The 111,711-nt window shown below is 67.4% G+C and carries 120 protein-coding genes and 1 tRNA gene (2 of these 121 cut by a window edge); 53 read left to right on the top strand and 68 right to left on the bottom strand.

Annotated elements, in window-relative coordinates:
- On the bottom strand, positions 1-1,394 hold the 5' portion of the coding sequence (locus VYI76_RS08840; protein ID WP_326524388.1) for an autotransporter assembly complex protein TamA. Its footprint begins 715 nt before the window's first position; 1,394 of the gene's 2,109 nt are visible here — the first part of the coding sequence; it begins with the start codon at positions 1,392-1,394; its stop codon lies beyond the left edge, outside the window.
- 178 nt (positions 1,395-1,572) lie between these two features.
- Entirely contained in the window at positions 1,573-2,034 is a 462-nt protein-coding gene (locus tag VYI76_RS08845) for a MarR family winged helix-turn-helix transcriptional regulator (RefSeq protein ID WP_326524389.1), read from the bottom strand.
- A gap of 96 nt (positions 2,035-2,130) precedes the next feature.
- Here VYI76_RS08845 and hppD point away from each other — a divergent pair, with 96 nt between their 5' ends.
- Genes hppD through hmgA form a run of 3 tightly spaced genes read left to right on the top strand, consistent with a single transcriptional unit; the run spans position 2,131 to position 4,759 of the window.
- Positions 2,131-3,213, top strand: coding sequence for a 4-hydroxyphenylpyruvate dioxygenase (gene hppD, locus VYI76_RS08850; RefSeq protein ID WP_326524390.1), 1,083 nt, complete (start codon positions 2,131-2,133; stop codon positions 3,211-3,213).
- Positions 3,214-3,224: 11 nt separating this feature from the next.
- Positions 3,225-3,467, top strand: coding sequence for a hypothetical protein (locus tag VYI76_RS08855; protein WP_326524391.1), 243 nt, complete (start codon positions 3,225-3,227; stop codon positions 3,465-3,467).
- A gap of 8 nt (positions 3,468-3,475) precedes the next feature.
- Entirely contained in the window at positions 3,476-4,759 is a 1,284-nt protein-coding gene (gene hmgA / locus VYI76_RS08860; RefSeq protein ID WP_326524392.1) for a homogentisate 1,2-dioxygenase, read from the top strand.
- Positions 4,760-4,770: 11 nt separating this feature from the next.
- Here the strand turns inward: hmgA and VYI76_RS08865 are convergent, their stop codons facing one another.
- The 10 genes from VYI76_RS08865 to VYI76_RS08910 all read right to left on the bottom strand — a co-directional run bounded on the left by VYI76_RS08865 (position 4,771) and on the right by VYI76_RS08910 (position 14,051).
- The gene (locus tag VYI76_RS08865; RefSeq protein ID WP_326524393.1) at positions 4,771-6,189 is read right to left on the bottom strand and encodes a coniferyl aldehyde dehydrogenase; all 1,419 of its coding nucleotides are present in this window, start codon (positions 6,187-6,189) and stop codon (positions 4,771-4,773) included.
- An 87-nt stretch (positions 6,190-6,276) separates the two neighbouring features.
- Positions 6,277-7,011 carry a prepilin peptidase gene (locus VYI76_RS08870; RefSeq protein ID WP_326524394.1) on the bottom strand — a complete coding sequence of 245 codons (735 nt, stop codon included), beginning with the start codon at positions 7,009-7,011 and terminating at the stop codon, positions 6,277-6,279.
- A complete protein-coding gene (locus tag VYI76_RS08875; protein ID WP_326524395.1) occupies positions 7,004-7,261 on the bottom strand; it encodes a hypothetical protein in 258 nt (85 codons plus the stop codon). Before VYI76_RS08875 ends, VYI76_RS08870 begins: the two co-directional genes overlap by 8 nt.
- 27 nt (positions 7,262-7,288) lie before the next feature.
- Positions 7,289-7,693, bottom strand: coding sequence for a type II toxin-antitoxin system VapC family toxin (locus VYI76_RS08880; RefSeq protein ID WP_326524396.1), 405 nt, complete (start codon positions 7,691-7,693; stop codon positions 7,289-7,291).
- Positions 7,690-7,935: a FitA-like ribbon-helix-helix domain-containing protein gene (locus VYI76_RS08885; protein ID WP_326524397.1), complete on the bottom strand. Its 246-nt coding sequence runs from the start codon at positions 7,933-7,935 to the stop codon at positions 7,690-7,692. The genes VYI76_RS08880 and VYI76_RS08885 overlap by 4 nt, the downstream gene beginning before the upstream one ends.
- A gap of 41 nt (positions 7,936-7,976) precedes the next feature.
- Positions 7,977-9,005, bottom strand: coding sequence for an aspartate-semialdehyde dehydrogenase (locus VYI76_RS08890; protein ID WP_326524398.1), 1,029 nt, complete (start codon positions 9,003-9,005; stop codon positions 7,977-7,979).
- Between the two features lie 63 nt (positions 9,006-9,068).
- Positions 9,069-11,279, bottom strand: coding sequence for a S9 family peptidase (locus VYI76_RS08895; RefSeq protein WP_443018919.1), 2,211 nt, complete (start codon positions 11,277-11,279; stop codon positions 9,069-9,071).
- A gap of 87 nt (positions 11,280-11,366) precedes the next feature.
- On the bottom strand, positions 11,367-12,200 hold the full coding sequence (locus tag VYI76_RS08900; protein WP_326524399.1) for a class I SAM-dependent methyltransferase: 834 nt from the start codon (positions 12,198-12,200) through the stop codon (positions 11,367-11,369).
- A gap of 411 nt (positions 12,201-12,611) precedes the next feature.
- Positions 12,612-13,682 carry a recombinase RecA gene (gene recA, locus VYI76_RS08905; RefSeq protein ID WP_326524400.1) on the bottom strand — a complete coding sequence of 357 codons (1,071 nt, stop codon included), beginning with the start codon at positions 13,680-13,682 and terminating at the stop codon, positions 12,612-12,614.
- A 108-nt stretch (positions 13,683-13,790) separates the two neighbouring features.
- Positions 13,791-14,051: a DUF1467 family protein gene (locus VYI76_RS08910; protein ID WP_326524401.1), complete on the bottom strand. Its 261-nt coding sequence runs from the start codon at positions 14,049-14,051 to the stop codon at positions 13,791-13,793.
- 131 nt (positions 14,052-14,182) lie between these two features.
- Here VYI76_RS08910 and VYI76_RS08915 point away from each other — a divergent pair, with 131 nt between their 5' ends.
- Complete coding sequence (locus VYI76_RS08915; RefSeq protein WP_326524402.1) at positions 14,183-14,749, top strand: hypothetical protein; 567 nt, start codon at positions 14,183-14,185, stop codon at positions 14,747-14,749.
- A 13-nt stretch (positions 14,750-14,762) separates the two neighbouring features.
- On the opposite strand, the gene VYI76_RS08920 is transcribed toward VYI76_RS08915, so the two are convergent.
- The 19 genes from VYI76_RS08920 to VYI76_RS09010 all read right to left on the bottom strand — a co-directional run bounded on the left by VYI76_RS08920 (position 14,763) and on the right by VYI76_RS09010 (position 33,845).
- Positions 14,763-16,409, bottom strand: coding sequence for a ribonuclease J (locus VYI76_RS08920; protein WP_326524403.1), 1,647 nt, complete (start codon positions 16,407-16,409; stop codon positions 14,763-14,765).
- A 79-nt stretch (positions 16,410-16,488) separates the two neighbouring features.
- On the bottom strand, positions 16,489-17,283 hold the full coding sequence (locus VYI76_RS08925; RefSeq protein WP_326524404.1) for a type III pantothenate kinase: 795 nt from the start codon (positions 17,281-17,283) through the stop codon (positions 16,489-16,491).
- Positions 17,284-17,292: 9 nt separating this feature from the next.
- Entirely contained in the window at positions 17,293-17,997 is a 705-nt protein-coding gene (locus tag VYI76_RS08930; RefSeq protein WP_326525076.1) for a biotin--[acetyl-CoA-carboxylase] ligase, read from the bottom strand.
- A complete protein-coding gene (gene nuoN / locus VYI76_RS08935) occupies positions 17,997-19,439 on the bottom strand; it encodes an NADH-quinone oxidoreductase subunit NuoN (RefSeq protein ID WP_326524405.1) in 1,443 nt (480 codons plus the stop codon). The genes VYI76_RS08930 and nuoN overlap by 1 nt, the downstream gene beginning before the upstream one ends.
- Complete coding sequence (locus tag VYI76_RS08940; RefSeq protein ID WP_326524406.1) at positions 19,439-20,986, bottom strand: NADH-quinone oxidoreductase subunit M; 1,548 nt, start codon at positions 20,984-20,986, stop codon at positions 19,439-19,441. The genes nuoN and VYI76_RS08940 overlap by 1 nt, the downstream gene beginning before the upstream one ends.
- Before the next feature lie 133 nt (positions 20,987-21,119).
- Positions 21,120-23,201 carry an NADH-quinone oxidoreductase subunit L gene (gene nuoL / locus VYI76_RS08945; protein WP_326524407.1) on the bottom strand — a complete coding sequence of 694 codons (2,082 nt, stop codon included), beginning with the start codon at positions 23,199-23,201 and terminating at the stop codon, positions 21,120-21,122.
- Between the two features lie 124 nt (positions 23,202-23,325).
- Entirely contained in the window at positions 23,326-23,631 is a 306-nt protein-coding gene (gene nuoK, locus VYI76_RS08950; RefSeq protein ID WP_326524408.1) for an NADH-quinone oxidoreductase subunit NuoK, read from the bottom strand.
- 112 nt (positions 23,632-23,743) lie between these two features.
- Complete coding sequence (locus VYI76_RS08955) at positions 23,744-24,358, bottom strand: NADH-quinone oxidoreductase subunit J (RefSeq protein WP_326524409.1); 615 nt, start codon at positions 24,356-24,358, stop codon at positions 23,744-23,746.
- A 132-nt stretch (positions 24,359-24,490) separates the two neighbouring features.
- On the bottom strand, positions 24,491-24,976 hold the full coding sequence (nuoI, locus tag VYI76_RS08960; RefSeq protein WP_326524410.1) for an NADH-quinone oxidoreductase subunit NuoI: 486 nt from the start codon (positions 24,974-24,976) through the stop codon (positions 24,491-24,493).
- Positions 24,973-26,025 (bottom strand): NADH-quinone oxidoreductase subunit NuoH, encoded by a 1,053-nt coding sequence (gene nuoH / locus VYI76_RS08965; RefSeq protein ID WP_326524411.1) that lies wholly within the window; start codon positions 26,023-26,025, stop codon positions 24,973-24,975. The genes nuoI and nuoH overlap by 4 nt, the downstream gene beginning before the upstream one ends.
- 103 nt (positions 26,026-26,128) lie before the next feature.
- A complete protein-coding gene (gene nuoG, locus VYI76_RS08970; protein WP_326524412.1) occupies positions 26,129-28,135 on the bottom strand; it encodes an NADH-quinone oxidoreductase subunit NuoG in 2,007 nt (668 codons plus the stop codon).
- Complete coding sequence (nuoF, locus tag VYI76_RS08975; protein ID WP_326524413.1) at positions 28,135-29,442, bottom strand: NADH-quinone oxidoreductase subunit NuoF; 1,308 nt, start codon at positions 29,440-29,442, stop codon at positions 28,135-28,137. The genes nuoG and nuoF overlap by 1 nt, the downstream gene beginning before the upstream one ends.
- Before the next feature lie 82 nt (positions 29,443-29,524).
- Positions 29,525-29,674, bottom strand: coding sequence for a hypothetical protein (locus VYI76_RS08980; protein WP_326524414.1), 150 nt, complete (start codon positions 29,672-29,674; stop codon positions 29,525-29,527).
- Positions 29,671-30,345 carry a complex I 24 kDa subunit family protein gene (locus VYI76_RS08985; RefSeq protein WP_326524415.1) on the bottom strand — a complete coding sequence of 225 codons (675 nt, stop codon included), beginning with the start codon at positions 30,343-30,345 and terminating at the stop codon, positions 29,671-29,673. The genes VYI76_RS08980 and VYI76_RS08985 overlap by 4 nt, the downstream gene beginning before the upstream one ends.
- Positions 30,345-30,650 carry a nuclear transport factor 2 family protein gene (locus VYI76_RS08990; protein WP_326524416.1) on the bottom strand — a complete coding sequence of 102 codons (306 nt, stop codon included), beginning with the start codon at positions 30,648-30,650 and terminating at the stop codon, positions 30,345-30,347. Before VYI76_RS08990 ends, VYI76_RS08985 begins: the two co-directional genes overlap by 1 nt.
- A 29-nt stretch (positions 30,651-30,679) precedes the next feature.
- Entirely contained in the window at positions 30,680-31,915 is a 1,236-nt protein-coding gene (locus tag VYI76_RS08995; protein WP_326524417.1) for an NADH-quinone oxidoreductase subunit D, read from the bottom strand.
- A gap of 102 nt (positions 31,916-32,017) precedes the next feature.
- Positions 32,018-32,929: an NADH-quinone oxidoreductase subunit C gene (locus VYI76_RS09000; RefSeq protein WP_326524418.1), complete on the bottom strand. Its 912-nt coding sequence runs from the start codon at positions 32,927-32,929 to the stop codon at positions 32,018-32,020.
- Positions 32,929-33,480, bottom strand: a complete 552-nt coding sequence (locus VYI76_RS09005; protein ID WP_326524419.1) for a NuoB/complex I 20 kDa subunit family protein — start codon at positions 33,478-33,480, stop codon at positions 32,929-32,931. The genes VYI76_RS09000 and VYI76_RS09005 overlap by 1 nt, the downstream gene beginning before the upstream one ends.
- The gene (locus tag VYI76_RS09010; RefSeq protein WP_326524420.1) at positions 33,471-33,845 is read right to left on the bottom strand and encodes an NADH-quinone oxidoreductase subunit A; all 375 of its coding nucleotides are present in this window, start codon (positions 33,843-33,845) and stop codon (positions 33,471-33,473) included. Before VYI76_RS09010 ends, VYI76_RS09005 begins: the two co-directional genes overlap by 10 nt.
- A gap of 151 nt (positions 33,846-33,996) precedes the next feature.
- Between VYI76_RS09010 and VYI76_RS09015 the strand changes: the two genes are divergently transcribed.
- On the top strand, positions 33,997-34,524 hold the full coding sequence (locus VYI76_RS09015; RefSeq protein WP_326524421.1) for a YbjN domain-containing protein: 528 nt from the start codon (positions 33,997-33,999) through the stop codon (positions 34,522-34,524).
- A gap of 39 nt (positions 34,525-34,563) precedes the next feature.
- Here VYI76_RS09015 and VYI76_RS09020 read toward each other — a convergent pair whose 3' ends face one another.
- The 5 genes from VYI76_RS09020 to thiE form a co-directional block, all read right to left on the bottom strand.
- A complete protein-coding gene (locus VYI76_RS09020) occupies positions 34,564-35,364 on the bottom strand; it encodes an inositol monophosphatase family protein (RefSeq protein WP_326524422.1) in 801 nt (266 codons plus the stop codon).
- A gap of 221 nt (positions 35,365-35,585) precedes the next feature.
- Complete coding sequence (gene efp / locus VYI76_RS09025) at positions 35,586-36,149, bottom strand: elongation factor P (protein ID WP_326524423.1); 564 nt, start codon at positions 36,147-36,149, stop codon at positions 35,586-35,588.
- 57 nt (positions 36,150-36,206) lie between these two features.
- Positions 36,207-36,800 (bottom strand): M23 family metallopeptidase, encoded by a 594-nt coding sequence (locus tag VYI76_RS09030; protein ID WP_326524424.1) that lies wholly within the window; start codon positions 36,798-36,800, stop codon positions 36,207-36,209.
- Positions 36,797-37,789: a L,D-transpeptidase family protein gene (locus tag VYI76_RS09035; protein WP_326524425.1), complete on the bottom strand. Its 993-nt coding sequence runs from the start codon at positions 37,787-37,789 to the stop codon at positions 36,797-36,799. The genes VYI76_RS09030 and VYI76_RS09035 overlap by 4 nt, the downstream gene beginning before the upstream one ends.
- Before the next feature lie 78 nt (positions 37,790-37,867).
- Positions 37,868-38,560, bottom strand: coding sequence for a thiamine phosphate synthase (gene thiE / locus VYI76_RS09040; RefSeq protein ID WP_326524426.1), 693 nt, complete (start codon positions 38,558-38,560; stop codon positions 37,868-37,870).
- A gap of 62 nt (positions 38,561-38,622) precedes the next feature.
- On the opposite strand from thiE, the gene VYI76_RS09045 reads away from it, so the two are divergent.
- Positions 38,623-39,423 carry a hypothetical protein gene (locus VYI76_RS09045; RefSeq protein ID WP_326524427.1) on the top strand — a complete coding sequence of 267 codons (801 nt, stop codon included), beginning with the start codon at positions 38,623-38,625 and terminating at the stop codon, positions 39,421-39,423.
- Between the two features lie 224 nt (positions 39,424-39,647).
- Here the strand turns inward: VYI76_RS09045 and VYI76_RS09050 are convergent, their stop codons facing one another.
- Both VYI76_RS09050 and VYI76_RS09055 read right to left on the bottom strand, forming a co-directional pair.
- Positions 39,648-40,418: a hypothetical protein gene (locus VYI76_RS09050; RefSeq protein WP_326524428.1), complete on the bottom strand. Its 771-nt coding sequence runs from the start codon at positions 40,416-40,418 to the stop codon at positions 39,648-39,650.
- Positions 40,419-40,532: 114 nt separating this feature from the next.
- Entirely contained in the window at positions 40,533-41,438 is a 906-nt protein-coding gene (locus VYI76_RS09055; protein WP_326524429.1) for a fructose bisphosphate aldolase, read from the bottom strand.
- A 180-nt stretch (positions 41,439-41,618) separates the two neighbouring features.
- Between VYI76_RS09055 and VYI76_RS09060 the strand changes: the two genes are divergently transcribed.
- Positions 41,619-42,128, top strand: coding sequence for a TlpA family protein disulfide reductase (locus VYI76_RS09060; protein WP_326524430.1), 510 nt, complete (start codon positions 41,619-41,621; stop codon positions 42,126-42,128).
- 3 nt (positions 42,129-42,131) lie between these two features.
- Here the strand turns inward: VYI76_RS09060 and VYI76_RS09065 are convergent, their stop codons facing one another.
- The 4 genes from VYI76_RS09065 to tkt are packed head-to-tail and all read right to left on the bottom strand — an operon-like array spanning position 42,132 to position 46,775.
- The gene (locus VYI76_RS09065) at positions 42,132-43,325 is read right to left on the bottom strand and encodes a phosphoglycerate kinase (RefSeq protein WP_326524431.1); all 1,194 of its coding nucleotides are present in this window, start codon (positions 43,323-43,325) and stop codon (positions 42,132-42,134) included.
- Positions 43,322-43,777, bottom strand: a complete 456-nt coding sequence (locus VYI76_RS09070) for an MOSC domain-containing protein (RefSeq protein WP_326524432.1) — start codon at positions 43,775-43,777, stop codon at positions 43,322-43,324. The genes VYI76_RS09065 and VYI76_RS09070 overlap by 4 nt, the downstream gene beginning before the upstream one ends.
- A gap of 2 nt (positions 43,778-43,779) precedes the next feature.
- Positions 43,780-44,787, bottom strand: a complete 1,008-nt coding sequence (gap, locus tag VYI76_RS09075) for a type I glyceraldehyde-3-phosphate dehydrogenase (protein WP_326524433.1) — start codon at positions 44,785-44,787, stop codon at positions 43,780-43,782.
- Positions 44,784-46,775 carry a transketolase gene (gene tkt / locus VYI76_RS09080; RefSeq protein WP_326524434.1) on the bottom strand — a complete coding sequence of 664 codons (1,992 nt, stop codon included), beginning with the start codon at positions 46,773-46,775 and terminating at the stop codon, positions 44,784-44,786. The genes gap and tkt overlap by 4 nt, the downstream gene beginning before the upstream one ends.
- Before the next feature lie 127 nt (positions 46,776-46,902).
- On the opposite strand from tkt, the gene VYI76_RS09085 reads away from it, so the two are divergent.
- From VYI76_RS09085 to VYI76_RS09105, 5 genes are all read left to right on the top strand, one after another.
- Entirely contained in the window at positions 46,903-47,088 is a 186-nt protein-coding gene (locus VYI76_RS09085) for a hypothetical protein (protein ID WP_326524435.1), read from the top strand.
- Positions 47,088-47,393, top strand: coding sequence for a cell division protein ZapA (locus VYI76_RS09090; protein WP_326524436.1), 306 nt, complete (start codon positions 47,088-47,090; stop codon positions 47,391-47,393). The genes VYI76_RS09085 and VYI76_RS09090 overlap by 1 nt, the downstream gene beginning before the upstream one ends.
- A 200-nt stretch (positions 47,394-47,593) precedes the next feature.
- The gene (locus VYI76_RS09095; RefSeq protein ID WP_326524437.1) at positions 47,594-48,136 is read left to right on the top strand and encodes a 5-formyltetrahydrofolate cyclo-ligase; all 543 of its coding nucleotides are present in this window, start codon (positions 47,594-47,596) and stop codon (positions 48,134-48,136) included.
- Positions 48,133-48,345, top strand: a complete 213-nt coding sequence (locus tag VYI76_RS09100) for a DUF2842 domain-containing protein (RefSeq protein WP_326524438.1) — start codon at positions 48,133-48,135, stop codon at positions 48,343-48,345. The genes VYI76_RS09095 and VYI76_RS09100 overlap by 4 nt, the downstream gene beginning before the upstream one ends.
- Complete coding sequence (locus tag VYI76_RS09105) at positions 48,330-48,761, top strand: DoxX family protein (RefSeq protein ID WP_326524439.1); 432 nt, start codon at positions 48,330-48,332, stop codon at positions 48,759-48,761. Before VYI76_RS09100 ends, VYI76_RS09105 begins: the two co-directional genes overlap by 16 nt.
- A gap of 7 nt (positions 48,762-48,768) precedes the next feature.
- Here the strand turns inward: VYI76_RS09105 and VYI76_RS09110 are convergent.
- Together VYI76_RS09110 and VYI76_RS09115 are read right to left on the bottom strand one after the other, a co-directional pair.
- A tRNA-Asp gene (locus VYI76_RS09110) sits at positions 48,769-48,845 on the bottom strand.
- A gap of 21 nt (positions 48,846-48,866) precedes the next feature.
- The gene (locus VYI76_RS09115) at positions 48,867-50,123 is read right to left on the bottom strand and encodes an AI-2E family transporter (protein WP_443018920.1); all 1,257 of its coding nucleotides are present in this window, start codon (positions 50,121-50,123) and stop codon (positions 48,867-48,869) included.
- A 34-nt stretch (positions 50,124-50,157) separates the two neighbouring features.
- Here VYI76_RS09115 and VYI76_RS09120 point away from each other — a divergent pair, with 34 nt between their 5' ends.
- From VYI76_RS09120 to VYI76_RS09140, 5 genes are all read left to right on the top strand, one after another.
- Entirely contained in the window at positions 50,158-51,636 is a 1,479-nt protein-coding gene (locus VYI76_RS09120; RefSeq protein ID WP_326525077.1) for an FGGY family carbohydrate kinase, read from the top strand.
- A gap of 113 nt (positions 51,637-51,749) precedes the next feature.
- Entirely contained in the window at positions 51,750-52,280 is a 531-nt protein-coding gene (locus VYI76_RS09125; protein ID WP_326524441.1) for a glycine zipper 2TM domain-containing protein, read from the top strand.
- A 138-nt stretch (positions 52,281-52,418) separates the two neighbouring features.
- Positions 52,419-55,169 (top strand): DNA gyrase subunit A, encoded by a 2,751-nt coding sequence (gyrA, locus tag VYI76_RS09130; protein WP_326524442.1) that lies wholly within the window; start codon positions 52,419-52,421, stop codon positions 55,167-55,169.
- Complete coding sequence (locus VYI76_RS09135; RefSeq protein WP_326524443.1) at positions 55,166-55,516, top strand: DUF952 domain-containing protein; 351 nt, start codon at positions 55,166-55,168, stop codon at positions 55,514-55,516. The genes gyrA and VYI76_RS09135 overlap by 4 nt, the downstream gene beginning before the upstream one ends.
- 101 nt (positions 55,517-55,617) lie before the next feature.
- Positions 55,618-56,289 carry a spermidine synthase gene (locus tag VYI76_RS09140; protein WP_326524444.1) on the top strand — a complete coding sequence of 224 codons (672 nt, stop codon included), beginning with the start codon at positions 55,618-55,620 and terminating at the stop codon, positions 56,287-56,289.
- Positions 56,290-56,292: 3 nt separating this feature from the next.
- Here VYI76_RS09140 and VYI76_RS09145 read toward each other — a convergent pair whose 3' ends face one another.
- The gene (locus tag VYI76_RS09145; RefSeq protein ID WP_326524445.1) at positions 56,293-56,943 is read right to left on the bottom strand and encodes a lysoplasmalogenase family protein; all 651 of its coding nucleotides are present in this window, start codon (positions 56,941-56,943) and stop codon (positions 56,293-56,295) included.
- A gap of 47 nt (positions 56,944-56,990) precedes the next feature.
- Between VYI76_RS09145 and VYI76_RS09150 the strand changes: the two genes are divergently transcribed.
- From VYI76_RS09150 to trmFO, 4 genes are all read left to right on the top strand, one after another.
- Complete coding sequence (locus VYI76_RS09150; protein ID WP_326524446.1) at positions 56,991-57,548, top strand: GbsR/MarR family transcriptional regulator; 558 nt, start codon at positions 56,991-56,993, stop codon at positions 57,546-57,548.
- A gap of 30 nt (positions 57,549-57,578) precedes the next feature.
- Positions 57,579-58,403, top strand: a complete 825-nt coding sequence (locus tag VYI76_RS09155) for a fatty acid desaturase family protein (RefSeq protein WP_326524447.1) — start codon at positions 57,579-57,581, stop codon at positions 58,401-58,403.
- Positions 58,404-58,596: 193 nt separating this feature from the next.
- Positions 58,597-59,052, top strand: a complete 456-nt coding sequence (locus VYI76_RS09160) for a hypothetical protein (RefSeq protein WP_326524448.1) — start codon at positions 58,597-58,599, stop codon at positions 59,050-59,052.
- Between the two features lie 32 nt (positions 59,053-59,084).
- Positions 59,085-60,452, top strand: a complete 1,368-nt coding sequence (gene trmFO, locus VYI76_RS09165) for a methylenetetrahydrofolate--tRNA-(uracil(54)-C(5))-methyltransferase (FADH(2)-oxidizing) TrmFO (protein ID WP_326524449.1) — start codon at positions 59,085-59,087, stop codon at positions 60,450-60,452.
- Here the strand turns inward: trmFO and VYI76_RS09170 are convergent.
- Both VYI76_RS09170 and VYI76_RS09175 read right to left on the bottom strand, forming a co-directional pair.
- Complete coding sequence (locus VYI76_RS09170) at positions 60,388-60,858, bottom strand: EF-hand domain-containing protein (RefSeq protein WP_326524450.1); 471 nt, start codon at positions 60,856-60,858, stop codon at positions 60,388-60,390. The two genes, trmFO and VYI76_RS09170, sit on opposite strands and share 65 nt — an antisense overlap.
- A 37-nt stretch (positions 60,859-60,895) precedes the next feature.
- Positions 60,896-61,546: a hypothetical protein gene (locus VYI76_RS09175; RefSeq protein ID WP_326524451.1), complete on the bottom strand. Its 651-nt coding sequence runs from the start codon at positions 61,544-61,546 to the stop codon at positions 60,896-60,898.
- 121 nt (positions 61,547-61,667) lie between these two features.
- Here VYI76_RS09175 and VYI76_RS09180 point away from each other — a divergent pair, with 121 nt between their 5' ends.
- From VYI76_RS09180 to VYI76_RS09190, 3 genes are read left to right on the top strand one after another with little or no spacing between them, the layout of a single operon-like run.
- Positions 61,668-63,668: a pilus assembly protein TadG-related protein gene (locus VYI76_RS09180; RefSeq protein WP_326524452.1), complete on the top strand. Its 2,001-nt coding sequence runs from the start codon at positions 61,668-61,670 to the stop codon at positions 63,666-63,668.
- Positions 63,665-64,285, top strand: coding sequence for a TadE/TadG family type IV pilus assembly protein (locus tag VYI76_RS09185; protein ID WP_326524453.1), 621 nt, complete (start codon positions 63,665-63,667; stop codon positions 64,283-64,285). The genes VYI76_RS09180 and VYI76_RS09185 overlap by 4 nt, the downstream gene beginning before the upstream one ends.
- Entirely contained in the window at positions 64,282-64,965 is a 684-nt protein-coding gene (locus VYI76_RS09190) for a TadE/TadG family type IV pilus assembly protein (protein ID WP_326524454.1), read from the top strand. Before VYI76_RS09185 ends, VYI76_RS09190 begins: the two co-directional genes overlap by 4 nt.
- A 9-nt stretch (positions 64,966-64,974) precedes the next feature.
- Here VYI76_RS09190 and VYI76_RS09195 read toward each other — a convergent pair whose 3' ends face one another.
- From VYI76_RS09195 to eno, 4 genes are all read right to left on the bottom strand, one after another.
- Entirely contained in the window at positions 64,975-66,393 is a 1,419-nt protein-coding gene (locus VYI76_RS09195) for a pyruvate dehydrogenase complex E1 component subunit beta (RefSeq protein WP_326524455.1), read from the bottom strand.
- A gap of 1 nt (position 66,394) precedes the next feature.
- Entirely contained in the window at positions 66,395-67,444 is a 1,050-nt protein-coding gene (gene pdhA, locus VYI76_RS09200; protein ID WP_326524456.1) for a pyruvate dehydrogenase (acetyl-transferring) E1 component subunit alpha, read from the bottom strand.
- A gap of 106 nt (positions 67,445-67,550) precedes the next feature.
- On the bottom strand, positions 67,551-67,877 hold the full coding sequence (locus tag VYI76_RS09205; protein ID WP_326524457.1) for an FtsB family cell division protein: 327 nt from the start codon (positions 67,875-67,877) through the stop codon (positions 67,551-67,553).
- Between the two features lie 64 nt (positions 67,878-67,941).
- Entirely contained in the window at positions 67,942-69,222 is a 1,281-nt protein-coding gene (gene eno, locus VYI76_RS09210) for a phosphopyruvate hydratase (protein WP_326524458.1), read from the bottom strand.
- Positions 69,223-69,357: 135 nt separating this feature from the next.
- Here eno and VYI76_RS09215 point away from each other — a divergent pair, with 135 nt between their 5' ends.
- The 5 genes from VYI76_RS09215 to VYI76_RS09235 all read left to right on the top strand — a co-directional run bounded on the left by VYI76_RS09215 (position 69,358) and on the right by VYI76_RS09235 (position 71,218).
- Positions 69,358-69,855, top strand: a complete 498-nt coding sequence (locus VYI76_RS09215; protein ID WP_326524459.1) for a hypothetical protein — start codon at positions 69,358-69,360, stop codon at positions 69,853-69,855.
- Positions 69,836-70,219, top strand: a complete 384-nt coding sequence (locus VYI76_RS09220; RefSeq protein WP_326524460.1) for a phage holin family protein — start codon at positions 69,836-69,838, stop codon at positions 70,217-70,219. The genes VYI76_RS09215 and VYI76_RS09220 overlap by 20 nt, the downstream gene beginning before the upstream one ends.
- Positions 70,216-70,515 carry a hypothetical protein gene (locus VYI76_RS09225; RefSeq protein WP_326524461.1) on the top strand — a complete coding sequence of 100 codons (300 nt, stop codon included), beginning with the start codon at positions 70,216-70,218 and terminating at the stop codon, positions 70,513-70,515. Before VYI76_RS09220 ends, VYI76_RS09225 begins: the two co-directional genes overlap by 4 nt.
- A 27-nt stretch (positions 70,516-70,542) precedes the next feature.
- Positions 70,543-70,935, top strand: a complete 393-nt coding sequence (locus VYI76_RS09230; RefSeq protein WP_326524462.1) for a hypothetical protein — start codon at positions 70,543-70,545, stop codon at positions 70,933-70,935.
- A gap of 64 nt (positions 70,936-70,999) precedes the next feature.
- Positions 71,000-71,218 carry a DUF4170 domain-containing protein gene (locus tag VYI76_RS09235; RefSeq protein ID WP_326524463.1) on the top strand — a complete coding sequence of 73 codons (219 nt, stop codon included), beginning with the start codon at positions 71,000-71,002 and terminating at the stop codon, positions 71,216-71,218.
- A gap of 107 nt (positions 71,219-71,325) precedes the next feature.
- Here VYI76_RS09235 and aspS read toward each other — a convergent pair whose 3' ends face one another.
- A complete protein-coding gene (gene aspS, locus VYI76_RS09240; protein ID WP_326524464.1) occupies positions 71,326-73,143 on the bottom strand; it encodes an aspartate--tRNA ligase in 1,818 nt (605 codons plus the stop codon).
- A gap of 176 nt (positions 73,144-73,319) precedes the next feature.
- Between aspS and rnd the strand changes: the two genes are divergently transcribed.
- Positions 73,320-74,498 carry a ribonuclease D gene (gene rnd, locus VYI76_RS09245; protein ID WP_326524465.1) on the top strand — a complete coding sequence of 393 codons (1,179 nt, stop codon included), beginning with the start codon at positions 73,320-73,322 and terminating at the stop codon, positions 74,496-74,498.
- The gene (locus VYI76_RS09250; protein WP_326524466.1) at positions 74,495-74,779 is read left to right on the top strand and encodes an I78 family peptidase inhibitor; all 285 of its coding nucleotides are present in this window, start codon (positions 74,495-74,497) and stop codon (positions 74,777-74,779) included. The genes rnd and VYI76_RS09250 overlap by 4 nt, the downstream gene beginning before the upstream one ends.
- Before the next feature lie 4 nt (positions 74,780-74,783).
- On the opposite strand, the gene VYI76_RS09255 is transcribed toward VYI76_RS09250, so the two are convergent.
- The 4 genes from VYI76_RS09255 to VYI76_RS09270 are packed head-to-tail and all read right to left on the bottom strand — an operon-like array spanning position 74,784 to position 80,261.
- A complete protein-coding gene (locus VYI76_RS09255) occupies positions 74,784-76,241 on the bottom strand; it encodes a Ppx/GppA family phosphatase (RefSeq protein ID WP_326524467.1) in 1,458 nt (485 codons plus the stop codon).
- Positions 76,238-78,379, bottom strand: a complete 2,142-nt coding sequence (locus tag VYI76_RS09260; RefSeq protein WP_326524468.1) for an RNA degradosome polyphosphate kinase — start codon at positions 78,377-78,379, stop codon at positions 76,238-76,240. The genes VYI76_RS09255 and VYI76_RS09260 overlap by 4 nt, the downstream gene beginning before the upstream one ends.
- Positions 78,376-79,014, bottom strand: coding sequence for a chromosomal replication initiator DnaA (locus tag VYI76_RS09265; RefSeq protein ID WP_326524469.1), 639 nt, complete (start codon positions 79,012-79,014; stop codon positions 78,376-78,378). Before VYI76_RS09265 ends, VYI76_RS09260 begins: the two co-directional genes overlap by 4 nt.
- Positions 79,014-80,261, bottom strand: coding sequence for a heavy-metal-associated domain-containing protein (locus VYI76_RS09270; protein ID WP_326524470.1), 1,248 nt, complete (start codon positions 80,259-80,261; stop codon positions 79,014-79,016). Before VYI76_RS09270 ends, VYI76_RS09265 begins: the two co-directional genes overlap by 1 nt.
- 192 nt (positions 80,262-80,453) lie before the next feature.
- On the opposite strand from VYI76_RS09270, the gene purM reads away from it, so the two are divergent.
- From purM to VYI76_RS09290, 4 genes are all read left to right on the top strand, one after another.
- Complete coding sequence (gene purM / locus VYI76_RS09275) at positions 80,454-81,542, top strand: phosphoribosylformylglycinamidine cyclo-ligase (RefSeq protein WP_326524471.1); 1,089 nt, start codon at positions 80,454-80,456, stop codon at positions 81,540-81,542.
- A gap of 75 nt (positions 81,543-81,617) precedes the next feature.
- Positions 81,618-82,166 (top strand): phosphoribosylglycinamide formyltransferase, encoded by a 549-nt coding sequence (gene purN, locus VYI76_RS09280; RefSeq protein WP_326524472.1) that lies wholly within the window; start codon positions 81,618-81,620, stop codon positions 82,164-82,166.
- The gene (locus tag VYI76_RS09285) at positions 82,163-82,540 is read left to right on the top strand and encodes an MmcQ/YjbR family DNA-binding protein (protein WP_326524473.1); all 378 of its coding nucleotides are present in this window, start codon (positions 82,163-82,165) and stop codon (positions 82,538-82,540) included. Before purN ends, VYI76_RS09285 begins: the two co-directional genes overlap by 4 nt.
- Complete coding sequence (locus VYI76_RS09290) at positions 82,537-83,145, top strand: hypothetical protein (protein WP_326524474.1); 609 nt, start codon at positions 82,537-82,539, stop codon at positions 83,143-83,145. The genes VYI76_RS09285 and VYI76_RS09290 overlap by 4 nt, the downstream gene beginning before the upstream one ends.
- On the opposite strand, the gene ndk is transcribed toward VYI76_RS09290, so the two are convergent.
- Genes ndk through VYI76_RS09310 form a run of 4 tightly spaced genes read right to left on the bottom strand, consistent with a single transcriptional unit; the run spans position 83,142 to position 85,860 of the window.
- Positions 83,142-83,564 carry a nucleoside-diphosphate kinase gene (gene ndk / locus VYI76_RS09295; RefSeq protein WP_326525078.1) on the bottom strand — a complete coding sequence of 141 codons (423 nt, stop codon included), beginning with the start codon at positions 83,562-83,564 and terminating at the stop codon, positions 83,142-83,144. The two genes, VYI76_RS09290 and ndk, sit on opposite strands and share 4 nt — an antisense overlap.
- Positions 83,565-83,620: 56 nt before the next feature.
- Complete coding sequence (locus VYI76_RS09300; RefSeq protein WP_326524475.1) at positions 83,621-84,061, bottom strand: DNA polymerase III subunit chi; 441 nt, start codon at positions 84,059-84,061, stop codon at positions 83,621-83,623.
- 3 nt (positions 84,062-84,064) lie between these two features.
- Positions 84,065-84,388: a DMT family transporter gene (locus VYI76_RS09305; RefSeq protein ID WP_326524476.1), complete on the bottom strand. Its 324-nt coding sequence runs from the start codon at positions 84,386-84,388 to the stop codon at positions 84,065-84,067.
- On the bottom strand, positions 84,385-85,860 hold the full coding sequence (locus VYI76_RS09310; RefSeq protein ID WP_326524477.1) for a leucyl aminopeptidase: 1,476 nt from the start codon (positions 85,858-85,860) through the stop codon (positions 84,385-84,387). The genes VYI76_RS09305 and VYI76_RS09310 overlap by 4 nt, the downstream gene beginning before the upstream one ends.
- A gap of 142 nt (positions 85,861-86,002) precedes the next feature.
- Here VYI76_RS09310 and VYI76_RS09315 point away from each other — a divergent pair, with 142 nt between their 5' ends.
- The 4 genes from VYI76_RS09315 to rsmA all read left to right on the top strand — a co-directional run bounded on the left by VYI76_RS09315 (position 86,003) and on the right by rsmA (position 91,564).
- Positions 86,003-88,255: an LPS-assembly protein LptD gene (locus VYI76_RS09315; RefSeq protein WP_326524478.1), complete on the top strand. Its 2,253-nt coding sequence runs from the start codon at positions 86,003-86,005 to the stop codon at positions 88,253-88,255.
- Between the two features lie 87 nt (positions 88,256-88,342).
- Complete coding sequence (locus VYI76_RS09320) at positions 88,343-89,722, top strand: peptidylprolyl isomerase (RefSeq protein WP_326525079.1); 1,380 nt, start codon at positions 88,343-88,345, stop codon at positions 89,720-89,722.
- A gap of 7 nt (positions 89,723-89,729) precedes the next feature.
- The gene (pdxA, locus tag VYI76_RS09325) at positions 89,730-90,737 is read left to right on the top strand and encodes a 4-hydroxythreonine-4-phosphate dehydrogenase PdxA (protein ID WP_326524479.1); all 1,008 of its coding nucleotides are present in this window, start codon (positions 89,730-89,732) and stop codon (positions 90,735-90,737) included.
- Between the two features lie 14 nt (positions 90,738-90,751).
- Positions 90,752-91,564 (top strand): 16S rRNA (adenine(1518)-N(6)/adenine(1519)-N(6))-dimethyltransferase RsmA, encoded by an 813-nt coding sequence (gene rsmA, locus VYI76_RS09330; protein ID WP_326525080.1) that lies wholly within the window; start codon positions 90,752-90,754, stop codon positions 91,562-91,564.
- A 9-nt stretch (positions 91,565-91,573) separates the two neighbouring features.
- Here rsmA and VYI76_RS09335 read toward each other — a convergent pair whose 3' ends face one another.
- On the bottom strand, positions 91,574-91,825 hold the full coding sequence (locus VYI76_RS09335; RefSeq protein WP_326524480.1) for a DUF7218 family protein: 252 nt from the start codon (positions 91,823-91,825) through the stop codon (positions 91,574-91,576).
- Between the two features lie 124 nt (positions 91,826-91,949).
- Between VYI76_RS09335 and purF the strand changes: the two genes are divergently transcribed.
- Together purF and VYI76_RS09345 are read left to right on the top strand one after the other, a co-directional pair.
- Positions 91,950-93,410, top strand: coding sequence for an amidophosphoribosyltransferase (gene purF, locus VYI76_RS09340; RefSeq protein ID WP_326524481.1), 1,461 nt, complete (start codon positions 91,950-91,952; stop codon positions 93,408-93,410).
- Between the two features lie 110 nt (positions 93,411-93,520).
- Complete coding sequence (locus VYI76_RS09345; RefSeq protein ID WP_326524482.1) at positions 93,521-94,231, top strand: SDR family NAD(P)-dependent oxidoreductase; 711 nt, start codon at positions 93,521-93,523, stop codon at positions 94,229-94,231.
- A gap of 40 nt (positions 94,232-94,271) precedes the next feature.
- On the opposite strand, the gene VYI76_RS09350 is transcribed toward VYI76_RS09345, so the two are convergent.
- Genes VYI76_RS09350 through VYI76_RS09380 form a run of 7 tightly spaced genes read right to left on the bottom strand, consistent with a single transcriptional unit; the run spans position 94,272 to position 101,509 of the window.
- Positions 94,272-95,444, bottom strand: coding sequence for a serine hydrolase domain-containing protein (locus VYI76_RS09350; protein ID WP_326524483.1), 1,173 nt, complete (start codon positions 95,442-95,444; stop codon positions 94,272-94,274).
- The gene (locus VYI76_RS09355) at positions 95,441-96,685 is read right to left on the bottom strand and encodes a cyclopropane-fatty-acyl-phospholipid synthase family protein (RefSeq protein ID WP_326524484.1); all 1,245 of its coding nucleotides are present in this window, start codon (positions 96,683-96,685) and stop codon (positions 95,441-95,443) included. Before VYI76_RS09355 ends, VYI76_RS09350 begins: the two co-directional genes overlap by 4 nt.
- Positions 96,686-96,731: 46 nt before the next feature.
- On the bottom strand, positions 96,732-98,084 hold the full coding sequence (locus tag VYI76_RS09360) for a cryptochrome/photolyase family protein (RefSeq protein WP_326524485.1): 1,353 nt from the start codon (positions 98,082-98,084) through the stop codon (positions 96,732-96,734).
- Positions 98,085-98,098: 14 nt separating this feature from the next.
- The gene (locus VYI76_RS09365; RefSeq protein WP_326524486.1) at positions 98,099-99,124 is read right to left on the bottom strand and encodes a 2-oxoacid:ferredoxin oxidoreductase subunit beta; all 1,026 of its coding nucleotides are present in this window, start codon (positions 99,122-99,124) and stop codon (positions 98,099-98,101) included.
- 2 nt (positions 99,125-99,126) lie between these two features.
- Positions 99,127-99,357: a hypothetical protein gene (locus VYI76_RS09370; RefSeq protein WP_326524487.1), complete on the bottom strand. Its 231-nt coding sequence runs from the start codon at positions 99,355-99,357 to the stop codon at positions 99,127-99,129.
- A complete protein-coding gene (locus tag VYI76_RS09375; protein ID WP_326524488.1) occupies positions 99,354-101,306 on the bottom strand; it encodes a 2-oxoacid:acceptor oxidoreductase subunit alpha in 1,953 nt (650 codons plus the stop codon). Before VYI76_RS09375 ends, VYI76_RS09370 begins: the two co-directional genes overlap by 4 nt.
- Positions 101,306-101,509 (bottom strand): hypothetical protein, encoded by a 204-nt coding sequence (locus VYI76_RS09380; RefSeq protein WP_326524489.1) that lies wholly within the window; start codon positions 101,507-101,509, stop codon positions 101,306-101,308. The genes VYI76_RS09375 and VYI76_RS09380 overlap by 1 nt, the downstream gene beginning before the upstream one ends.
- A gap of 47 nt (positions 101,510-101,556) precedes the next feature.
- Here VYI76_RS09380 and VYI76_RS09385 point away from each other — a divergent pair, with 47 nt between their 5' ends.
- The 12 genes from VYI76_RS09385 to VYI76_RS09440 form a co-directional block, all read left to right on the top strand.
- Positions 101,557-102,534 carry an alpha/beta hydrolase gene (locus VYI76_RS09385; RefSeq protein WP_326524490.1) on the top strand — a complete coding sequence of 326 codons (978 nt, stop codon included), beginning with the start codon at positions 101,557-101,559 and terminating at the stop codon, positions 102,532-102,534.
- Entirely contained in the window at positions 102,531-103,022 is a 492-nt protein-coding gene (locus VYI76_RS09390; RefSeq protein WP_326524491.1) for an RNA pyrophosphohydrolase, read from the top strand. Before VYI76_RS09385 ends, VYI76_RS09390 begins: the two co-directional genes overlap by 4 nt.
- A gap of 34 nt (positions 103,023-103,056) precedes the next feature.
- Positions 103,057-103,968, top strand: coding sequence for a DUF481 domain-containing protein (locus tag VYI76_RS09395; protein WP_326525081.1), 912 nt, complete (start codon positions 103,057-103,059; stop codon positions 103,966-103,968).
- Positions 103,969-103,986: 18 nt separating this feature from the next.
- Positions 103,987-105,192 (top strand): hydrolase, encoded by a 1,206-nt coding sequence (locus tag VYI76_RS09400; RefSeq protein ID WP_326524492.1) that lies wholly within the window; start codon positions 103,987-103,989, stop codon positions 105,190-105,192.
- Entirely contained in the window at positions 105,189-106,187 is a 999-nt protein-coding gene (locus VYI76_RS09405; protein ID WP_326524493.1) for an arginine N-succinyltransferase, read from the top strand. The genes VYI76_RS09400 and VYI76_RS09405 overlap by 4 nt, the downstream gene beginning before the upstream one ends.
- Positions 106,187-107,437, top strand: coding sequence for an N-succinylarginine dihydrolase (locus VYI76_RS09410; RefSeq protein ID WP_326524494.1), 1,251 nt, complete (start codon positions 106,187-106,189; stop codon positions 107,435-107,437). The genes VYI76_RS09405 and VYI76_RS09410 overlap by 1 nt, the downstream gene beginning before the upstream one ends.
- 67 nt (positions 107,438-107,504) lie before the next feature.
- On the top strand, positions 107,505-107,726 hold the full coding sequence (locus VYI76_RS09415) for a hypothetical protein (RefSeq protein WP_326524495.1): 222 nt from the start codon (positions 107,505-107,507) through the stop codon (positions 107,724-107,726).
- Between the two features lie 39 nt (positions 107,727-107,765).
- Positions 107,766-108,041, top strand: coding sequence for a DUF6356 family protein (locus VYI76_RS09420; protein ID WP_326524496.1), 276 nt, complete (start codon positions 107,766-107,768; stop codon positions 108,039-108,041).
- A gap of 16 nt (positions 108,042-108,057) precedes the next feature.
- Positions 108,058-109,395 (top strand): FAD/NAD(P)-binding protein, encoded by a 1,338-nt coding sequence (locus VYI76_RS09425; protein ID WP_326524497.1) that lies wholly within the window; start codon positions 108,058-108,060, stop codon positions 109,393-109,395.
- Positions 109,396-109,434: 39 nt separating this feature from the next.
- A complete protein-coding gene (locus VYI76_RS09430) occupies positions 109,435-109,986 on the top strand; it encodes a DUF1285 domain-containing protein (protein WP_326524498.1) in 552 nt (183 codons plus the stop codon).
- Complete coding sequence (locus VYI76_RS09435) at positions 109,983-110,579, top strand: CoA pyrophosphatase (protein WP_326524499.1); 597 nt, start codon at positions 109,983-109,985, stop codon at positions 110,577-110,579. The genes VYI76_RS09430 and VYI76_RS09435 overlap by 4 nt, the downstream gene beginning before the upstream one ends.
- Positions 110,573-111,711 carry the 5' portion of a CCA tRNA nucleotidyltransferase gene (locus tag VYI76_RS09440; protein WP_326524500.1) on the top strand. Its footprint extends 43 nt past the window's final position, so the window shows 1,139 of its 1,182 coding nt (coding positions 1-1,139); its start codon is at positions 110,573-110,575; the stop codon falls past the right edge of the window. The genes VYI76_RS09435 and VYI76_RS09440 overlap by 7 nt, the downstream gene beginning before the upstream one ends.

Below are 111,711 nucleotides of genomic sequence, written 5' to 3' on the forward strand. Positions count from 1 at the left end.
TAGAAATAGGTCCAGCGCTTTTGCCAGATCGGCGTCGAATCATAGCTGATCCGGCCTGAAAGCGTGCCGGTGAACGCTTCGTACGCTTCGTAATTCTGCCGGTTGGCGGAGGCGATCGCGGTGACGGTGCGGTCGCGCCGCCCGGCGTTCGATCGGCGGAAGGTGACGCCAAGCCCCTGCTGCTGCGTACCCGCGATGCCCGACACGATCAGCGCGCCTTCGGGCGGAAACAGGTTGCGGTGCGTCCAGCTGCCTTCGATCGTGAACCCTTGCCCCGTGCCGTAGCCGAGCTGGCCCGCGAGCGTACGATGCGGCCCCTTGTTCTGGGTGACGAGCAGATCGACCTGCTCGGTGCCATCGGGGCCGGGCCGCCCGGTCCGCTGCGGCTCGACGCCGGCGGATGAGAACAGGCTTGTCGCGACCAGCGCCTGGCGCAGATCGTCGACCATGCGCGCGTCGTACAACTCGCCTTCCTTGTATCGACGCAGACGCTCGATATGGAGCGGCTCGAACACCGGATCGCCCTGGGTCACGATGCGGCCGAAGCTGCCGCGCGGACCGATCGTTACCGGCAGCGTGTAGTCCCCCACATGCGTCACCTCGTCGAGCAGGATGTCGCGTTGGCCGACCTCGGCGAAGGGATAGCCCTGCTGCGGCAGTCTCAGCGCGACATTGGCCTCCGCGCCCTGAACGCGCTCGGCATCGATCGGCTGACCCAGCGCGAGCGCCAGTTCGCGCTCGATCAGTCCAATCGGGACGGTGGGATCAGCCTTCACGATGATCGCGCCCAGATTGTAGATCGCCCCGGGTATCGCGGTCAGCGTGACGCGAACGCCGCCCTGATCGGGCAGTTGCTCAATCGCCGACGATGCGGTGGCGTCGTAATAGCCGATTGCGTGCATCAGCCGGACCGCCAGCGCCTCATCCTCCTTGGCGCGGGCGGCGATCACTGCGGCATTGGGCGCGTCGCGATCGTCCTTCAGCGCCGACAGAGCGTTGAACCGCCCTTCAAGCCCGATCGCGCCGAGGCCCTCGACCAGCGTTTGATATCGGATTTCGGCGGCCGGCGCGTCGTCAACGCCAGCGATCTGCACCGGTGCCGCGTCAAAGCCGGCAAGCGGCGGCAGCGGCTGGGCGAGTTCGCTGTCCTGCGCCGCCGGGTCTGCCTGTGGAAGCGTCCGGGCGGGTTCGGCGGACGTGGTCGCTGCTGGTGGCGGAGTCTGGAAATCCTCGATCGATTCGAGCGGCGCATCGGGATCGTCGCTCAGTCGCGGAACCTGTTTTTCGAATTCCGCATCAGGGACGATCAGAGTCTCCGACGCATCCGGCTCGGCCACCGGTTGGGGCGTCGGCAGGCGCGACGGCGCGCCCTGCCCCGGCTTGGGCTGACTCATCTGCGCGGCCGCTGACAGCGGAACCAGGGCCGCGCCTGCCAGCAATGTAATTGTGGTCGCCCAGCCCCTCGTCACCCCGTAAATCACTCCACCCCGGCGCCCGGACGCGCATACCCATTGAAGCACCGTAACGACCGATTTCGAGATTGGGTCCGGCAGGCGGTAAATTTCTTTGAGATCAACGGGATGGTTCGTCAGCCGCGAGATGATCGACCGCCACCTCGATCCGCGCCAGCATCGAGCGGAGCGCGGCAAGTTCGCCGGCGTCAAGCTGATCGAAGATGCGCGCCTCCATTTCCAGCGCCTTGGGCGCGACATCCGCATAGAGCGCGCGCCCCGCATCGCTCAGCGCCAGCAGGTGCGATCGCTGATCGCCCGGATTGGGCGCACGAACCACCAGCCCGCGATCGGCGAGTGCGATGGCGGCGCGGCTGACCGTCACCTTGTCCATGCGCGTCTGTCGCCCGAGCGCCTGCTGGGTCATCCCCTCGCTCTCGGCGAGCACCGCGACGAGCCGCCATTCCGGGATACGCAGGCCGAACAGCGCACGGTAGCTGCCAGCGACGGCGTCCGACACACGGTTGGACGCGATCGACAGCCGATACGGCAGGAAATCGTCGAGCTTGAGCGGCTTTGGCACGGCGCGACTGTGCGACACCCGGACGCGGCGGGCAAGGCTTTGACGGAAGCCGCGGGACGATGTAGTAACAGATGAAACCATTTCCGCGAGGGTGACATGACCGACACGACCGCCAAGCCTGAAAATCCGATGGGTCTCGATGGATTCGAGTTCGTCGAATTCACCTCGCCCGATCCCGAAGCGCTGGCGGGCCTGTTCGAAAAGCTCGGCTTCACCCACGTCGCCACGCACAAGACCAAGAATGTGCGCCGTTATGCGCAGGGCGACATCAACTTCCTGCTGAACATGGACAATGCCGGCCAGGTCGCGGGCTTCCGCAACGCCCATGGTCCCAGTGCCAATGCGATGGCGTTCCGCGTGGCGGACGGCGCAGCCGCGGTGAAGCTGGCGGTCGATCGCGGCGCGGAGCCTGTGAAGGGCCAGCACGGCCCCGGCGAACTCGACATTCCGGCGATCGAGGGGATCGGCGGCGCCAACCTCTATCTGGTCGATACCTGGGGCGATGCGACGATCTACGACACCGATTTCGTTCCGACCGGCAACGGCCTCGACGACAATAGCGTCGGCCTCCACACGCTCGACCACCTGACCCACAATCTGAAGCGTGGCCGGATGGATTACTGGGCGGATTATTACGAACGCATCTTCAACTTCCGCCAGATCCGCTATTTCGACATCGAGGGCCAGGCGACCGGCCTGTTCTCCAAGGCGATGACCGCGCCCGACGACAAGATCCGCATCCCGCTGAACGAAAGCCAGGACGAGCATTCGCAGATCGAGGAGTTCATCAAGGACTATAAGGGCGAGGGCATCCAGCATCTGGCGCTGGCGACCGACGATATCTTCGCGACCGTCGACAGGCTGCGTGCCAACGGCGTCAAATTCCAGACGACGCCGCAGACCTATTTCGACCTGATCGACAAGCGCCTGCCAGGCCACGGCCACGACGTGGCGGAGATGCGCAAGCGCGACATCCTGATCGACGGCGCGCCGGAGACGGGCGGCGGCCTGCTGCTCCAGATCTTCACCGAGAACATGGTCGGCCCAATCTTCTTCGAGATCATCCAGCGCAAGGGCAACGACGGCTTCGGCGAAGGGAATTTCAAGGCGCTGTTCGAGAGCATCGAACTCGACCAGATTCGTCGCGGCGTCGTGCCTGGAGCAGTTGAGCCAGCATAGGGAGGAGCAGTGTGGCAAAGTTCGAGCCGTTGGCAGAATATTGCCGAGCGCAGACGCTGCGAGAGTTCGATCTGTCATTTCATAAAATCGAAGCTCTGATCGGAGAAAAGCTCCCTCCCAGCGCCAACCGCCCGCAATATTGGGCCAACGTAGTCGATGGGATAGGGCCTGTCCGATCCGCCATGCGTCACACGCCTTACGAGACGTTTCTGGTCGACGGCTCGAAGCGTGTGCAGTTTCGACGAAAGTTTTAGGTGGTTTGATGACCGACTACATGACCGGCTTCGGCAATCATTTCGCCACGGAAGCCGTACCCGGCGCCCTCCCCGTCGGTCGCAACTCGCCGCAGAGGCCGGCGTTCGGCCTCTATGGCGAGCAGCTTTCCGGCACCGCCTTCACCGCGCCGCGGCACGAGAACCGGCGGTCGTGGCTGTACCGGCTGCGCCCGTCGGCCGCGCATCCCGCCTTCACCCCCTATGAAGGCGCACCGCTATTCACCCGCAGCGCATCAGACGCTCCGCTCGCTCCCAACCGGCTGCGCTGGCGCCCCCTCGACGAAGCGGCCGACGCCGACTGGCTCGACAGCCTGACGACGATGCTGGTCGCCGGAGCCGGCGCGGAGGCACAGACTGGCGTGGCGATGCATCTCTACCACGCTGGTCGGGACATGGTGGACCGCGCCTTCGTCTCCGCCGACAGCGAGTTGCTGATTCTGCCGGAGAAAGGTGCGCTGCGCCTGCTGACCGAGATGGGCCGCATCGACGTCGCGCCGGGGCAGATCGCGCTGATCCCGCGCGGCGTACGGTTCCGCGTGGAGCTGCCGGAGGGAGCCGCCCGCGGTTATGTCGCGGAAAACCACGGCGCGGCGTTCCGTCTGCCCGATCTTGGGCCGATCGGCGCCAACGGCCTCGCCAACCCGCGCGATTTCGAGACTCCGGTGGCCTGGTTCGAGGATGTCGAGGGCGATCATCAGCTCGTCCAGAAGTTCCTCGGGCGGCTTTGGACGACCGACCTCGGTCGCTCGCCGCTCGACGTCGTCGCGTGGCATGGCAACTACGCGCCGTGCCGCTATGATCTCGCGCGGTTCAACACGATCGGGACGGTGAGCTTCGACCACCCCGACCCTTCCATCTTTACCGTGCTGACCTCGCCCAGCGACGTGCCGGGCACCGCCAACGTCGATTTCGTCATCTTCCCGCCGCGCTGGATGGTCGCAGAGGATACGTTCCGCCCGCCATGGTTCCACCGCAATACGATGAGCGAGTGCATGGGGCTGATCCACGGCGAATATGACGCCAAGGCCGACGGCTTCCGTCCCGGCGCGCTGTCGCTGCACAACCAGATGAGCGGGCATGGCCCCGATGTCGCGAGCTGGAAGGGCGCGAGCGAGGCGGAGCTGAAACCGCACAAGATCGACGGCACCATGGCCTTCATGATCGAGAGCCGCTGGGTCTTCCGCTGCACCGATCATGCGCTTGCGACCAGCGCGCTCGACGAGGATTACGACCAGGTATGGTCGGGCTTTCCCAAGGCGCGGCTGCCCTAAGGGTCCTGACCCTAGCGCTTCATCTGCTGAGCGATCGTTCGTTTCAGCGCCTTGCCGTAGGGCGGCTTGAGGCCAGCCAGCTTCGCGACGTCGAGCGGCGACTGTTTGAACACCGCCTTGCCGTGGCTGAAGGTACGGAAGCCCTCGACGCCGTGGTACGCCCCCATTCCCGAAGGGCCGATACCGCCAAAGGGCAAGTCCTCCATCGAGACGTGGAAGACGACATCGTCGAGCGTGACCCCGCCCGATATCGTGCGATCGAGTACCCGCTGCCGCTCGCCCGCATCGCCGCCGAAATAATAGAGGCCGAGCGGGCGGTCGCGCCGGTTCACCTCGGCGATCGCGTCGTCGATCGCGCCATAGCGGCGGATGGGCAGGACGGGTCCGAAGATTTCCTCCTGCATCACAATCATCTCGTCGGTGGCGTCGCGGATGATGTGGAGCGGCATCTTGCGGCTGTTCGACGCGGCGAAATCCTCGCTGGCCGGATTTACCACATCGATCGTCGCGCCCTTCGCCCGCGCGTCGTCGATCCACGCCGCCAGACGCTGATGATGCCGGTCGTTGATGATCGCCGTATAGTCCGGGTTGGCGAGCAGCGTCGGGTACATCGCCGATGCCGCCGCCTTCAACCCGTCGACCACCGCCTGCTCACGATCGGCGGGGACCAGCAGGTAATCGGGCGCGAGGCAGATCTGGCCGGCGTTGAGCATCTTGCCGAGCGCGATCCGCTCGCTGGCGCGGCCCACGTCGGCGCTGCGCCCGACGATCACTGGTGACTTGCCACCTAGCTCCAGCGTGACCGGCGTGAGATTGTCTGCGGCGGCGTGAAGAATGTGGCGCCCGATGCCGGTCGCCCCGGTGAAGATCAGGTGATCGAACGGCAGCGCGGCGAACGCCTGTCCCACCTCGGCGCCGCCCGATACGAACGCCAGTTCCTCCGCGGCGAAATAGCGCGGGCAGAGATCCTCGAACAGCGCGGCGGTGGCGGGCGTGAACTCGCTGGTCTTCACCATCGCGCGGTTGCCCGCCGCAAGTACGCCCGCGAGCGGCGACATCACCAGATTGACCGGGAAATTCCACGGCGCGATCACCCCGACCACCCCCTTGGGCTGCCAGTCGATCCACGCCCGCGCGCCGAGCAGGCCGAGCGGGAACTGCACCGGCCGCCGCTCGCGCCGCATCCAACGATCGAGATGCTTGAGCGCATGAGACAGCGGACCGACCGAGGCGGCGATATCCGTCACCATCGACTGGTCGCGGCTGCGGTGGCCGAAATCGTCGCTGAGCGCGTCGCAAAAGGCGTCGGCATTGTCGCGGACCAGCGCGATCGCACGTTTCAGCCGGTCACGGCGCGTGGCGGTCGATACCGGCAGTTCGGCCATGAAGGCGGTGCGCTGGGCCGTAAGGGTCGTCGAAAGATCGGTCACGCCACGCCCCTCGAAGTTGACGAAATGTCGGGCAACCGGGTTGTATTCATGCCCTGTCGCGCCCCATCGTCCAAACAGGGCAAGCGTCTACGGCATTGTCCAATTTTGCAAGAGCCACACCGCGAAGGCGGCGGGCGCGAGGACGGTGCCAAACGGGAAGCGCGCGGTACGGCGCATGCGCAGCAGGACGGCGACCGCCAGGCCGGCAAGGCTGGCGATCAGCAGCACCTCCGGCAGCGCGCGCCAGCCGAGCCACAGCCCGATCGCGCCAAACAGCCTGGGATCACCGCCGCCCAGCCCCTCACGCCCGCGCAGCAGACGGTAGCCGGCAGCCACCACCCACAAGGCCGCGAAGCCGGCGAGTCCACCCCACGCCCGCTCGACCAGCGTCGGCGACAGGCCGACCCCGCCCGCGGCAAGCCCGCCGACCGCGATCGTCATCGTCAGCGGGTCGGGCAGGCGAAAAGTACGGAAATCGATCGTGCCCGCCGCGAGGAGCAGCCAGCCGAAAATGGCGCCGGCGGCCCCGGCAAGGTCCGGCAAAACGACGCCTGCCGCGATCCCGATCCCCGCGCCAAGCAATTCGACAGCCGGATGGATCGCCGCGACGCGTCCGTCGCAGGTCCGGCACCGCCCCCGCAACACGACCCAGCTGACGATCGGAACGAGTTCGAGGCCATGCAAAACACGGCCGCAGCCATCGCAGTGCGATCGCCCGGCGAATGCGGAGTGCGGCCAGCGCAAGGTAACGGTTGCGATGAAGCTGCCGAACACCGCCCCGAGCACGCCGAGCGCGAGCGGCCAGAGCGCCGCGTCAGACATGCTTCTTGCGGATCAAGTAGCGATAGACGCCGAAGATATTGATCGCGAACAGCACCGCATTGGTCGTCGTCAGCGCCCAGTCCACCGCCAGCACCGCTCCCGCCACCCAGGCGACCGATCCGATCGTGAAGATGACGAAACCCCAGCCCGTCCACCGCCGCCCGATATCGAGCGCGACGATCAGCGCGGCGACGGTCGTCGCGGCAGTGGCGAACCATTTGAGGGTGATGACGAGAAAGGAGTCTTCCACCGCCGGATCAGCGCCATCAGGACCAGTTCAGGCGCCGAGCAGCGTGACACGGTCGCGCAGAACGTGCCGGGCGAGCTTAGTCACGAAGCGGCGATCCGCCGTCACCAGCGTTCGATCCACCCCTTCCGCTACCGCGAGATACACGCAGTCATACACCGGGTGGGCAATGGTCATCGCGATGTCGAGCGCGCGCGACATGAACGGCGTTTCGTCGATCGTCTGCAGTATTACAGCCAGCCGCAGCGGCAGGCCGGCAAGTTCGCCGTCTTCGTCCAGTTCGCCCAGACGCCGCTTCTTCCAGATCGCGTTCGCCACTTCGGCGTGGATCAGCGTCGGGGCAATCAAGTCCGTCTGGTCGAGGAGCTGCAACGCCGAATCCGTGTCATCCTCGACCACCAGCCACTTCAGCGCCACCGACGCATCGACGATCACCGGTCACGGTCTTCGCGTATCAGATCGACGACGGGCGTTTGGCGCACACCGGGGACTTTTGCCCGTTCGGTGACCGCCTGCATCTGGCGCACGAGTTCGAGCTTCTCCTCGGCGGTAAGCTGGACCGTGCGAGCGACGGCTTCACGAGCCAGAGCCTCAGCCGAGGTCTTGCGCGCGCGTGCGGCAACCTTCAGTCGCGCCAGCGTCACCTCGTCCAGGTTGCGGATCAGCATCTGGCCCATACGTCTACGATAGCATCATGCTATCATCACCGCAACGCGCCTCAACCCGCCTTCTTGAGGTGCCGGCGCCCGAGCAGTTCGGCGATCTGCACGGCGTTGAGCGCCGCCCCCTTGCGTAGGTTGTCACTGACGCACCACAGGGCCAGGCCGTTCTCGACGGTCGAGTCCTCGCGGACGCGGCTGACGAAGGTGGCATAGTCGCCGACGCACTCGACCGGCGTCACGTATCCGCCGTCCTCGCGCTTGTCGACCAGCATCACGCCGGGCGCCTCGCGCAGGATCTTCTGCGCGTCGGCGGCGGACAGTTCGCGCTCCATCTCGACCGTGATCGCTTCCGAATGGCCGACGAAGACCGGCACGCGCACGCAGGTGGCGACCACCTTCACCTTCGGACCCAGGATCTTCTTGGTCTCGACCACCATCTTCCATTCTTCCTTGGTCGATCCGTCGTCCAGGAAGCTGTCGATGTGGGGGATCACGTTGAAGGCGATCTGCTTGGTGAACTTCTTCGGCTCCGCGCTGTCACCGACGAAGATGTTGCGGCTCTGCTCGAACAGTTCGTCCATGCCCGCCTTGCCCGCGCCGGACACCGACTGGTAGGTCGCGACGACGACGCGAGTGATGGTCGCGGCGTCGTGGATCGGCTTGAGCGCGACGACCATCTGCGCGGTCGAGCAATTGGGGTTGGCGATGATGTTGCGCGCCTTGTAGCCGTCGATCGCCTCCGGGTTCACTTCCGGCACGATCAGCGGCACGTCCGGGTCCATCCGGTAGAGCGACGAATTGTCGATCACCGTGCAGCCGGCCGCGGCGAAGCGGGGGGCGTGGACCTTCGTCGCGTCGCTGCCGATCGCGAAGATCGCCATGTCCCAGCCGGCCGGATCGAAATGCTCGATGTTCTGGATCTTCAGCTTGCGGCCGGTATCGCCGAAATCGACCTCGTCACCCTGGCTGCGCGCGGAGGCGAGCACGGCGATCTCGTCAGCCGGAAACTCGCGCTCGGCCAGGATCGCGAGAACCTCGCGCCCGACATTGCCCGTCGCCCCTGCGACTACGATCCGATAGCCCATCACTGCCTCCGCTGCTTGCGGGCGCGGCGTTACGCCGACTTGCCGCAGTGCACAAGCCAAGCGCTACTTGGGGGCGGCCCCGACATGCCTATCGAGGAAATCCAGGATCGTCGTCCAGACGTGGATGTCGCGGATCGCATGGGTCTTGCCCGGATAGAGCATCATCTCGAACGGGGTGTTGGTCGCCTGCAGCTTCGCCGCCATCGCCGTCGTGTTGTCGAGCACGACGTTATCGTCGGCCATGCCGTGGATGATGAGCAGCGGATCCTTGATCTTCGCCGCGTCGTCGATCGTGTTGGCCGCGGCATAGGCCTTCGCGTCGCGCCCCCTGGGGTCCGTGCCCATGTAGCGTTCGGTGTAATGGGTGTCGTAAAGCTCCCACTTCGTCACCGGCGCGCCCGCGATGCCCGCCGCATAGACGCCGGGATTGGCCTGGAGCATCTTCAGCGTCATGTAGCCGCCGTAGGACCAGCCATAGGTCGCGATCCGCTTCGGATCGACGTAATCGAGGCCCTTCAGATAGTCGGCGCCGGCCAGCTGGTCGCGCACCTCGATCCCGCCCATCGCGCGGTAGATGGTGTCCTCGAACGCCTTGCCGCGATTGGCCGATCCGCGATTGTCGAGGATGAAGACGATATAGCCGCGATCGACCAGATATTGGTGGAGCGGCGCGCCCCAGTTTCGGCTGACGCTCTGGTTGTGCGGGCCGCCGTAATGTTCGAAGAACACGGGGTATTTCTTGCCCGCCTCCAGCTTCGGCGTGAGCATTTCCCAGTGCAGCGTGGCGCCGTCCTTGGTCGTCAGCTGGCCGAAGCGCGGGGTGGCGTGGCTGTCGAGGTAGCGGTGATAGGGGTGGCCGGCCGCGATCGCATTCTCGTTGATCCACGCGGTGCGCTTGCCGCTCGCGTCGGCGAGATAGGTCTGCGGCGGCTGGCCGGGGTTGGAGCGGGTGACGATGAAGCGCTTTGCCCCGTCGTCGGCGGTGGCGTTGTTCCACCAGCCGGCCTCGGTGAGGCGGGTCACCGCCAGGCTCTTCAGGTCGAGCGCATAGACGTGACGCTCGAGCACGCCGTCCTTGTTGCCATTGAAGAAGACCTTGCCGGCCGCCTGATCGACCCCGTTCACCCCGGCGACTTCCCAGTCACCCCTGGTCAGCTGCGTCATCTTGCCGCCGGCGAAGCGATAGAGGTGGCCGTGGCCGTCGCGTTCGGACCACCACAGGATGCTGCCGTCCTTCATCGGGGTGAAGACGTTGGACAGGTTGATCCAGCTCTTCGGGCCCGCCTTTTCGGTGAACAGCACTTTGGACGCGCCGGTGGCGGGATCGATCGCCAGCACGTCCAGCACCGTCTGCGCGCGATTCTGGCGCTGGACGTACAGGGTCTTGCCGTCGGGCGCCCAGCGCACGCGGGCGAGATAGATGTCGCGATCCGTGCCCAGATCGACCTTCACGCTGCCCGACCCGTCAGGGCTCATGACGAACAGGTCGATCAGCACGTTGGGCGTGCCGGCGGCGGGATAGCGTTGTTCGAACACGCGCGTCCCTTCCGCACCGATCGCGGCGCGGGTGACGATGCCCACCGGTGCCTCGTCGAAGCGTTGCACGGCAATGCGGCTCTCGTCGGGTGACCACCAGTATCCGGTGGTGCGGTCCATTTCCTCCTGCGCGACGAATTCGGCCTCGCCCCAATAGACGGTGCCTGCGCCGTCCGGGGTGATCGAGCGTGCCGCGCCGCCATTCAGGTCGGCGACGTGGAGGTTCTGGTTGCGCACGAAGCTGAGATAGCGGCCGCGCGTGCTGACCATCGGGTTAAGCTCGCCCTCGGGCGTGTCGGTCAGCCGCGTCACCTTGCCGTCGAGCGTGGCGAGGTAGAGATCGCCGTCCAGCGGCACGAGGATGGACTTGCCGTCCGACGACCATTGATAGGCGACGATGCCCCGCTGGCTGCCGATGCGGGCGCGCTCGCGCTGCATCTTCTCCGCCTCCGACAGTTCGGCGCCGGTGCCGACCTTCTTGCTGTCGACCAGCATGCGCCACTGGCCGGTGGCGGTGTCCATGGCCCAGAGATCGAACCGGTCCTTTTCCTCGGCGCGCGGGCGCAGCGAGGTGAGCAGGCGGCCGTCGGGCGACAGGCGTAGCGCGCGCGGCTGTTCACCGGCCAGATCGGGGCTGGCGAAGATGCGACCGAGCGTCAGGTCTTCGGCGTGGGCGGGAGCGGTCATCGAGAGAAGCGCGACGGAAGCGGCGAGCGCCGCGAGGGAGGTGCGAAGCATCGCGAGGGTGTATCGACGACGGCGATCCGCGCCAAGCCCGATAGCGGGAACTGCATCGGCCGGGCCATCAACGGTTTGCGCAAGGCGTCAGGCCCTCGCCGACCAGATCCACGCAGAAGCCGCAAAATCGACGGCGCCGCCGCCATGGTGGTGTTCGATGACCTCGCGCAGGCGAGCGACAGCGGCCGGGTGCGCGTCGGCCGGCATGGCGCGCAGCGCGGCGGCTACGGGGCCGATGCGCTGGAAGAACGACAGGGCGTCGCCGACCGGATCGTCGCCGGCGCCGGCCCGATAGGCGAAATCGACGCGGACAGGCGTGGCGTCGCGCCAGCCTGCCTCGGCCAGGATCACGGCGACGCGGGCCGGATCGGCGAAAGCGAACGGCCCCGGTCCGGGTGGCGGCGGACCGGCGCCGGTCACCTCGGCTAGCGCGGCGGCGAAGGCGTTGGCGGACCAGTCGGCGAAGCAGGAGAAGACAAGGGCCGCATCGGGCGCCGCCGCGGCGTGAAGCGCGGCAAAGGCGGCTACGGGATCGGGAAAGAACATCACGCCGTGGCGCGAGTACAACAGATCGAACGGACCGTGGGTAGCAGCGTGCGCCGCGACGTCGCCGGTCAGGAACGTCAGGCCGGCCGAGCGGCTCGCCGCGATTTCGGCGGATCGCTCGCGCGCCACCGCGATCAGGCCGTCCGACAGGTCGATACCGACGATCTCGGCATCGGAGCGCTCGGCGGCGAGGGCAAGGCTGGTACCCCCCGCCCCACAACCGATATCGAGCGCGCGAAACCCGCCAGCCGGCGCGGCGGCGAGGATCGCGGCGTCGAGACGCGGCGCGAGGTGGATGAAACTGCGATCGGTACGGCGCCATTCCGCCGCCCAGGCATCACCAACGGTGCCGATCCAGTCGTTCGCTTGCGTCATCTCGTAGTCCCGTAAGTTGAGAAAGTTGAGGGTTGTGGCGGGGTATCGAACAGGCGGCAGGAAATGGGGATCATCCTCTTACCGTTCTTGCCGAGTCCATCGAGCCGCGATCTTCGGTTCGCAGCTCCAGACCATGACGGCAAGGAAGGACACCCCTTCGACAGGCTCAGAACGACCGGAACGGATCTGGCGCGACGTCCAGCACATGCTGCCGGTAGTGCTCGACCGGTTCGCGAGGCAGGATGCAGGCGATGAGCGGAGAACACCGCCAGCGCGCCGCGTTCCGCGCCCAGCCCATGCGATCCGGACAGCCTCGAACGCGCGAAAAGGCCCGTCGGGGACGACGGGCCTTTCCGGGAGCGTGCGACGGGGGCCTTGCGCAGGGCATGCCGCCGCGAAGGGGGTAGACGGTCAGAGATCGTCCTCGGCATCGGGGCCGGTCATCATTTCCTCGGCGACCTTCTCCGTCCGCTGGCGGATCGCCTTTTCCAGGCGCTCCATCAGTTCGGGGTTCTCCTTGAGGAAGGTCTTGGCGTTCTCGCGCCCCTGGCCGATGCGGATGCTGTCATAGCTGAACCAGGCGCCGGCCTTCTCGACCAGCCCGGCCTTGACCCCGAGATCGAGGATCTCGCCGATCTTCGAGATGCCTTCGCCGTACATGATGTCGAATTCGACCTGCTTGAACGGCGGCGCGACCTTGTTCTTCACCACCTTGACGCGGGTGGTGTTGCCGATGATGTCCTCGCGGTCCTTGATCTGGCCGGTGCGGCGGATGTCGAGGCGGACCGAGGCGTAGAATTTCAGCGCATTGCCGCCGGTCGTCGTCTCCGGATTGCCGTACATCACGCCGATCTTCATGCGCAGCTGGTTGATGAAGATCACCATGCAGCGCGAACGGCTGATCGAGCCGGTCAGCTTGCGCAGCGACTGCGACATGAGGCGGGCCTGAAGGCCGACGTGGCTGTCGCCCATCTCGCCCTCGATCTCCGCACGGGGCACCAGCGCGGCGACCGAATCGACCACCAGCACGTCGATCGCATTCGAGCGGACGAGGGTGTCGACGATCTCCAGCGCCTGTTCGCCGGTATCGGGCTGCGACACGATCAGCTCGTCGATGTTGACGCCCAGCTTTCTGGCGTAGACCGGGTCGAGCGCGTGTTCGGCATCGACGAAGGCGACGGTCCCGCCGCCCTTCTGCGCCTCGGCCAGCACGTGCAGCGCCAGCGTGGTCTTGCCCGACGATTCCGGCCCATAGACCTCGATCACGCGACCGCGCGGCAGCCCGCCGACGCCGAGCGCGATGTCGAGCCCCAGCGACCCGGTCGAGATCGTCTCGACCTGCATCGCTTCCTTCTGGCCCAGCTTCATCGCCGAACCCTTGCCGAACGCGCGGTCGATCTGCGCGAGCGCGGCGTCCAGCGCCTTCTGACGATCGGAATTCATTGCCATGTTGCTGTCGATGACCTTCAGATTGGCTGCCATGTTCGTCGAGCTCCGTCGCTAGGGCATCACCACGCCCGGTTCAACGCTTGATAGAGCCCATGTACTCGATCCGTTCCATGAGAACAAGGGCGGAACAGAAGAAATTTCCTATCGCGTCCAGTCGAGCATCTCGGGCGTGATCCAGCCCTGGACATAGTTGGCGTAGTAAAGCCCGAACAGGATCGTCGCGACGATGGTGACACGTAGCGCGGTACGACCGAGGCTGAACTCATGCGGTGCGCTTTCGGCCTGGCCGGCGACGCGATCGCCGCCCGCCTCGTCGGTGGTGCGCACGCCGAACGGCAGCACCAGGAACACCGAAAACGCCCAGAACAGGACGTAGATCGCAAGCGCCGAAGTGAATTCCATGGGCCCGGCTTAGCGGCGGCGCCCCGATGGCGAAAGGGTAGGCTTTTCAGGACATGCTCACGACCGGCTCATGCCGCTCACCCACGTCACGGCTATGCCCGTCGTCGCAATCAGGCAGGAGCATGAACGAAATGAACGAGATGACGAGCGGCGGCGCGGTGCCACGCAACATATGGCGGGTGGTCGGGTGGTCGCTTGCGGCGGGAATGCTCGCCCTGCCCTTCGTCGCGATGCAGTTCACCGCGGAAGTGAACTGGACGCTGTCCGACTTCGTGGTGATGGGCACGATGCTGGCGACGGTCGGCGGGGCGATCGAGTTCCTGGTGCGGCGATCGGCCAGCGGCGCCTATCGCGCGGGCGCCGTGCTGGCGGCGCTGGCAGGGTTCACATTGATCTGGGTGAACCTGGCGGTCGGCATGATCGGCAGCGAGAATAATCCGGCCAACTGGATGTACGCCGGCGTGCTGGCGATCGCGATCGGCGGGGCGATCGTCGCGCATTTCCGCGCGCGCGGCATGGCGATCGCGATGATCGGCGCAGGCCTGGGCCAGGCTATGGCGGGCGGCATAGCGCTGGCGTTCACGCTGGGCACGGACGGGTTCGGCTGGCCGCGCGACGTGATCGGCACGACCGGAATCTGGACCGCGCTGTGGCTGGTCGCGGCCGCGCTGTTCGCCCGCGCGGCGCGCCACGGATGAAGCGGAAGTTCGATCAGGCCTCGATCAGCAGGACGTCGACGATCGGTTTCTTGCCCGTCCAGCGGGTCGCGACACGGCGGACGGCGAGGCGGATTGCCTCGCGCAGCTTGTCGCGGTCCTTGCCCGCGCGGTTGCCCTGCACGGCTTCCTCGGCGGCGTCGATCGCCTCGTCGATGAAGGGTTCGCGGTCCTCCTCGACGGGAATGCCCTGAAGCCGGACCTGCGGCTCGCCGAGCAGGCCGCCCGCCTTGCCGAGCGCGACCGCGACGCTGATCTGGCCGTACATCGCGATCTTGCGGCGCTCGTTCATCGTGCTGCCGTCGGCGGGCAGGATGACGTCGCCGTCCACCGCGAGGCGGCCGACCTGGGCCTCGCCGATCTTCTGCGGCGTACCGGGGGCGAGGCGAATGATGTCGCCGTCCTTCTGGATCACCGCGCCGGGTACGCCCTGTTCGATCGCGAAGCGGGCGTGTTCGGCCAGGTGGCGCATCTCGCCATGGACCGGCATCACCAGTTCGGGGCGGATCCACTTGTACATCTGCGCAAGCTCGGGGCGGCCGGGATGGCCGGAGACGTGGACGAAGGCCTGGCGATCGGTGACGATATCCACCCCCATCGCCGCCAGCCGGTTCTGAATGTCGCCGATCGCACGTTCGTTGCCGGGAATCTGCTTGGACGAGAAGACGACCATATCGCCGCGATCGAGCTTGATCGGGTGCGTCCCTTCCGACACGCGGGCGAGCGCGGCGCGCGGTTCGCCCTGGCCCCCGGTGGCGACGATCAGCACCTGGTTGCGCGGCAGGCGCATCGCCGTCTCCCAGTCGATGACGGGGGGCAGGTCCTTCAGATAGCCGGTCGCCTTCGCGACGCGGGTGATGCGGTCGAGCGAGCGGCCGGCGAGGCACAGCTGGCGGCCGGTATCCTTCGCCACCTCGCCCAGTGTGGCGAGCCGCGCGGCGTTGGAGGCGAAGGTGGTGACGAGCACGCGGCCCTTCGCGGCGGCGATCACCTCGTCCAGCCCCTCGCGCACCTGGGTCTCGCTGCCTGACGCTTCGGGATTGAAGACATTGGTCGAATCGCAGACCAGAGCGAAGATGCCCTTGTCGCCGACCGCAGTCAGTTCTTCCGCGGTGGAGGCGGAACGGTGGAGTGGCGATTCGTCGATCTTCCAGTCGCCGGTGTGCAGGATGCGGCCATATTTCGTCTCGATCAGGATGGCGTTGCCTTCGGGAATCGAGTGGGCGAGCGGGACGTAGCTGATGCCGAACGGCCCGAGCTTGAAGCTTTGGTCCTCCTTCACGACGCGCAGTTTGACCTGCTTCGTGATCCCTTCCTCGTCGAACTTCTCGCGGATCAGGCCGGCGGTGAAGGGCGAGGCGTAGACGGGCACGCCGAGATCGGCGGCGAGATAGGGCAGTGCGCCGATATGATCCTCATGCCCGTGGGTGATGACGATGCCGACCAGGTCGTCGAGGCGATCCTCGATGAAACTGATGTCGGGCAACAGTACGTCGATGCCGGGATAACCAGGATCGGCGAAGGTAACACCGCAATCGACCATCAGCCATTTGCCGTCGCACCCGTAGAGGTTGACGTTCATGCCGATCTCGCCCGAGCCGCCAAGCGCGACGAAGAGCAATTCGTTGGTGGGTTTGGTCATTATGTTCCTAAAAGGTCGTGCTCCGGCGAAGGCCGGGGCGTTGGCCGCGAGCGTCGCGGCGGATTTCCAGGGCTCCGGCCTACGCCGGAGCACGTTCACCCTGAATATGGGCACGCTCCCACTCCATCGCCAGCCCGACAAGGGTGAGATCATGCTCGATCCTGTCGAACGCACCGGTGTGGCGCTCGAACAATGTGGCGAGGCCGCCGGTGGCGATCACCGTCACCGGGCGCCCGACTTCGGCCTTCATCCGCGCGATCAGCCCCTCGATCATCGCGACATAGCCCCAGAAGATGCCGATGTGCATCTGGTCGATCGTGTTGCGGCCGATGACGGACAGGTTTTGGCTCGGCGCCTCGATCGCGATGCGCGGCAGCTTGGCCGCGGCCGTCACCAGCGCGTCGAGCGACAGGTTGATGCCGGGCGCGATGATGCCGCCCTTGTAGGCGCCGGTATAGTCGATCAGGTCGAAGGTGGTGGCGGTGCCGAAATCGACGACGATCAGGTCGCCGCCGTGCGCGGCATGCGCTGCGATGACGTTGAGCGCGCGATCCGCGCCGAGGTTCTGCGGTTCCTCGACATCGAGCCGGAAGGGCCAGCCGCCCTCCCCCGCGATCATCGGCTCGCCGCCGAAATATTTGGTCGCGAGCATCCGCAGATTGTGCAGCGCGCGGGGGACGACCGTGCCGATCACGACGCCCGTCACGCTGGCGCGGTCGATCCCCTCGAGCGCGAGCAACTGGCTGAGCCAGACGACATATTCATCGGCCGTGCGGCGGGCATCGGTGGCGATCCGCCAACGCGCACGCACCTCCCGCCCGTCCATCAGGGCGAAGACGATGTTGGTGTTTCCGGCATCGATCGCGAGCAGCATCTTGCCCTCCTAAAGCAGGAACACGTCGGCGGCGTGAATGACACGCCGCGCGCCGTCCGCCAAGCGCAGCCGCAGCGCGCCGTCGGCATCGAGGCCGTCGAACAAACCCTCGACGGCCTCGCCATCGGAGAGGCGCGCGACGAGCGCGGCGCCGCGCGGATGGGCGCGCTCCTGCCAGCGGGCGCGGACCGGGGCTATACCCTCGGCCCGCCAGCGCGAGGCCCAGCGGGCGAAAACCTCCGCCAGCGTCTCGACCAGGATCGCCGGATCGACCGCGCCGTTCAAATGGGTGGTGGCACGATCGGGCAGGTCGGGGGCGTGGGCACAGTTGACGCCGAAGCCGACCACCACCGCATCGCCCGAGCGTTCGAGCAGGATGCCGGCCAGCTTGGCGCCGTCCAGCAGCAGGTCGTTGGGCCATTTGATCGTCACCGCGCGCCCATTCCCGCCGGGGCACAGGAGGGAGACCGCCTCCTCCAGCGCCACGGCGGCGACCAGCGCGAGCGTCGGCGCGGGCGGATCGCCGGGGCGGAGGCGAACGAGCGTGCTGGCGTAGAGATTGCCGGTGCGCGAAACCCAGGCCCGCCCCTGGCGCCCTCGCCCGGCGGTCTGTGCCTCGGCGCGGAGCCACAGCCCCTCCCCAACCCCGGCATCGGCCAGGGCGAGGACGTCGGCGTTGGTCGATCCCGTCGCGGTGACGGTGCGCAGGTCGATCAGAACAGCGCGCCCGCCGCCGCCGCGGTCATCGGCGCCATCGGCTTGATGAGCAGATAGCCGAGCGGCGAGACGAACAGCGCCGCCAGCGCGATCAGCGCATATTCGACTGCGCTGCCATGCCCCTTCACCAGTTCATGAGCCGGCGCATCGAAGTACATCGTCTTGATGACCTTGAGGTAATAGAAGGCGCCGACCACCGACCCGACCGCCCCCGCGACGGCAAAGGCGAACAGGCCCGCATCGGTCGCCGCCCAGAACACCGCGAGCTTCGGCCAGAAGCCGAGCAAGGGCGGGATGCCGGCGAGCGAGAACATGAACATCGCCAGCGCCGCCGCGAGGCCCGGCCGCGTCCGCGACAGGCCCGACAGGCTGGAGATCGTCTCGACCGGCTGGCCGTCGGCCCCGCGCATCTGGAGCACGACGAGGAAGCTGCCCAGCGTCATGACGATATAGACCGTCATGTAGCTGAGCACCGCCGCCGTCCCATCCGGCGTCGCGGCGGCAAGGCCGATCAGCGCGAAGCCGATGTTGTTGATCGACGAATAGGCCAGCAGCCGCTTGATGCTGGTCTGGCCGATCGCGGCGATCGCGCCGAACCAGATCGAGGCAAGGCTGGCGAAGATCACGATCTGGCGCCAGTCGAAAGACGCCGGGCCCATCGCCTCCAGCGCGACGCGCAGGCCCATCGCGACGGCGGCGACCTTCGGCGCGGAGGCGAAGAAGGTGGTCACCGGCGTCGGCGCGCCTTCGTACACGTCGGGCGTCCACATGTGGAACGGCACGGCGGCGATCTTGAAGGCCAGGCCGGCGAAGACGAACACCAGCCCGATCAGCAGCCCGGTGGACCGCTCGCCGGCGTACGCCGCGGCGATCACGTCGAAACTGGTCGAACCCGAGAAACCGTAGACCAGCGAGATGCCGTAAAGCAGGATGCCCGAGGCGAGCGCGCCGAGGACGAAATACTTCAGCCCCGCCTCCGCCGAGCGCGTGTCGCGGCGCATGAAGCTGGCGAGGACATAGGCGGCCAGGCTCTGAAGCTCGAGGCCGACGTAGAGCGACAGCATGTCGCCGGCCGACACCATCACGCCCATGCCGACCGCGCTGAGCAGCATCAGGACGGGATATTCGGGGCGCAGATCCTCGCCCGAGGTGCGCTGGAAGAAGTTGGGCGCGATCAGGATGCACACGGCGGTGGCGGCATAGATCAGCAGCTTGGCGAAGGCGGCGAAGGCGTCGGCGCGGTACAGGCCGTCGAACGCGTTGGCGCCGCTCGACGACGGACCGAACAGCGCGATCGTCGCGCCGGCGAGCACCGCGACCGACACCCAGCTGACCGCGCGGGTCGAGGCCTGGCCGCCCCAGGCGGCGACGATCATCAGCACGAGCGCGCCGATGGTCAGCACGATCTCGGGCAGGATCAGGATCAGGTCGTTGCCCATCAGTGCGCCTCCCCATGAACGGCAGGCGCGGCGTGGACAGGCGCGGCGGCGGGCTTGCCGGCCGTGGGCCGCGAATCACCGACGGGCTTGGCGCGATCGATACGTTCGAGCAGCAGTTGAACGTCGGCGCGCATCGGCTTCATGAAGCTTTCCGGATAGACGCCCATCCACAGCACGACGGCGGCGATCGGGGCGAGCAGCGCCATCTCGCGCTTCGACAGGTCAGGCATCGCCTTCACATCCTCGTGCACCAGGTCGCCGAAGGCGACGCGGCGGTAGAGATAGAGCATGTAGGCGGCACCGAGGATGATGCCGGTCGTGCAGACCAGGGTGATCCAGGTCGAGACCTGATAGACACCGGCGAGGCTCAGGAACTCGCCGACGAAGCCCGACGTGCCCGGCAGGCCGATCGAGGCCATGGTGAACAGCAGGAACAGCACGGCATATTTCGGCATGTTGATGCTGAGCCCGCCGTACCGGTCGATCTCTCGGGTGTGCAGCCGGTCGTAGATCACGCCGACGCACAGGAACAGCGCGGCGGAGACGAGGCCGTGCGAGAGCATGACGATCATCGCGCCCTCGATCCCCTGGCGGTTGAACGCGAACAGGCCGATCGTGACGATCGCCATGTGCGCGACCGACGAATAGGCGATCAGTTTCTTCATGTCCGACTGGACGAGCGCGATCAGCGACGTGACCACCACCGCGATCGCCGACAGGCCGAAGATCAGCCACACGAAGGCGGCGGATGCTTCGGGGAACATCGGCAGGCTGAAGCGCAGGAAGCCGTAGCCGCCGAGCTTCAGCAGCACGCCCGCCAGGATGACCGAGCCCGCCGTCGGCGCCTGGACGTGCGCGTCGGGCAGCCAGGTGTGGACCGGCCACATCGGCATCTTCACCGCGAACGATGCGAAGAACGCCAGCCACAGCCAATATTGCGCGCCGACCGGGAAGTCGTGCTGCATCAGCGCCGGGATGTAGGTCGTGCCTGCACTCGTCGCCATCCACAGCATCGCGATCAGCATCACGATCGAGCCGAGCAGCGTGTAGAGGAAGAATTTATACGACGCGTAGATGCGGTTCGCGCCGCCCCAGATGCCGATGATGAGGTACATCGGGATCAGGCCGGCTTCGAAGAAGATGTAGAACAGCAGCAGATCCTGCGCCGCGAAGGTGCCGATCATCAGCACTTCGGTGATGAGGAACGCGGCCATGTACTCCTGCACGCGATCCTTGATCGCCTCCCACGAGGCGCCGATGCAGATCGGCATCAGGAACACGCTGAGCATGATGAGCAGGAGGGCAAAGCCGTCGATGCCCAGCGCCCAGGCGAAGCGCGGGAACAGCTCGACATATTCGGTGAACTGCCACTGCGGCGCGCTGCCCGCGACGTCGAAGTTGGCCCACAGGATAGCGCCGAGCGCGAGGTTCACGAGTGTCGCGCCGAGCGCGAGCCAGCGGGACGCGCTCGCACTGACGAACAGACACAGGATCGCCGCGACCAGCGGCACTGCGAGCATCAGCGAGAGAATGGGGAAGCCATCCATTAGAGCGTACCCCCCGCCCCGTTCGCCCTGAGCTTGTCGAAGGGCTGCACTTCTTGGTGCCTCACGCCTGCTGATCCGGAAAAGAAGGACAGGGCTTCGACAAGCTCAGTCCGAACGGTTGGGTTGGAAGCGCTCATCGCGTCACCGCCCAGGTGACGACGGCGGTCAGGCCGAGCAGCATGACGAACGCATAGGTATAGACATATCCGGTCTGGAGACGGCCCGCGACGGCGCTGCCGAACTTGACGAGCGCGGCCGATCCGTTGGGACCGAAGCGGTCGATCGTGCCCTCGTCGCCCTTCTTCCAGAACAGCCGGCCGAGCGCGAAGGCGGGGCGGACGAACAGGAAGTTGTACAGCTCGTCGAAGTACCATTTGTTGAGCAGGAAGGCATAGAGAACGCGGAACATCTCCGCGAACTTCGCCGGGAAATCGGGGTGACGGATGTACGTCATCCAGGCGGTCACGAAGCCGGTAAGCATGACGACCAGCGCCGAGTATTTCACCCAGGTCGGCACCTCGTGCATTGCGTGAGCGAGATGCTCGTCGAATGCCAGCGCGCCGTGCCAGAACGCCTCTCCGGCGCCGGGCTGGATGAACCACTGGTTGAACACGAACCCGGCCAGCACCGCGCCGACCGACAGCAGGATCAGCGGCAGGCGCATCGCCCACGGGCTTTCGTGCGGGTGATAGCCAGCGGAGCCGTCGTGCAGCTCATGCGCCGCCGTCTCATGCCCGTGCGGATCGTGGCCCGCGTCCTCATGGCTCGGCGCATCATGGTGATGCGCGTCGTGGACGGCGTGCTGGATATGCTCGCTGTTGGCCCAGCGCGGCTTGCCCCAGAAGGTCAGGAACATCAGGCGCCACGAATAGAAGCTGGTCAACAGCGCCGCGAACAGCCCCGTCCAGAACGCCAACTGACTGAGATTGCCGACGGCATAGGCCGCCTCGAGGATCGCATCCTTCGAGTGGAACCCAGCGAAGCCACCGAACGGGTACAAGCCGACGCCGGTGATCGCCAGCGTGCCCATCAGCATCGCCCAGAAGGTGACCGGGATGTGCTTACGCAAGCCCCCGTAATAACGCATGTCCTGTTCGTGGTGCATCGCATGGATCACCGATCCCGCGCCCAGGAACAGCAGCGCCTTGAAGAAGGCGTGGGTGAACAGGTGGAACATCGCCGCGCCGTATGCACCGACGCCGGCCGCGAAGAACATGTAGCCGAGCTGGCTACAGGTCGAATAGGCGATCACGCGCTTGATGTCGTTCTGCACCGTGCCGACGGTCGCGGCGAACAGGCAGGTCGCCGCGCCGATGAAGGTGACGAAGCCCAATGCGGTGGGCGAGGCTTCGAACATCGGCGACAGGCGGCACACCATGAACACGCCCGCCGTCACCATCGTCGCGGCGTGGATCAGCGCGGAAACCGGCGTCGGCCCCTCCATCGCGTCGGGCAGCCAGGTGTGGAGACCAAGCTGTGCCGACTTGCCCATCGCGCCGACGAACAGCAGCAGGCACAGCACCGTCATCGTATCGAGACGGTAGCCGAGGAAGCCGATCGTGCTGCCGGCCATGTTCGGCGCGGCCGCGAGGATTTCGGGGATCGAGACGGTGTCGAACACCAGGTACGTGCCGAAGATGCCGAGCATGAAGCCCAGATCGCCGACGCGGTTCACGACGAATGCCTTGATCGCGGCCGCGTTGGCGGATGGCTTCCGGAACCAGAAGCCGATCAGCAGATAGGACGCGAGGCCGACGCCTTCCCAGCCGAAGAACATCTGGACCAGGTTGTCCGCCGTTACCAGCATCAGCATCGCGAAGGTGAACAGCGACAGATAGGCAAAGAACCGCGGCTGATCCGGGTCCTCGGCCATATACCCCCAGCTGTAGAGGTGGACGAGCGCCGACACGCTGGTGATGACGACGAGCATCACCGCCGTCAGGCTGTCGACGCGCAGCGCCCAGTCGAACACCATGTCGCCCGACGTGACCCAGTTGAACACTGGAACGACCCACTCGGTCGGCGCGCTTCCGGCGGGCGAAGAGACGCCGCCGAGAATAAAATAGAGGAAGAGCGGCCACGAAAGTCCGGCCGCGATGAAGAGGCTAGCCGTCGTTATAATCTTGGGAAACGCCGTGCCGAACGCGCGGTTGGACAGGCCGGCGACGATTGCCGCCAGCAGCGGCAGGAAAACGATGACGAGGATGCTGTTCACAGCCTGTCCCCCGTCATTCCCGCGAAGGCGGGAATAAATTCTCGCACCGATGTGGCTCCTTCGCGAAACCAGCCAGAATGGATCCCCGCCTTCGCGGGGATGACGACGGAGAGGGGCATGGCGATCACCCCTTCATCCGGTTGACGTCGTCGACCGCGATGGTCGCGCGGCCGCGGAAATAGATGACGAGGATGGCGAGGCCGATCGCGGCCTCTCCGGCAGCGACGGTCAGCACGAACATCGCGAACACCTGGCCGACCAGATCGCCGAGGTACGACGAGAAAGCGACGAGGTTGATGTTGACCGCCAGCAGGATCAGTTCGATCGCCATCAGGATCAGGATCAGGTTCTTGCGGTTGGCGACGAGGCCGAACACGCCCAGCCCGAACAGGATCGCGGCGACCACCAGATAATGGGTGAGACCGATCACAGCTCCACCTCCGCAGAACCGTCACCCCAGCGAACGCTGGGGTCTCGCGAGATCATGGCCTGCGCTCGCGGCTGGAGATCCCAGCTTTCGCTGGGATGACGATATCCTATCGTCACAGTTCCACCCCCTGCCCCACGGGCACATCCTTCACGTTGCGCACCGCATCCTTCGAGCGGCGGTTTATCTGGCGCCAGATCGACTGTTTGTGCACGCCGCCGCGCTCGCGGTGGGTCAGCACGATCGCGCCGATCATCGCGACGAGCAGGACGAGACCGGCCAGTTCGAACACGAACAGGTAGCGCGAATAGAGCAGGCGACCGATCGCCTCGATATTGGGCACCGCCGGATCGACCGGTGCGGCCTTGGCGGCGAGTTCGATCCCGCCGGCGGACCACGCGCCTGCGCCGATCACGATCTCCGCGGCCAGCGCCAGCGCGAGCACGATGCCGATCGGCATGTAGCGGACGAAACCGGCGCGCAGCTCCGCGAAATCGATGTCGAGCATCATCACGACGAACAGGAACAGCACCGCGACCGCGCCGACATAGACGATGACGAGCAGCATCGCGATGAACTCGGCGCCACACAGGATCATCAGGCCGGCGGCATTGAAGAACGACAGGATCAGCCACAGCACGCTGTGTACGGGGTTGCGCGACGTGATCGTCATCGCACCCGCGAGCAGCAGCACGCCTGCGAACAGATAGAAGGCGATGGCCTGGATCACGAAAACTGCTGGCCCCCCTGGCCCCGTTCGGGCTGAGCTTGTCGAAGCCCTGCCCTTTCTTGCGCGAAGAAGAAGGACAGCCCTTCGACAAGCTCAGGGCGAACGGCTGTGATTGCGAGATTCACAGCGCGCTTACCGGTAGGGCGCGTCGGCGGCAAGATTTGCCGCGATCGCGCGTTCCCAGCGGTCGCCGTTGGCGAGCAGCTTGGCCTTGTCGTAGATCAGCTCCTCGCGCGTTTCGGTCGCGAATTCGAAGTTCGGACCCTCGACGATCGCATCGACCGGGCAGGCTTCCGCGCACAAGCCGCAGTAGATGCACTTGGTCATGTCGATGTCGTAGCGCGTGGTGCGGCGGCTGCCGTCGTCGCGCGGCTCGGCCTCGATCGTGATGGCGAGCGCGGGGCACACCGCCTCGCACAGCTTGCACGCGATGCAGCGTTCCTCGCCGTTCGGGTAACGGCGCAGAGCGTGCTCGCCGCGGAAGCGGGGCGAGATCGGGTTCTTCTCGAACGGATAGTTGATCGTCGCCTTGGGCTTCCAGAAATATTTGAACGTGAGGGCGTGCGCCTTCACGAACTCCCACAACGTGAACGAGCGGACGACTTGGGCAAGGCTCACCAGGGCGCTCCCACACGTTGGAACATCAGATACCCCGAGACGAGGAGGACGAAGATCAAGCTCATCGGCAGGAAAACCTTCCAGCCAAGCCGCATCAGCTGGTCATAGCGATAGCGCGGGACGGTCGCCTTCACCCAGCTGAAGATGAAGAAGAACACCAGGATCTTGAGGAACAACCAGAGGATGCCCGGCACGTAATAGAGCGGCGCCCAGTCAATGGGCGGCAGCCAGCCGCCCCAGAACAGCACCGCGTTGAGCGTGCACATCAGGATGACGTTGGCATATTCGCCTAGCCAGAAGAGCGCGAAGCTCATCGACGAATATTCGGTCTGGTAGCCGGCGACGAGTTCCGACTCCGCCTCGGTCAGGTCGAACGGCGCGCGGGCGGTTTCGGCCAGCGCCGAGATCAGGAACACCACCGCCATCGGGAACAGCAACGGATTGAAGCCGAAGCCGTTGAGCAGGCCGAACACATGGCCCTGCTGCGCCGTCACGATGGTCGACAGGTTGAAGCTGCCCGCCCACAGCACGACGGAGATCAGGATGAAGCCGATCGCGACTTCGTAGCTGACCATCTGTGCCGCCGCACGCAGCGCCGAGAAGAACGGATATTTCGAGTTCGACGCCCAGCCCGCGATGATCACGCCGTAGACGCCCAGCGACGAGGCGGCGAGGATGTACAGCAGTCCGACGTTGATGTCGGCGACGACCGCGCCGGGGCTGAACGGGATCACCGCCCACGTGATGAGCGCCACCGTGAAGGTGATGATCGGCGCGAGCAGGAACAGGCCCCGGTTCGCCGACGACGGGATGATCGTTTCCTGCAGGAACACCTTCAACCCGTCGGCGAAGGATTGCAGCAGGCCGAGCGGGCCGACGACGTTGGGCCCCCGGCGCAGCGCCATCGCCGCCCAGATCTTGCGATCGGCGTAGATGATCATCGCCACCGCAAGCATCAGCGGCAGCGCGATGACGAGGATGCCGACCAGCGTCGCGACGGTCCACGCCGCTTCGTAGGTCAGGCCCCAGGACTGGAAGAAGGCGGTCATGCGGCAAAATCCGTCGCCCCAGCGAACGCTGGGGCATCAAGATGGCCGGCCGTGCGCTTGCGGCACGAGATCCCGGCTTTCGCTGGGATGACGATCTGGACGCTCATTCCGCCGCCTCCGCGAATTCCTCGCCGTGGAGGATTTCCGCCGAACAGCGCTGCATCGTCGGCGATGCGCGGCAGATGCTGTTGGTCAGGTAGAAATCGCGGATCGGATAGGCGACCTCGCCCGATGCCTTGGCATCAAGCTTGGGCAGCGACCATTCGAACGACGCGAGGCCTTCCTCGGCCAGCGCCGGCACCGCAGCGAACATCGCCGTGCGCAGTTCGTCGAAGCTGTCGAACGGCAACGGCGAACCCAGCCGCTCGCTCAGCGCGCGCAGGATCGCCCAGTCCTCGCGGGCGTCGCCCGGAGGAAAGACGGCGCGGTCGCCGCGCTGAACCCGGCCCTCGATATTGACATAGGTGCCGGGCTTTTCGGCATAGGTCGCGCCCGGCAGGATCACGTCGGCATGATGCGCGCCGTTATCGCCGTGGTGGCCCACGAAAACCTTGAACGCACCGTCGAACGCGGCGTGGTTCACCTCGTCCGCGCCCATGAAGAACACCAGCTTGGGTTTTGCATCGACCAGTTCGGCAACGCCGCCGGGGCGGGTGAAGCCGAGCATCAGGCTGCCCATTCGCGCGGCGGAGAAGTGCAGCGCGTTATAGCCGTTCCAGCCGTCACGGACGAGGTTGAGCGACTTGACGAGGCCGAGCGTCGACCCTTGCGCGGTGTTGAGCGGGGCGCCGCCGACGATGACCATCGGGAATTTGGCGTCCTTGAACGCATCGGCCACCGCCTTGGGCAGCTTACCGAGCAGCGACAGATCGTTGCCGAGCCACTCGACCTTGTACGTCAGGTCGGTTTCCGGCCCGATCGCGAAGACCTTCGCACCCTTCTTCACCGCCTTGCGAATGCGCGTGTTGACCAGCGGCGCTTCCCAGCGGACGTTGCTGCCGACCAGCAGGATCACGTCGGCCTGTTCGACCCCGGCGATCGTGGTGTTGAAATTGACCGCAGCCATGCTCGACGTGTCGTAGCTGGCGCCGGTCTGGCGGCCTTCGTGCAGGTCCGATCCGAGCGACGCCAGCAGCGCCTTGGTGGCGAAGATCGTCTCGCAATCGAGCATGTCGCCATGGACCGCCGCGACGCTACTGCCCGCGCCCTTCGCGGCGGCGGCGATCGCGTCGAACGCCTCGTCCCAGCTGGCCGCGACCAGCTTGCCGTCACGCCGGACATAAGGCTTGTCGAGGCGACGACGGACGAGGCCATCGACATGGTGGCGCGTCTTGTCGTGCGCCCATTCCTCGTTGACGTCCTCGTTGATGCGGGGCAGCGCGCGCAGCACCTGCCGGCCCCGGCTGTCGAGGCGGATATTGGTGCCGACCGCGTCCATCACGTCGATTGCCAGCGTCTTGCGCAGCTCCCACGGCCGCGCCTCGAACGCATAGGGCTTGGACGTCAACGCGCCAACCGGGCACAGATCGACGACGTTGCCCGACAGCTCGGATTTCACCGCCCCTTCGAGGTAGGAGGTGATCTGCATGTTCTCGCCGCGACAGATCGCGCCGATATCCTCCACGCCCGCGACTTCCTCGGCGAAACGGATGCAGCGCGTGCACTGGATGCAGCGCGTCATAACCGTCTTGACGATCGGCCCCATGTACTTCTCGGTCACCGCGCGCTTGTTTTCGGTATAGCGCGAATGGCCGCGACCATAGGCGACCGACTGGTCCTGCAGGTCGCACTCACCGCCCTGATCGCAGATCGGGCAATCGAGCGGGTGGTTGATGAGCAGGAATTCCATCACGCCTTCGCGCGCGGCCTTCACCATCGCGCTGTCGGTGCGGATTTCCTGATTGTCGGCGGCCGGCAGCGCGCAACTCGCCTGCGGCTTGGGCGGGCCGGGCTTCACCTCGACCAGGCACATCCGGCAGTTGCCGGCGATGCTGAGCCGCTCATGATAGCAGAAGCGCGGGATTTCCTTGCCGGCCGCCTCGCACGCCTGGAGCACGGTGGCTCCGGCGGGAACTTCGACCTCGATCCCGTCTACGGTGAGTTTAGGCATTATTCAGCCGCCTCCTGCATCGGGGCCAACTCGCTGCCCCCCTGACGCTCCACGATGCGGCGTTCGATCTCCGGGCGGAAATGGCGGATCAGGCCCTGAATCGGCCATGCCGCCGCGTCGCCTAGCGCGCAGATGGTGTGGCCTTCGACCTGCTTGGTCACCTGATACAGCGTGTCGATTTCGGAAATGTCGGCATCGCCGGTGCGCAGCCGCTCCATCACGCGCCACATCCAGCCGGTGCCTTCACGGCACGGCGTGCACTGGCCGCAGCTTTCGTGCTTGTAGAAATAGGACAGGCGGCTGATCGCGCGGACGATGTCGGTGGACTTGTCCATGACGATGACGGCGGCGGTGCCGAGGCCCGAGCCGAGTTCCTTCAGCCCGTCGAAATCCATCGGGCAGTCCATGATCTGCGCCGCCGGCACCAGCGGCACCGACGATCCGCCGGGGATGACGGCGAGCAGATTTTCCCACCCGCCCCGGATGCCGCCGCAATGCTTCTCGATCAGTTCGCGGAACGGGATGCTCATCGATTCCTCGACGACGCAGGGGCGATCGACGTGGCCCGAAATCTGGAAGAGCTTGGTGCCCTTGTTGTTCTCGCGTCCGAAGCTGGCGAACCATTCGGGGCCGCGGCGCAGGATGGTCGGCGCGACGGCGATCGATTCGACGTTGTTGACCGTCGTCGGGCAGCCGTAGAGGCCCGCGCCGGCCGGGAACGGCGGCTTGAGGCGCGGCTGGCCCTTCTTGCCCTCCAGCGATTCGATCATCGCGGTTTCTTCGCCGCAGATATAGGCGCCGGCGCCGCGATGGACGAACACGTCGAAGTCGTAGCCAGACTTGCACGCGTTTTTGCCCAGGAAGCCGCGATCATAGGCTTCGGCCACGGCGGCGAACAACGTCTCCGCCTCGCGGATATATTCGCCGCGGATGTAGATATAGGCGGCGCGCGCGCGCATCGCGAAGCCGGCGACCAGCGCACCTTCGATCAGCAGGTGCGGATCGTGGCGGATGATCTCGCGGTCCTTGCACGAACCGGGTTCGGATTCGTCGGCGTTGATGACCAGGAAGCTCGGGCGATCCGCGCGCGGCTCCTTGGGCATGAAGCTCCACTTCATGCCGGTCGGGAAGCCCGCCCCGCCGCGCCCGCGCAGGCCGGACGCCTTGATCTTGTCGATGATCGCGTCCTGCCCGAGTTCGAGGAGCGCCTTGGTATTGTCCCACGCGCCGCGCGCGATGGCGGCATCGATGCTCCACGGCTGGTAGCCGTAGAGGTTGGTGAAGATGCGGTCCTTATCGGCGAGCATTATTTCTGCCCCCTCGTGCCGGCGAAGATCGCGACACCCGCACCGACGAACACGGCGATCAACGCCAGCACCATTGCAACGGTCATCGTCCCTGCCCCACGATCTTTTCCGCAAGGAAATAGGCACCCACCGCCAGCGCGATGCCGATCACGGCGCCAAGCACATAGCCGACGACCTTCACCGCCAGCACGATGGCTACCAGCGCGACGATGAGGGCGACGATGCCGCTCATGCCGTCCACTCCGGGCGGTAATCGTGGTTCTCGGTCACCATCGCGGCGAGGTTGGTCGGCTCGCCGAGTGGCTCGACGGTGTGGCGGCCGGGTTCCTGCGTGCCGGGCTTCGGCACCTCGCCGTTCGCCAGCGCGCGGAGGATCGCGGTGGTGCGATCGTAATCCAGATCCTCGTAATTATCGTCGTTGATCTGCACCATCGGCGCCGACGAACAATTGCCCATGCACTCGACCTCGGTCAGCGTGAACAGGCCGTCGGGCGTGGTCTTGCCCTTGATGAGGCCGTGGTTCCGGCACGCCGCCATCACGTCGTCGGAGCCGCGCAGCATGCACGGCGTCGTGCCGCACACCTGGACATGGTATTTGCCGACGGGGGCGAGGTTGAACATCGTGTAGAAGGTCGCGACCTCGTACACGCGCATATAGGCGACGCCGATCTCGCGCGCGACGAACTCGATCACCGGGATGGGGAGCCAGCCTTGCGTATCGGTTTCCGCGCCGACCTGGCGCTGGGCGAGGTCGAGCAGCGGGATCGACGCCGACTGCGCGCGGCCCGGCGGATAGCGGCCGACGATCTCGTTGCGCTTGGTCTGGTTCGCGTCGGTCCAGGCGAAACCGCCCCAGCGGGCACGGGTCTCGGCCTCGTCTGGGATAAGGGGTGCGTCGGCCATCAGCGAATGAACTCCACGCGCGATACCTTGTCGCCTTCGAACGAATAGATGGACATGACCTCGAACGGCTCGCTGGCGGCGGAACGCCCCACCTTCTCATGCAGGACGACCGTGTCGCCCAGCGCGTAAGTGGCAAGGATGTCCGCGTGATTCTCCGGAAACTCCGCGAACATGGCCTTCAGACCCGAGCGCACGCCCTCCCTGCCCTCGCGCAGCACGGCGCCGCGATAGCCCGCCTCGCAGGCATCATCGGTCATCAGCGCGACATAGCCGTCGACGTCCTGCGCATTGTAGCGCGCGATCATCGCGTGTGCGGTATCGATACGGGAATGGCTCACCGGTCACACTCCCCGAACACGATGTCGAGCGCGCCCAGGATCGCCGTCGTGTCCGCCAGCATGTGGCCGCGCGACATGAAGTCCATCGCCTGGAGGTGGCTGAACGCGGTCGGGCGGATTTTGCAGCGGTACGGCTTGTTGCTGCCGTCGCTGACCAGATAGACGCCGAACTCGCCCTTGGGGCTCTCGGTGGCGACGTACACTTCGCCGGCGGGGACGTGGAAGCCCTCGGTATAGAGCTTAAAGTGGTGGATCAGCGCTTCCATCGAGCGCTTCATCTCGCCGCGTTTGGGAGGACCCACTTTCCGATCCAGCGTCATGATCGGGCCTTCGGGCATCTCGGCCAGGCATTGTTTCATAATCCGCGCCGACTGGCGGACCTCCTCGACGCGCACCATGAAGCGGTCGTAGCAGTCGCCGCGCGTGCCGACCGGCACGTCGAATTCCATGCGGTCGTACACGTCGTAGGGCTGCGACTTGCGCAGATCCCACGCGATGCCGGCGCCGCGGATCATCGGGCCGGAGAAGCCCCATTTCACCGCGTCGTCGCGACTGACCAGCGCGATGTCGACGTTGCGCTGCTTGAAGATGCGGTTTTCCGCAACCAGGCTGATCGCATCCTCGAACAGTTGCGGCAGACGGGTGTCGAGCCAGTCGCCGATATCAGTCAGCAGCTTCAGCGGCGCATCCTGGTGCACCCCGCCGACGCGGAAGTAATTGCTGTGCATCCGCGCGCCCGAGACACGCTCGAAGAAATTGAGGCAATCCTCGCGGATCTCGAACATCCACAGGTTCGGCGTCATCGCGCCGACGTCCATCACATGCGCGCCCAGGTTGAGCATGTGGTTGCAGATGCGGGTCAGTTCCGCGAAGAACACGCGCAGATACTGCGCGCGCAGCGGCACCTCCAGGTCGAGCAGCTTCTCGACCGCGAGGACGTAGCTGTGTTCCATCGCCAGCGGCGAGCAATAGTCGAGCCGGTCGAAATACGGCAGCGCCTGCTGATACGTCTTGTACTCGATCAGCTTCTCGGTGCCGCGATGGAGCAGGCCGACGTGCGGATCGAGCCGCTCGATGATCTCTCCGTCCAGCTCCATGACGAGGCGCAGCACGCCGTGCGCGGCCGGATGCTGGGGACCGAAATTGATCGTGTAGTTCTGGATCTCGACATCGCCGGGCGTAGGATCGGCGGCGTCGGTGCGTCCGAGCATTTCGTTCAGGGCATCAGACATGGTGTCCACCGCCATCAGTCACCTGTTCCCCGGCGAAGGCCGGGGTCCAGTTGCGAACGGTCTGGACCTGGGCCCCGGCCTTCGCCGGGGAACGGAAATCGTTCATTCCGCCGTTCCCTTCGGCTTGGCGCGAGCGCGCGGCTTCTTGACCACGTCGGGCTTGGCGGGCTTCGGGCCGGCGTCCGGCGTCGCCTCGCCGATGCCGGTGTCGGCGGGGCTTTCGGTGACCTTGGGCTTGGTCACGCGAGCCTTGCGCGGCTTGGCGGCGGGCGCATCGGCCTTCACCACCTGATCGGCCGTCACCGGCGACGGTGCGCCCTTGGCTTCGGGTTGAGCCGCGACGTTGGTCGACGCGGCGGGCGCCTTTGGCGCGGGCGGGGTCGCCGCCGGAGCGGGAGCCGGCGCCTTCTCGTCGCCGGGCAGGATATACTCCGCGCCTTCCCAGGGACTCATGAAATCGAAGTTGCGGAAATCCTGCGCGAGCTGGACGGGCTGATAGACGACGCGCTTCGCCTCTTCCGAATAGCGCAGCTCGACATAGCCGGTCAGCGGAAAATCCTTGCGCTGCGGATGGCCGCGGAAGCCATAGTCGGTGAGGATGCGGCGCAGGTCGGCGTTGCCGCTGAACAGCACGCCGTACATGTCGTACACCTCGCGCTCCAGCCAGCCGGCGACCGGCCAGATCTCCGTCACCGACGGCACCGGCTGAACCTCATCGGTCAGCACACGGACGCGGATGCGGTGGTTGCGGGTGAGCGACAGCAGGCAATAGACGACGTCGAAGCGCTCGGGACGCGACGGATAGTCGACGCCGGCCACTTCCATCAGCTGCTGATATTGCAGCATCGGATGGTCGCGCAGCGCGATCATCGCCTCGACCAGGCGATCACGCGTCACCGTCAGCGACACCTCGCCGACCAGGTCGCTCGCCTCGAGCAGCATGTCGCCGAGCGCGGCCCGCGCCGCGTCGATCACGCCATCGTTGGCGACATATCTGGGAGCCGGAGCGCGCATTACCGCTCCACCGTCCCGATACGACGAATCTTCCGCTGGAGCTGCATGATGCCGTACAGCAGCGCCTCGGCGGTCGGCGGGCAACCGGGGACGTAGATGTCCACCGGCACGATGCGGTCGCAGCCGCGCACGACGCTGTAGCTATAGTGGTAATAGCCGCCGCCGTTGGCGCAGCTGCCCATCGAGATGACGTATTTCGGCTCCGACATCTGGTCGTAGACCCTACGCAGAGCAGGCGCCATCTTGTTGCACAAGGTGCCGGCGACGATCATCACGTCCGACTGGCGCGGGGACGCGCGCGGCGCGGCGCCGAAGCGTTCCAGGTCGTAGCGCGGCATGTTCACGTGAATCATCTCGACCGCGCAGCACGCGAGGCCGAACGTCATCCACCACAGGCTGCCGGTGCGCGCCCACTGGAACAGTTCCTCCGTCGAGGTGACGAGGAAGCCCTTGTCGTTCAGCTCGCCGTTCAGGTCGTTGAAGAACGCCTGATCGGGCTGCGTTCCCGGCGCGGGCATGCCCGCAGGCGCACGGGTAAGCTCTACTCCCAATCGAGTGCTCCCTTTTTCCAGGCATAGATCAGGCCGAGGCCCAGTTCGGCGATGAAGATCAGCATCGATACCCACGCGACCCAGCCGAGATCGAACACGGTGACCGCCCAGGGGAACAGGAACGCGGCTTCCAGATCGAAGATGATGAACAGGATCGCGACGAGGTAGAAGCGCACGTCGAACTGCGACCGGCTGTCCTCGAACGCGGGGAAGCCGCATTCATATTCGGTGAGCTTTTCCGGCGTCGGCTGATGCGCGCCCGTGAAGCGCGCGGCGACCATCGGCAGGACGACGAACGCCACCGACAGGACGAGCGCGATTCCCAGGAACATCAGGATCGGCAGATATTGCGACAGGTCGACCAAATGCGCTCTCGCAGGTGCGAACAAAAGGATGCCGGGGCTTTAGGCCGGGGTGCCCGGAGGGGCAAGGCTTTGGGGCATGAGAATGACTCGCAACAAACCGGGCAAATCCGCCGCTTTCTGCATTTGACAGTTGCCCCCGATGGCTCCCACGATGATCGCGCACAGGAAGCGGCGGCGCGTTGCCGCCAGCATTACAGGGGCGAAGGTTATGGGTCTCGGATTGAAGGGTGCGCTGGGCCTGGTCGTCGCGGCGACCATGGCGGCGGCGACACCGGCGGCGGCGCAGGTCGTGGCGAGCGGCGACAGCATCGCGTCGGTGCTGCGCGATCGCGGCTATCAGGCGGAACTGACCAAGGATTCGGACGGCGACCCGATGATCCGCAGCGGCGCCGGCGGGTCGAAGTTCATCATCCTGTTCATGGGCTGCACCAACAACAAGGGGTGCACCTCGATCCAGTTCTACGCCGGGTTCAAGTCGAGCGGATCGACCTCGGTCGGCAAGATGAACGACTGGAACCGCACGAAGCGCTTCGCGCGCGGCTATATCGACAATGATGGCGACCCGGTGGTCGAAATGGACATCGACCTGGACGAAGGCGGCATGTCGCGCGCGCTGTTCCAGGACAATCTGGCGGTGTGGGTCGCGGCGCTCGACGCGTTCAAGAAGCACATCGGCTGAGGAAAGCCGTGGTCGGGCAGTCTCGGCTGCCCGACCCGCTCAGCGCAGCGCGTTCGCAACCAGCTTGTGCAGACGCGAGTGCATGTCGCCGTTCGCCGCCAGCACTTCGCCCTTCTCCACGGCGCGGTCGGTGCCGCGATAGTCGGTAACGAAGCCGCCGGCCTCCTTGACCAGCAGATAGCCGGCCGCGACGTCCCAGGGCTTCAGCCCGCTTTCCCAGAAGGCGTCGTAGCGCCCCGCCGCGACCCAGGCGAGGTCGAGCGCGGCCGAACCGAAGCGGCGGATGCCGGCGACTTCGGGCGCAACCGCGCCGAAGATGCGGCTCCACTGGGCGAAATCGCCATGGCCGAGGAACGGGATGCCGGTCGCGACCAGCGCGTCGGCGAGGTCGCGGCGCGACGACACGCGCAGCCGGTTGCCCTGCACCCAGGCCCCGCGCCCCTTTTCGGCCCAGAAGCCCTCATCGGTCAGCGGCTGGTAGACCATGCCGTGGGTGATGCCGCTTTGCGGATCATCGACCGCGATCGAGATGGCGAAATGCGGGATGCCGTGCAGGAAGTTGGTGGTGCCGTCGAGCGGATCGACGATCCAGCGCGGCTTCGACGGATCGCCGGCGATCTCGCCCGCTTCCTCGACCAGCAGGCCCCAGTCGGGGCGCGCGTGGCGCAGTTCCTCGACGATCGTCTCCTCGGCGCGCTTGTCGGCCATCGAGACGAAGTCGGCCGGCCCCTTGCGGCTTACCTGCAGGTTCTGCACCTCGCCGAAATCGCGGCGCAGGCGGGGGGCTGCCTTGCGCACGGCGCGCTCCATGACGGTGATGAGGCCGGAATGGGAAACCATAAGTCACCTTTCGCCCTCTCCCCTTCGGGGGAGAGGGTTGGGAGAGGGGGAGGTCTCACAGAGACCAGCCCTTGCGGCACGGCCCCTCTCCCCGACCCTCTCCCCTGAAGGGGAGAGGGAGATTGGATCACTTGCCGACATGGGCAAAGCCCATGTCGTCGGCCGGGCCACGCCCGCCGGCCGGTCGGCCACCTGTGCGAAATAGCTTGCGCTATTTCGTGTCAGTCCGCGCGCCTCACATACGTCTGCTCGTACACGTCAACGACGATCTTCGTCCCCGCAGCGATGTGCGGCGGCACCATCACGCGCACGCCATTCTCCAGCACCGCCGGCTTGTAGCTCGACGAGGCGGTCTGGCCCTTTACCACCGCGTCGGCCTCCACGATCGTCGCTTCGATCGTGTCGGGCAGCTGGACGCTGATCGCTTCCTCGTCATAGAGTTCCATCACAACGTCCATGCCATCCTGCAGGAAGGCGGCGGCATCGCCGAGCAGGTCGCGCGGCAGCGTCGTCTGGTCGTAGGTGTCCTTGTCCATGAAGACCAGATTGTCGCCTTCGGCGAACAGGAACTGGAAATCCTTGGTGTCGAGCCGCACGCGCTCGACCGTTTCCGCCGAGCGGAAGCGGACGTTGTTCTTGCGGCCGTCGCGCAGGTTCTTCAGCTCGACCTGCATATAGGCCCCGCCCTTGCCGGGCTGGGTGTGCTGGATCTTCACGGCACGCCAGATGCCGCCTTCATATTCGATGATGTTGCCGGGACGGATGTCCACGCCGCTGATCTTCATGGGTCCACCTGATGGAAAGAGCGCTGGCGGGCCTGGGCCCCACCGTGGTGGCCGCCCTTAGCGCCGCGCCGCCGATCCGACAAGCAACGGATAGGGATTGACCGGCTCGCCCTGCCACCAGCGTTCGTCGGGTCGCATCCGCGCGATGCCGAAATGGAGGTGGAAGTTGCCCGCGCCTGCGTTTCCGGTGTCACCGACGAAGGCGATGTGCTGGCCGGCGCGCACGCCCTGCCCCTCGCCGATGCCGGGCGCGTAGGCGGCAAGATGCGCGTAGTAATAGCTCCAGCGCCGGTCGGGCGAGCGCACGTAAAGCGTACGACCACCGGCGTCACTGTCGAACAGCTTCTCGACCGTGCCCGCCGCCGCCGCCAGCACGGGCGTGCCACCCGGCGCCATGATGTCGGTGCCCTGGTGCGCGCGCTCGCCGCCCGCGCGGGAATGGCCCCAGGTGTCGGCGATCTGGCGCGGTGCCACGCCCGCGACGGGCACGACGAGTCCGGACGGCGCGACCTCCGGCGAAGCGGCGGCGGCCGGCGCGGCATCGACGCTCGCCGCCTGCTCCCCGGTGAACCTGACCATCAGCGCCAGCGCCGCGACGAGCATCAGCGCAAACGCTCCCGCGATCAGCCCGGCGCGGCGCGCGCGGGTCATGGCCGGAACACCGCCTTCATGCCCGGCTTGACCATCAGCGCGAGGCGCGCTGCATCCCAGTTGGTCAGGCGGATGCAGCCGTTGCTCTCGGTCCGCCCGATGTTCTGCGGCTCGGGCGTGCCGTGGATGCCGTAGTGCGGCTTGGACAGGTCGATCCAGACCACGCCGACCGGGTTGTTCGGCCCCGGCGGCACCACGGCTGGCTTCGCGCCCGGCTTCGTGTTCGCGATCAGGTTCGGGTCGAACTTCCAGTCGGGGTTGAACGCGGTGCCCTTGATCTCCCACGTCCCGATCGGCAGCGGATATTCGGCCGAGCCCATCGTCGCGCTGAACTGCGCGACCAGCCGGTCGTCCTTGTCCATCACGCGCAGCACGCCGTCGGACTTGTCGACGACGATATGGTCGGCGGCCGGCACATTCGCCTCGACGTTGAGCATGTTGGCGGTGGCGCGATAGCCGGCGTCGGCGATGGCATAGTCGCGGGATGTGGGCAGCGCGTTGGGGAACACCACCCGCGTGCCGGGCGCCAGCCGCGTGCCGGCGCTGTTGAGCGCGACCAGGACCTGCGGCGTGGTGTGGAACATCTCCGCCAGCTTCTCCGTCGGCGAGCGATAGGAGAGTGCCGTCAGCTTCGACTGTTCCTCATAATCCTTCGGGATCGGGTTCACATAGGGGCCCGCGAGCATCGCCGGCGTCAGTGCGATCGTGCGGGTCGGACGCCAGCCGCGATACTGGTACAGCGCGCGGAGCGTCGGCTGGTCGATCTTTCCGGTGACGGCCAGATCGCGGCTCTCCTGAAACCCCTTCAGCGCAGCGACCAGCGACTGCCCGCCGCGACCGTCGAGCACGCCGGGGCCAAAGCCCAGCTTGTCGAGGATCACCTGGACATGAAGGATATTACGATCGACCGCCGGCGGCGCTGGCGCCTGCGCGGCGGCGGACGAGGCAGCGGCGATCACCGAACCCAGTGCCAGCAACATGTTACGCATCTTCACTCCCCGAACATCAGGTGAGATGCGTAACGAAGATCGACGGCCCGGGTTGCGCCGCCCGGGCGGTCGGCGCGTTCAACCGGTCTTCAGGACGTCTGCAAAGGCCCGAACCGCCGCCGCCTCGTCGTCGCCCCAGACGGCATGCGACACCGCGAGGAAATCCGCACCCGCCGCCACCAGCGGAGCGGCGTTGGCCGGCGTGATGCCTCCGATCGCCACGCAGGGGATTTCGAACAGCGCGCCCCACCACGACAGGATCGACGGATCGGGGGTGTGCTGCGTGGCCTTGGTAACCGTCGGATAGAAGGCGCCAAAGGCTGCATAGTCCGCCCCCGCCTCCCCGGCCTCCATCGCCAGATGCCGGCTGTCGTGGCAGGTCACGCCGATCTGCGCCGCCGGACCCAGCACGTCGCGCGCCTCGCGCGGATCGCCGTCACCCTGCCCCAGATGGACCCCATCGGCGCCCAGCCGCTTCGCCAGCGCGATGCTGTCGTTGACGATGAAGGCGACCTGCGCGTCGGCGCACAGGCGCTGGAGCGGCTCGGCGAGCTTCGCCGCCTCGTGCTGGTTGGCATCCTTCACCCGGAACTGGAACGCCGCGACCGGCCCGGCATCGAGCGCGCGGGCGAGACGATCGGCGAACCCGCCCGAAACGTCGAGCGGCGATATCAGGTATAGCTGGCACGGCCCGCGCCTGTCGTCCCGTTCGAATCGCGCGGCGAAACCCGGATCGAGCGGGCCGAGGATGTCTTCGTCTTGATCGGTCATCCCACGGCTGTAGCGTGGGGAACGGACGCGCGCACCTGCCTGCTTGACGGAAAAAAGAGACGATGACGCTTCACGACGATGTTCACGCACGAATTGCCAGGATGGCGGCGCGGCCCGATGCGGCCTCGCCCGCCGCGCTCAACGACATGCTGCGGCTGATGGCGAAATGGCGCAGCGCGATGATCCAGAACACGATCCTGAAGCAGGACGGCACCGTCGTTCCGCGCGGCCCGCTGGCCGGGCTCGATTTCCTCGAACGATCGGCGGAGGGGTGCCATGCCGCCAAGCTGATCGGCACCTATGAACAGCCGCTGCATCCCCATGTCAAAGCGGCGATCGCCGGCGGTTACGACACGATCCTGAACATCGGCTGCGCGGAAGGCTATTACGCGGTCGGCATGGCGCGGCGGATGCCGGAGACGCGCGCGCTGGCGTTCGATCTCGATCCCAATGCGCGCGCCACCTGTGCCGCCCTCGCCACGCGCAACGGCGTCGCCGACCGGATCACGATCGGCGAATTGTTCACCCCGGCCGACTTCGCCGTCCACGCCGGCGCACGGACGCTGGTGTTCTGCGACATCGAGGGCGGCGAGGACGCGTTGCTCGATCCGCTCGCCGCGCCCGCGCTGGCCGGGATGGACCTGATCGTCGAATCGCACGAATGCCTGAAACCGGGCCTGACCCGCCGGCTGTGCGATCGCTTCGCGGCGACCCACGACATCACGGTGGTGGAGGACGACGGACAGCGCGGCATCGCCGACGCGCCCGAGTGGTTCCGCGGCCTGGCGCATCTCGACCAGCTTCTCGCCACATGGGAATGGCGCAGCGGGCCGACGCCGTGGCTGGTGATGACGGCGCGCTAGCTGCCGGTTTCGAGGCTGAGGTCGAAGCCGGAGATCAGCGGGCGGCCTTTGGCGATCGCCGCGCGGACGGCGGGGAGCGAGAGCGACGCGGCCCCCGCCTGTCATCGCGATCGAACCGCGCGGCGAACCCAGGATCGAGCCGGCCGAGGATGTCGTCTTCTTCGTGATCGCTCATGGTTCGGGCGTTAGCGCCGGGGCGGCGGAAGCGCGGAGTTGCGGACCGGTCAGTCGAGGCGAACGAATCCGGTTTTGAGCATCTCCTCGCGATTGTCGCGCCATCCGCCGATCGCAATCCGCTCCCGCGGCTCCGCCTGCGCCCAGAGGGGCAGCGCGGCGGGATCATGCGTGACGGGCGCGTCGGTCACAGTCAGTTTGACATGCTGCAGGCGATAGCCCGGACCGAGCGTATCGGAGAGGTCATTGATGTCGAGCAGCGTCGCCTCAGCCGGACCGTCGCGCTGGGCGACAAGTGCGAAGGCCGGGCAATCGCTCATGGGATTGCCATGATGCTCAGGAACGCAATCAAGTTGAATGATCCCGCCCTTACGCTCTTCGACCAAAGCGACCTCGGCCTTCTCGCGTGACCAGCGCCCCTCGCTGTAATGCACATAGCGTCCGTCCGCCTGCGACAGTTGTGTTGCAGGAAAATTGTTCATGAAGCTTGTGCCGAACGACGCCTCAGGGGAAAAGCGTCCCGGCATCATGCGCCCCCCCAGCAAGGCATAGATCACCCGGCCATCGCCCAGCGGTACGGCAATCGCTTGGCCATCGATCAAGCGCCGCCACCTCCACTCGCCATCCAATAAGATGATGCCGTCATGGAAGAACGCCTTCGATCGATAGCCCCATACACCGTGGCCTGACTTCACGCCGTCAGGTGTCTCAATCGCGACGTCGATACGAAAACGCACCTGCTTCGTCGTATGAACTACAGGGTAAGCGGCACAATAGCCGAGGGTCAGCACGATCGCGAGGACAACATAGAACCGCATCATCGACGACTACACCGCTACGCGCCTGTCTTGTCTATCGCCATCTCTCCTTCGCGAAGCATCCGGCGTATCGGCTTGGTGACTGGATGCCGGAGGGCGCCAGACCCTCTGAAGCCATCACATCGCGACTGCCGCCTTCACCGTCGACGCCGCGTGGATCTCGTCGATCGCGCCGCCCAGCGAGGTGTCGAAATCCGCATCGGTCATGCCGTGGCGCAGATCCTCGAGCAGCGCCCGGCTGAAGCTGGCGATCATGCCGCGGTTCCTCGCCAGTTCGGCGCACGCCTCGGGCCGGGCGAAGCCGCCCGACAGCGCGACGACGCGCAGCACGCGGGGGTGATCGACCAGCGCGTCGAACAGCCCGGCCTGCGCCGGGATCGACAGCTTGAGCATCACCTTGTCGGTGCCCGGCATCGCATCGAGCGCCTTGAGCAGTTCGTCGCGCAGGATGGCGTCGGCCGCGGCGCGTTCCGGGCTCTTGATGTTGATTTCCGGCTCCAGCATCGGGACCAGGCCATGGGCCAGCACCTGCTGCCCGACCGCGAACTGCTGCGCGACGATCGCGGCGATGCCGGCCGGGTTGGCGAGGTTGATGACCGAGCGTTCCTTGGTGCCGAACACGCCCAGCCCCTTCGCGCGGGCGAGCAACGCGTCGAGATCGGGCATCGGCTTCATCAGCTGGACGCCGTTTTCCTCGACCTCCAGCCCCTTGTCGATCTTGATGAACGGCACGATCCCGCGATCGATCAGTGCGCGCGGCGTCGGCTTGCCGTCGACCTGGCCGTCCATCGTGCGTTCGAACAGGATCGCGCCGATCACCTTGTCGCCGGTGAAGCAGGGCGCGGTGATGATCCGCGATCGCATCGTGTGGATCAGGCCGAACATTTCCTCGTCGCCGGCCCACGCTCCTTCCTCGACGCCGTAGCCCTTGAGCGCCTTGGGGGTCGAGCCGCCGGACTGGTCGAGCGCGGCGATGAAGCCCTGTCCCCCGGCGATCTTCGCGGTCATCTCGGCGGTATTCATGCGTGTGTTCCCCCTCGCTCGTTCTGATGGCCGACAACGCGGCACCGGCTCATGGCTTTCGGTCGATGCCCCTACCCGCGCAGGCCGCCGGGGTACACCCCGTTGCGTGCCGCCCTGCCCGATCGACAGGATGGCGATGATCGGGCACGATGCCGTAAACGGGGGTGAAGAGGCATTGGGATGATCCGATCGTTGGCTGGGATCGCCGCGATATCGCTCGCGCTGGCACCATGGCCGTCGGCGGCGCAGAAGGCGCCGAAAGTGGCGGTCGGGGCGCCCGCACCCGATTTCGAACTGCGGCTGATCGACGATTCGGTCGTGCGGCTGGCCGACATGCGCGGGCAGGTCGTCGTGCTCAATTTCTGGGCGACCTGGTGCGCGCCGTGCAAGCGGGAGTTGCCGCTGCTCGACGCCTTCTACCGCAAGCTGGGGAAACACGGGCTGAAGGTATACGCCATCACGACCGAAAGCTCGCTGCCCATCTTCAAGCTCCGGCCGCTGTTCGCGAAGATGGCGATCCCGTCGGCGAAATCGGTGAAAGGGCCTTATGGCGACGTCACCGCCGTACCCTACAACGTGGTGATCGATCGCGCCGGGCGCATCCGCTACGCAAAGGCCGGCGCGTTCGATGTCGCTGCGCTCAACGAGACGCTGGTCCCGCTGCTCAACGAGCCCGTGCCGGCAAGCTGAGCGTCACCGCGCGGCCAGCGCGGCGACCCCCGGAAGCTGCTTTCCTTCCATCCATTCGAGGAAGGCGCCCCCGGCCGTCGAGACGAAGGTGAAATCGTCGGCCACGCCGGCCTGGTTGAGCGCCGCCACGGTATCCCCGCCCCCGGCGACAGACACCAGGCTGCCTTCCTTGGTGAGCGCCGCGGCGGTCCTTGCGAGCGCGACGGTGGCGGTGTCGAACGGCGGCGTTTCGAACGCGCCGAGCGGGCCGTTCCAGACGAGCGTGCGGCAGTTCTTGAGCACGTCGGCAAGGGCTTCGGTCGCGGCCGGACCGACGTCGAGGATCATCTCATCGGCGGCGACTTCATGGACGTTGACGGTGCGGGTCGGCGGGTTCGCGCGGAATTCCTTCGCGACCACCACGTCATAGGGCAGGTGCACGGTGCAGTTGGCCGCATCCGCCGCGTCGAGGATCTCCTCGGCGGTGGCGGTCAGATCATGCTCGCACAGCGACTTGCCGACATCGACCCCGCGCGCGGCGAGGAAGGTGTTCGCCATGCCGCCGCCGATGATGAGGTGATCGACCCTGGCGACCATCTGCTTCAGCACGTCGAGCTTGGTCGACACCTTGGCGCCGCCGACCACCGCCGCGACCGGATGTTCGGGATTGCCGAGCGCCTTGTCGAGCGCATCGAGCTCCGCCTCCATCGCCCGGCCGGCGAAGGCCGGTAGCGCGCGCGCGATCCCCTCGGTCGAGGCGTGAGCGCGGTGCGCGGCGGAGAAGGCGTCGTTGACGTAGAGGTCGCCGAGCGCCGCCAGGCGATCGACCATGTCCGGATCGTTCTTCTCCTCGCCGGGGAAAAAGCGCGTGTTCTCCAGCACCGCGACGTCGCCCGGCCGCATGCTCGCCACCGCATCGCCAGCGCCGTCCCAGTCGACGAACTGGACCGGACGGCCGAGCACCGCTTCATAGGGCTTGGTGACGAGCGCCAGACTCATCTCGGGATTGCGCTGGCCCTTCGGCCGGCCGAAATGCGCGAGGATCAGCACGATCGCCCCACGATCGGCCAATTCGGTGACGGTCGCCAGCGTCGCGCGCAGCCGGGTATCGTCGGTGACCCGGCCATCGGCCATCGGCACGTTCAGATCCTCGCGGACCAGCACGCGCTTGCCGGCGATATCGCCCATGTCGTCGAGGGTCTTGAAGGCACGCGTCATGCTTCGATCCTTATCGTGTCGCCCACGGCGATCTCGCCTTCCTCGATCACCATAGCGCAGGCACCGCCGCGCCAGTCCGGCGTCAGCGCGGCGCGCAACCCCTTCGCCAGCGCCTCCATCCGTTCGCACGGATCGGTCTCGCGGGTGATTTCCAGCACCACGTCGGCGCCAATGCACAGCCGAACACCCGCTGCCTGCGGCAGATCCAGTCCCTCGACCAGCAGGTTGGCGCGGCGTTCCTGCCATGGCAGGCCGCGCCCCACCTCGGCGATCGCCGCCGCCCAGTCGCCGGCTTCGATCAACGTCACCTGGCGCTTGTGCGGCCGCCCCTTCATCGCGCCGCGATAGTCGCCGGCGATGCCGGTCTCACGAGTGACGCGGGCGTGCTCGACGACCTCCATCGGCGCCTTCGGGCGCGCGTGGCGGGCGATGCCGACGAGCACGCCCGTCATCGTCAGAGGAACTTCGCCATCGCCGCCGCGGTATCGACCATACGGTTCGAGAAGCCCCATTCATTGTCGTACCAGGTCACGACTCGCACCAGCTTGCCGTCGAGAACCGCGGTTTCCAGGCTGTCGACGGTCGACGACGCGGGCGTGTGGACGATGTCGATCGAGACCAGCGGCTCGTCGGAATAATAGAGCACGCCCTTCAGCGGGCCGCTTTCCGACGCCGCCTTGAGCAGCGCGTTGACCTCTTCGACGCTGGTATCGCGCTTCGGCGTGAAGGTCAGGTCGACCAGCGAGCCGTCCGGCACCGGCACGCGGATCGCCGAACCGTCGAGCCTGCCCTTCAGCTCCGGCAGCACCTCGCCCACCGCGCGGGCGGCGCCCGTGGTGGTCGGGATCATGCTCATCGCGGCGGCGCGGGCGCGGCGCAGGTCGGGGTGGATCTGGTCGAGGATCTTCTGGTCGTTTGTATAGGCGTGGACGGTGGTCATCAGGCCGCGCTCGATGCCGATGCTGTCGTTCAGCACCTTGGCCACGGGCGCGAGGCAGTTGGTGGTGCACGATGCGTTCGACACGATCGTGTGCCCGGCCTCCAGCTTGTCGTGGTTGACGCCGTAGACGACGGTCAGGTCCACGCCCTTCGCGGGAGCGGAGATCAGCACCTTCTTCGCGCCGCCGTCGATATGCTTCTGCGCGCTTTCGCGATCGGTGAAGAAGCCGGTGCATTCGAGCACGATGTCGACGCCGTGATCGCCGTGCGGCAGGTTCGCCGGATCGCGCTCGGCGGTGACGGCGATGCGCTTGCCGTCGACGACCAGGTCATTGCCCTCCGCCGTAACGGTGCCGGGATATTTGCCGTGGACGCTGTCGCGGCTGAACAGCCAGGCATTGGACTTGGCATCGGCCAGGTCGTTGATCGTGACGAGTTCGAGCCCGCTGTCGGGCCGCTCCAGGATCGCGCGCGCGACCAGCCGCCCGATACGGCCGAACCCGTTGATCGCAACCTTCGTCATGCCTTCATCTCCTCAAGCTTGGCGGTCACCCGTGGCGCAATCTTCGCCGCGGTCAGCCCGAAATGGTCGTAGAGTTTCTCGGCCGGGGCCGAGGCGCCGAACCGGTCGATGCCGAAGCGCAGCCCCTGCACCATCGTGTAGCGTTCCCAGCCGATGGTGACGCCCGCCTCGATCGACACGCGCAGCAGCTGCTCGGGCGGGAGCGGCGGCAACACGTCGTCGCGATAGGCAGCGGGCTGCGCGTCAAAACGCGACCAGCAGGGCATCGACACGACGTCGGCGCCGATCCCGGCCGCCTCCAGCGTGTCGGCGACGGCGATCGCGATCTCCACTTCGGAGCCCGTCGCGATCAGCACGACGCGGCGCGGCGCGGTGGCGTCACGCAAGCGATAGCCGCCCTTCGCTGACAGATTTTCTCCGCCGGGCTGACGCACTTGCAGCAGGTTCTGTCGCGTGAGCGCGAGCAACGACGGCCCGTCCTTGCGCGCGACCGAACAGGCCCACGCCTCTGCCGTCTCGACCGTGTCGCACGGCCGCCAGACCTCCAGGTTCGGCACCAGCCGCAGCGACATCACCTGCTCGACCGGCTGGTGGGTCGGACCGTCCTCGCCCAGCCCGATCGAATCATGCGTCATCACGAAGATCGAGCGGGTCTGCTGAAGCGCGGCGAGGCGGATCGCGGCGCGGGCATAGTCGGAGAAGATCAGGAAGGTGCCGCCATAGGGCACGATGCCGCCGTGCAGCGCCATGCCGTTCATCGCGGCGGCCATGCCGAATTCACGGATGCCGTAATGGATGTACCGGCCGGCGAAGTCGCCCGGCGTCATCGCGGCGCCGGTCGCCTTCGTCTGGGTATTGTTCGACGGCGTCAGGTCCGCCGATCCGCCGACGAGCGCGGGATAATCGGCCGTCAGCCCCTCCAGCGCCAGTTCGGACGACTTGCGGGTCGCCACCGACTTGTTCTCGCCGATGTGCGACAGAGCGGCGGCCAGCAACTCGGCGGCCGAGTAATCGCCGGCAATCCGCGTCAAAAATTCCGAACCCTTGCCGTCGCTTGCAAGACGTTCATTCCACCCGGCATGCGGTTCGGCGGCGGCATGCCCGGCCTCAAGCCATGCATCGCGAACATCGGCCGGCACCTCAAACGCCGGCCAATCCCAGCCCAGTGCGACGCGGGTCGCGGCGACCTCGTCCTTGCCGAGCGGCGAACCGTGGACCTTGTGGCTGCCTTGCTTGTTCGGCGCGCCCTTGCCGATGATCGTGCGGCAGCGGACCAGCGTCGGCCGGCCTTCTTCCGCGATCGCGGCATCGAACGCGGCGGCGATGCTGGCGGTGTCGTGGCCATCGCATTCCACGACATGCCAGCCGGTCGCGGCATAGCGCGCGGGAATGTCCTCGCTGGTCGACAGGTCGGTCGTGCCGTCGATCGTGATGGCGTTGTCGTCCCACAGGACGATCAGCCGGCCGAGCTTCAGGTGGCCGGCCAGCCCGATCGCCTCATGGTTGACGCCTTCCATCAGGCAGCCGTCGCCCGCGATCACCCAGGTACGGTGATCGACCAGTCCGTCGCCGAATTCCGCGTTCAGGTGCCGCTCCGCGATCGCCATGCCGACCGCCATCGCCAGCCCCTGCCCCAGCGGGCCCGTGGTGCACTCGACACCAGGCAGCTCGAAATTCTCCGGATGGCCGGCGCACGGGCTGCCGAGCTGGCGGAAGTTGCGGATGTCGTCGATCGTCGGCCGCGCATAGCCGGTCAGGTGCAACAGGCTGTAGATCAGCATCGACCCGTGCCCGGCCGACAGGACGAAACGGTCGCGATCGGGCCAGCGCGGATCGGCGGGGTCGTACTTCAGATATCTGGTGAACAGCACCGTCGCGACGTCGGCCATGCCCATCGGCATGCCGGGATGACCCGAATTGGCGGCCTCCACCGCATCCATCGACAGCGCCCGGATGGCGTTGGCGAGCTGGGCGTCGGAGACAGCCATCTAGATGATTCCCGTGCTGGTCGCGGTCGGACTCGCCGCGCGCGGAGCCTTTGCGCATCGTCGTCCCGTTCCGTCAACCGGCTCGACCGAAGCTTGTCCGGGCGCGCAAAGGTGCTAATCGGACGTGATGACCGATCAAGCGTCTGAAAATGCGATGGCCCGGATCGACCGCGCCCTTGCGCGGATCGAGGCTGCGGCAAACCGGCAGGGCGAGGCACTGGACATGTTGCGCGGCCGCCATGCCACACTCCGGGCCGAGATCACCAGCGCCATCGCCGCGCTCGATTCGCTCGCCGCCGGGGAGGAAGACTGATGGCGGAAGTCAGGCTGACGATTGGCGGGCGCAGCCATATGGTGGCGTGCCGCGACGGCGAGGAAGCCGCGCTGGAGGCGCTCGGCCGGCGGCTCGACAGCCATTCGGCGGTGGCGATGCGCGCCGCCGGCGCCCAGGGCGGCGAGCGCACCTTGCTCTACATCGCGCTGATGCTGGCCGACGAGCTGGGCGAGGCCGAGCGGGCGGGCGGCGGTGCCGGCGTATCCTCCGTCGTGCTCGATCGCATTGCCGGCCGGCTCGAAGCGCTCGCCGGAAGCCTTGAGAAGAGCGCGGCGAACGCCTAGGTTGGGGATGGCGGGCACTGCCCGGTACGAGCCTTTATTATCCCTGAGGCTATTCATCATCCATGGGGGCTGTCCCTGCTAGGATCCTGGTCCAAAGCACATGGTCCCCACCTGACGTACCGTGCGTCAGAGGATAACCCGGCACACGGCCATGGCGGTCCCGCCACCTCCGCCGCCGCCCGGAACGAGGGTCAACGCCGATGAGCGACGACAAGGCCGCGATGCGCGCCCATATGCGGGCCGAACGCGACGCATTCGCGATGGCGAGCGACGCGGCGATCGTGCCACCGCCCGCCTTCATCGACCGGCTGATGCCGGGGATCATCGTCGCGTCCTACATTCCCGTCGGCAGCGAGGCCGATCCGACCCCGCTCGCCGCCGCGGCGCGCGCGGCGGGAGCGCGCCTCGCCCTGCCCCGCGTCGAATCGCGTGACGGCGAAATGCGCTTCCTGGTCTGGTCGGAGGACGATCCGCTGGCGCCCGGCGTCTACGGCCTGCGCCAGCCCGCCGCCGATGCGCCCGAGTGCCGGCCGGACATCGTTTTGACCCCCCTGGTCGCGTTCGACGATTCGCTCAATCGGCTGGGTCAGGGGGCAGGCCATTACGACCGGGCCTTCGCCCGCCTGCCCGATGCCTGGCGACTCGGCGTCGCCTGGTCGATCCAGCGCCTGCTGGCGATCGCGGTCGATGCGTGGGACGTGCCGTTGCACGCCGTCGTCACCGAACGGGGCGTCGTCGCATGACGCCGTCGTGGCGCAAGCCCGCCGGGGCGATCGGTATCGTCGCCTGTATCATCGTCTGGGTAATCGCGGTCGCGAGTTTCTCACAGGTGATCGGCGGGCTGCCCATCGTCGTGCAGACGGTGATCTACGTCGTTGCGGGGATCGTCTGGATCTTTCCGCTGAAGCCCGTGTTGCGCTGGATGGAAACGGGGCGGTGGCGCGCCGGCTGAACCTCGATCCCGCGCCGCCAGGATGGGTGCGCGACGCGGCGCTGCTGGTCGCCCGGCTGGCGATCGGCGGCTTCCTGATCCACGGCGTGTGGGACAATATCGTCAGCGCGGCGCGGATGGCCGAATTCGCGCGGTTCCTGGCGGGGCACGGCTTTCCCCTGCCGCACCTGATGGCGCCGCTGTCGGTGGGGGTTCAGTTCGTCGCAGGCGCCGCGCTGGTCCTGGGGATCGCGACCCGCTGGGCGGGGCTGCTCGTCGTAGCGAATTTCGTGGTCGCGCTGGCGATGGTCGATGCCGCCCTCGGCGTTCGCGGCGCCTGGCCTTCGGTATCGCTGGTCGTGCTGGGGCTGATCTTCGCGAGTTTCGGCGCGGGAAGGATCGCGCTCGACCCACTGATGGGTCGCCACCGCCGCTGACGGCAAGTGGCGCGAGTGACGGGGCTCGAACCCGCGACCTCCGGCGTGACAGGCCGGCGCTCTAACCAACTGAGCTACACCCGCTGACTTGCGAGAGCGGCGCTGTTAGGGCCCCGATCCGGGGGTGTCAACAGGCCCATCGCCAGCTTTTTGGTTTGGCGGCGCAGTTCGCGACATGCGCGGTCGTTCGTCGCCGGGCCCGTGGATCAACGTGCCGTGTTCGAACAGGAAGCCAGCGATATCGGGCCGCCCCGCCGCGTCGAGCACGGTCTGGATGATGATGAGCAAAGGCACCGCCAGAAGTGCGCCCGGCGTGCCCCACACCCACCCCCAGAAGCTGAGGGAAATGAGGATCAGGATCGGATTGATCGTCAGCCGGTGGCCGACCACCATCGGCGTGATGACGTTCGCCTCGATCAGGTGGAAGGCGACCATGATCGCGGCAGGCAGCAGCGCCAGCCAGATGTCGTTGAACGTCATCAACCCGCCGAGCGCCAGCAGCATCGCCGCCATGATCGGGCCGAAATAGGGGATGTAGTTGAGCAACGCGACGATGCCGCCCCACATCAACGGCGTCGGCATGTCGATCAACGACAGCGCGCCGGCCACCGAAAGCCCCAGGCAGACGTTTATGATCGTGATCGTGCCGAGGTAGGCGGATGTGTCGTCGACCACGTCCTGGATCACCCGCGCGGTCGCCATCGCGCCGCCGAAGCTGGCGCGCCGGGTGATCGCCGCCCGCCGCGTGCGCGTCCAGCCGGCCAGGAAGAAGTAGATGACGAGCACCGCGAAGAACATCTCGATGAACGCCGACGGCGCCGACGTCGCAAACAGTTCGACGATCGAGCGCGGCGGCGCGACGGGCGCGACCTGCTGGCGCTGCGGCGCGTCGGCGATCTGGCGCAGCGTCTTGTTCACGAATCGTTCCAAGTTCGCGTAGAAATCGATCACCGGCGACAGGTTCGCCTGGATCTGGTCGATCCGTTCGGGAAGTATCCGCACCCATTGCCACGCCGGAACCACTATCGAGGCGAGCGCGACGTTTACGGCGGCGAGGAAGAACAGCACGCACAGCAGCGCGGCGAGGCCGGACGGCACGCGGTGCCGCTCCATCCATTCCAGCGCCGGCACCATCGCGATCGCGATGACGATAGCCGCCGTGGTCGGCAGGAAGAAGCTGTCGCCGGCCTGGAGCGCGAAGGGCAGCGCGAGCAGCAGCCCCAGCCCTGCGATCAGCGTGAGCGCGGCGAGCAGGCGTTCGCGGTGCTGGTCGCCCCGCCCGCCAACGTCATCCTCCCGCCGATCCCCACCGTCTTCCGCCAAGCCGCCCTCCTCGCGCCGAGCGCGGGAATGTAGCGCCATTCCCCGGCGCTGTAATCCCGGATAGACTGGCATGATGGGAGAGATGCTGCTGGTCATCGACGAGGGGACGACATCGACCCGCGCGATGCTGTTCGCCCCGGACGGCAAATGTGTCGGCAGCCGCGCCGAGCCGCTGACGCAGAGCTATCCGCAACCCGGACGGGTCGAGCATGACGCGGCGGAAATCTGGACAAAGAGCGCGGCCTGCGCGCAGGCCATGGTCGATCTGGCGGGCGGGGCGGACCGCGTCGCCGCGATCGGCATCACCAACCAGCGCGAGACGATCGTGTTCTGGGACACGGCGACCGGCGAGCCGCTGGCCCCGGCGATCGTGTGGCAGGACCGCCGCACCGCCGACGTGTGCCGGGCCTTGCGCGAAGCCGGCGAGGAAGCCGGCGTGCAGGCGCGCACCGGCCTGCTGCTCGATCCCTATTTCTCCGCGACCAAGATCGCCTGGGCGCTGGAGAACTGGCCGCAACTGCGCGAGGCCGGCGAGCGGCTGGCGGTCGGCACGATCGAGAGCTGGCTGGTCTGGAAGTTGACCGCGGGCAAAGGTCGGGGCGGATGCCACGTCACCGATGCGACCAACGCATCGCGCACGCTGCTGATGGGGCTGGGCAGCGGACGGTGGGACGACGGTCTGCTCGACCTGTTCGGTGTGCCCCGCCGGCTGCTGCCCGAGATTGTCGACTGCGCCGGCGAGATCGGGCGGACGACGCTGTTCGGCGGATCGATCCCGATCTGCGGCCTGGCCGGCGACCAGCAGGCGGCGACGATCGGCCAGGCATGCCTGGTGCCCGGTGACACCAAGGCCACGTTCGGCACCGGCGCATTCGTGCTGACCCAATATGGCGCGCGCGTTCCCGCCTCGCGCAACCGGTTGCTCGCCACCGTCGCGTGGCAGCTGGGCGGTGAGCGCGCCTATGCGCTGGAAGGATCGGTGTTCGTCGCCGGCAGCCTGATGCAGTGGCTGCGCGATTCGCTGGGCCTGATCGCCACCGCACCGGAAAGCGAAACGCTCGCCCGCGGCGTCGCCGACAACGGCGGGGTCTATTGCGTCCCCGCCCTGTCCGGCCTCGGCGCGCCGTGGTGGCGGGCGGAGGCGCGCGGGGTGATCTCCGGCCTGAGCTTCACCGCCACGCGCGCCCATGTCGTGCGCGCCGCGCTCGAAGCGATGGCGCACCAGGCGCACGACCTGAAGACGGCGTTCGCCGCCGATGGCGCCGACTGGCAGGCGCTCAGGATCGACGGCGGCATGGTCGCCAACGACTGGTTGGCGCAGGACCTGGCCGACATGCTGGCCGTGCCGGTCGAGCGCCCCGCCTTCGTCGAGACGACCGCGCTGGGCGCCGCGATGCTGGCGGGCGTCGGCTGCGGCCTGTTCGCATCGCTCGCCGAAGCGGCGGCGATGCGCGGCGCGGTCGAAACCTTCGCACCCGCCATGGAGGCGACCGCGCGAAACAGGCGCCTGTCCGGATGGGCGCAGGCGGTGAAGCAAGCGATCCGCGACTGAGCGGAACCCGGGGCGCCGCACCTGTCATCTGCGTTCAGGAACCATATGGTTGCTTGTCCGTACCGACGGGATGCGCCACGATTCGCGGGCGCAACAAGACAGGATATGATGCCATGCCGGCTCTCAAGACCTTCGCCCTTCTCGCGGCCTCGGCCTGCGCCTTCGCTGCCGTACCGGCCAGCGCGCAGTCCGCGCCCGACCAGCAGCGCTTCGACGCCGCACAGCAGCGGTTCGACCGCGAGTACCAGATCTTCCGCGAAGAGATGGACCGCTATCGCGCCGCCGCCAGCCGCACCGGCTATCGCCAGGCGCCCGACTATCGCGCGCAGGGATACAACAGCTACGAGGACTGGCGCGACGAGGGCGGATACGACCCCTCGCGCCACTATCGCGGCGGCACGCAATATCGCGAGCGCGTGCTGACTGCCGACGACCGCGTCTATTCGGGCAATGACGGCCGCTATTACTGCCGCCGCAGCGACGGCACGACCGGCCTGATCGTCGGCGGCGCGGCCGGCGGCATCCTGGGCAATGTGATCGACGGCGGCCGTTCACGCACGGTGGGCACGCTGCTGGGCAGCGCAGTCGGCGCGCTGGCCGGCCGATCGATCGAGCGCAGCAACGACGAGATCCGCTGCCGCTGACATTTCACCATCCGCCCCCCTCCCCCAGGCGCCGGGAGGGGGACTCGCACGCGTGCACACGCGGGGGCGCGGGGCTTGCTGGCGTGCCCCCCCCTCGCTAGAGCCGGGGGAGTTCATTCCCCTCGAAAGCGCTGACCCTTGACCGACGCGACGACGCTCGCCGACCCTTCCGATATCTCGCCGATCTCGATCGTCGATGAAATGAAGTCGAGCTACCTCGACTATGCCATGTCGGTCATCGTCTCGCGCGCGCTGCCCGACGTCCGCGACGGGCTGAAGCCGGTCCACCGCCGCATCCTCTATTCGGCCTATGAAAGCGGCTATGTCGCCGGCAAGCCGTATCGCAAGTCGGCGCGCATCGTCGGCGATGTGATGGGCAAATACCATCCGCACGGCGACAGCAGCATCTACGACGCGCTCGCCCGCATGGCGCAGGACTGGTCGCTACGCGTGCCGTTCATCGACGGTCAGGGCAATTTCGGATCGATGGATCCCGATCCCCCGGCGGCGATGCGCTACACCGAGTCACGGCTGGCGCGCGTCGCCAACGCGCTGCTCGACGATCTCGACAAGGATACGGTCGATTTCGTGCCCAACTATGACGGACAGGAAAGCGAGCCGTCGGTGCTGCCGGCGCGCTTCCCCAACCTGCTGGTCAACGGCGCGGGCGGCATCGCCGTCGGCATGGCGACCAACATTCCGCCGCACAATCTGGGCGAGGTGATCGACGCCTGCCTGGCCTATATCGCCAACGGCGCCATCACGGCCGAGGAGTTGATGGAGATCGTGCCGGGCCCGGACTTCCCGACCGGCGCGCTGATCCTGGGCCGCGCGGGGTGCCGCAGCGCCTATACCGGCGGGCGCGGATCGATCATCGTGCGCAGCCGCCATGAATTCGAGCAGCGCGGCGAACGGCGCAGTATCGTCCTCACCGAAATCCCGTTCCAGCAGGGCAAGAACGCCTTGGTGGAGAAGATCGCCGAGGCGGCAAAGGACAAGCGCGTCGAGGGCGTCAGCGACATTCGCGACGAATCGAGCCGCGCGGGCGTGCGTGTGGTCATCGACCTGAAGCGCGACGCAACGCCCGAAGTGGTGCTGAACCAGTTGTGGCGCCACACGCCCGCGCAAGGCAGCTTCCCCGCCAACATGCTGGCGATCCGCGGCGGCCGCCCCGAACTGCTCAACCTGCGCGACATCATCGAGGCGTTCGTCCGCTTCCGCGAGGAAGTCATCACCCGCCGCAGCAAGTTCGAACTGACCAAGGCGCGCGACCGCGCCCATATCCTGCTCGGCCTGGTCATCGCGGTGACCAACCTCGACGAGGTCGTCCGCATCATCCGCGGATCGGCCAGCCCGGCGGAAGCGCGCGCCGCGCTGCTCGCCCGCGAATGGCCGATCGCCGAGATCGCGCCGTACATCCGCCTGGTCGAGGCGGTCGAGGTCGAGGTGACCGGCGACAGCTATCGCCTGTCGGAAATCCAGGTGCGCGCGATCCTCGACCTGCGCCTCCACCGCCTCACCGCGCTCGGCCGTGACGAGATCGGCGACGAGTTGAAGGAACTGGCGAGCTCGATTACCGAACTGCTCGAAATCCTCGCCAACCGCGCCCGCCTGTACGAGGTGATGGTCGAGGAACTGACCACGATCCGCGACACCTATGCGACGCCGCGCCGTACCGAGATTGCCGCCGCCGCCGACGGGATCGAGGACGAGGACCTGATCGAGCGCGAGGACATGGTCGTCACCGTCACGGTCGAGGGCTATATCAAGCGCACCCCGCTCGCCACCTTCCGCGCGCAGCACCGCGGCGGCAAGGGTCGCGCGGGCATGGCGACCAAGGAAGAAGATGTCGTCGCCGAATTGTTCGTGACCAGCACGCACACACCGGTGCTGTTCTTCTCGACGCTGGGCAAGGTGTATCGCATGAAGGTGTGGCGCCTGCCGGAAGGCGGACCCACAACGCGTGGGCGGCCGATGGTCAACCTGCTGCCGCTTGCGACCGGAGAGACCATCCAGACCGTCCTGCCCCTGCCCGAGGACGAAGGGACCTGGGGCGACCTGCACGTGATGTTCGCCACCGCGCGTGGATCGGTGCGCCGCAACTCGATGGACGCCTTCGCCAACGTGCCGTCGAACGGCAAGATCGCGATGAAGTTCGAAGGCGAGGACGAGGGCGACAAGCTGATCGGCGTCGCGCTGCTCGATGCGGGCGACGACGTGCTGCTGGCGACGCGCCAGGGCAAGGCGATCCGCTTCGCCGGCGATGACGTGCGCGAGTTCCAGAGCCGCGCGTCGACCGGCGTGCGCGGCATGCGGCTGGCCGACGGCGACGAGGTCATCAGCCTGTCGATCCTCCACCGCGTCGGCACCACGTCGGAGGAACGCGAGGATTACCTGCGCTTCGCCCCATGGAAGGCGGAACGCGAGGGCGAACCGACGATGGACCTCGACCGGTTCGAACTGCTGCGCGGCCACGAACAATTCATCCTGACGGTCTGCGCCAACGGTTACGGCAAGATGTCGTCGGCCTATGAATATCGCCGCACCGGCCGCGGCGGACAGGGCATCACCAACATCGACAATATCGCCCGCAACGGCCCCGTCGTCGCCAGCTTCCCGGCGACCAAGGCGCAGCAGCTGATGCTCGTCACCGACCAGGCCAAGCTGATCCGCATCCACCTGGGCGATATGCGCGTCATCGGGCGCGGATCGGCGGGCGTGCGGCTGTTCGACGTGGCGGCAGGCGAGCATGTCGTCAGCGCCGCGCGGATCGAGGAGAGCGAGGACGACGCCGAGATCAACCTGGCCGAAGGCACCGAGACGGCAGAGCCCACGCCGGACGGCGACACGGCCGAGGATCTGTCGGCGGGTCCGGAGGGCGGCCAGTGAGCCATCCGACGACCGCCTACAAGATACTGACCCAACCGCAGATGGATGCGCTGGAGGCGGACGGCAGCTTCGCGGGCGCGCCGGTCGATCTGGCGGACGGCTATATTCACCTGTCGACTGCCGCACAGCTGACGGAGACAGCCAACAAGCATTTCGCCGGACAGGACGATCTGCACGTCGTCGCGGTCGATCTCGATGCGCTGGGAGAGGCGGTGCGCTGGGAGGAGTCGCGTGGCGGCCGGCTGTTCCCGCACATCTACACAGCACTGCCTCTGTCTGCTGTGATCGCCTACAGCCCGCTGGAGCGCGACGGAGCCGAGCAGGTGCGATTGCCGGTCACGGGTTGACCCCTCCCCGTTCGGCCTGAGCTTGTCGAAGGGCTGCTCTTCTTCTTCGAGGAAGGAAGTACGGTGCTTCGACAGGCTCAGCACGAACGGATCAGGTAACGATGACTCCCCGCGAACTCCTGGACACCGCGCCCGTCCCCGGCGGGCCGCCGCTGCGCCTGTTTCGCCATGGCCGCGACCACATCATCATGCTCGACCGCAACGAACTGATGAACACGCGGATGAGCGGGTCGGAGGAAGCGCTGGCGACGATGACGATCACCCGGCTCGGCAAGCGGCCGGCGCCACACCTGCTGATCGGCGGCTATGGCATGGGCTTCACGCTGCGCGCCGCGTTGGCGGTGCTGCCGGCCGATGCGCGGGTGACCGTCGCCGAACTGGTGCCGCAGATCATCGACTGGGCGCGCGGGCCGATGGCCGAGCTGACCGCCGGATGCCTCGACGATCCGCGCGTGCGCGTCGAGCTGCGCGACGTCGCTGCGGCGATCCTGGCGGCGCGCGGCGGCTGCGACGCGATCCTGCTCGATGTCGACAACGGCCCGGACGGCGTCGTGCGCGACGCCAACGACCGGCTCTACACCGTCGCGGGCCTCGCCGCCGCGCGCGCCGCGCTGCGGCCCAGCGGCATCCTGGCGGTCTGGTCGGCGGGCGACGACCCCGCCTTCACCCGCCGGCTGAAGGACGCGGGCTTCGCGGTCGAGGAAGTCGCTGTCCGCGCGCGCAGCAACGGCAAGGGGCCACGGCACGTGATCTGGTTCGCGACGAAGCGGTAACGATCATACCGCCAGCTCCGGGGCCGGCTCCGGGCGATCGAGTGTCGATACCACGCCCCAGGCGATCAGCGCCTGCCCGGCGAAATAGGTCGGCCACACCGTCCAGTCCGGGATCGCGCTGTGCGCGAGCGGGCCGAGCCGCGCGAAGATCAGCCAGTCGGACAGCACGAACAGCCACGCGCCGGCGATAGCCAGCGGCCCGAACCGTCCCAGGCTGGCCGCCCCCGCCATCGCGCCCAGCCCCGCGGCGTAGAGCGCGACGCCGGGCCCGCCGGTCAGCGCGAAACTGACGCCGGAGACCAGCACCGCCGCACCCGCGACCACCGGCCAGCCGCGCCGCCACCGCCCGCGCGCATAAAGCGTGACCGCCAGCAAATGTCCGATCAGGAACGCGACAGCGCCGGTTATCAGCCCGTGCGTTTCCAGCAGCACGTCGCCGGTCGCGCCCGCCGCCAGCACCACCGCGATCGCCCAGCCTTCCGTCGAATCGGCATGGCGCGCCGCCCAGATCGCGAGCAGGGCGACCCCGCTGCCCTTCCACGCCGTCATGTCGGCGCCGGTGAAACCGGCACGGATCGCGATGAAATAGCTGATCCCCATCACCAGCGCGAAGGCGAACAGCGCCTGGGGGGCGACGCGCGGCAGGATTGACATCAGGCTGATCCGATCGTAATTTCTGAAATTACAGAAATAGGTGGCATATGCGAGTCGTCGATCATCCGGATGCCAGGGCTTTCATCCTCCATTGGGGAGAGATGGGCACGCAATGGGGCGTCAACCGATCGGTCAGCCAGGTCCATGCGCTGCTCTACCTTTCCGAAGATCCGCTGACCGCGGAGGCGATCGTCGAGGCGCTGGGCCTCGCGCGTTCGAACGTATCCACCGCGCTCAAGGAACTGCAAGGGTATCGCATCGTCCGCCGGGTCCATGTCGAGGGTGATCGCCGCGACCATTTCGTCGCGGAGGCTGATCTTTGGGACATGCTGATGCGCATCGTCGAAGAGCGCAAGCGGCGCGAGATCGACCCGACGATCGCACTGCTGGGCGAACTGGCCGAGCGGCTGAAGGACGACAAGGCCGCGCCGCCGCACCTGCGCGAGCGGATCGGGCGGATGCACGAATTCCTGGGCACGCTGGGCGGCTGGTACGATCAGGTCCGCACCCTGCCCAAGCCCACGCTGGTCGCGTTGATGAAGCTGGGCGGCAAGATCGCCAGGGTCGTCGCCCCGCTCGGCAAGGGCAAGAAGGCGAAAGACTGAGTTCCACGCGAACACAAGGGAGGCAATGTCATGACCGCGCCCGCACCCCGGATCGATCGGCGAAAGCTGCTCCAGACGGTGAAGTGGCGCGATCTGACGGCGATGCGCGCGGCGGACGGAGTGGTCGAATGCCTCCATCCCGTGCCGTGGATCGCCGCATCCTGGGCCCTGGCCGCGTTCGGGTGGTGGATTCCGGCCGCGCTCGCCGCCTTCATGTTCTTCCTGACCGCGCTGCGCCTCAACCATGAAGCGATCCACCGCAACCTGGGTTTCGGGGAGCGCGGGCACCGCATGGTGCTGCACGGCCTCAGCGCGCTGATGCTCGGATCGAACAGCGCGGTGGCGTTCAATCACCTGCACCACCACCGCCACGTCGGCCGCCCCGACGATCTGGAAGGCAAGGCCGGGAACATGGCGGGCTGGCGCGTGCTGCTCTATGGCCCCGCTTTCCCGATCGAGATGCACATCGCGGCATGGCGTAGCGGCGGGCCGATGCTGCGGCGGCGGATGGCGATCGACCTCGCGCTCAACGCCGGCATCGTCGCGGTGACGATCGCCAGCGGGTCGGCCGTCCTGATCTTTCACCTCGCCGCGATGGTCACCGCCCAGTGCCTGACCGCCTTCTTCGCAGTGTGGATCACCCATCATGATTGCGATGACAGCGGCGTGATCGCCCGCACCCAGCGGTCGCCGCTGGTGAACCTCATCACCTACAACATGTTCTTCCACCTCGAGCACCATCTGTTCCCCGGCGTGCCGGTGAAGCGGCTGGGCCGGCTGGCCGAACGGCTCGACCGCGCGATGCCGTCGATCGCCGCCACGGCGCCCCGCGTGGTGCCGGGACCGCTCGCCTGATCGCAACCTGACACGATCGAAAGGACCGGACATGACCCCATCCGCACGCGATCAGATTTCGGAAATGACCGAAATTACGGAAAGGACGCTAGCAACTCTCTATCGGGACTGCCCGACCGCTTTTTGGCTGGCTCCCGACGGCGACGGTGCCCTGCCCCAGACCGACGGTCCGTCGCTGCCGGAGAGGGCGAATGTGGCGCTGGCCGAGCCGCATGCCGATCCCGTGACGGATCATCCCGCCGGCGTGGAAGGCCGGGCCGGTGCCATGGCGGTTTCGATGATGGCCGCCGGCCCGATCTTTCTCGCGTCGATGATGCTGATGATCGAGGGCGGGCGGGAGTCCATCGGCGAACGAACGATGATGGCCGTCGTCGGCACGATGATTTCGCTACCCTTCACCGTCATCATCGGCGCCATCTTCGGCCTGGCTCCGATCGCCGCCGGCGTCACCGCGCTCGCCCGGCTCGGCGTGCACGATCCCGTCGCCCGTAATCGCTGGCTGTGGGCGGCGACCGGCGCCGGCATGGGCCTCGCCATCGCCGGGATGTTCGATGCACAGATCGTGACGATCCCGCTGGTACTCACCTCAGTCGCCTGCGCGATGATCGCGCACCGTGCGATCAGCTGGCACGATCCCGAGCCGGCTTGAAGCAGGCGCTTCGAACGGCCATCAGCACCCCCATGACATATCAGGTCCATATCATCGGCGGCGGCCTCGCCGGGTCGGAGGCGGCGTGGCAGCTCGCGGAAGCGGGCGTCCGGGTGAAGCTGTCCGAAATGCGCGGGTCGGGCGCCACCACGCCCGCGCACCACACCGATGGTCTGGCGGAACTTGTCTGTTCGAACAGTTTCAGGAGCGACGATGCCGAGAGCAACGCGGTCGGCCTGCTGCATCAGGAGATGCGCACGCTGGGATCGCTGATCCTGCGCGAGGGTGATGCGCACCGGGTGCCGGCCGGTTCCGCGCTGGCGATGGACCGCGATGGATTCTCGGCAGGCGTCACCGCCGCACTGGAGGCGCACGCCAACATCACCATCGTCCGGGAACGAATCGAGGCGCTGCCCACCGACGGCCCGACGATCGTCGCGACAGGCCCGCTGACCGACCCGCTACTCGCCGAGGCCATCGCGGCGGCGACCGGCAGCGACGCGCTCGCCTTCTTCGATGCGATCGCGCCGATCGTCCACCGCGATTCGATCGACATGGACACCGCCTGGTTCCAGTCGCGCTGGAACAAGGGCAGCGGCAGCGATTACATCAACTGCCCGCTGTCGAAGGACGAGTATATCGCCTTCCACGCCGCGCTGATCGCCGGCGAGAAGACCGAGTACAAGCAGTGGGAGGACGTCCCCTATTTCGAGGGCTGCATGCCGATCGAGGTGATGGCGGAGCGCGGGGTGGATACGCTGCGCTTCGGCCCGATGAAGGGCGTCGGCCTGGACGACCCGCGCACCGGGCGCTGGCCCTATGCCGTCGTCCAGCTGCGACAGGACAACCGCCAAGGCACATTGTGGAACATCGTCGGTTTCCAGACCAAGCTGAAACATGCCGAGCAGGTTCGCCTGTTCCGCACCATCCCAGGCCTGCAGAATGCGGAGTTTGCGCGGCTGGGCGGGCTCCACCGCAATACGTTCATCCGCTCGCCCGAACTGCTCGATCCGGAACTGCGGCTGAAGTCGCGCCCCAACATCCGCTTCGCCGGCCAGATCACCGGGTGCGAGGGCTATGTGGAAAGCGCCGCGGTCGGCCTGCTCGCCGGGCGCTTCGCGGCGGCGGAAATCCTTGGACATGCCATCACGCCGCCGCCGGTGGAGACCGCCCTGGGCGCGCTGCTGCACCATATCACCGGCGCGGCGGTGGCCGAGACCTATCAGCCGATGAACGTCAATTTCGGGCTGTTTCCGCCGATCGAAGGGCGCACGAAGAAGGCCGATCGCAAGCGGATGTACACCGATCGGGCGCGCGCCGCGCTGGCCGGCTGGCTCAATCCGCCTCGTTCGGCGCCTGCTGTGGCGGACAGTTCGGGCGAGGCCGCGCCGTCCGCCTGACCGCCGTCGTCGCGAATTCGGTGGCGTTGAGGCTGCCCGAGCGATCCTTGTCCGCACCGGCGAATTTGTCGATCGTCTTCGTCGCCCATTCGTCGAACGACAGTCGCCCGTCGCCGTTGGCGTCGAGCTTCGCGAAGGCCTTGCGCCGGCTGGCGAGATATTCGTCGCGGGTGATCCTCGCGTCGCGATCCCTGTCGTAGCGGTTGAAGCGCCGCTGCTCGCGGGTCAGCTTCGATGCCTGCGGCAACGGCCCGTCATCGCCCTCCATCTCCTCCGCCTCGGCGGCGAGCGCGGCGCGTGGCGCGGGCGGCGGCGGCACCTCCCCGGTCGCGCTGGACCGAAACAGGAACACGCCGGCTCCGACCAGCAGCAACGCCGAAACCACGCCCGCGAGATACCTCAGCATCGCCTGCCCTCCTGATACGGACAGGCTAGATCGGAGCCTAGCGCCCGGCCAATCGGTGCCACAGCGCGCGGGCGACTCGCCGCGTTCCCGGAGCATCGGGCATCGCGGCGAGATGGGCCATCGCTCCCAGCGGCCGGGCCGGCCGGCTCCACCGCGCGCCGGTCGCCTCCCCGAGCAACGGCGCCGCCAGCGTCCGGGCGCGTTCGGCCAGGGTGGCGTCGATGGTGTTCGCCGCCAGATCGGCAAGCGCCCAGCCCCTTCCCGCCAGGGCGACCGGGTCACCCGGCCCCGCCCCAAGCAGCGCGCCCGCCGCCAGGAACAGCGTGGTGCCGCGCGCCTCGGCATAGGCCTCCAGATCGGGCACCTCGTCGAGCAACTCGCCCCACCCGTCCGCCAGCGGCGCCAGCGACGCGCCGGACGTGCCCGACGGAACAAACTCCGCCAACCCCCGCAGGATCGGCTGGGCCGGCGCGGGCATCGTATCGAGAGCCACGACGGCGTCATGCCACCACGTCAGACGCATCTGCCCGACCATCGGCTCGCGCGTGCTCCTCAATATATCCCCCAGCGCGTCGTCGAGCGCGAGCAGCGCGGCGAGACCGCCCCGGCGTTCGACCCGCGCATAGGACAGGATCAGCCGGCGTTCGGCGCCGCGTGCGCTGTCGGGGAGGAAGGCGTTGTTAACCATGCTGCTTTAGGCCGTCTTATCCGGCGCCGGTGCATGGCGCGACGTTGATGGGGCAAAGGGCAGGCAATCCGTGATGTTCTGGCGCAGGCGCACGACCGAGCCCGGCAGGGTCCGCGGCTTCATGACGTCACTGGTACGCGACGTGCGCGCCAACACGCTCGTCATCATGACGGCGGCGCTGATCCCGCTGGCTGGCATGGTCGGCGGCGGCGTCGATCTGTCGCGCATGTATATCCTCAAGACGCGGTTGCAGCACGCCTGCGACGCCGGCGCGCTCGCCGGCCGCAAGGCGATGGGCGGCGGAACCTGGGCCTACCAGAGCTACTACCCCCGCACCCAGGCCGAAATGTTCTTCGCCGGCAATTTCGAAACCGGATCGTTCGGCTCGACCGGCCTGAGCCGCAGCTTCACGGAAAATGCCGGCCGGGTTAGCGGCACCGCATCCGCGACGCTGCCGATGACGCTGATGCGCATCTTCGGCCGCACGACCGAGACGCTGACCGTCACCTGCGCTTCCGAGATGCGGCTGCCGAACACCGATGTGATGTTCGTGCTCGACACCACGGGCTCAATGTCCTCTTCGCAGCCCGGCGACACGGTCGACAAGATGACCGCGCTGAAGACGGCGGTTAAGTGCTTCTACGAAATCGTCGCGCGGCTGGATACCAACGCCGCCTGCACCACGGGCACGCCGTCGGGCGGGACGGGCGAAAGCGTGCAGATCCGATTCGGCTTCGTCCCCTATGCCACCAACGTGAACGTCGGGAAGCTGTTGCCCACCGAATGGTTCGCCGACACCTGGAATTACCAGACGCGCGAAGCCACCTATTCCATGCAGAACACCTACACCTTCCCGACACCGGCCGGCGGCGGCGGATCACAGACCGGGTCGAGCGACGGTACGGCCACCACGTCGGGCTGGACATCCGATCCATCCGCCGAACGCGGCGCCTGGCTGGGTGCGTTTTGTCTCAGCAGCTACACGCCCACCTCCGTCAGCGACGCGGGGCCGGAAAGCGCGCCGCAGAACGTGCAGGCAAGCAGTTCCGGAAGCACGCAGACGGTCACCTGGCAGACCACCCAGACCGTCACGCGCACCGAATGGCGCGAAGCCGGCTCGAGCGGCGGACGCTGCCGCTATGAAAAGCGGACGGTGACTTTCACCCGCACCAAGACCTATTCGCGGACCGAAAACGGGACGATCACGCAGACGCCGACCTTCAGCGGGTGGCGCTATGCGCAACTGCCCGTCAACGTCGGCCTGCTGAAGAACGGCACCGAATGGCGCAACAGCTTCGAATGGCCGACAGGGAACAACGCCACCAACCGCACGATCAACTGGGACGGGTGTATCGAGGAGCGGCAGACGGTCCGCACCACCAACTATTCGACCATACCATCCGGTGCGAAGGACATGGATATCGATATGGTGCCGACGCCCGGCGACCAGTCGACCCTGTGGGGCATGGTGCTGCCCGACGTGACCCACACCCGCAACGGATCGACCTGGACGCTCAACACGACCACGACGACCGCCAACTACGGCAACAACTCCTATTACGCCTGCCCCACCGAATCGCGGAAGCTGCAGACCTGGCCGGTCGCGTCGGCCTTCGACAGCTATGTCGACAGCCTGTCGCCCGAGGGCAACACCTATCACGACATCGGCCTGATCTGGGGTGCGCGGCTGCTGTCGCCGACCGGCCTGTTCCAGACCGAGAACCAGTTCACTCCGAAGGGCGGCGAGATCGAGCGCCACCTGATCTTCATGACCGACGGCGATGCGTGTACCGCGGCGGACAACTATACCGCCTACGGTGTCCAGTGGTATGATCGGCGCCAGACCAATGCGGGATCGGTGCCGAGCGGTGGCTGCACCTACAACAGCTACACGCTGACCGAACAGGTCAACAAGCGCACCGAGGCGCTGTGCACCGCGATCAAGAACAAGAACATCACCTTGTGGGTGATCGCCTTCGGCAACCTCGCGACGGAGACGGAGACCCGGCTGCAGAACTGCGCGACGTCGAGCCGCTATTTCAAAGCAACCAGCGCGGCGCAGCTCCAGGCGACCTTCAAGTCGATCGCCGACCAGATCTCGATGCTGAGGCTCACGCAATGACCGCCGTTTTCGCCCCACTGCTGCGCAGGCTCCGCCAGGACACGCGCGGCGCGACGATCGTGGAATTCGCGATCGTCGCGCCGGTGATGTGCCTGATGCTGGTCGGCGCGTTCGACGTCGCGCACACGCTCTACACCCGCGGGATGCTGCAGGGCGTGGTGCAGAAGATCGCGCGGGATTCGACGCTGGAGGGCCAGGATACGGCGAGCGCGCAGACCGCGCTGGACGAAAAGGTCACGCGGCAGGCAAAGGCGCTCGCCAACAACGCCTCGATCGACATCACCCGCCGCTATTACCGCACCTTCGCCGACGCCGCCGCGCAGAAGCCCGAGCCGTTTACAGACACCAACGGTAACGGTCGCTGCGACGCCAACGAGCCCTATCAGGACGAGAACCGCAACAGCGTGTGGGACATCGACGGCGGCAACACCGGCCAGGGCGGGGCGAAGGACGCGGTGCTCTACACCGTGGAGATGAGCTTTCCGCGGATGTTGCCCCTGTGGAAACTCGTCGGCGGCAGCGATCAGGCGACCGTGACCGCGGTCACGGTGCTCAAGAACCAGCCATTCGGCGATCAGGGAGCGTATGGCTCCGCCGTCGTGAGGAACTGCCCATGAGCCGCGCGAGCCGCCTGCTGTACCGGCTGCGCCGCGACGTCCGCGGTCTCGCCCTGCTGGAATTCGCCTTCATCCTGCCGATCTTCCTGATACTCGCGCTCGTCGGGGCCGAACTCACCAACTATGTCATCACCCGGATGCGCGTGAGCCAGATCGCGCTGCACCTGGCGGACAACGCCGCACGGATCGGCTCGGGCTCGATGCTTCAGGCCAAGACGATCACGGAAATGGACATCAACGACGTCCTGACCGGTGCCGGCTACCAGTCGGGCGAACTCAGGCTCTACGACAACGGCCGCGTCATGATCTCCAGTCTCGAGCCGACAGCGAGCCCCAACACCGCGGGGCGCTACAAGATCGCGTGGAAGCGTTGTCGCGGGAAACAGAACGTCCCGACCCAATATACCGACAAGGCCGCCACCTTCACCGGCGGCCTGGGCGACTCGGGCCGGCTGGTGACCGCGCCGGATTACGGCGCCACCATGTTCGTCGAAGTCTATTACGACTATCAGCCGCTGATCGGAGCACGCATGGTCGCACCGTTCATCTCCGAACGGCAGATGGTGGAAGTCGCGTCGATGATGGTCCGCGACCGGCGCGACACCGCGGGCGGGTCGAACGGCGTCTATCCCGTATCCGGGGTCACCGCCTCGACCTGCAACCGTTTCACCACGACCTGAACCGGGGCATCAGCCCCGGTACGTCACCTTCTTCACCGCCGCGACGACCTTGTCCGCGGTGATGAGTGCCAGCTTCTCCAGGTTCGCGGCATAGGGGAGCGGCACGTCCTCGTTGGCGACGCGCAGCACCGGCGCGTCGAGGTCGTCGAACCCTTCCTCCATCACGAACGCGGCGATTTCCGATGCGATTCCGCAGGTCGGCCAGCCTTCCTCGACCACCACGATGCGGTTGGTCTTGGCCAGTGACTTGAGCACCGTCTTGCGATCGAGCGGGCGCAGCGTGCGCAGGTCGATCACCTCCGCGTCGATGCCTTCCTCCGCCAGCTTGTCAGCGGCTTCGAGGCTGACCCCGACGCCGATCGAGTAACTGACCAGAGTCACGTCCTTGCCCGGCCGCATGATCCGCGCCTTGCCGATCGGCAGGACGAAATCGTCGAGCTTCGGCACCTCGAACGAACGGCCGTACATCAGCTCATTCTCTAGGAAGACGACCGGATCCTCGCTGCGGATCGCCGCCTTCAGCAGGCCCTTGGCGTCCTGCGCGTCATAGGGTGCGATCACGATCAGGCCGGGGACGCTGGCATACCAGGGCCCGTAATTCTGGCTGTGCTGGGCGCCGACGCGGCTCGCGGCGCCGTTGGGACCGCGGAACACGATCGGACAGCGCATCTGGCCACCCGACATGTAATTGGTCTTGGCCGCCGAATTGATGATGTGGTCGATCGCCTGCATCGCGAAGTTGAACGTCATGAACTCGACGATCGGGCGCAGGCCCGACATCGCCGCACCCGTGCCGATGCCGGCGAAGCCATATTCGGTGATCGGCGTGTCGATGACGCGCTTCTCGCCGAATTCGTCGAGCAGGCCCTGAGTCACCTTGTACGCGCCCTGATATTGCGCGACTTCCTCGCCCATCACGAACACGCGCTCGTCGGCACGCATTTCCTCGGCCATCGCATCGCGCAGCGCCTCGCGGACGGTCAGCTTCACCATCTCGGTGCCAGCCGGAACTTCCGGGTTCTCGACCTCGGCCTCGTGGCTCGCCGCCTCGAACAGCTGGCGCGCGCCGGTCTCGACCTTCTCCTGCGAAGGGTGCGCCGAATCCTCGACCTTCTCGTCCTGCTTCGGCTCAGGCGCAGAGGCTTCCGCCTTTGCAGCGGGCGCCGGCGCGGCGGATGCGTCCTCGCCTTCGACCAGCAGCGTGGCGATGACGGTGCCAACCTTCACATTGTCGGTGCCCTCGGCGACATGGATCGTGCCGATCGTACCTTCGTCGACGGCTTCGAATTCCATCGTGGCCTTGTCGGTCTCGATCTCGGCCATGATGTCGCCGGACTTGACCGTGTCACCTTCCTTGACGAGCCACTTGGCGAGCGTGCCGTCTTCCATCGTGGGGGACAGTGCCGGCATCTTGATGTCGATCGGCATCTCAGTACGTCTCCACCAGCACTTCGGTATACAGTTCCCTGGGATCGGGCTCGGGCGCGTTCTCCGCGAAATCGGCCGAGGCGTTCACCACCTTGCGGATATCCGCCTCGATCGCCTTCAGCTCGTCCTCCTTCACGCCCGCCGCGTCGAGCAGCTTCTTGACGTGATCGATCGGGTCGGACTTGTCGCGCACCGCCTGCACCTCGTCGCGACTGCGGTACTTGGCCGGGTCGGACATCGAATGGCCGCGATAGCGATAGGTCTTCATCTCCAGGATGATCGGCCCCTTGCCGCTGCGCACCCAGTCGAGCGCCACTTCGGCCGCGCCGCGCGACGCCAGCACGTCCATGCCGTCGACCTGGATGCCCGGAATGCGGAACGATTCACCGCGGCGATAGAGCTGGTCCTCCGACGACGCGCGGTTGACGGATGTGCCCATCGCATACTGGTTGTTCTCGATCACGAAGATGATCGGCAGCTTCCACAACTCGGCCATGTTGAAGGCTTCGTAGACCTGGCCCTGGTTGGCCGCGCCGTCGCCGAAATAGGCGAGCGTGACGCCGCCGTCGCCCGAGTATTTGTGCTTGAACGCCAGGCCCGCGCCCAGCGACACCTGCGCGCCGACGATGCCGTGCCCGCCGTAGAATTTATGCTCGGTCGAGAACATGTGCATCGACCCGCCCTTGCCCTTGGAGATGCCGGCGGCACGCCCCGTCAGCTCGGCCATGATGACGTTGGGATCGATGCCGTAGGCCAGCATGTGGCCGTGGTCGCGATATCCGGTGATGACCGAATCCCTGTCGCCATCCAGCGCAGACTGGAGGCCGACGGCGACCGCTTCCTGCCCGATGTACAGGTGGCAGAAGCCGCCGATCAGGCCCAGGCCATAGAGCTGCCCCGCCTTCTCCTCGAAGCGACGGATCAGCAGCATGTCCTTGTAGAATTGCAGCAGCTCGTCCTTGCTCGCCGCATAGGGCTTGGGCTCTGCCGGACGCTCGCGATTGGAAATCGGCGGTTCGGCGGCGGACTTGCGTGCTGGGGCTTTTGCCACGGTCGAAAAAACCTCGTTTCCTTAGGGGAAGGATGCCCGGCCTATAGGCGCGAACGACCGCGATCCGCAACCGTCACCGGGTGCGGCATCGCCGTCACGGCAGGCGTCAGTTCAGGGGAACGATCACCTCGTCGGGATGGACGACGTTCAGCTCCTTGCGGGTCAGTTCGTCGGCCATGTCGGGATTGACCCGCTTGGGATCCAGCAGGCCGACACGGTTCTTCAGTTCCGCGCGCTGCTTGTCGAGCGCGGCATATTCGGTCTGCCGTTTTTCCAGCTGACGCGAATAGTCGCGGTACGACAGGATGCCGTTGGGCCCGAGCACGGCGTAATAGGCAAAGAAACCCATCAGGATCAGCGCCCCCGCCGGCACGCCGGCACGGCGAACCAGGGTCAACACGGGCGTGCGGTGGCGGGCGCGAACGGTCGGCATGGTTAACTGTCGCTTATTTGACTCACCGAATCAAGCGGTTCCGAAGCGATCCGCGTGACATGATTCACCGCCGCGTCAGGATATCCCGCCCCGCATAGCGCGCCGCGTCGCCCAGTTCCTCCTCGATGCGGATCAGCTGGTTGTACTTCGCCAGCCGGTCGGAGCGCGCGAGCGATCCCGTCTTGATCTGTCCGCAATTGGTGGCGACCGCCAGGTCGGCGATCGTCGCATCTTCGGTCTCGCCCGAACGGTGCGACATGACGGCGGTATAGCGACTGCGCTGCGCCAGGCTGACGGCGGCCAGCGTCTCCGTCAGCGTGCCGATCTGGTTGACCTTGACCAGCAGCGAGTTGGCCAGGCCGCGCTCGATCCCGTCGGCCAGCCGCTTCGGGTTGGTCACGAACAGATCGTCGCCGACCAACTGCACCTTGTCGCCGATCAGGTCGGTCAGCGCCTTCCAGCCTTCGAAATCATCCTCGGCCATGCCGTCCTCGATCGAGAAGATCGGGTAGCGGCGGGTCAGGTCGGCGAGGAACTCGGCATTCTCGGCCGGGCTCAGCTTCCGCCCCTCGCCCACCATGTCGTAGACGCCGCCCTTGAAATACTCGGTCGCCGCGCAATCGAGCGCCAGCATCACGTCGTCGCCCGGCGTGTAGCCCGCCGTCTCGATCGCCGACATGATGAAGTCGAGCGCGTCGGTGGTCGACGACAGGTTCGGCGCGAAACCGCCCTCGTCGCCCACGCCCGTCGCCAGTCCCTTGGCGTGCAGCGCCTTCTTGAGTGTGTGGAAGATTTCCGCACCACAACGCACCGCCTCGACGATGTTCTCCGCACCGACCGGCACGATCATGAATTCCTGGAAGTCGATCGGGTTGTCGGCATGTTCGCCGCCATTGATGATATTCATCATCGGCACCGGTAGCAGGTGCGCGGAAACGCCGCCGACATAGCGATAGAGCGGCAGGCCGCGCGCCTCCGCCGCCGCCTTGGCCGCCGCCAGGCTGACGCCCAGGATCGCGTTGGCGCCCAGCCGGCCCTTGTTCTCCGTTCCGTCCAGTTCGATCATCGCGGTGTCGAGATCGGCCTGGTCCTCGGCCTCCATGCCCAGCACCGCTTCGGCGATCTCGCCGTTCACCGCCTCGACCGCCTTGTCGACGCCCTTGCCCAGCCAGCGCGACTTATCGCCGTCGCGCAGTTCGACCGCTTCATGCGCGCCGGTCGATGCGCCCGATGGCACGGCGGCACGGCCGAAACTGCCGTCCTCCAGCAGCACATCGACCTCGACGGTGGGGTTGCCACGGCTGTCCAGGATCGCGCGGCCATGAATGTCGATGATTGCGGTCACGAAACGACCTTCCTACATGGGTGGGGACGGGATGCGGCGGGCCTCTACCGCCTCGCCGCGCGATCGGCAACGCCGATGGAACCCGCCCGCCGCCGCCTTGTTGTGGAGGCGTACCGACACGGAAAGGCGCGTATCATGGCAAACGACACCCACAAGGCCGGCGATCTGGACGTCGAATTCACCCCGGAAACGGGTGCCGATGAACGCTTCATCGGCGCCGGTGCCGACGGCGATTCCGCGACCGGCGAAAAGCTGCGCGGCGCCCGCCAGCTGGTAAAGGACGAGGCGGGCAAGCTCGGCGGACAGGCCGGCGACCGCATCCGCGCCTTCGCCGACGACGGAAAATCACGCGCGACCGGCATCCTCGACGAACTGGCGAAATCGATCGGCGACGCCGCCGGCACGATCGACGAGAAGGTGGGCGAACAGTTCGGCGGCTATGCCCGCTCGGCATCCACCTCGGTTTCCAGTTTCGCCGACACGCTGCGCAACAAGGATGTCGATGATCTGCTGGAGGACGCGCGCGCGTTCGTCCGCAAGTCCCCCGGCGTGGCGATCGGCGCGGCGGCCGCGCTCGGCTTCGTTCTCGCGCGGGTGCTGCGCTCGGGTGTCGATGCCAACCGGGGCGGCTGATCCCGGCGAACCGGCGGCAACCGACGCCGGCGCTGCCGCCGACCAGGCGAGCGCGGGGGAGACGATCGTCCAGGTCGTCGAGGATGCTCGCGCCTATGCGTCGGCGCAGGTCGATCTGTACAAGGCGATGGCCGGCGCCCGGCTGCGCATTGCCCGGCTCGGCATCGCGTTCGGCGTCGCAGCGACGCTGATCGCCGGATCGGCGCTGACCGCCCTGCTGGTCGGCTCGATCCTCGCACTGGCGCCATCGGTAGGTCCGGGGTGGGCGACGCTGATCGTGGTCGGCGTCGCGCTCGTCCTCGCGGCGATCCTCGGCAAGCTTGCCGCTGGCCGGCTCTCGCGGGCGTTCGGGGATCTTGAATGACGGCGGACCCCGCCCTCGCCGCCGCTCGCGCCCGCGCGATCGCCGCCCGAGCCCGGCTCGACGCCTCGATCGAAAGAGCGAAGACCAGGCTCAGCCCTCGCACGCTCGCCGCCGGTGCAGTCGAGACGGCGAAGGACAAGGCGTTCGCTGCCGCCGAAACCGGACTGGACGCCGTCCGTCAGCGTCCCGCCGTGGCCGCCGCCGTCGCGGGCGCGGTGGGCCTGTTCCTCGCGCGAAAGCCGCTGCTCGGCCTGTTCGACCACGACGATGCAACCGCCGACGAGCCCACGAGTTAGCTTCCACCGAATGCACGAAGGATCACGATGATGGCCGATACCCAGACCACCGCCGCAAAGGCGAACCGCCGGGCCAAACTGGCCAGCGCGCGCGACACTGCGTTCGAGCGCGCGAAGACCACCGTCAGCGGTCTCGAATCCAATCCCGTCGGCGTGCTGGTCGGCGGGCTCGCGTTCGGCCTGATCGCCGGCGCGCTGATCCCGCGCAGCGAGCGCGAGAAGGACATGCTCAAGCCGGTCGGCAAGCGGCTGGCCGAAGGCGCCGGGGCCGCGCTTGCCGCAGCGAAGGAAACGGGCAAGGAACAGCTCAGCGCCTCGATGCTCAGCAGGGACGCCGCGCGGGAAGGCGCGCGCAAGATCTTCGACAGCGCGCTCACCGCCGCAAAGGAGAAGGGCGCGTCGAACAAGACGACCGCCTGACCCCGCTTGACCCTCGGGGACCGCACTTTATTGCAGGTGCGAAATCCCCGGGAGTCCCCATATCATGAGCAAGATGCACCTCGTCTTCGGCGGTCGCGTGACCGATCCGATGACGCTCGATTTCGCTGACCTGTCGAAGATCGACATCGTCGGCATCTTTCCCGACTATGCCAGCGCCGAAAAGGCGTGGCGCGGCGCGGCGCAGAAGACGGTCGACGATGCGGAAATGAAATATGTGCTGGTGCACCTGCACCGGCTGCTGGAGCCGGAACTGCCGGCATAGCCCTTCACCCGGCCGCATAACCCGTCATCCCGACGCAAGCCGGGATCACGCGCCACCTGAACGGGCGTCACCGCATGAGGCCCCGGTTTTCGCCGGGGCCGCGGACATCATTCCGCCTTGGCGGCGACCGTCGGCTTCACGCTCGGCTGCTCGGCGATGCGGATGTTCAGTTCGCGCAACTGCTTCGCGGTGGCGAAGTTGGGCGCACCCATCATCAGATCCTCGGCCTTCTGCGTCATCGGGAAGACGATGACCTCGCGGATGTTCGGTTCGTCGGCCAGCAACATGACGATGCGGTCGATCCCCGGCGCCGATCCGCCGTGCGGCGGCGCGCCGAACTTGAACGCGTTGATCATGCCGGCGAAGTTGGTGTCGACATCGGCCTGGGTGTAGCCGGCAATCTCGAACGCCTTGTACATGATTTCCGGCCGGTGGTTGCGGATCGCGCCCGACGACAGTTCGATGCCGTTGCACACGATGTCGTACTGATACGCCAGGATATCGAGCGGGTCCCTGGTCTCCAGCGCCTCCATCTCGCCCTGCGGCATGCTGAAGGGGTTGTGGCTGAAATCGACCTTCTTCGCGTCCTCGTCATATTCGAACATCGGGAAATCGACGATCCAGCAGAATTCGAAGCGGTTCTGGTCGATCAGGCCGAGTTGCTCGCCCACGCGGGTGCGCGCGAGGCCGGCCAGCTTGGCGGCCTGCGCTTCCTTGCCGGCGGCGAAGAAAATGCCGTCGTTGGGACCAAGGCCCAGCGCATCGGCGATCGCCTTCATCCCTTCCTGCCCATGGTTGTTGGCGATCGGGCCACCGAACACCCCGTCCTTCTGGGTGGCATAGCCCAGGCCGGGGAAGCCTTCGCCCTGCGCCCAGCTGTTCATGTCGTCGAAGAACTTGCGGCTCTTCTCATGCGTGTTCGGCGCCGGCAGCGCGCGGACCACATCGCCCGCTTCGACCATCGCCGCGAAACGGCCGAAGCCCGATCCGCGGAAATGCTCCGACACGTCGGTGATGAGCACCGGGTTGCGCAGGTCCGGCTTGTCGTTGCCGTATTTCAGCATCGATTCGCGATAGGGTATGCGCTTGAACGGCAGCGACGACACGGTGCGCCCCTTGCCCTGCCAGTCGGCGAACTCCTCGAACACGCCGTGCAGCACCGGCTCGATCGCCGCGAACACATCGTCCTGCGTGACATAGCTCATCTCGAAATCGAGCTGGTAGAATTCACCCGGCGAACGGTCGGCGCGCGCGTCCTCGTCGCGGAAGCACGGCGCGATCTGGAAATAGCGGTCGAAGCCGGCGACCATCAGCAACTGCTTGAACATCTGCGGCGCCTGCGGCAGCGCGTAGAACTTGCCCGGATGGACGCGGCTGGGGACGAGGTAGTCGCGCGCGCCTTCGGGCGATGACGCGGTCAGGATCGGCGTCTGAAACTCGGTGAAGCCCTGGTCGACCATCCGCTTGCGGATCGACGCGATCACCGACGACCGCAGCATGATGTTGGCGTGCAGCTTCTCGCGGCGCAGGTCCAGGAAGCGGTAACGCAGGCGGATGTCCTCGGGATATTCCGCCTCGCCCGCCACCGGCATCGGCAGTTCCTGCGCGGTCGACTGGACCGTCGCGCCGCGCGCGAACACCTCGATCTCGCCGGTCGGCAGATTGGCGTTGCTCGTGCCCGCGGCGCGCGCCTTCACCTCGCCGTCGATGGTGATGACCGATTCGACGCGCGCGGCCTCCAGGATCGGCAGCGCGGCACTGTCGGCGTCGGCCACCACCTGGGTGATGCCGTAATGGTCGCGCAGGTCGACGAACAGCACGCCGCCATGGTCGCGCTTCCTGTGGACCCATCCCGACAGGCGGATCGTCTGGCCGACGTCGGTGGCGCGGAGCGCGGCGCAGGTATGGGTGCGATAGGCGTGCATGATGCAATCTCTGATTGCGTCACCCCAGCGGAAGCTGGGGTCTCAAGCCGCATGCGAAAGGCCTGTGGCGCGAGATCCCGGCTTTCGCCGGGATGACGGTTGAATTGGATGGCCGCGCCCTCCCCTCCACGACGCCCTTTGTCAAGGCGCCCGCGCGGGTCTATGGGCCGCAGCCTATGCATATCCACCCGCTGATCGAGGACTCCGCAACCCTCGCCGATCTCTGCAAGCGCCTCGCCAAGTCGGACTTCGTGACCGTCGATACCGAGTTCATGCGCGAGAACACCTTCTGGCCCGAGCTCTGCCTGATCCAGATCGCGAATACCGAGGAAGCCGCCGCGATCGATCCGATGGCGCCGGGCATCGACCTGACGCCGCTGCTCGACCTGATGGTGGACAACGAAGACGTGCTGAAGGTCTTCCACGCCGGCGGGCAGGATCTGGAGATCGTCTACAACCTGACCGGCAAGACGCCCCACCCCCTGTTCGATACCCAGATCGCCGCCATGGCGCTCGGCCAGGGCGAGCAGATCGGCTATTCGAACCTGGTCGACAGCTATCTGGGCATCCAGGTCGACAAGGGCGCGAGGTTCACCGACTGGAGCCGCCGCCCGCTCGACGACCGCCAGATCACCTATGCCATCGCCGACGTGACGCATCTGGCTAAGATCTTTCCCAAGATGCTGGAGAAGCTGCGCAAGACCGGGCGCGGCGACTGGCTGAACGAGGAAATGGAGCGGATCGGCGATCCCGAGAACTATCGCAACGATCCCGAAGTCGCCTGGCAGCGCGTGCGGATCAACAGCCGCAAGGCCGATGTGCTCGGCCGGTTGAAGGCGATCGCGCGGTGGCGCGAGTTGGAGGCGCGCAACAAGAACCTGCCGCGCGGGCGCATCGCCAAGGACGAGACGATCGCCGACCTCGCCGGCAACCCGCCCCGGAAACAGTCCGACCTGTCGAAGGTCCGCGGCCTTTCGGCCAGCTGGGCGGGCAATGATATCGGCGGCCGGCTGATGGCGGCGATCGAGGGCGCGGACCCGATGCCCGCCGACGAGATGCCGTCGCGCGACGAGCGCGGCCCGGCGCTGGGCAAGGAAGGCGCGCTGGTCGCCGACCTGCTCAAGCTGCTGCTCAAGATCCGCTCGCGCGACATCAGCGTCGCGGCACGGCTGCTCGCCCGGTCCGACGATCTGGAGGCGCTGGCGGCGGGCCAGCGCAAGGGCCTCGCGATCCTGGAAGGCTGGCGCTACGACGAGTTCGGCCATGACGCGCTCGATCTGGTCGAGGGCCGGCTGGCGTTCGCCGTGCAGGGCGGCAAGCTGAAGATGACCCGTTCCGCGAAGGAAGACGCATGACCCGCCTGCCGCTTCTCGCGCTCCTGCCCGCCCTGCTGGCGACCGGCTGCACGATCCCTATCGCGCTGCCCGATTCGGACGTGTGCCGCGCGGAAATGGCGATCGGCTACGTCGGCCAGCGCTATAATGAACGGATCGGCCGGATCATCAAGGACAAGACCCAGGCGACCTATGTCCGCCCGATCGCGCACGATATGATGGTGACGCAGGATTTCCGCGCGAACCGCGTCAACATCTGGCTCGACGAGCGCAACACGGTGACGAAGGTCACCTGCGGCTGATCGATCAGGCGGTGGCCGTTCGCGCCGCGCGACCGAGTGCGCCGGCGAGCGCCCTGTGCCGTTTCTCGACCGCTTCGCCATAGAGCGCGGCGTCGGCAGCCGGAACGGCCAGGGTGACCGTGTCGCCGTCGATCGCCAGCACAGTCCGCTCCAGCGGGCCGGATACGCCGCCCGACAGCCGCTGGCCCAGCCGCATCGCGAAGCCCCAGCGCACCGCCAGCGCCAGTTCGTCGTGCGGCGCCAGCCGGCCGAGCGGGTCGGGCGTATCGCTCCCCCCGCCCAACGAGGTGTGGAGCGCCTGCGCGATCAGCGCCCGGCCGCGCGCGTCGATCGCCACCCAGTTGCCGTGCAGCGCGATGTCGGTGCCGCGTTCGGCCCGGAACTCGGGATTGGCGCGCCAGCCGACGTCGGCGAGCAGGCAGGCGGCGTGCCGCAACCGCGCAAGTTCGGCCGGCTCGTCGGCGAACAGCGGCGCGATCCAGCGATCGAGCAGGTCGCCATGTTCGGGAAAGCGCCCCATCCGCCGCCCCTCGTCGCGCGCGGCGACGATCAGCGCATCCTCGGCGCGCGTCGCGGCATCGAGCCGGGCGTAGAGCAGCCCCTCCCTCAGCCCGTGCGCGGACGCCACCGCCGATCCGGTGCCGAGGTGGCGCATCACCGATCCGAGCAGCGCCGCCGCATCCTCGAGCGTCGCCAGCCGCGCGCCCGACACATCGGCCAGCCCCTTCAACCGCGCCCGGTCGATATGCCCCAGCGACCGGCGCAACCGCGCCACCGCCTCCGCGCTCATCGCATAGCCGTGGATGACGGGCAGCGGATAGCCGGTCAGCGCCATCTCGGTCCGCGCCAGCGCGCGCCACGATCCACCGACCATGTACAACGGCAGGTCGCGCCCGCGCCCCGCCCAGCCCGTCTCTTCCAGCAGCCGCTCCACCTTGCGGTCGAGCACCCCCTTGCCGCGAGCACGGATCGCGCCGAGCCGCAGCACGCCGAGGGGAAAGGATATCCGGTCGGTCACCGTCCCCGCGACGATCCGCACGAGTTCCAGGCTGCCGCCACCCAGATCACCGACGATCCCGTCGGCCTCGGGAATCGCGGAGATCACCCCCAGCCCGGCCCCGCTCGCTTCCTCTTCGCCGCTCAACACCTCGATCACCAGGCCGTGCGCCTCGGCCACCGCGATCAGCGCGCCGCCGTTGCTCGCCTCGCGCACCGCGGCGGTGGCGACGGTGCGTACGTCCCGCACCTCCATCTCGCGCGCCAGCCAGGCGAAGCGGGCGAGCGCGGTGCCGGCGAGCGCCAGCGCTTCGTCGTCGATCGCCCCCGTCCGTTCCAGCGAGCGGCCGAGGCCCGCCATCACCTTTTCATTGAAGATGGGCGCAGGCACTCGGTGCGGCCCGTCATAGACGACGAGCCGCACCGAATTCGACCCGATGTCGATGATCGCCGTCCGCCCGGTCATCGGCTGAGCGACAGTGTCGGCACCTCGCCGCTTTCGGCCAGCGTGCCCCGCCCCGACAGCGACGGGTTGGTCATGAAATAGCGGTGCAGGTTGAACGGCCGATCGCCCGGATCGACGCGGACATAACTGCCGTCGGGGCACAGCGCCCAGCTCTGCTCGGTGTCGATGAGGTTGGCGACCATCACCTGATCGAGCACCTGGTCGTGGACCGTCTCGTTCAGCACCGGACACATGAATTCGACGCGGCGATCGAAGTTGCGCGGCATCCAGTCGGCGGACGACAGGAACACCTTCGCCCCGTCGTTGGGCAGTTCGCGCCCGTCGCCGAACGCCCAGATGCGGCTGTGCTCCAGGAACCGGCCGACCACCGATTTCACCCGGATGTTGGCCGACATGTGCGGCACGCCCGGCCGCAGGCAGCAGATGCCGCGGATGACCAGCTCGATCATCACACCGGCGGCACTCGCCTCGTACAATTTCTCGATCACCGCCGGGTCGACCAGCGAGTTCATCTTCGCCCAGATCGCGGCGGGGCGACCGGCGCGGGCGTGCGCGGTCTCGGCATCGATCAGCGCGATCAGTCCCCGCCGCAGGTCGCGCGGCGAAATCGACAGCAGTTCCAGCCGGCCGGGTTCGACATAGCCGGTTATATAGTTGAACACCGCCGCCGCATCGCGGCCCAACCGCGGATCGGCGGTGAAGAAGCTGAGGTCGGTATAGATACGCGCGGTCGCCGGATGATAGTTGCCGGTCCCGAAATGGCAGTAGGTGCGAAGGCTGCCTCCCTCGCGCCGCACCACCATCGATATCTTGGCGTGGGTCTTCCAGTCGATGAAGCCGTAGATCACCTGGACGCCGGCGCGCTCCAGCGCGGACGCCCAAAGCAGATTCTGTTCCTCGTCGAACCGCGCCTTAAGCTCGACCACGGCGGTCACGGACTTGCCCGCCTCGGCCGCCGCGATCAGCGCGCTGATGACGGCGGATTGCTTGCCGGCGCGGTACAGCGTCTGCTTGATCGCCACCACATCGGGGTCGGCCGCCGCCTGTTTCAGGAATTCCAGGACGACGTCGAAGCTCTCGTACGGGTGATGGACGACGATGTCCTTCGCGCGGATCGCCGCGAAGCAATCGCCGCCGAATTCGCGGATACGCTCGGGAAAACGCGCGCGATAGGGCGGGAACTTCAGGTCCGGCCGCTCGACATCGACCAGCGCCGCCAGATCGCCCAGCCCCAGGAAACCGCCGATCTCGGTCAGGATCGCCTGCGCGCCGCCCAGTTCCTCCTTCAACACCTGTTCCAGCCCGGCCTCGATCCCGCTTTCCATCTCCAGCCGTATCACCCGGCCGCGCCGCCGCCGCTTGATCGCGGATCGGAAGTAGAGGACCAGATCCTCGGCCTCCTCCTCAATCTCCAGGTCGCTGTCGCGCAGGATACGGAACGCCGCCGCCGCCTTGACGTCATAGCCGGGGAAGAGCCGCGCCGAGAACAGCTTGAGCACCGCCTCGATCGTCAGGAAGCGCGCCTCGTCGCCCGGCAGCGCGACGAAACGCGGTACGCCCTGCGGGACCAGCACCAGTTCGCGCACCGGCTCGCCATCGGACAAGCGCACCAGGTCGAAAATCACCGCCAGCCCGCCGTTGGGGATGAACGGAAACGGGTGCGCCGGGTCCAGCGCCTGCGGGGTCAGCACGGGAAACAGCTGCTCGCGGAAATACCCGTCCAGCCAATCGCGATCCTCAGGCGCGAGCGCGCCTTCGTCGACGATGCGGATGCCTTCCACGGTCAGTGCCGCCGCCAGGTCGCGCCACACACCCCGCTGCGATTCGACCAGCCCGTCGCAGGCGGCGACGATCGCCGTCAGCTGCTGCCCCGGCGTCATCCCGTCGGCGGATCGCTGGGCGATGTCCTGTAGCCGCTGACCGATCAGACCGGCCACGCGCACCATGAAGAATTCGTCGAGGTTGCTGCCGGATATGGACAGAAAGCGCAGCCGTTCGAGCAGCGGATACGCCGGATTGCACGCTTCCTCCAGCACGCGCCGGTTGAACGCCAGCCATGAAAGCTCGCGGTTGAAATAGCGGCCCGCGACGGCGGGGTTGGCGGTCGCGGCGGAGAGCGCGGGTTGGGGCCTGGTCATCCCGCCCGTCTCACACCGCTTTGTGACAGTTCCGTTATATAGCCACCGCCCGACAACGCCGAGCGCACCAGCGGCACCGACAGCCGCCGCGTCCGCTTGCGATCGGCGTCTTCCTCGATCCGCTCGACCGCGCGCAGCACCGCCAGATGGGTCCGCTCCAGCCTTTTGTGCAGCCAGGCGATCACCTCGGGCCGGGCATCCAGTTCGCGCCGTTCGAACAGGTAGCGCAGCAGGTCGGAGACCAGGGCATCGTCGGGCGCGTCGAACGAAAGGATCGGCGACGCGGCAAGGCGCGTGCGCAGGTCGGGCAGCCGCACAGCCCAATCCGGCGGCGGCGCATCGGCGACCAGCAGCAGCGGCCGCCGCTCCGCCTGCGCGCGGTTCCAGGCGTGGAACAGCTCGGTCTCGCTCGCGCGATCGGCGTCGTCGATCATCCCGCCGCCGCTTTCGGCGACGAACAGGCGGGCGAGCAGACTGCGGCCGGACTTGCGCGGGCCGGTCAGCAGCGCGGTCATCACCGGCCAGGCGCCCCAATGCTCGATCATATGGACCGCGCGGGCATTGGAGGGGCCGACCAGAAACTCTTCGGGCCGCACGCTCACCGGGCGGGGGAGCGGCAGGTCGAACTGGTCCATCAGTTCCCCGGCGGCGGCGCCGGGTTGAGCGGCGCGGCCGGCGCGGCGGCGCGGCGGATGCGCAGCGTGCCCGGCCCTTCCTGCACGCTCCACCCGCGCGCCTCCAGCGCGGCCTTGAGCCGGCCGATGTCGCCATCGTAGGTGACCCGCATCACCGATATGCCGCCGAGCGCGAGGCTGGACGTCACGGCCGATCGCACCCCCGGAACGCCGCGCACCGCCACCTCGCCCGCCGTCACCGAACCGCTCGACGGCGTGTCGAACTGCACCTGCACGCTCGTCCCGCCGACCCCGACGATATCCTCCAGCGTGCGCGCCGTCTCGGTCGGCGTCGGCGTGGGCGTGGGCGCCTCCTCCGGCGTAGGCGGCGGGGCCAGCAGCGCGTCGGGGATCATCGCACCGCCGCGCGACGCCTGCTGATAGACCTCGTCCAGCCGCGCGACGCCCGCGTCCAACAATTGCGGCAGCGCGTCGCCGTTGGCCACGCGCAGGGTGAACTGCGCCAGCGCGCGGCGATCGGGCCCGTGGAACGCGGTGAACACCCCGATCACCGGCCCGCCGGGATACTGGCGGTACAGCCGCACCTCGGGCATCACCACGTCGCTCGCGCCATATTGGTCCATGATCGCGCGCCACCAGCCGCGCCCGCGCCGGCCGGTCTGGCCGACGTTGAGCAACAGCGGATCGGCGCCGGTGCCGACGGGTCGCACGTAATCGACCACGCTGGCGCCGGTGCGATAGCGTGCCCACGCCTCTTGCCACGGCGTCGATCGCTCGAACACCTGGCCCGATCCGCCCGACCACATCACCGGGATCACCAGCATCGGCGCCGACCGCGAGAATTGCGTCGCGACGCCCAGGATCTGCCCGGCGCGGGTGCGGTCGAACAATATGCCCAGGCGGGCGATATAGCGGTCCGGCCCGATCTGCTCGTTCTCGATGACGATCCCCGTCACGATCGAATCGAGCGCGCCGTCGGCCAGCGACGAGGACGATCCGGTCAGGCGTTGCGCCAGCATCGTCCAGCCCTTGCGCTGCGCGATGCGCCATCCGGCCAGCCGCGCGCTCTCCGCATCCTTGCCTGCGACATCGACGGTGATCCCCGTCACCTCGAAATCGCTCGAACTGTCGATCGGGGCGGCGCCGCGATCGCCGCCCTCGATCTGCGCGACGGTCACCCCGGCGCCGGCCAGCAGCGCCGCCGCCAGTCCCCATTCGAGCAGGCGAGATTTCCGTAGCGCGGCCATGCGCGGCCCTTTTGGCGAAGCGGACGTGGAAATCCAAGCGGCTTGTGTCTAGGGAGCCAGCCAAATCACACCGTTCGGGCTGAGCTTGTCGAAGCCCTGTCCTTTCCTCACGCGTCGGGCGACGTCGATGACAGGAAGGGCAGCCCCTCGACAAGGCCAGGGCGAACGGCATTTCTTGCTCGGGGCGGAACGATGACCGAAAGCTACACCTACGCGAAAGCAGGCGTCTCGATCGCCGCGGGCAATGCGCTGGTCCGCGCGATCGGACCGCTGGCGAAGGCGACGCGCCGCCCCGGCGCGGATGCCGATCTGGGCGGGTTCGGCGGGGTGTTCGATCCGAAGGCCGCAGGCTTCAAGGACCCCCTGCTCGTCGCGGCCAACGACGGCGTCGGCACGAAGCTGAAGCTGGCGATCGAGCATGACGCGCATGACGGCGTCGGGATCGATCTGGTCGCGATGTGCGCCAACGACCTGATCGTGCAGGGCGCGGAGCCGCTGTTCTTCCTCGATTACTACGCCAGCGGGAAGCTCGACAACGCGGTCGCCGAGCGGGTGATCGCCGGCATCGCGGAGGGGTGCCGGCAGGCCGGCTGTGCGCTGATCGGCGGCGAGACGGCGGAGATGCCGGGAATGTACGCCGACGGCGACTATGACCTCGCCGGCTTCTGCGTGGGGGCGGTGGAGCGCGACCAGTTGCTGACCGGTGACCGGGTGGTGGCGGGCGATGTGATCCTCGGCCTCGCCTCGTCGGGCGTCCATTCGAACGGCTTCAGCCTCGTCCGCCGCCTGGCGGCCGACAAGGGGTGGAAGCTCGATCGCCCCGCCCCATTCGATCACGACGTGCGGATGATCGACGCGCTGATGGCGCCGACCCGCATCTATGTGAAGCCGCTGCTTCCACAGCTCCGTGCCGGGCTTGTCCACGGACTTGCGCACATCACCGGCGGCGGCTTGCTGGAGAATATCCCGCGGGTCCTGCCTGAAGGGCTTCACGCGCATGTCGATGCCGATGCCTGGCCGCAGCCGCGCCTGATGGCGTTCCTCCAGGCGCAGGGCGCGATCGAGCCGGAGGAAATGGCGCGCACCTTCAACTGCGGTATCGGCATGGCGGTGATCGTCGCCCCGGACGATGCGGATCGCGTCGCGGCGGCGCTGGCGGCGGAAGGCGAGGCCGTGTTCCGAATCGGCGATGTCCGCGCGGGCGAGCGCGGCTGCACCGTCACCGGCGGCGCCGAGACCTGGAGCGCGCGCGCCGCCTGGTCCGCGACCCATGCCCAATAACCGTTCCCCGGCGAAGGCCGGGGTCCAGTCGCAAGCGGCCCGGGGCTGGACCCCGGCCTTCGCCGGGGAACATGGATGACGGCACGCGTCGGCATCCTCATATCGGGCCGCGGATCGAACATGCAGACGCTGGTCCGCGCGGCCGGGGACGCCTATCGCATCGCCCTGGTCGCCAGCGACAATCCTGATGCCGCCGGCCTCGCCTGGGCAGCCGGACAGGGCATTCCAACCCTCGCCCATCCCGGCAAGCGCGCCGAGCGCGAGGCTGCCTTCGACGCCGCGCTGCGCGATGCCGGCGTGGAAGTGATCGCGCTCGCCGGCTACATGCGGCTGCTGTCCGATGATTTCGTCGCGGGCTGGCGGGGGCGGATCGTCAACATCCACCCGTCGCTGCTGCCGAAGTACAAGGGCCTCGACACCCACGCCCGCGCGCTCGCCGCCGGCGACGCGGAGGCCGGCTGCTCGGTTCATGTCGTGACCGAGGAACTCGACGCAGGGGAACTGCTGGGCCAGGCGCGCGTCCCGATCCTGCCCGGCGACACGCCCGACAGCCTCGCGGAACGAGTCCTCGCCGCCGAGCATTCGCTCTATCCCAAGGTTCTGGCGGAGTTCGTGCAGCGATGAGCCCGGATTACGATGGCGACCTCGAAAAGCTGCGAGCGATCGCGCTCGCCCTGCCCGGCACGGCGGAGAAGCTCAGCCACGGATCGCCCGGCTTCCTGATCGAGAAGGGCAGGTTCTTCGCGTACATCTGGCACAACCACCACAGCGACGGCGAGACCGCGGTGATCGTCAAGACGACCGGCGCCGACGAACAGGAGGCGTTGATCGAGGCGCAGCCCGGCCTCTATTTCAAGCCGCCCTATCTCGGCCCCTCGGGCTGGATGGCGATCCGCACCGACGCGGCGGAAACGGACTGGGACCATATCGGCGATCGCGTCGCGCAGAGCTGGGAAATGGTCGCCCCGCGCCGGCTGCTGGAGATGGGCGGGCGATGACCGACGACAGCCCCGCCGAAAAGGCCGAGGCAAAGGCGATCCGCCGCCGCTGGATCACCATCGGCGAAGGCGTCGCGGTGGCCGGCGTGCTGATCGCCGGACTGACCTTCTGGAGCGGCTATCAGGATCGCAGAGACGCGGCCGAAGACCGCGAGTTCACCCGCCGCGCCGAGGCGGCAGAGCAGGGCGCCGCACGCCACCGGGTGACAATCGTCGCCGTCGCCGCCGACCGTGACGGTATCGAGTTCAAGGCGCAGGCCGGATGCGCGCTGCAGATGAGTCGGATCGCCTTCCCGAGCGCTCTGGGCGTCGAGCCGCAGGACACCGTGATAACCCATCGGATCGAAGCCGACTGGATCGCCAAACGGATGCTGAAACTGACCGATGGCGGCGCGGATCGGCGCGACGGCCGCCTGCCGGTGCTGATCGAGGCGGGCTGTACCGCGGTGGACGGCGACCGCGACGAAACCGCCATATACGACCTGCTGTGGCGAACCGGGCCCGGCGGCATCTTCGGGGGCCGGTCGTTCACCCTGCGCGGGCTGATCCGGCGGCAATCGGGCGGCGACCAGCGCCGCCTCGATGCCTTGTGGACCGGCGTTTAGCCGACGATTTCTTCCGGCTTGAAGAAATAGGCGATCTCGATCGCCGCATTCTCGTCGCTGTCCGAACCATGGACCGAATTCGCTTCGATCGATTCGGCCAGTTCCTTGCGGATCGTGCCGGCATCGGCGTTTTCCGGGTTGGTGGCGCCCATGATGTCGCGGTTGCGCTGCACGGCGTTCTCGCCTTCCAGCACCTGCACGACGACCGGGCCGGAGATCATGAAGCTGACCAGGTCGTTGAAGAACGGACGCTCGCGGTGAACGCCATAGAAGCCCTCGGCCTGTTCCTTGGTCATCTGGATGCGCTTCGAAGCGACGACGCGCAGGCCGGCTTCCTCCAGCATCCTGGTAACAGCGCCGGTCAGGTTGCGGCGGGTGGCATCGGGCTTGATGATCGAAAAGGTACGGTTCGCGGCCATGACGGTCACGGGCTCCTGTGTTTGGGCTATGGAAAAGGTGCGCGGCCCTTAGGGCTTCAGGCCGCCTGCGTCCAGCGGCCCGCGTCGTCCTGTTTCCAGTAGCGCCGTTCCACCCCTTCGCGGTCGCCCAGCGACTTCCACGCCGTCCGCGCCGCCGCGACGGTATCGCCGTCGAAGAAATGGAACGCCCGGTCGAAATCGAGCGCCCCGTCGCGCCACACGCCGTCCACCAGCGCGATGTTGCGGGCGCCGTTCGCCCCGGTCACCGTGTCACAGATCAGCACCGGCTGGTCCACGTCGCGATCGCCGCCGGCCTGGGCATGGGGCAGGAAGCTGTCCGCCGCATAGGTCCACAACAGCCGGTCCAGCGTCTCGCGCTGCGACGCGCTGTCCGCCACGATCACCAGCCGCCCGCCACCGGCCGTCACCTTCTCGGCGATCTTCGGCAGCACCCGTTCCAGCGGGCTGGCGACAAGATGATAGAAATCGACCTGCACCCGTCAGTTCTCCGTCGTCAGGCGCAGCCCGACGGCGCCGATCAATACCAGCGCGATGCACAGCATCTGGACCACGCCTAGCCGCTCGCCGAACGCGAGCAGGCCGATAATCGACGCGGCGACGATGCCGACGCCGGCCCAGATCGCATAGACCACGCCGACGGGCAGCACCTTCATCGCCGGCGCCAATACCCAGAAGCACATCGAATAACAGGCGATCGATAGAGCGCCCCAGTGCCATTTTTCGAACCCGTTCGACAGCTTGAGCAGGAAGGTGCCGGCCACCTCCAGCGCGATCGCCGCTCCCAGGAAAACCCAGGCGCTCACCGCTCGCAGGCATCCCGCACGAACCGGTCGAGCAGGCGCACGCCATATCCCGTCGCGCCCTTGTCGTGGTTGGTGCCCGGCTTGTCGGACCAAACCATGCCGGCGATGTCGAGATGCGCCCATTTCACGCCGTCATCGACAAAGCGCTTGATGAACTGCGCCGCGGTGATCGATCCGGCGCCGCGCGGGCCGACATTCTTCATGTCGGCGATGGGGCTGTCGATCAGCTTGTCATAGGCGTCGGCCAGCGGGAAACGCCACAGCTTGTCGCCCGATGCCATGCTGGCCGACAGAAGCTGCCCGGCGAGATCCTCGTCATTGGCGAACAGGCCGCCATATTCGTTGCCCAGGCTGACGATCATCGCGCCGGTCAGGGTCGCGAGGTCGACGATCGTCGCCGGCTTGTGCGCCTGCTGCACCCAGGTAATCGCGTCGCACAGCACCAGCCGCCCCTCGGCATCGGTGTTGATGACCTCGATCGTCTGTCCCGACATCGACGTCACGACGTCACCGGGCCGCTGGGCGTTTCCGTCGGGCATGTTCTCGACAAGGCCCATCACGCCGACGACGTTCGCCTTCGCCTTGCGCAGCGCCAGCGCCTTCATCGCGCCCGCGACGGCGCCCGCGCCGCCCATGTCCCACTTCATGTCCTCCATGCCGGCGGCGGGCTTGATCGAGATACCGCCGGTATCGAACGTCACGCCCTTGCCGACCAGCGCGAGCGGCGCGGCGTCGCCGCCGCCGTTCCACCTGAGCGCGAACAGCCGCGCCTCGCGCCGCGAGCCCTGCGACACGCCGAGCAGCGAGCCCATGCCGAGCGCGCGCATAGCCGCCTCGTCGAGCACCTCCACCTCAAGCCCCAGTCCTTCAACCGACGCGGTCACGCGCTCGACGAAGCTTTCTGGGTAGAGGATGTTGGCCGGCTCGGCGACGAGCGTGCGGGTCAGGTCCATGCCCTGCGTCACCGCGTCCAGCGCGGCCCAGGTCGTCTCGGTATCGGCGGGCGTGTTGACCAGCGTCATAACGGTCAGTGTCGGCTTGAGCTTGTCGGCCAGCTTCGTGCGATAGATGTCGTGGCGCCATGCGCGCTGGACGGCCGTCGCCGCGAACCCGGCGACCGCCTGCGCCGTCGGCGGGGTATCGAGGCTCGCCAGATCGACCGCGACCCCGGTCGTGCCGCCGACGAGATAGCGCGCGACGAGCGCACCTCCCGCCGCCTCCCAGTCGCGATCGCTGCCGCCGCCGACGCCGACCAGCGCGATGCGCCGAACGCCCTCGTCCGCCGGCGCGACGAACTCGGCGATCGATCCCGCCTCGCCGGTGAAACGCGTCGCCGCCGCGCCCGCGGAAAGCAGGCCGGCCGTCACCGCGTCGAGGCCCGCCGCGCGCATCCGGCCGATCCCGTCCTTTTCGACAGGCAGCGCCAGGACATCGACGGCAGCGGGCACGGTGGTGGCGAACGACAGTTTCATTGCGGCTCCGGTTTCCTGATCCTTAGGGGAATGGCGTCTATCTAGGGGCGTGACCGGCCAAGCGCAAAGCATCGCGGAACAATTGCGGCGCGCCGCGTCCGGTGCGATAGGGCGCGTTCGGGCCGCCCGCGGCCGTGTGGAGATGTTTTTCCTCGTGACGCGCACCGCCCTGTTGACGACCGGCGCGCTGGCCTTCGCGCTGTGGGCGGCGCCCGTTGCCGCACAGGATCTCCAGGACCGCCCGATGGCGCCGCCGCCGCCATCCGAAACGCCGCTGCCGACCAGCGACGACCAGGTTCAGTTCAGCGCCGGCGAACTCGAATATCAGATGGACGACGATGTCGTCACGGCGACCGGCGACGTCCGCATGTACCGCCGCGGCGACCGGCTGCGCGCCGACCGTGTCAGCTGGAACCGCAAGACTGGACAGGTCGTCGCGGAAGGCAACATCGCCGTCACCAACCCGCAGGGCGACACCGCTTTCGGCGACCGCATCGAGCTGACCGATTCGCTGAAGGACGGCGTGATCGAGAACATGCTGGTCGTGCTGGACGAAGGCGGCCGCATCGCCGCCCGGCGCGGCACCCGCAACGACGGCGGGGTCATCACCGTGGAGGACGCCGCCTATACCCCCTGCGCCGTGACCGATACAGGCGGCTGTCCCAAGGAACCGTCGTGGAAGATCAGCGCGGTACGCGTCGTCTATGATCCCGATGCCGGCCGGATCCGGTACAGCGGCGCGCGCCTGTCGCTGTTCGGCCTGCCGACGATCCCGCTGCCGACCTTCTCGCACCCGGTCGGCGGACGCGCGGCCAGCGGCTTCCTGTTTCCCGACATGCGGCTCGACCGGGTCAACGGCCTGCAGGTGTCGCTGCCCTATGTCTTCAAGTTCGCCGACAACCGAGACCTGACGATCACGCCGCACGTCTTCACCGGCGCGCTGCCGATGATCCAGGGCGAATATCGCGCGCTCAACGATCTGGGCGCCTATCGCATCGGCGGCCATGCGGCCTACAGCCGGCGCAGCGACGATCCCGGCGTCGTCGGCAGCCCCGCCACCTCGCGCTATGATTTCCGCGGCTATCTCGATGCCGCGGGCCGTTTGCAGTTGAGCCCGGCGTGGAACGTCAGCGGGTCGCTGCGCCGTACGACCGACCGAACCTTCCTGCGTCGCTATGACATCTCGCGCGAGGATCGCCTGCGCTCGACCGTCCGGGCCGAGCGGATCGACGCCGACAGCTATTTGTCGATTACCGGCTGGGCGGTGCAGACGTTGCGGGTCGGCGCGAATCAGGGGCTGCAACCCGTCGCACTGCCGGAAATCGACTATCGTCGCCGGTTCGAAGGGCTGATGGGCGGCCGGGTGGAAATGCAGCTCAACACGCTGGCGCTGACCCGGCCCGAGGGCCAGGACACCCAGCGCGCCTTCGCCTCCGCCCGCTGGGACCTGCGCCGCGTCACGACGATGGGTCAGGAAGTGACGTTCACCGCCTTTGCGCGCGGCGACGTCTACAACGCCCATGATACGCTGACGACCACCGTCGCCAGCTACCGCGGCAACGAGGGTTTTTCGACCCGGGCGATCGGCGCGCTGGCGGTGGACGTCAAATGGCCGTTCATCGGCACCTTCCTGGGCGGCACACAGCGCGTCACGCCGCGCGTGCAGGTCGTCGCCAGCCCCAGGCTCGCGAACCTTTCGATCCCCAACGAGGATGCCCGCGCGGTCGATCTGGAGGATTCGAACCTCTTCGCGCTCAACCGTTTCCCCGGCTATGACCGGTTCGAGGATTCGACGCGCTTCACCTACGGCATCGATTATGCGCTCGATCTGCCGGGCATCTCGGTGGAAACTACGGTCGGCCAGAGCTACCGGCTGAACCAGCGGCCCTCGATCCTGCCTGACGGAACCGGCCTGTCCGATCGTTTCTCCGACTATGTCGGCCGCACCACGATCCGCTACCGCGATTTCGTGTCACTCACCCACCGCTTCCGGCTCGACAAGGACGATTTCGCCGTCCGCCGCAACGAGATCGACGCGACTATCGGCACCCGCAAGACCTATCTGATGCTCGGCTATCTGCGGCTCAACCGCGATATCGGCTTCGCGCTGGAGGATCTGCAGGACCGCGAGGAAGCGCGCGTCGGCGCCCGCGTGCAGGTCGCGCGCTTCTGGTCGGTGTTCGGATCGGCGACGGTGGACCTGACCGATCGACGTGAAGACCCGCTGTCGCTCTCCGACGGCTTCGATCCGGTGCGCCACCGCATCGGCTTCGCGTACGAGGACGATTGCCTGCGGCTTGGCCTCACGTGGAAGCGCGACTATGAGGACACCGGCGACGCGCGGCGGGGCAACAGTTACCTGTTGACGCTGGCGTTCAAGAATCTGGGACGGTAACGCGCGTAAGCCACGGTTCAGCCTGATTTCGTGTATAGGGGCGCCGGTGCGCATGATGGCGCTAGGTGGGATAGCAGACACAACGTGATGAGTGTTTCCAAGGTGGCGCGGCTCGGCCGCCCGGCCGCGCGGGTGGCGGCGATCATGACGACGGTGGCGGCGGGCGCGCTCGCGGCCCAGACCGTGCCGGACAATCAGGTGCCGTCCACGGCGGGCCTGAACCTGCCGCAGAACCTGCAGATTTTCGGCAAGGCCGATTCGAACGTCCGCAAGCCGACCGCGGTCGTCAACGGCTCGGTGCTGACCGGCACCGACGTCGACCAGCGGCTGGCGATGATGATCGGGCTGGAGGAAATCCAGCGCGGCCAGAAGATGGATGTGCCCGAGGAGGCGCGCGACCAGCTGCGGCTCCAGACGCTGCGCGGCCTGGTCGATGATTCGCTGAAGGTTCAGGAAGCCAAGGCGCGCGACATCACCATATCGCCGGCCGAAATCGATTCGAACTATGCGCGGGTCGCGCGCGGGTTCAAACTGTCCCCCGACCAGTTCAACACCCGCCTGCGCGCGATGGGCTCGTCGGACCGCGCGCTCAAGCGCCAGCTCGAGGCGGATCTCGCCTGGAACCAGTTGCTGCGGCGCCGCGTGACGCCCTTCGTCAACGTCAGCGAGGAAGAGGTGAAGGCGATCATCGATCGCCTGAAGGCCTCGCAGGGCACCGAGGAATATCACCTCGCCGAAATCTACCTGTCGGCGACGCCCGAGCGGCAGGCCGAAGTTGTCGACAACATGCGCAAGATGATCGAGCAGATGCGCGGCGGCGCACCGTTCGAATATTTCGCGCGCAACTTCTCCGAAGCCTCGACCCGCGCGGTTGGCGGCGATCTCGACTGGGTTCGGCTCGACGTGCTGCCGGCGGAACTGGCCGAGGCGGCGCGCCGCCTGCAGGTCGGCCAGATCGCCGGCCCGATCGAGGTCGCCGGTGGCTTCTCGCTGCTCTACCTCGTCGACAAGCGCCAGATCCTGACCGCCGATCCGCGCGACGCCAAGCTGTCGCTGCGCCAGCTGACGGTGAAGTTCCCCGCCGGCACCACCGAGGCGCAGGCGACGCAGCGCGCCAGCGCCTTCGCCGGCGCGATCCGCGGCATCAACGGCTGCGGCGGCGTGGCCAAGATCGCGGCGGATATCGGCGCCGAGGTGGTAGACAACGACGCCGTCGTCGCCCGCGACCTGCCGCCGCAGCTGCAGGAGATCGTACTGGGCCTCCAGGTCGGCCAGGCGACCCAGCCATTCGGCACGCCGGAGGACGGCGTCCGTTCGCTGGTGCTGTGCGGTCGCGACGATCCCAAGTCCGCAAGCCTGCCCTCCGTCGAGCAGATCCAGAGCCGCATGGAGGAAGATCGCGTCAACCTGCGTGCCCAGCGGATGCTGCGCGACCTGCGCCGCGACGCGGTGATCGAGTATCGTTGACGTGACCATGCCGGCGGACCCCACCGACGCGCCGCCGCTGGCGGTGTCGATGGGCGACCCCGCCGGGATCGGGCCGGAAATCGTCGCCAAGGCGTGGGCCGCGCGCGCGCGTCATGCGCTGCCGCGCTTCTTCGCGGTCGGCGATCTGCGCGCGATCGAGCGGGTGTGGACGGGTAAGGTCGTCGCCATCTCCGACCCCGAAGAGGCGGTGGACGCCTTCGATCGCGGCCTGCCGGTCCTCGCCATCGCCGACGCCGGGGAGATCGTGCCAGGTGCCCCCGACGTCGATGGCGCGCGCTGCGCGATCGAATCGCTCGAAGTCGCCGTCGGCCTCGCCCGATCGGGCACGGCGGGGGCGCTGGTGACGGGTCCGGTATCCAAGGCGCAGCTCTACCGTATCGGCTTCACCCATCCCGGCCAGACCGAATTCGTCGCCGAACGCTGCGGCATCGCGCGTGAGAATGCGGTGATGATGCTCGCCGGCCCGACCCTGCGGGTGGTGCCGGTGACGACGCACGTTCCGCTGGCGGAGGTGCCCGGCCTGCTGTCGGTCGAGCTGTTCGTCGCCAAGGCGCGCGCCACCGCGCGCGGGCTGCAGCGCGATTTCGGCATCGAATCGCCCCGCCTCGCCTTCGCCGGGCTCAATCCCCATGCGGGGGAGGACGGCGCGATCGGGCGCGAGGAGATAGAGATTATCGGGCCCGCCGTGGCACAGCTTGTGGCCGAAGGGATCGACGCGGTCGGGCCGATGGCGGCCGACAGCATGTTCCATGCCCGCGCCCGCGCCACCTATGACGCGGCGATCTGCCCCTATCACGATCAGGCGCTGATCCCGCTGAAGGCGCTGCATTTCGACGAAGGCGTCAACATGACGCTGGGCCTGCCGATCGTCCGCACCTCGCCCGATCACGGCACCGCCTTCGGCATCGCCGGCACCGACAGTGCCGAGCCCGGCGCGATGATCGCCGCGATCCGCCTGGCCGGCGATGCCGCCGCGCGCCGCGTCGCGCGGTGAACCCTCCCCCCGTCCTGCCACCGTTGCGTGAGGTCGTCGCGCGCCACGGCCTGGCCGCGTCCAGGGCGCTGGGCCAGAATTTCCTGTTCGACGGCCAGTTGCTCGCGCGGATCGCGGCCGTCCCCGGCGACCTGACCGACGCCGAGGTGCTGGAGATCGGTCCGGGCCCCGGCGGGCTGACCCGCGCGCTGCTCGCCGCGGGCGCGCGCGTGACCGCGATCGAGCGCGATCGCCGCTGCATCCCCGCCCTCGCCGAGCTGGCCGGCGCCTATCCCGGCCGTCTGCGGGTGATCGAGGGCGATGCGATGGCGATCGACCACCGCACGCTGTTCGAGGGGCGCCCGCACATCGCCGCCAACCTGCCGTATAATATCGGCACCGCGCTGCTCGTCGGCTGGCTGTCGGCCGGCTGGACGCCGTGGTGGACCAGCATGACGCTGATGTTCCAGAAGGAAGTCGCCGACCGAGTCGTCGCGCCGGTCGGAGGCGGTGCTTATGGCCGACTCGCGGTTCTCTCCCAGTGGCGCAGCGCGGCGCGCATCGCGATGCCGGTCCACCGCTCCGCCTTCACCCCGCCGCCCAAGGTGATGTCGGCGGTGGTCCACATCACGCCCGGCGAAATGCCCGAAGGCGTCCGCCTAGCGACGCTCGAACGCCTCACCGCCGCCGCCTTCGGCCAGCGCCGCAAGATGCTGCGTCAGAGCCTGAAGGGCGTGGCCGGCGCGCTGGAAGCGCTGGAGACGGTAAGGATCGACCCCGCCCGCCGCGCCGAGACGGTCAGCGTCGAGGAATTCGTCGCGGTCGCGCGGGCGCTCGACGCGGGCTGAACGCCGGCCTCACCCCTCGTCGCGAATCGCGTCGATCAGCTCGTCCTTGCGCATCTTCGACCGGCCCCTGATCCCGATCATCCGCGCCTCGTCGTACAGCGCCGCCTTCGTCCGCTTCTCCAGGCGCCTGCTGTCGTGATTGAGCGTGCCCGCCGCCCTGGCATTGGCGATTCGCGCCGCCTTCTCCTTCGACATCCCGTCGCGGCGCAGATCCTCGTAGAGTTTGTCGTCCTTGATCTGCGGTCCGTAGTCCTTCGTCATGCGCGCACCTCCTTCATCGACGAAAACGCGGCGGCCCGCGTGGCGGATGCATGACAATGGGGCGACAAACCCGTTTCGCCCTCCTATATGCCCGCTCGGACCGATCAGCCCCCGCGAAGGCCCCATGCTCACGACACACCCGTTCGATGACGACAAGCTGCGCGAAGAGTGCGGCATCTTCGGCGTTTCCGGGGCGGAGGGCGCCGCCGCGCTCGTCGCGCTCGGCCTCCATGCGCTCCAGCATCGGGGACAGGAAGCCGCCGGCATCACCAGCTGGGACGGCCACGCCTTCCACACGCATCGCGCGATGGGCCATGTCGCCGGCAACTTCGACCGCGACGAGGTGATCCGCGCGCTGGCGGGGGAGACCGCCTGTGGCCATGTCCGCTATTCGACGACGGGCGAAACGTCGCTGCGCAACGTCCAGCCGCTCTACGCGGAACTCGCCTCGGGCGGCTTCGCGGTGGCGCACAACGGCAACATTTCCAACGCGATGCGCGTGCGCCGCGACCTCATCCGCTCCGGCTCGATCTTCCAGTCGACCAGCGATACCGAAACGATCATCCACCTTGTCGCGACGTCCAGCTATCGCACGCTGATCGACAAGTTCATCGACGCTCTGAAACAGCTCGAAGGCGCCTATTCGCTCATCTGCATGACGCCGGAGGGGATGATCGCCTGCCGCGATCCGCTCGGCATCCGGCCGCTGGTGATGGGCAAGCTGGGCGACAGCGTGATCTTCGCGTCGGAAACGGTCGCGCTCGACGTGGTCGGCGCAGAGTTCATCCGGTCGGTCGACCCGGGCGAACTGGTGATCGTAAAGGGCGGCGAGATCAGCTCGCATCGCCCCTTCGCCCCCCAGGCCCCGCGGCCGTGCATCTTCGAATGGGTATATTTCTCGCGCCCCGATTCGATCGCTGACGATCATTCGGTCTATTCGGTGCGCAAGGCGATCGGCGCGCAGCTGGCGATCGAGGCGCCGGCCGATGCCGATCTGGTCATCCCGGTTCCCGATTCGGGCGTGCCCGCGGCGATCGGCTATGCCCAGCAATCGGGCGTCCCGTTCGAACTCGGCATCATCCGTTCGCATTACGTCGGCCGCACCTTCATCCAGCCGGGCGACAAGGTTCGCCATCTGGGCGTCAAGCTGAAGCACAACGCCAACCGCGCGCTCATCAAGGGCCAGCGCGTCGTGCTGATCGACGATTCGATCGTGCGCGGCACCACCAGCCTGAAGATCGTCCAGATGATGCGCGAGGCCGGTGCGGCGGAGGTGCACATGCGCATCGCGTCGCCCCCGACGCGCCACAGCTGCTTCTACGGCGTCGATACGCCCGAACGGTCCAAGCTGCTCGCCGCGACGCACGATCTGGAGGCGATGCGCACCTATATCCAGGCGGACAGCCTGGCTTTCGTCAGCATCGATGGCCTCTACACCGCGCTCGGCAGCGAGGGGCGCCCTGCCGTGAAGCCCGGCCATTGCGACGCCTGCTTCACCGGCGACTATCCGACCACCCTGACCGATCAGGATGAAAACGGCACCCCGATCGACCAGTTCGCGCTGCTGGAGGAGCGGGTGGGTTAGCCTTACCCCCTCCCCGTTCGGGCTGAGCCTGTCGAAGCCCTGTCCTTTTCTTCATACCGCCCGAAAAGAAGGACAGCCCTTCGACAGGCTCAGGGCGAACGGAATATCTGATGACTGACAGACCTCTTGCTGACCGCCTTGCCCTCGTCACCGGGGCCAGCCGCGGCATCGGCGCCGCCACCGCCATCGCGCTGGGCCGCGCCGGCGCGCATGTCGTGCTGACCGCGCGGACTCCTGGCGGGCTCGAGGAGGTGGAGGAGGCGATCCACGCCACCGGGGGATCGGCGACGATCGCGCCGCTCGACCTGGCGGACGGCGACGGCATCCCCCGCCTCGCCGCCGCAATCGGAGAACGCTGGCAGGCGCTCGACGTGCTGGTGCTCAACGCCGCCCAACTCGGGTCGCTTTCGCCCGTCTCCGCCTTCGATGCCAAGGAACTGGCGAAGACCTTCACCCTCAACGTCAGCGCCCAGGCGGCGCTGATCGGATCGTTCGACGCGATGCTGCGTCGATCCGACGCGGGGCGCGTGATCGGCCTGACATCCAGCGTCGGCCGCACCCCGCGCGCCTATTGGGGCATGTACGGCGCATCCAAGGCGGCGTTCGAGAATCTGCTGCTCAGCTACGGCGAGGAAGTGAAGGCGCTGAGCAAGGTCCGGGTCGCGATCGTCGATCCCGGCGCCACCCGCACGAAGATGCGCGCCCGCGCCTATCCCGGCGAGGCGCCGGAAAGCGTCAAGCCGCCGGAGGTGGTGGCGGACCGCATCCTGTCGCTGCTCGGCGAGGATATGGAGACAGGCGCGTTCGTCCGCGTGGATTGATGCTCCACTGCCGTCCGCGCGTGCGCTGATCCGGCTGCCGCTACTTCTTCGCCGCCGCGATCAGCTTCGCGTGGAACGCCTCCCGCGCCGCTGACAGATCCTGCCCGGTCGCCCTTGGCCACGCGCTGACGATCGCGATCACCATCCGTCGCGACGGGTCGATCAGGATGCTCTGCCCGAAAATCCCCTGCGCGCCGTAGCGTTTTTCGGGATAGGTCCACCATTGATAACCGTAGCCATAGCCTGGTCGCCCGGTCTGTGCCCTGGCGCCGGTCGCGTCCGCGAACCAGCCGGCCGGGACGATGCCCTTGCCGCCGTCCAGCGCCAGTTCGCCCACCCGCGCATAATCGCGCAGGGTCACCGACAGGCAGCATCCGCTGACTTCCTTGCCGGCCTGATCGACCATCCAGAAGGCGTCCGCCTCCATGCCGTAAGACTTCCAGATCTTCTCGCTCAGATAGGTCGCCAACGACTTCTTCGTCGCGTTGCGGACGAGGACGCCGATCAGGTTGGTCTCGCCGGTCTTGTACACCCATTTGCTGCCCGGCGCGGCCTCGCGCGGCAGGGTGCGCATATAGGCGACGGTCGGGTCCATGCCCTGTGGCACAGGGATCGAGAACATCCGCGCCACGTCGGATCTCGGATCGGTATAATCCTCGTTCCACCGCACGCCAGACGTCATCGTCAGCAACTGCGCGATCGTCACGCCATCATAGCCGCTGCCGGCCAGTTCGGGGATGTATCGTGTCACCGGCTCGTCTACCGAGCGGATATGACCGTCGCGGATCGCCGCGCCGACCAGGGTCGAGGTGAACGACTTTGCCACGGAGAAGCTCGTCCAGCGTCCTTCGCGCGTCAGTCCGCGGGCATAGCGTTCCAGCCGCACCTTGCCGTCCTGGAGCACGATCAGCCCGGCGACATTCTGCGCGGCGATGAAGGCATCGACCTCCGCCGCCGCGATCGGCAGCGGCGCGCCGGCCGGCATCGGCCGCACCCGCGTGCCGCGCTTCGCGACATGGCCGGGGAACAGCTTCTCCATGGTCGGGAAATTCGCATCGCGCTGTCCCTGCGACCAGAACAGCACCTCGGCGCCGACCTGCTGCAGCTTGGCACGGTTCGCGTCGGTGACGGCCACGCCACCCGACGGAGGCGCCGCAGTCTGCGCGCATCCCGCCAGCAGCGCCGCCACGGCGCCGATCGCCCAAGCCTTCATGCCCCCTCCTTGACCAATGTCACCTGGATCACGTCAATCCCGCCACCGCGAAACCCGCCTTCGCAGTACATCAGATAGTAACGCCATAAATCCACGAAATCGCGATCGAATTCGGCTGGTAGCCGACCACCCTCCCACGCCATGTCGAACCGGCGGCGCCATTCCTTCAGCGTCTCGGCGTAGTCTATGCCGAAGGCACGGCGATCGCGCCAGGCCAGCCCCTCCGCCCCTGCCAACGCCCGGGCCCGCCGTTCAGAAATCAGCAGGCCGCCCGGAAACACATATTGCTGGATAAAATCGACATTGTCGGCGTAGGCGTCGAAGATCGCGTCGTCGATGCTGATGAGCTGGATCGCCGCGCGCCCGCCCGGCTTCAGCGCGCGGGCGATGACGGCCAGATAGTCGGGCCAATATTCCCGACCCACCGCCTCGACCATCTCGATGCTGGCGACCGCGTCATAGGTGCCGGCGACGTCGCGATAGTCGGTCAGGGTGAAGCGCGCGCCATCGGGCACGCGCGCGGCGGCATGATCGCGCTGCTCGGTCGACAGCGTGATCCCGTGGACCTGCCGGCCACCCGCCACCGCGCGTTGCGCGAACGATCCCCAGCCGCAGCCGATCTCCAGGATGGTGTCGCCGGGCGCCGTGCCGGTCCGCTCCAGCACGGCGGCCAGTTTCGCCGCCTGCCCATCCTCCAGCGTCATGCCGGCGCGCGGGAAGATCGCGCTCGAATAGGTCATGCTCGTATCGAGCCAGGGCGCGTAGAAATCATTCCCAAGATCATAGTGATAGGCGATGTTCCTGCGTGCCTGTGCCGGCCCGTTGCGGCGCAGCCAGTGGCGTACCCGCCGCAATCCCTTCGACCACGGCTTCGCCCGTGCGGCGGTGCCCAGCGGCACGCGGTTGCGCATGAACAGGTCGAACAGCGGCACCGGATCGGGGCTGGACCAGTCGCCCGCCGCCCACGCCTCGTACCAGCCCGCCGATCCTCCGGTCGCCAGCCGCACCAGCGCGCGCCAGCTTGCCATGTCGACCACCGCCACCGGCCCCGGCGCGCGCCCGCCCAGCAATCGCCGCGTCCCGTCGGGCAGGCTCGCCTCGATCGCGCCCGCCTCCAGCCCGCGGTCTATCCGGTCGAGCAATCGGTGGAACAGCGGGCCGAACGGCGCCAGCCATCCCCCGCCGCGCGCGATCCGCGCCCGCGGTGCCTTCCGCCCCCTGTTGCGAGTCCGCGCGTCCATTCCGCACGCTCAATCACGCGCCGCGCCGCCGCGCAATAGGCGGCGATCAGCGCACCGCCCGTCCCGCCGCCAGCGCCCGCTCGCGCGCCTCGCGATGGCCGATGATCGGCTCGGGATAATCGTCGGGCCGGCCCCCGTTGCCCTCCGGGTCATGGATCGCAGCGTCGGGCAATCCGGCAAGCTCCGGCACCCATTCGCGGATATATCCCGCCGCATCGAATTTCTCGGACTGGACCAGCGGCGCCATGATCCGGCTCCACATGTTCGCGTCGATGCCGGTGCCCGCGACCCACTGCCAGTTCACCGCGTTGTTGCCGTAGTCGGCATCGACCAGCGTGTCCCAGAACCACCGCTCGCCATGCCGCCAGTCGATCAGCAGATGCTTCACGAGGAAGCTCGCGGCGATCATCCGCACCCGGTTGTGCATCCACCCCGTCGCCCACAGCTGCCGCATCCCGGCATCGACGATGGGATAGCCGGTGCGGCCGCGCTGCCACGCCGCCAGGTCCTTTGGGGAGCGGCGCCATTTGAGCGCGTCGTACCGCTCGCGCCCGTTTGCCTTCCCGTAATCGGGCCGGTCGAGGATCACCCCGCGCGCGAAATCGCGCCAGGCGAGTTCCTTGCGATAGGTCGTGGCCGTCCCCCCGCCACCGACGATGTGCCACACGTCGCGCGGCGAAATCTCGCCGAAGCGCAGGCGCGGCGACAGGCGCGAGCTACCGTCGATCGAGGGCAGATTCCGGTCGTGGTCATAGGCGGCGACATCGTCGGCGAACGCCTCCGCCCGCGCCCGCGCAGCGTCCTCGCCCGGCGTCCAGATATCGAAACCCGTCGCCCAGTCGGGGCTGGTCGGCAGCAGGCCCCAGTCGGCCAGCCGCTCGCTCTTCGGCCAGCGCAAGGGCGCCGGGATCGATCGCGGCACCGGCAGCGGATCGTCCGGCGGCATGCGCTGGCTGAGCGCCTTCCAGAACGCCGAATAGACCTTGAACAGCCCGCCCGATCCTGTCGTCACCTCCTCGACGGGCGCCAGATGGTTGCCGTCATGAAGGCACAGCCGGTCGCCCAGCGCCGCCTCGGCCTCGCGCCACCACGGCTCATAATGGCGGATCGCATGGATGCGCGCGGCGCCGGTTTCCTCGCACAATCGGGTGAGTTCGCGCACCGCATCGCCGCGCCGCAGGATCAGCCGCGATTCCTTTGCCTCCAGCGCGCCACCCAGGCTCTCCAGGCTGTGGTGCAGCCACCACCGCTGCGCCGCTCCCGTCGCCCAAGCCCCCGGCGCTTCGTCGTCGAGAACGTAGACCGGAATCACCGGCCCATCGTGCGCGGCGGCGACCAGCGCCGGCTGGTCGTGAAGGCGCAGGTCCTGGCGCAGCCACAGGAGAACGGGTTCAGCCATTCCCGTCCTACTCGCTATTCAGCGCGAGGTTCCTTGTCGACCATCCAGGTCTGGCCCTTCGACACCAGTTTCTGCAGGTCGGGCAGCTTGCCCTCGCTCGCCTGACGGTTCTGGTCGATCACCGCGCTGTCGAAGGTCGGGGCGGGATCGTCGTAGAGGACGCCAAGCGCCATCGGGAACGGCCCGAACGGCATTTCGACCAGCATATGCGCGACCGCGCGGTTCTTCACATTGTGGACGATCACGCCCGATGCGTCGCCGTCGATGATGTCGATGACCTTCAGGCTCAGCGTCTCGATATCGAGCGCCAGGCCCTTGCTGCCGTTCGCGAAGACCATCGGCTGCCCATGTTCCAGCCACAGCTGGTTCGCCGCGGCATTGGGCTTGGCGGTGAACGGCTCGAACACCGCGTCGTTGTAGACGATGCAGTTCTGGAAGATCTCGACGAACGCGGTGCCGCGGTGCGCGTGCGCGGCCTTCAGCACGCTGGGCAGGTTCTTGTGCACGTCGATCCCGCGCGCAACGAACCGTGCGCCGCTGCCCAGCGCGAAGGCGCAGGGCGTGGCGGGGCGATCGACCGAGCCGAACGGGGTGGACGGGCTGCGCGTGCCGACGCGGCTGGTCGGCGAATATTGCCCCTTGGTCAGCCCGTAGATCTCGTTGTTGAACAGCAGCACCTGGCAGTCGAGGTTACGCCGCAGCAGGTGCATCGTGTGGTTGCCGCCGATCGACAGCGCGTCGCCGTCGCCGGTGATGATCCACACGTCGAGCTCCGGATTGGCGAGCTTCACCCCCGTCGCCACCGCCGGCGCACGGCCGTGGATGGTGTGGAAGCCATAGGTTTCCATGTAATAGGGAAAGCGCGACGAACAGCCGATGCCGCTGACGAACACGGTGTTCTCCGGCCGCACGCCCAGTTCGGGCATCGTCCGCTGCACCGCCTTGAGCACGGCATAGTCGCCGCACCCGGGGCACCAGCGCACCTCCTGGTCGGTCTCCCAGTCCTTTGGCTTGGTCGCGATGGGGGTCATGTCGTTCATAACTAACCTCTGAAATACCAAGCTTCTATGTCGGGCATCCGACGGACAAAACGGGACTGATCGATTTCGAACGCCTTAAGCTTGCTTTCCAACAAGCTGAGCACGGTGAAGACGCCGTATTGGAAAGCCGAACTCTCACGCTTCGCGTCGTCGAGAAGGTCGGGAATTTCATAGAGAAAATCTCGAAGCATCAACTGCTCCGACGACATTCCATCAAGATTCCCAGCATTCACGGATTGATCGCTTCCGGGCTCGGCAACTGCGTATCGCTGAACGGCACCTCGCCGCCCTCGTTGCCGGGCTTGCCGTCGAAGAACCTCGCGATGGCGTCCTCGATCTCGGCGATGCGGAACGGCTGGCCGCTGACCTTGTTGAGCGGGATCGCGTCGATCAGATACTGGTCGCGCAGCACCGTCTTGAGCTGGCCGGTATTCATTTCCGGCACGAGGACATGCTCGTAACTCTTTAGCAGATCACCCAGATTCTTCGGCATCGGCCAGATGTGCCGGATGTGGATATGCGCAACGTCCAGCCCCTTGTTGCGGGCGCGGCGCACCGCCTGATGAATGGGCCCGAAGGTCGATCCCCAGCCGACCACCGCCAGCGTGCCCGATGTCTCGCCAACCTCGACCTGCTGGTCCGCGACGTCGATATTGGCGATCTTGGCCTGCCGGGTATCGGTCATCGCCTGGTGGTTGGCCGGCGAGTAATCGAGGTTGCCGGTGCCGGCCGCCTTCTCGATGCCCCCGATACGGTGGAGCAGGCCGGGCGTGCCGGGCTTCACCCACGGCCGCGCGCCCTTGTTGTCGCGGGCATAGGGCAGGAAGGCCTCCCCTTCCGCCGGCGCATCGGTGCGGAACGTCACCGGAAACGGCGCATAGCCGCTCATGTCCGGCACCTTCCACGGCTCGGCCGCGTTCTGGAGGTAGCCGTCGGTCAACAGCATGACCGGAGTCATATACTGGGTCGCGATCCGCACCGCCTCGATCGCGCAGTCGAAACAGTCGGCGGCCGATCGCGCGGCGATCACCGGCACCGGCGCGTCGCCGTTGCGGCCGTAGACGGCCTGATACAGGTCGGATTGCTCGGTCTTGGTCGGAAGTCCGGTGGAGGGGCCGCCGCGCTGCGCGTTGACGACGACCAGAGGCAGTTCTGTCATGATCGCAAGGCCGATCGCCTCGGTCTTGAGCGCGATGCCCGGCCCGGACGAACAGGTGACGCCCAGGCTGCCGGCGTAGCTCGCTCCCAGCGAAGACGCGACCGCGGCGATCTCGTCCTCCGCCTGGAAGGTGGTGACGCCATATTCCTTGTAGCGCGACAGCGTGTGGAGGATCGCCGACGCCGGCGTGATCGGATAGCCGCCGAAGAACATCTTCAGCCCCGCGAGTTGCGCACCCGCGACCAGCCCCAGGCTGATCGACTCGGCGCCGGTCACGGTGCGGTACAGCCCCGGCTCGGCGGGCGCGGCGGGAACATGGCGCTGCGACACGCCCATCGCGCCCAGTTCCGCCGTTTCGCCATAGGCGTGGCCCGCGTTGAGCGCGGCGATGTTCGCCTCGGCCAGTTCAGGCGCCTTGGCGAACTTGGCCTTGAGCCAATCGACGAGCGGCGCGCGATCCCGATCGAACATCCACAGCGCCAGGCCCAGCGTCCACATGTTCTTGCAGCGCAGCGCTTCCTTGTTGCCCAGGCCGTAAGGCTTCACGGCATCAAGCGTCAGCTGCGAGATGTTGAGCTTCAGAAGCTGCCACTTGGCGAGAGAATCATCCTCCAAGGGATTGGAATCATACTTCGCCTTGTCCAGGTTACGCTGGCCGAACTCGCCCTCGTCGGCGATGATGAGGCCGCCCGGCTTCAGCGCATCGACGTTGGTCTTCAGCGCCGCCGGATTCATCGCCACCAGCACGTCGGGCTGGTCGCCGGCGGTCTCGATCGCGGTCGATCCGAAGTTGATCTGGAACGCGCTGACGCCGAACAGCGTGCCCTGCGGCGCGCGGATCTCCGCCGGGAAATCGGGGAAGGTCGCCAGATCGTTTCCGGCAAGCGCGGTGGAGAGGGTGAACTGCCCGCCCGTTAGCTGCATCCCGTCGCCGGAGTCGCCGGCGAAGCGGACGACGATCGCCTCTGCCGGCGGGTTGGCCGACGCTTCCTGCGGCGTCAGCTCATGGATGGCGGTGGCCATTATTCTGTGTTTCCTGCGTAACCTGTCGCCGCACTCTCTAGGCCGGGCGCGGTCGTGACCCAAGGTAGAACGAACCGGGGATCATGCAAACGCTTCTTTAGGCGCGCGGCGCGCCGGCCGGCCACCGTCAGCGGGGCGACCACGAACCGGTACAGGATCAGGCCCGGCGCGACATGATCGGGGTGATGGACGACGGCGATCACCGTGCCTAGGTAAGCGTCATACGCGACCGTCGCCAGCAGGAGAGCGCATGACCGATCCCTTCGTCCGCCCCGACGTCCGCGCGCTGCTCGACATGCTGAAATCGATGCCGGGCCCGAAGATGCACGAACTGGAGCCCGCGCAGGCGCGTGCGCAATATGTGATGATGAAGGAACTCGCCGATCTGCCACAGGGCGATCTGGCGGAGGTCCGCGACGTCGCGATCCCCGGCCCCGCGGGCACGATCCCCGCCCGCCTGTTCGATGCGCGCGACAAGCGCGAGCCCGGCCCGGTGGTCGTGTTCTACCACGGCGGCGGATTCGTGATCGGGGGCAGCGACAGCCACGCCAGTTTCTGCGCGGAAATGGCCCGGATGCTCGACCTGCCCGTCGTGTCGGTCGATTATCGCCTGGGGCCGGAGGCGCCATGGCCCGCCGCGCCCGACGATGCGGAGGCGGCCGCGCGCTGGGTGGCGTCGAACCCGGCCGAACTCGGCCGCACCGCGACCGCGCTGGTTCTGGCAGGCGACAGCGCGGGCGGCAACCTGACGATCGTCACCGCGATGGCACTGCGCGACGCGGCCGCCGCCGTGCCGGTCATCGCGCAACTGCCGATCTATCCCGCCACCGACACGTCGAAGCCTTACCCGTCCTATGATCTGTTCAAGGACGGCTATCTGCTGACGCATGAATCGATGGCCTGGTTCGACGCGGGCTACCGGGCGGAGCGCGACCACGTCCGCACATCGCCGTTGCTGGGCCGAACCGATGGCCTGCCGCCCGCCGTGGTGGTGACCGCCAGCCTCGATCCCCTGCGCGACCAGGGTCGCGCCTATGCCGCCGCGCTGATCTCGGCCGGCGTCGCCACCGTGTTCCGCGAGGCGGTGGGCAACATCCACGGCTTCATCACGCTCAGGAAACTCGTTCCCAGCGCGGTGGGCGACGTCGCCGGCTTCCTGATACCGCTGAAGGCGATGATCGCCGAGGCCGAGGCCCAGCGCGTGATGGCGCAGGCCGCCGGCGCGTGAACGATCTGCCCTACCGCCCCTGTGCGGGCGTGATGATCGTCAACCGCGACGGCCGGGTGTTCGTCGGCCAGCGGCTCGATTCGACGCTGGAGGCGTGGCAGATGCCGCAGGGCGGGATCGACGAGGGCGAGGACGCGCTGGCAGCGGCGATCCGCGAAGTCGGCGAGGAAACTGGCATCGCGCCCGCGCTGCTGACGCTGATCGCCGAGGCGGCGGAGGAACTGCGCTACGATCTGCCCGCCGAACTCGTCGGCAAGCTGTGGAAGGGCAAGTGGCGCGGCCAGCGCCAGCGCTGGTTCCTGTTCGCCTTCACCGGCGAGGATTCCGATGTGAACATCGCCACCGCCCACCCCGAATTCCGCGCCTGGAAATGGGCCGATCCGGCCCAACTGCCAGCGATGATCGTGCCGTTCAAGCGCGACCTTTACCGCGCCGTGCTGGCCGCGTTCGACGAGCCGCTCCGCACCCGCGCCGAAGCGAGGCCGTAAAACCGCCGCTTTCCTGCTATTGGACGCACCCGTGATGCGCGTCGCCCTGCTGCCCCTGTCCGTCCTGCTGCTCGCCAATACCGATCCGGCGCCCGTCGCCGCCGATCCGGTGGAGATTCCGCAGGCGATCAGGACGATGCTCGATGCCGCCATGGCATCGGGCAGCGAAGCCGAAGTCAACACCATCGCCAAATACGCCAGCACCGCGGCCCCCGAAAGCGCCGCGCTGATCCGCAGGGCCGCGCTGGAGTGGAAACAGGATCGCGCCGCCGCCGCGCACAAGACGCTGATCGAATCAGGCTTTTTCGATCTGGTCCGCGGCAAGGCGGAAATCGGCGGCTTCTTCACCACCGGCAACACTAACAACGTCGGGGTGACCGGTACGGTCGAGCTTAAGCGCGACGGCATCCAATGGCGTCACAATCTGAAGATGCTGGCCGAATATCAGGAAAGCGCGGGCGTAGTGAGCCGCGAGCATTATCTGATTTCCTACCAGCCCAACTACAAGTTCAGCGATCGCGCCTACGTCTATGGCGCGGGGCAATATGAGGAGGACCGCTTCCTCGGCTATTTCTCACGCTACGCCCTGTCGGCGGGCGCGGGCTATACCGTGGTGAAGACGCCTTCGGTCAGCCTCGATCTGGAACTGGGGCCGTCCTTCCGCCGCACTGAATTCACCGATCTGAACACCGAACGCGAACTGGGCGCGCGCGGCCGGATCGATTTCGACTGGCGCCTGGGCAAGGGCGTAACGCTCAGCCAGGACGCGGCGGCCTATCTCCAGAACCTCAATTCGACGGTTACCACTCGGACCGCGCTCGCCGCGAAGCTGTTCGGTCCGCTTTCGGCCCAGATGTCCTACGCGGTCAGCTACGAAAGCCGGCCGCCGCGCAACCGTGTGAACACCGACACCACCAGTCGGGCCTCGCTGGTCTACGCCTTCTGAACCGGCTAGTCGTGGGCGATGGCGCTCTCGACGATTGAATCCGCCGCGATCGAGCGGGCTTCCGCCTCTCCCATGCTGGATCGGACGCTGGCATGGGCAAACGTCAACAGCGGCACCGGCAACCTCACGGGGCTGGCGCGCGTCGCCGACATGCTCGCGGATGCGTTCTCCGCCCTGCCGGGCGATATCGCGCTGGTCGATCCGGCGCCGGTCGAGCGCGTAACCGCCGGAGGCACGATCGAAAATCTCGCCCACGGCCGGCACTTGCGGCTGATCGCGCGGCCCGAAGCGCCGCTCCAGATGCTGTTCACCGGGCATATGGACACCGTCTATCCCGCCGATCACCCGTTCCAGACGATCGCCGCGCTGCCGGACGGGCACATCAACGGCCCCGGCGTCGCGGATATGAAGGGCGGGCTCGCGGTGATGCTCGCCGCGCTCGAGGCGGTAGAACAATCGCCTGATATCAGTAGTTTCGGCTATGAAATTCTCATCAATTCCGATGAAGAAACCGGCTCCTTCTCGTCCGCCGCGCTGATCGCCGAAATGGCGCGCGGCAAGCATGCGGCGCTCACCTACGAACCCGCGCTGCCCGACGGCAGCCTGGCCGGGGCACGCGCGGGGAGCGGCAATTTCTCGCTGGTCGTGCGCGGGCGCAGCGCACACGCCGGGCGCAATCCCGACGACGGCCGCAACGCGATCGTCGCCGCGGCCGATCTCGCGCTGCGCCTCAAGAAAGCGAACGGCCCGCGCCTGTCGGTCAATCCGGCCAGGATCGACGGCGGGGGCCCGAACAATGTCGTGCCGGATCTCGCGATCCTGCGCGTCAATTTCCGCGCCGTGACGCCCGACGACGTAGCCCGCGCCCGTACCCACATCGATGCCGCCGCAGCCATGGTCCGCGCCGAACATGACGTCACGGTCGAGGTCCATGGCGGCTTCAACCGCCCACCCAAGCCGCTCGACACCGGAGCCGAAGCGCTGTTCGGCCTGGTCCGCGACGCCGGCGCCGATCTCGGCATCCCAATTGCCTGGGCGCCGACCGGCGGGGTGTGCGACGGCAACAACATCGCGGCCTGCGGCGTGCCCGTCGTCGACACGATGGGGCCGCGCGGGGGCGCGATCCATTCCGACCAAGAGTTTCTGATCCCCGAAAGCCTGGCCGAACGCGCGTCGCTCTCGGCGCTCACCGTCCTGCGCATCCTCCGGAAAGGCCGCCTGTGACATTCGTGATACGCGCCGCCAGGCCTGACGACCTTCAAGCGCTCTATGAAATGGCGAAGCTGACCGGGGGGGGCTTCACCAACCTACCGCCCGAGCGCCCCGCGCTGCGCGCCAAGCTCGAACGCAGCGCGACAGCCTTCGCGCGGGACGCCGACACGATCGAGGACGAGTTGTTCGTCCTGGTTCTCGAAAACACGGCGACCGGTGAGGTACGCGGCACCTGTCAGGTCTTCACCCAGGTCGGCCAGCGCTGGCCCTTCTACAGCTATCGCATCGGCACCATCACCAAGCGCAGCGAGGAACTGGGCCGCAGCTTCAGCGCTGAGATGCTGAGCCTCGTCAACGATCTCGGCGGCGCCAGCGAAGTCGGCGGCCTGTTCCTCCACCCGGGCGAGCGGGCCGGTGGCCTCGGCCTGCTGCTCGCCCGCGCGCGCTACCTGTTCATCCGCAACCACCGCGCGCGCTTCGGCGATCGCGTGCTGGCGGAGTTGCGCGGGATCATCGACGAGGCCGGCGGATCGCCCTTCTGGGACGGTGTCGCCGGGCGATTCTTCGGGATGAATTTCCAGGATGCGGATCAGTTCAATGCGGTCCACGGCAACCAGTTCATCGCCGATCTGATGCCCAAGCACCCGGTCTATGTCGCGATGCTTTCCGAAAGCGCGCGCAGCGTCATCGGCCTGCCGCACCCCAGCGGTCGCGCGGCAATGCGAATGCTGGAAAACGAAGGCTTTGCGTTCGAGAATTACATCGACATCTTCGATGGCGGCCCGACCATGACCGCGCGGATCGACACGATCCGCACGGTTCGCGAAGCCCGCGACGTAGAGGTGTCCGGCGTGGCAGAGGGCGGCGTGCCCGCGCTGATCGCCACCGGCCGCCTCGCCGATTTCCGCGCCTGCCTGGGTGAAGCCGGCGACACGACGATCGACGCTGCAAGCGCGGCGGCACTGGGCGTCGGAGCCGGCGACATCGTCACCCGCGTCGAACGCTGATGCCGCTGGTCGAGATCAACTTCGACGGCATCGTCGGTCCCAGCCACAATTACGCCGGCCTGTCGCCGGGCAATCTCGCCGCGACCCGCAACGCCGGTGCGACGTCGCATCCCCGGGCCGCCGCGCTCCAGGGCCTCGCCAAGATGCGCGCCAACCTCGCGCTCGGGCTGACGCAGGGTATCCTGCTCCCCCATCCGCGGCCGGATCATCGCTGGCTGGCGGGCCTTGCGACCGACTATGCCGACGCCGCACCGCACCTGAAGGCACAGGCGCTGTCGGCTTCGGCCATGTGGGCAGCCAACGCCGCGACCGTCTCTCCCGCCCCCGACACCGCCGACGAGCGCTGCCACCTGACCGTCGCCAATCTCGGCACCATGCCGCACCGCAGCCATGAATGGCCCGCGACGCTGGCGCAGTTGGAACTCGCCTTCGCCGATCCCGCCTTCGCGGTCCACGCCCCGGTCCCCCCGCCCTTCGGCGACGAGGGCGCCGCCAACCACATGCGCATGACCCGCGCGCACGGCGAGCCCGGCGTGGAGGTGTTCGTCTATGGCGAGGACGGCGGCCCCTTCCCCGCCCGCCAGCACCGCGAGGCGAGCGAGGCCGTCGCGCGGTGTCATGGCGTCACCAACGCACTGTTCGTCCGTCAATCGGACGCGGCGATCGCCGCCGGCGCGTTCCACAATGATGTCGTCGCGGTCGCCAACGAACGCGTGCTGTTCGCGCATGAGCAGGCGTTTGCCGATCGCGACGCCTTCTACGCCGATCTGCGCGCCCGCCTGCCCGCGGTCGAGATCGTCGAGGTTCCCGCGAATGCGGTCAGTCTGTCGGATGCAATCGCATCCTATCTGTTCAACGCCCAACTGGTGACGTTGCCCGACGGCACGATGGCGCTGATCGTCCCGAGCGAGGTCCGCGCGACCCCATCCGCCTGGTCATGGCTCCGGCAACACGTCGCCGGCAACGGCCCGATCCGCCGGGTCGAGGCGGTCGATGTCCGCGAATCGATGGCGAACGGCGGCGGTCCCGCCTGTCTGCGCCTGCGCGTCGTCGCCGATCCCGCCACGGTCGATCCGCGTTTCCTGGTCGATGCGGCCAGGCTCGATCGCATCGCCGCGGTGATCGCGGCCGAATGGCCGGAGGCGATCCCGTTCGACGCGATCGGCGATCCCGCGCTGCTCGCCCGGATCGAACACGCCCGTGCGGCCCTCCTCGAAAGCCTCGACCTTGTCGGGTTACTTGACAGTTAACCAACAATGGTAACGCCGGAATGGCGGTTTTCCGCCGCTGGCGCGGGCCTTGCTTAACCTTTCGGCCATGTGGTCCCGCGTCCGCCGCCTGTTCACGATCAAGACCAAGTTCGAGGCCTATCTGGTCATCTACGGCCTGGGCCTGGGCGCGATCGAGCGCGGCGTGCATTACCTCCAGACCTATCCCGGCATCGGCGGCTGGCTGTTGTTCGCGGCCTGCCCGGTCGCGGTGTTCATGGCCGGTGGGCGGGTGCTCGACTCGCTCGATCACTATCGCGGCGAGGACTGAGCCGGTTCCCTTTTGCTCCCCGCCGCGCTAGGATATGGCATGGCGAGTAAGACCCCCCTGCACCGCTGGTTCCTCGATCACCCGGCCAGCGTCGGCGAGAGCTATTTCGAGCATTTCGGAGTCGCGACGCGTTTCGGGGTCAAGCTGATCGGCGGCGGGCTCGCCTGCCTGGTTCACGCGATCCTGCCCAACGCCTGCGTCCGCACCGGCAGCAATACGGTGAAGGGCCTCTATTCGGAAATGGTGTCGCGCCAGCCCGGCGTGCGCCGCCCGGCCTATGAAGAGCCCGAATGGCGCCCGGAATACGAGATTTGAGCCGCAGACGCGCGGCGTGACCGATCACGTCGTCATCATCGGCGGCGGCTTTTCGGGGTCGCTGCTGGCGATCAACCTGCTTCGCCACGACGGCCCTCGCGCCACGCTGATCGATCGCTCGGCGGCGCCCGGCACCGGCCTCGCCTATGGCGCGGCGCACCACAGCCACCTGCTCAACGTCCGCGCCGGCAACATGAGCGCACTGCCCGACGATCCCGGCCATCTGGTACGCTGGCTGGCGGCGCGCGGACATGCGGAGCCGGCGACCGCGTTCATCCCGCGCCTGCTCTACGGCGACTATCTGCGCGAACAGCTCGACGCCGCGGCCGCATCGAGCCGGCTCGACGTGGTCACCGGCGACGTCGTCGATATCGACGTGCATGGCGCGGCGCTTGCCGACGGCCGGCGGATTGACGGTGACGCCGTCGCCCTCGCGGTGGGGAATCTTCCGCCGCACACCCCCGACGGGATCGATCCGGCCACGCTGCCCGACCACCGCTATGTTGGTGACCCGTGGACGCCGGACCTGACCGCCGGCCTCGACGATCGGTCGACCGTATTGATCCTGGGCACCGGCCTGACGATGGTCGATGTCGCGCTGAAGCTGGAGGCGGAGGGGTATCGCGGACGGATCATCGCATTGTCGCGCCGCGGGCTGCTGCCGCGCGCCCATGCCGCGCCCGGCGCCCCGTGGAAGCGGATCGACGAACGCCCGCGCCTGTCCCCGGCCGCGCTGTCACAGGCGGTGCGCGCACGGGGGATCGACATCGGCTGGCGCAACGCGGTCGATGAACTCCGCCCGTTCACCCAGGCGATGTGGGCCAATGCGACGGGGGACGAGCGCGCCCGTTTCCTGGGCCACCTGCGGCCCTGGTGGGACGTCCACCGCCATCGCCTGGCGCCCGAGGTTCACGCGCGGATCGAGGCGATGGTCGCGCGCGGCCAGTTGCAGGTTGTCGCCGGCAAGATCATCGCCGCCGAAGCCACGCAGCCCGGCGTGAGGCTAAATCTCAGACCGCGCGGTAGCAATGCGAACGAAATACTTGATCTTACGAGGATCATAAATGCCACAGGGCCGCAGGGCGACCTCGCGCGAACAGACGATCCGCTTTTGCGCCGGCTGCACGAACGCGGCCTCGTCCGGCCCGACGCCGCGCATCTCGGGATCGACGTCGATGCCGACACCGCGGTGATCGGTCGCGACGGCCACGCGTCCGATTGGCTCCACGCGCTCGGCCCGATGACCCGTGGCGCCTTCTGGGAAATCGTCGCGGTGCCGGACATTCGCGTCCAGAGCTGGTCGCTCGCCCGCCGCCTCTCGAACGCGCACTGGGTCGGCGGCGAGGGCTTGTAGCCCTTCCCTCACCCGTCATTGCTTGCCAAAGGAGAGGCGATGCCGATGCCGCCGCCCCCCGATCTCGACGCGCTTTCGATCGACGAGGTCGCCGCGCTGATCGCCGCGGCCAGGCCGGCGCCGGTCGAGCAATGGCACCCGGATCATTGCGGCGACAGCGAGATGCGCATCGCCCGCGACGGCACCTGGTTTCATCAGGGATCGCCGATCGGCCGCCGCGACATGGTCCGCAAGTTCGCCACGATCCTGCGCCGTGAGGCCGATGGCGGCCACGTCCTGGTCAATCCGGCGGAAAAGCTCGACATCGCGGTGGAGGATGCGCCCTTCGTCGCGGTGAAGATGAGGGCCGAAGGCGGCCGCATCGCCTTTCAGACCAACGTCGGCGACCTTGTCATCGCCGGGCCGGAACATCCGCTGCGATTCGAGGCGAAGGACGACGGGCCCCACCCCTATATCCGCGTGCGCGGCGGGCTGGAGGCACTGGTCGCGCGGCCGGTCTATTACGAACTCGCCAACCTCGCCCTTGCCGGCGACGATCTGCCGCCCGGCGTGTGGAGTGATGGCGCCTTCTTCCCGCTGGAGCCGGCATGACGCTCGCCGCCCGGCTGCGCGCCGCCCTTGACGCCGGCGCCCTCGCCGCACCCGAATTGCTGACCGGCGACCTGACCGGGCTGGAACTCGACGGCGCGCCGCCCGCGACGGAAGCGGCGGTGCTGGTCGCCGTCACCGATCGCGCCGAGCCGGGCGTGATCCTGACCCAGCGCACGGAACATCTGCGCGCCCATGCGGGACAGGTCGCGTTCCCCGGCGGGCGCATCGATCCCGAGGATGCCAATGCGGTCGCCGCCGCCCTGCGTGAGGCGCAGGAGGAGATCGCGCTGCCCCCGGCCGCCGTGACGGTGATCGGCATGATCGATCCCTATCGCACCGGCACCGGATATCGCGTCACGCCGGTGCTCGGCGTCGTCCGCCCCGACGTCAGGCTGATCCCGTCGGAGGCGGAAGTGGCCGACGTGTTCGAGGCCCCGCTTGCCCATCTGCTCGATCCCGCCAACCATGTCCGCGCATCGGGCATATGGAAGGGGCGCGAGCGGCATTTCTACAAGATCGACTGGCAGGGCCGGAATATCTGGGGCGCGACAGCGGCGATGCTCGTCAACCTGTCGCGACAGCTGAAATGGTAATGCTCCCCGACACAGACTGGCGGCGCCGCGCCGGGCTGGACGCGCTGGTCGAGGCGCTGGGCGGCGGGGACGAGGCGCGATTCGTCGGCGGCGCGGTGCGCGATGCCCTGCTCGGCCTGCCGGTCGCCGATATCGACATCGCGACCCGGCACGATCCCGAGGAGGTCACCCGCCGCCTGCGCCGCGCGGGGATCAAGGCGGTGCCGACCGGGATCGCCCACGGCACGATCACCGCCGTGATCGAAAGCGGCCCGGTCGAGGTGACGACCCTGCGCCGCGACGTATCGACCGACGGCCGCCACGCGATCGTCGCCTTCACCGACGACTGGCGCGAGGACGCCGCACGGCGCGATTTCACGATGAACGCGCTCTACGCCGATCCCGCCACCAGCGAGGTGTTCGACTATTTCGGCGGCTTCGCCGATCTCAACGCACGGCACATGCGCTTCATCGGCGATCCGTTGCAGCGCATTGCCGAGGATCACCTGCGCATTCTGCGCTTCTTCCGCTTCCTCGCGCGGTTCGGCGACACGCCGGATGCCGAGGGGCTCGCCGCCTGTGCCGCGCGCGCCAACGACCTGATGGCGCTGTCGCGCGAACGCATCCGCGACGAACTGCTCAAACTGCTCGTCGCGCGCGACGCGGTGCGTGTCGTCGGCCTGATGCTCGATCACGCCATCCTGACACCGGTGGTGCCGGAAATCGATCGCGAAGGGCTCACCCGGCTGACCGCGCTGGCCGGTGCGGAGAGTGCGCAGGGCATCGCCCCGGACCCGATCCGCCGCCTCGCCGTCACGCTTGCGCCCGGCACCGCCGCGGCGGTCGGCGCACGCCTCAAGCTGTCGAATGCCGAGCGCAAGCGGCTGGAGGCCGCGACGCTCGGTGCGGGCGATGAAGGCCCACAGGCACTCGCCTATCGCGTGGGGTCCGAAAGCGCGTGCGACCGCCTGCTGATCGCCGGTGCCGACGCCCGCTTCCTTGACGATTTCGCCATTCCGGTCCTGCCGGTCAGCGGCGGCGCGCTGGTCTCGCGCGGATTGACCAGGGGGCCGGAGGTCGCGCGCACGCTACGGGCGATAGAGGACCGCTGGATCGCCGCCGGCTTCCCCGACGACGCGACCGCGATCCTCGA

Origin of the sequence: Sphingomonas sp. (genome assembly GCF_035910975.1) — a bacterium.
Classification (GTDB): Bacteria; Pseudomonadota; Alphaproteobacteria; order Sphingomonadales; family Sphingomonadaceae; genus Sphingomonas.

Coding starts and splice junctions, on each gene's coding strand:
- hppD (WP_326524390.1), top strand. CDS start 2,131: ATGACCGACACGACCGCCAAGCCTGAAAATCCGATGGGTCTCGATGGA.
- hmgA (WP_326524392.1), top strand. CDS start 3,476: ATGACCGACTACATGACCGGCTTCGGCAATCATTTCGCCACGGAAGCC.
- VYI76_RS08870 (WP_326524394.1), bottom strand. CDS start 7,011: ATGTCTGACGCGGCGCTCTGGCCGCTCGCGCTCGGCGTGCTCGGGGCG.
- VYI76_RS08885 (WP_326524397.1), bottom strand. CDS start 7,935: ATGGGCCAGATGCTGATCCGCAACCTGGACGAGGTGACGCTGGCGCGA.
- VYI76_RS08890 (WP_326524398.1), bottom strand. CDS start 9,005: ATGGGCTATCGGATCGTAGTCGCAGGGGCGACGGGCAATGTCGGGCGC.
- VYI76_RS08895 (WP_443018919.1), bottom strand. CDS start 11,279: ATGCTTCGCACCTCCCTCGCGGCGCTCGCCGCTTCCGTCGCGCTTCTC.
- VYI76_RS08900 (WP_326524399.1), bottom strand. CDS start 12,200: ATGACGCAAGCGAACGACTGGATCGGCACCGTTGGTGATGCCTGGGCG.
- recA (WP_326524400.1), bottom strand. CDS start 13,682: ATGGCAGCCAATCTGAAGGTCATCGACAGCAACATGGCAATGAATTCC.
- VYI76_RS08910 (WP_326524401.1), bottom strand. CDS start 14,051: ATGGAATTCACTTCGGCGCTTGCGATCTACGTCCTGTTCTGGGCGTTT.
- VYI76_RS08915 (WP_326524402.1), top strand. CDS start 14,183: ATGAACGAGATGACGAGCGGCGGCGCGGTGCCACGCAACATATGGCGG.
- VYI76_RS08920 (WP_326524403.1), bottom strand. CDS start 16,409: ATGACCAAACCCACCAACGAATTGCTCTTCGTCGCGCTTGGCGGCTCG.
- VYI76_RS08925 (WP_326524404.1), bottom strand. CDS start 17,283: ATGCTGCTCGCGATCGATGCCGGAAACACCAACATCGTCTTCGCCCTG.
- nuoN (WP_326524405.1), bottom strand. CDS start 19,439: ATGGGCAACGACCTGATCCTGATCCTGCCCGAGATCGTGCTGACCATC.
- VYI76_RS08940 (WP_326524406.1), bottom strand. CDS start 20,986: ATGGATGGCTTCCCCATTCTCTCGCTGATGCTCGCAGTGCCGCTGGTC.
- nuoH (WP_326524411.1), bottom strand. CDS start 26,025: ATGACCGCCTTCTTCCAGTCCTGGGGCCTGACCTACGAAGCGGCGTGG.
- nuoG (WP_326524412.1), bottom strand. CDS start 28,135: ATGCCTAAACTCACCGTAGACGGGATCGAGGTCGAAGTTCCCGCCGGA.
- nuoF (WP_326524413.1), bottom strand. CDS start 29,442: ATGCTCGCCGATAAGGACCGCATCTTCACCAACCTCTACGGCTACCAG.
- VYI76_RS08980 (WP_326524414.1), bottom strand. CDS start 29,674: ATGAGCGGCATCGTCGCCCTCATCGTCGCGCTGGTAGCCATCGTGCTG.
- VYI76_RS08985 (WP_326524415.1), bottom strand. CDS start 30,345: ATGGCCGACGCACCCCTTATCCCAGACGAGGCCGAGACCCGTGCCCGC.
- VYI76_RS08990 (WP_326524416.1), bottom strand. CDS start 30,650: ATGATCGCGCGCTACAATGCGCAGGACGTCGACGGCTATGTCGCGCTG.
- VYI76_RS08995 (WP_326524417.1), bottom strand. CDS start 31,915: ATGTCTGATGCCCTGAACGAAATGCTCGGACGCACCGACGCCGCCGAT.
- VYI76_RS09000 (WP_326524418.1), bottom strand. CDS start 32,929: ATGCGCGCTCCGGCTCCCAGATATGTCGCCAACGATGGCGTGATCGAC.
- VYI76_RS09015 (WP_326524421.1), top strand. CDS start 33,997: ATGATCGCGCACAGGAAGCGGCGGCGCGTTGCCGCCAGCATTACAGGG.
- VYI76_RS09020 (WP_326524422.1), bottom strand. CDS start 35,364: ATGGTTTCCCATTCCGGCCTCATCACCGTCATGGAGCGCGCCGTGCGC.
- efp (WP_326524423.1), bottom strand. CDS start 36,149: ATGAAGATCAGCGGCGTGGACATCCGTCCCGGCAACATCATCGAATAT.
- VYI76_RS09030 (WP_326524424.1), bottom strand. CDS start 36,800: ATGACCCGCGCGCGCCGCGCCGGGCTGATCGCGGGAGCGTTTGCGCTG.
- VYI76_RS09035 (WP_326524425.1), bottom strand. CDS start 37,789: ATGCGTAACATGTTGCTGGCACTGGGTTCGGTGATCGCCGCTGCCTCG.
- thiE (WP_326524426.1), bottom strand. CDS start 38,560: ATGACCGATCAAGACGAAGACATCCTCGGCCCGCTCGATCCGGGTTTC.
- VYI76_RS09045 (WP_326524427.1), top strand. CDS start 38,623: ATGACGCTTCACGACGATGTTCACGCACGAATTGCCAGGATGGCGGCG.
- VYI76_RS09050 (WP_326524428.1), bottom strand. CDS start 40,418: ATGATGCGGTTCTATGTTGTCCTCGCGATCGTGCTGACCCTCGGCTAT.
- VYI76_RS09055 (WP_326524429.1), bottom strand. CDS start 41,438: ATGAATACCGCCGAGATGACCGCGAAGATCGCCGGGGGACAGGGCTTC.
- VYI76_RS09060 (WP_326524430.1), top strand. CDS start 41,619: ATGATCCGATCGTTGGCTGGGATCGCCGCGATATCGCTCGCGCTGGCA.
- VYI76_RS09065 (WP_326524431.1), bottom strand. CDS start 43,325: ATGACGCGTGCCTTCAAGACCCTCGACGACATGGGCGATATCGCCGGC.
- VYI76_RS09070 (WP_326524432.1), bottom strand. CDS start 43,777: ATGACGGGCGTGCTCGTCGGCATCGCCCGCCACGCGCGCCCGAAGGCG.
- gap (WP_326524433.1), bottom strand. CDS start 44,787: ATGACGAAGGTTGCGATCAACGGGTTCGGCCGTATCGGGCGGCTGGTC.
- tkt (WP_326524434.1), bottom strand. CDS start 46,775: ATGGCTGTCTCCGACGCCCAGCTCGCCAACGCCATCCGGGCGCTGTCG.
- VYI76_RS09085 (WP_326524435.1), top strand. CDS start 46,903: ATGACCGATCAAGCGTCTGAAAATGCGATGGCCCGGATCGACCGCGCC.
- VYI76_RS09090 (WP_326524436.1), top strand. CDS start 47,088: ATGGCGGAAGTCAGGCTGACGATTGGCGGGCGCAGCCATATGGTGGCG.
- VYI76_RS09095 (WP_326524437.1), top strand. CDS start 47,594: ATGAGCGACGACAAGGCCGCGATGCGCGCCCATATGCGGGCCGAACGC.
- VYI76_RS09100 (WP_326524438.1), top strand. CDS start 48,133: ATGACGCCGTCGTGGCGCAAGCCCGCCGGGGCGATCGGTATCGTCGCC.
- VYI76_RS09115 (WP_443018920.1), bottom strand. CDS start 50,123: ATGGCGCTACATTCCCGCGCTCGGCGCGAGGAGGGCGGCTTGGCGGAA.
- VYI76_RS09120 (WP_326525077.1), top strand. CDS start 50,158: ATGGGAGAGATGCTGCTGGTCATCGACGAGGGGACGACATCGACCCGC.
- VYI76_RS09125 (WP_326524441.1), top strand. CDS start 51,750: ATGCCGGCTCTCAAGACCTTCGCCCTTCTCGCGGCCTCGGCCTGCGCC.
- VYI76_RS09140 (WP_326524444.1), top strand. CDS start 55,618: ATGACTCCCCGCGAACTCCTGGACACCGCGCCCGTCCCCGGCGGGCCG.
- VYI76_RS09145 (WP_326524445.1), bottom strand. CDS start 56,943: ATGTCAATCCTGCCGCGCGTCGCCCCCCAGGCGCTGTTCGCCTTCGCG.
- VYI76_RS09150 (WP_326524446.1), top strand. CDS start 56,991: ATGCGAGTCGTCGATCATCCGGATGCCAGGGCTTTCATCCTCCATTGG.
- VYI76_RS09155 (WP_326524447.1), top strand. CDS start 57,579: ATGACCGCGCCCGCACCCCGGATCGATCGGCGAAAGCTGCTCCAGACG.
- trmFO (WP_326524449.1), top strand. CDS start 59,085: ATGACATATCAGGTCCATATCATCGGCGGCGGCCTCGCCGGGTCGGAG.
- VYI76_RS09170 (WP_326524450.1), bottom strand. CDS start 60,858: ATGCTGAGGTATCTCGCGGGCGTGGTTTCGGCGTTGCTGCTGGTCGGA.
- VYI76_RS09175 (WP_326524451.1), bottom strand. CDS start 61,546: ATGGTTAACAACGCCTTCCTCCCCGACAGCGCACGCGGCGCCGAACGC.
- VYI76_RS09180 (WP_326524452.1), top strand. CDS start 61,668: ATGACGTCACTGGTACGCGACGTGCGCGCCAACACGCTCGTCATCATG.
- VYI76_RS09185 (WP_326524453.1), top strand. CDS start 63,665: ATGACCGCCGTTTTCGCCCCACTGCTGCGCAGGCTCCGCCAGGACACG.
- VYI76_RS09190 (WP_326524454.1), top strand. CDS start 64,282: ATGAGCCGCGCGAGCCGCCTGCTGTACCGGCTGCGCCGCGACGTCCGC.
- VYI76_RS09195 (WP_326524455.1), bottom strand. CDS start 66,393: ATGCCGATCGACATCAAGATGCCGGCACTGTCCCCCACGATGGAAGAC.
- VYI76_RS09205 (WP_326524457.1), bottom strand. CDS start 67,877: ATGCCGACCGTTCGCGCCCGCCACCGCACGCCCGTGTTGACCCTGGTT.
- VYI76_RS09215 (WP_326524459.1), top strand. CDS start 69,358: ATGGCAAACGACACCCACAAGGCCGGCGATCTGGACGTCGAATTCACC.
- VYI76_RS09220 (WP_326524460.1), top strand. CDS start 69,836: ATGCCAACCGGGGCGGCTGATCCCGGCGAACCGGCGGCAACCGACGCC.
- VYI76_RS09225 (WP_326524461.1), top strand. CDS start 70,216: ATGACGGCGGACCCCGCCCTCGCCGCCGCTCGCGCCCGCGCGATCGCC.
- VYI76_RS09230 (WP_326524462.1), top strand. CDS start 70,543: ATGATGGCCGATACCCAGACCACCGCCGCAAAGGCGAACCGCCGGGCC.
- VYI76_RS09235 (WP_326524463.1), top strand. CDS start 71,000: ATGAGCAAGATGCACCTCGTCTTCGGCGGTCGCGTGACCGATCCGATG.
- aspS (WP_326524464.1), bottom strand. CDS start 73,143: ATGCACGCCTATCGCACCCATACCTGCGCCGCGCTCCGCGCCACCGAC.
- rnd (WP_326524465.1), top strand. CDS start 73,320: ATGCATATCCACCCGCTGATCGAGGACTCCGCAACCCTCGCCGATCTC.
- VYI76_RS09250 (WP_326524466.1), top strand. CDS start 74,495: ATGACCCGCCTGCCGCTTCTCGCGCTCCTGCCCGCCCTGCTGGCGACC.
- VYI76_RS09255 (WP_326524467.1), bottom strand. CDS start 76,241: ATGACCGGGCGGACGGCGATCATCGACATCGGGTCGAATTCGGTGCGG.
- VYI76_RS09260 (WP_326524468.1), bottom strand. CDS start 78,379: ATGACCAGGCCCCAACCCGCGCTCTCCGCCGCGACCGCCAACCCCGCC.
- VYI76_RS09265 (WP_326524469.1), bottom strand. CDS start 79,014: ATGGACCAGTTCGACCTGCCGCTCCCCCGCCCGGTGAGCGTGCGGCCC.
- VYI76_RS09270 (WP_326524470.1), bottom strand. CDS start 80,261: ATGGCCGCGCTACGGAAATCTCGCCTGCTCGAATGGGGACTGGCGGCG.
- purM (WP_326524471.1), top strand. CDS start 80,454: ATGACCGAAAGCTACACCTACGCGAAAGCAGGCGTCTCGATCGCCGCG.
- purN (WP_326524472.1), top strand. CDS start 81,618: ATGACGGCACGCGTCGGCATCCTCATATCGGGCCGCGGATCGAACATG.
- VYI76_RS09285 (WP_326524473.1), top strand. CDS start 82,163: ATGAGCCCGGATTACGATGGCGACCTCGAAAAGCTGCGAGCGATCGCG.
- VYI76_RS09290 (WP_326524474.1), top strand. CDS start 82,537: ATGACCGACGACAGCCCCGCCGAAAAGGCCGAGGCAAAGGCGATCCGC.
- ndk (WP_326525078.1), bottom strand. CDS start 83,564: ATGGCCGCGAACCGTACCTTTTCGATCATCAAGCCCGATGCCACCCGC.
- VYI76_RS09310 (WP_326524477.1), bottom strand. CDS start 85,860: ATGAAACTGTCGTTCGCCACCACCGTGCCCGCTGCCGTCGATGTCCTG.
- VYI76_RS09315 (WP_326524478.1), top strand. CDS start 86,003: ATGTTTTTCCTCGTGACGCGCACCGCCCTGTTGACGACCGGCGCGCTG.
- VYI76_RS09320 (WP_326525079.1), top strand. CDS start 88,343: ATGAGTGTTTCCAAGGTGGCGCGGCTCGGCCGCCCGGCCGCGCGGGTG.
- pdxA (WP_326524479.1), top strand. CDS start 89,730: ATGCCGGCGGACCCCACCGACGCGCCGCCGCTGGCGGTGTCGATGGGC.
- VYI76_RS09335 (WP_326524480.1), bottom strand. CDS start 91,825: ATGACGAAGGACTACGGACCGCAGATCAAGGACGACAAACTCTACGAG.
- purF (WP_326524481.1), top strand. CDS start 91,950: ATGCTCACGACACACCCGTTCGATGACGACAAGCTGCGCGAAGAGTGC.
- VYI76_RS09345 (WP_326524482.1), top strand. CDS start 93,521: ATGACTGACAGACCTCTTGCTGACCGCCTTGCCCTCGTCACCGGGGCC.
- VYI76_RS09350 (WP_326524483.1), bottom strand. CDS start 95,444: ATGAAGGCTTGGGCGATCGGCGCCGTGGCGGCGCTGCTGGCGGGATGC.
- VYI76_RS09355 (WP_326524484.1), bottom strand. CDS start 96,685: ATGGACGCGCGGACTCGCAACAGGGGGCGGAAGGCACCGCGGGCGCGG.
- VYI76_RS09360 (WP_326524485.1), bottom strand. CDS start 98,084: ATGGCTGAACCCGTTCTCCTGTGGCTGCGCCAGGACCTGCGCCTTCAC.
- VYI76_RS09365 (WP_326524486.1), bottom strand. CDS start 99,124: ATGAACGACATGACCCCCATCGCGACCAAGCCAAAGGACTGGGAGACC.
- VYI76_RS09375 (WP_326524488.1), bottom strand. CDS start 101,306: ATGGCCACCGCCATCCATGAGCTGACGCCGCAGGAAGCGTCGGCCAAC.
- VYI76_RS09385 (WP_326524490.1), top strand. CDS start 101,557: ATGACCGATCCCTTCGTCCGCCCCGACGTCCGCGCGCTGCTCGACATG.
- VYI76_RS09395 (WP_326525081.1), top strand. CDS start 103,057: ATGCGCGTCGCCCTGCTGCCCCTGTCCGTCCTGCTGCTCGCCAATACC.
- VYI76_RS09400 (WP_326524492.1), top strand. CDS start 103,987: ATGGCGCTCTCGACGATTGAATCCGCCGCGATCGAGCGGGCTTCCGCC.
- VYI76_RS09410 (WP_326524494.1), top strand. CDS start 106,187: ATGCCGCTGGTCGAGATCAACTTCGACGGCATCGTCGGTCCCAGCCAC.
- VYI76_RS09415 (WP_326524495.1), top strand. CDS start 107,505: ATGTGGTCCCGCGTCCGCCGCCTGTTCACGATCAAGACCAAGTTCGAG.
- VYI76_RS09420 (WP_326524496.1), top strand. CDS start 107,766: ATGGCGAGTAAGACCCCCCTGCACCGCTGGTTCCTCGATCACCCGGCC.
- VYI76_RS09430 (WP_326524498.1), top strand. CDS start 109,435: ATGCCGATGCCGCCGCCCCCCGATCTCGACGCGCTTTCGATCGACGAG.
- VYI76_RS09435 (WP_326524499.1), top strand. CDS start 109,983: ATGACGCTCGCCGCCCGGCTGCGCGCCGCCCTTGACGCCGGCGCCCTC.